A 100,150-nucleotide genomic window follows, 5' to 3' on the forward strand; every position below is an offset into this window, starting at 1 on the left:
CGAAGGAATCCTGTGCAACCTCATCACAGCGCAGGTCAGGCCATGGGGCTGGCCACGAGTCGGCACGGCGACGCAGTCGTCGTCGCCCTCAGCGGTGATCTCGATCTGGACAGCAGCGTCCCGCTCACCACCGCGCTGACCGAGGCGGGCGAAACCGCCCCGGGCCCCGTCGTCGTGGATCTCTCCCGCGTCTCCTTCGCGGACTCCACCACGGTGAACGTGCTCCTCCAGGCCCACGGCTCGCTGGGCCCGAGGCTGCGGCTCGCCCGGCCCTCCTCCGCCGTCCAGCGCCTCTTCGACGTCATCGGCCTGGAGAACGCCCTGCCGGTGTACGCCACGATCGAGGCCGCGCTCGCGCCCGAGGGCCCGGAGCGGACGCCCGCCGACGGGACCGACGCGGCCGTCTGACCCGGCGCTGCCCTCAGAGACAGCGGCGGACGGGGGCGACCGCCCCTTTCAGTGGCAACAAGGTTCACTTCGGCAGTCTTCGACGGTGATTGCGGGGGTAAACGACGGCGGAGAGAGCCGCACCCACATCCGAACGACGGGGTGAGTCCGATGCAACACCCTTCCATGAGCGACACCCGGCGCCACGACCATGTCGAATGGGCGCTGCGCCCGGAACTGGCGGCCGAGGCACGAGAGGCGACCTACGGTTTTCTGGCCGGTCTCTCCCCCGAGCCCTCCGAGCACACCTCGCAGAATCTGGTCCTGCTCGTCTCCGAGCTGGTGACGAACGCGATCCGGCACGCGGGTGAGGTGACCGCTTTGCATCTGCGTGCGGACCGTCGCAGTCTGCAGATCGTGGTGCACGACCCGAGCCCCGCCCCGCCGCAGGACCGCAGCCCCGACCTCACCGGCCGGACCGGCGGCTTCGGCTGGCCGATGATCCAGCGCCTGGCCGAGATGGTCACCGTTCTGCCGCGCCCGGACGGCGGCAAGAGCATCCGCGCCGTGCTCACGCGGTAGCGCGCGCGGGCGCTCGGGGCACACCGGGTTTTCCGGTCACCGGCGGCGCGCATCCTCCCGGGGACGAAGGAGTGGGATGCGCGAGACGAACGGCGCCGGCACGGGTGTCACGGTACGCGGTGGGTGCGCGGTCCTGGCCGCGGCGGCGCTCTCGCTGACGGCGGGGTGCGGCGGTGGTACGCCGCCTCCGGCACCCGGCCGAGGGCCCGTCACGGCGACGGTCACCGTCCCCGCGCCGGCCGCGGCGGCCCTTACGGACCGCGGCGCCTGCGCGGACGCCGACTGCGAGGTGGACCTGGAGGCGGGGGACACCGTCCGCTTCGACCGCGGCGACGGGGCGGGCCGCTTCACGGTCACCGCTGTGGACGGGGCGGACGCGAGCTGGGAGCTGCCGGGGGCGCGACGGTGTGGGGCGTCGGGCCCGGGGAACATCCGGGTGCGCGGGGACGACGGCGGCTGCGTGGGCACGGTCGGCGCGGGAACGACGCTCAGCGCGGAGGGCGTCACGGTGACGTTCGTCGGCATCGGGGCATCGACGGTACGTGTACGCCTGACGCCGAGTCCGTAGGCCCCGGCCCCGGCGTAGTGCCAGGCGCCGGCCCCCTTCGCGGAGGGCCAGGCCCCTGCTCGCGACGGAGGAGGCCCTGGCTCTCCCCACCCCTCCCGCACCTCTTGTCGCGCGGACAACTCGGCCCTACGATGCATACCCGGGACATGAAACGTTTCAATCCTGGGGGGACGCGATGGGCATGGGCTGGACACGCCGAGGTCTTCTGCACACCTCCGCGCTGGGGGCCGGGGCCGGTCTCCTCTCCGGTGTGGCCATGGGCTCCCCGGCCGTCGCCGCGCCCGCGCCGGGCGGCCGGGCCGGGCGGCTCCGCATCGTCTCCGCCACCGTCGAGTACGCCGACTGTGTCCTCGGTACGGCCGGCGTACTCGGCACCGATGCCGTCGCCCCGCTGCTGTCCTGGGTGCTCGACGGCGGCCGGGGCGCGCGGCAGAGCGCGTACCAGATCCGGGCCGCCACTGGTCGGCGCTCCCTCGCGGCGGGCCGTGAACTCCTCTGGGACACCGGCCGCGTGGCATCGGACCGTACCGTCGCCGTGCCCTACGCGGGCCCCGCGCTGCCGCCGCGTACCCGCTGCCACTGGCAGGTCCGCGTCTGGGACGCCGAAGGACGCGCCTCGGCGTGGAGCGCGCCCGGCTGGTGGGAGACCGCGCTCGGTACGGAGCAATGGCACGCCCGGTGGATAGGCGCCGACCAGCCCGCCGGGCCGCCCGGCCTCGACGGCGCGTCCTGGATCTGGACGGCGGGGGCGACCACGGGCGGCGCCCCGGTCGGACCCCGCTGGTTCCGTGGCTCCCTCGGGCTTCCCGAGGGTACGGAGATCACCCGGGCCACCCTCGTCGCCACCGCCGACGACGACTTCACCCTCCATCTGAACGGCCGCCCCGTCCTGCACACGCCCGAGCAGGTGGACGCCTGGCGCACCGGCAGGGCCGCCGATGTCACCGCCGCCGTACGCGCCGCGGCCGGTGGCACGGTCGTCCTCGCGGCGGTCGCCACCAACCGCGGCGGGGCCGCCGCCAATCCGGCCGGACTGCTCGGACGCCTGCTGGTCGAGACCGCCGACGGCGCCACGCGTCAACTGACCACAGGGGACGGTTGGCGTGCCACCGACACCGAGCAACCCGGCTGGGAACAGCCGGAGTTCGACGACACCGGATGGACCGCCGCCACCGTGCTCGCGCCCTACGGTCAGGGACCGTGGGGCGGCGGGGTCTCCGTCGCCGTACCGGAGGCGCCCGCGCCCCTGCTGCGCCGCGCGTTCACCGTACGCAAACCCGTCAGCCGCGCCCGTCTCTACATCAGCGGACTGGCCTACTACGTGGCGGAGTTGAACGGGAAGCGGGTCGGGACCCAGGTGCTCGACCCGGCCTTCACGGACTACGACGAGACCGTGATGTACGCGGTGCACGATGTGACGGCGCTCCTCGAACGCGGTGAGAACGCGCTCGGGGTCACCCTCGGCCGCGGCTTCTACGGCATGACCACCCCCAACGTGTGGAACTGGCACCGGCCCCCGTGGCACGGCGAACCGCGGCTGCTGTGCCGACTGGAGGCGGACCACCCCGACGGCTCCCGCACCACCGTCGTCTCCGACACCGACTGGCGCCTCACCGAGGGCCCCACCCTCACCAACTCCCTCTACGCGGGGGAGACCTACGACGCCCGGCTGGCGCCGGCGGGCTGGACCCTGCCCGGCTTCGACGACAGCTCCTGGCGCCATCCGGCCGAGCAGTCCGCGCCCCGGGGCACCCTGCGCGCCCAGCCGCACGACCCCATCGAGGTCATCGCGACCCACACCCCCACCGCGATCACCGAGCACGCCCCCGGGGTGTACATCGTGGACATGGGCCGTACGACGGCGGGCTGGACCCGGCTGAGCGTACGGGCCCCGGCCGGCACCGTCGTCTCCCTGGTCCACGGCGAGAAACTGAAGGAGGACGGCAGCGTCCACGCCGAGACCGGGCATGTGCCGGGCCGTTTCCAGCGCGACGAGTACATCTGCGCGGGCGGGGGCGCCACCGAGGTGTGGGAGCCGTCGTTCTCGTACAAGGGCTTCCGGTACGTGCAGGTCAGCGGGTTGCCGACGCGTCCGCGCCGGGCCGATCTGGTGGCCAGGACCGTCCATACGGAAGTGGCGGAGGTCAGCGGCTTCGACTGCTCCGAGCCCTTCTACGAACAGCTCGACCGGGCGATGCGCCGCACCCTCCTCAACAACCTGCACGGGATACCCACCGACACCCCGATGTACGAGAAGAACGGCTGGACCGGCGACGCCCAACTCGGCGCGCCCGTCATGGAGTACGCCTTCGGGATGCACCGCTTCCTCACCAAGTGGCTCGGCGACCTGGCGGACAGCCAGAACCCCGACGGGCAACTACCGGTGATCGTGCCCAGCGGCGGCTGGGGCTACGGCGACCTCGGTCCCTCGCCCGAGTGGACGACCGTATATCCGTTCCTGGTACGGGAGATGTACCGGATCTACGGCGACGACCGGGTGGCGCGGGAGCACTGGACGACCCTGACACGTTATCTGGACTGGGAGTTGACACGGCTGGTCGACGGTCTCGCGATCACCGCGCTCGGCGACTATCTGCCGCCCGGCTACGGCGGCAACCCGCCCGAGGACACCCGGCTGACGGCGACCGCGTATCTGCACCGCGCGCTCGTCCAGACGGCCGAGATGGGCGAACTGCTGGGCCACGACGGGACGGCGGCGCGCTACCGGAGCGCGGCGGACGGTCTCAAGGACGCCTTCAACACGGCCTTCCTGGACGCCTCCGGCCACTACAGAACGGCGAAGGACCCCGGCTACCGGCAGACGTCCAATGCCCTCCCGCTGGCCTTCGGACTGGTCCCGAGCGGCGCCCGCGCCTCGGTCGTCGACAGCCTCGTCGCGGACATCACCGCACGCGGCGACCACCTCAACACCGGGGCGCTCGGCACAAGCGTGCTGCTGCGCGTCCTGTGCGCCCACGGCCACCCCGAGGTGGCACACGCCATCGCCACTCAGCGTACGTATCCGAGCTGGGGCTACTGGTTCGACAACGGCGCCGACACCATGTGGGAGATGTGGCCCGCCGACTCGCGCTCGCGTGACCACTACTTCCAGGGCACGGTCGCCCAGTGGCTGTACGAGAACGTGGCCGGGCTGCGTCCCGGGGACGCGGGCTACCGCACCTTCACCGTACGGCCCGACGGCCGGACCGGTGTCACCTGGGCCCGCACCTGGATCCGTACCGTCCGGGGCGAGGCGTCGGTGGCCTGGTCGGCGATCGGCGGCACGCTGCGGCTCGCCGTCCGTGTCCCCCTCGGCGCCACGGCGGAGATCCACGTACCGGCCGCCCGCCGCGACCAGGTCACGGCGCCCGGCGGCGCCGCGTATCTGCGGACGGAGCCGGGGTTCGTGGTCTACCGGGCGGGCCACGGCGCCTGGGACTTCGTGGGGCGCGCCTGATGAGGGCACTCCCCGGATGACAGCGACGACGGCGGTGACAGCGACGACGGCGGTGACGACGCCGGCGGCCACGGCCACGACCGTGTCGACGGCTCGCGCCGCTGCCCCGGTGCGCCCGCGCCCGCGCCGGAACGATTCATCCCCGTCGCAGCAGATACGTGTCCATGATCCAGCCCTTGCGGGCCCGCGCCGCGGACCGCAGCTCCCCGATCCGCTCCGCGACCTCGGAGAGCCGGCCGGAGACCAGGATCTCGTCCTCGGTGCCCACATAGGCGCCCCAGTGGATGACGGGATCGATGTCCAGATGGCGCAGATAGGCCTGGTGCGCGTCGAGCATGACCACGACATCGTCCACCCCGTCCGGCCACCCCTCGGCGAGCCGCCGTCCCGTGGTGATCTCGACGGGACGGCCCACCCGCGTCAGCCCGATCCGGTGCCGCGCGGCCAGCGCGGAGACGCTGCTGATGCCGGGGATCACCTCGTGGTCGAACCGGACCGCGCCCCGCGCCAGGACCTCCTCCAGCACGGCGAGCGTCGAGTCGTACAGAGACGGATCGCCCCAGACCAGGAACGCCCCGGTCCGCGCGGCGTCCGGGCCGTCGTCCAGCTCGTCGGCGATCGCCCGCTCGAAGAGATCGGCCCGGCGTCCGCGCCACGCGTCGACGGCCCCGGGATAGCCCGCGCCGTCGGTGGTCCGGTCCCGCGCGGGGTCGGGGATCTCGACCAGCCGATGGCTGCGACCGTCCGTGTGACGGCGCAGGATCTCGTGCCGCAGGTCGACGGGACCGGCCCTCTCCCCTCCCTTGTCGAGCAGAAAGAACACATCCACCTGACGCAGCGCCTTGACCGCCGAGACGGTCAGATGGTCGGGGTCACCCGCCCCGATACCGATGACATAGATCTTCCTCACCCTGCGGAGTCTGCCGTACCGCGGCCGGGCCCGCAGGGGAGAGCAGCACAAGAGTGGACACATTCATAGGATGTCTGAGAACCCATCACCCCGCACGGGGGACTACCGTGCGGCGCCGGAGCCGACATATGCTCCGCCCATGCGCGCCGCCCTCTTCGTCACCTGCGTCAACGACGCCGTGTATCCGTCCACCGGGATCGCGACCGTACGCCTGCTCGAACGCCTCGGTGTCGACGTCGACTTTCCCGAGGCGCAGACGTGCTGCGGACAGCCGCAGTTCAACACGGGCTACCGGCGCGAGACGGAGCCGCTGGTACGGCGGATGACCACGGCCTTCGAGGGATACGACTATGTGATCACGCCCTCCGGTTCCTGTGCGGCGATGGTCCGCCACCACTATCCGAAGATCGGCGGCGAGGCGGCCGCGGCGCTGGCCGCGCGCACCTACGAGCTGACCGAGTTCCTGGTCGACGTGGTCGGCGTGACTGATGTCGGGGCGTACTTCCCCCACACCGTCACCTACCACCCCTCCTGTCACGGAGTGCGTCTGCTGGGCCTCGGCGAACGCCCCCGCAAACTGCTCGAAGCCGTCCGCGGACTGGAGCTGAGAGAGCTGCCGGGCGCGGCGGAGTGCTGCGGGTTCGGCGGCACCTTCGCCCTGAAGAACTCCGATGTTTCCGCCGCGATGGGCCAGGACAAAGTCCACCACGCCGTCTCCACCGGAGCCGAGGTGCTGTGCGGCGCCGACAACTCCTGTCTGATGCACATCGACGGCATCGCGAGCCGCGAGGCCGCCCCGCTGCGATCCGTGCATCTCGCGGAGATCCTGGCGTCGACCGAAGAGGAGCCGTGGTCATGAGCGGTACGTATCTGGGGATGCCGGCCTTCCCGGTGGCCGCCAGGGAAGCCGTCGCCAACGAGACCCTGCGCGGCAATCTGCGCCACGCCACCCACACCATCCGCGACAAACGCGCCGTCGCCGTGGCGGAGCTGGCCGACTGGGACCTGCTCCGGGAGGCGGGCAAACGGATCAAGGACCACACCCTGCGCCATCTCGACCGCTATCTGGTCCAGTTGGAGGAGTCCGTCACGGCGGCCGGCGGCACCGTCCACTGGGCCGCCGACGCCGACGAGGCGAACCGGATCGTCGCGGACCTGGTCAAGGCCACCGGCGAGAGCGAGGTCGTCAAGGTCAAGTCGATGGCCACCCAGGAGATCGGCCTCAACGAGGCACTGGCCGCCGAAGGCGTCTCCGCGTACGAGACCGACCTCGCCGAACTCATCGTGCAGCTCGGCGACGACCGCCCCTCCCACATCCTGGTCCCGGCGATCCACCGCAACCGCGGCGAGATCCGCGACATCTTCCGCGACCGGATGGCCGACTGGGGCAGGGCCGCCCCCGACGGACTCTCCGACACCCCCGGCGAACTCGCCGAGGCGGCGAGGCTGCACCTGCGCGAGAAGTTCCTGCGCGCCAAGGTCGGCATCTCCGGCGCCAACTTCATGGTCGCCGAGACCGGCACCCTCGTGGTCTTCGAGTCGGAGGGCAACGGACGGATGTGTCTGACCCTCCCCGAGACCCTGATCTCGGTGGTGGGCATCGAGAAGGTCGTGCCGAGCTGGCGGGACCTGGAGGTCTTCCTCCAGACGCTGCCGCGCTCCTCGACGGCCGAGCGGATGAACCCGTACACGAGCATGTGGACGGGCACCCACGACACCGACGGCCCGAGCACCTTCCACCTCGTCCTGCTCGACAACGGCCGCACGGACACCCTGGCCGACGAGGTCGGCCGGCAGGCGCTGCGCTGCATCCGCTGCTCGGCCTGCCTCAACGTCTGCCCGGTGTACGAACGGGCCGGCGGACACGCGTACGGCTCCGTCTACCCCGGCCCCATCGGCGCCATCCTCAGCCCCCAACTCCGCGGCACCCAGAGCGAGATCGACGCCTCGCTGCCGTACGCCTCCTCCCTCTGCGGGGCGTGTTACGAGGTGTGCCCCGTGGCCATCGACATCCCCGAGGTCCTGGTCCACCTCCGCGAACGGGTCGCGGACCAGGGCGGCAAGGGACACCGGCTGGAGAAGGCCGCGATGAAGGCGGCGGGCTGGGTCTTCGACCATCCCCGCGTCCTGGCGGCGGGAGAGCGGGTCGCGTCCAGGACCAGGGCGCTGCACCCCGCCAAGCTCCCGGGAGCCGGGGCCTGGACCGAGGCGCGGGACCTGCCGCGGATGCCGGCCGAGTCGTTCCGCGACTGGTGGAAGCACCACCGCGCCAACGGCACGGGCCAGGCCGGGAACGACACCGCCGGCGCGCACGACGACCGTAAGGACAACGGGACATGACCAGCACCGCCCCCGCTTCGCGCGAGCGGATCCTCGCCCGGATCCGCGGCGCCGTCGCCGACGCCCCCGACGTACCGGAGGCCCCCCGCGACTACCTTGACACGCACACCCCGGCGGACCGGATCACCGACCTGCTCGCCGAGAACCTGGCCGACTACCGCGCCCTCGTCCACCGCACCGACACCGCGGGGCTCCCCGCCCTCCTCGCCCGCCTTCTGGCCCAACGGGGCGCCCGTACCGTCCTCGTACCCCCCCTGCTCCCGGAAGCCTGGCTCTCCGCGACGCCCGGGACGGTGACCCGCGTCCAGGACGAGCCCGGCGCGAGCGCCGGGGCCCTGGACGCGGTCGACAGCGTCGTCACCGGCTGCGCCCTGGCCATCGCCGAGACCGGCACCCTCGTCCTCGACGCGGCGCCGGACCAGGGCCGCCGCAGGATCACCCTCGTGCCCGACCACCACATCTGCGTCGTACGCACCCTGGACCAGGTCGTCGCCTCCGTACCTCAGGCGATGCCGCGGCTGGACCCGACCCGCCCGCTCACCTGGATCTCGGGTCCGTCCGCGACCAGCGACATCGAACTCGACCGGGTCGAGGGCGTGCACGGCCCCCGCAGGCTCGAAGTCGTCCTGCTCACCGACTGACCGAGGCCGGGGCACCGGTGGCGACGGGTCAGGTCAGCCGGGGCGCCTCACGGGCGGCGTCCACCGGCCCGTCGTCCACGCGCCCCGCCAACTCCCTGGCCCACGCCGTCAGCCCGGCCACGTCGATGCCGTGCGGCGTACGGTCCGGATACGCGTCGATCACCCCCGCCCCGCGCAACAGCAGCCGCGCGCCGCCCGCCGCATTGCCCCGGGCGGCATGCGTCAGCCCGACCGCGAGCTGGGCCATCCCCCGCCACAACGACCGCTCCGCCTCAGGACCGGACTTCCACGCGTCCTCGAACACCTCGTGCGCGTGGAACGGCATCCCCGCGTCCAGCAGCCGCTGCGCCTCCCGCAGGGTGTCCCCGGGCGTACGCTCCACGCCCTCCGGCTGCCGCTCCACCCCGGGGGCCCCGTACGCCAACGGCCGCCCCAACCCGTCCCGCGGCCGCGCACTGCGCGCCCGCCCCTCGCTGTCCCGGTCCCGCCGCTCTTCCTTCATGTACCGATTGTCGCGCGGACGGGCCGCGTCTTTCGGCGGCGCGAAGTGGGGTAATGTTCTCCGCGTGGCCAGCCACCGGGGAGACCTTCTCCGGAGGGCAGGACGCCGGGACGTGGCGCAGCTTGGTAGCGCACTTGACTGGGGGTCAAGGGGTCGCAGGTTCAAATCCTGTCGTCCCGACTTGTGTTTTCGCAGGTCGTAGGCGGTATCGGAGAAATCCGATGCCGCCTTTCGGTGTTTCTTGGGGACCGGTTGGGGACCGGTCTCGGCGGGATCTCCTTCCTCCACGCTCGCCCGGCCCGGCCGATCTGGTCGCGCCGCGATCCGTGGGCACCGGCGAGCACACCGGGACCGGACCTCGCGCCATGGCGACCTTCCGCAAAGAGCACCCGGGCGATCCGCCGACAGCGTACTCGCTCAAGGAGCGGACACGGTCGCGATCCCGATGCCGAACCCGGCAGCGAGTTGAGCGTAGGTGTCACCGCACCGCAGATGAGCCAGCGCGAGTAGGGCCTGCCGCCCGACTGGCAGGCGCCGCCACCGCGTCCCGATCTCCAGCTGTCTGGCCGACAGTTGTCCGGCCAGGAACCGCAGGGTTCGGCTCGACAGATCGATCGAGGACGGGTAGACAAGCACGTGAAGCTCCCGAAAGCTGTTGTGGCCCAAGCTCGTGGAGCGTTACGGCGAGCGACTGGAGCATCTGTACGCCGAGATCTCGGCCCACGAGACCCAGGAGTTGCTCGACCTGCGCCGCACGGCCGGCGACCAGCCGATGCCGGCGACGGTCCAGCGGGCCGCGCGGGCGCTGCTGGTGGGCTCGATGACGGAGGTGAGTCCCGCCGCGCACTTCCGGGACCTCGGCGGCGACTCGCTGTCCGCGGTGTCACTGTCGAACCTGTTGCACGACACCTTCGGCGTCCGGGTACCGGTCGACGTCATCATCAGTCCCGCGCACGACCTGCGGCAGCTGGCCGCCTACGTCGAGTCCAAGCGCACGGCCACCGCGACGCGGCCCACCTTCGCGTCGGTGCACGGCGAGGACGCCACCGAGGCGCACGCCAAGGACCTCGTCCTGGGCCGGTTCATCGATGCGGCGACTCTCGACGGCGCCCGCCGCCTCCCGCGCCCCGCCGGGGAACCACGCCGCGTTCTGCTGACCGGCGCGAGCGGATATCTGGGGCGCTTCCTCACCCTGGAGTGGCTCCATCGGCTGGCCCCGGCCGACGGCAAGCTGATCGTCGTGGTCCGCGGCAAGGACCCGGACGCCGCCCGACAGCGACTGGCCGATGCCTTCGGCAGCGAGGACTCCGAACTGACGTGCACTTTCGAGGAGTTGGCCGCGGAGCACCTGGAAGTGCTGGCAGGAGACATCGCCGAGCCACGGCTCGGCCTGGACGAGGCGACGTGGGAACGGCTGACCGGTGAGGTGGACCTGATCGTCCACGCGGGCGCCCTGGTGAACCACGTGCTGCCTTACCGCCACCTGTTCGACGCCAACGTCCTCGGAACCGCGGAGCTCATCCGGCTGTCCCTGACCGAACGGCTCAAGCCGGTCACGTACATCTCCAGCGTGGCCGTGTCCAGATCCCGGAGGGGACAGCCCCTCGACGAGGACACCGACCTGCGCGCCGCGCTGCCGGTCCAGCCCCTCGACGACGGGTACGCCGGCGGGTACACGACGAGCAAGTGGGCAGGGGAGGTGCTGCTGCGGGAGGCGCACGACCTGTGCGACCTGCCCGAGGCGCAGCGCCAGTACTCCGTCCTTCCCCTGCTCCAAGCCTTCCAGGCACCGGGAGAGGCTGTGCCGGGTCGGATGTCCCGTCGGCCCGCTTCCGGGAGGCGGTCCAGTCGTCAGGGGGCGGGCCCCGCGCCATGCGGCCGTCCGGTGGAAGTCGCGGGGCGGCGCACCGATCGGCGCCACGGTGTCGCTGGTCACTCCGTCCGACGGGGGCGGGTGAGCGTGGCGAAGAGGGCGGCGAAGTTGTCGAGGGTCTCCACGGCCGCATCGCTGTCCCGGTGCGAGAGCCGAGGCCGGCCTCGGCGGCCAGGCAGCGGGAGCGCAGCAGACCGGCGAGGTCCGGGGCGAGCGTCTCGACCTGGGCGAGGGTGGTGACCGTGCCGTCGGGTGGGGGCTCCCACTGGCCGGTGCGGGTGCCGGAGGCGTCGGTGAGCAGCCTGTGGACGCCCAGGAAACGGCCGCCCCGCGGATCCTGCCGCACGGCGCCGTACCCGCACTCGGCCGTGGACCGATCCCGTCTTGTCGCCGCCGGCCGTGTCGACTTCGTCAGAAGACGTTTCCGCCTGCGTAGTCGCGATGAACCCGCGGGTCGTCCTCCCGCCCCGTTCCCGTGGGTCCTGCCGTTGGCCCGTACGTTCACACGCACGGTTCGCCCGGGTCGCGCGTCCCCTGCCGCGGGGATCTCCTGGTGTACATGAGCGACGATGGCGACCCCGGGCTCTCGGACCGGGAGCGCGGAGAACTGGACGAACTGCGAAACCGGTTGAGCGTCCTGGAGCAGGGCGGGCGGTCGCGGGCGGCGGGCCATCACCGGTTCCGCTCGCTCGGATCGGTCCTTTTGATCCTCCTCGCCGCGCTGCTGTCGCTGCTGTCCGTCGTGGCGGTGTGGGCGAACAGCATCGTGCGGGACACCGACCGCTACGTCGCCACCGTCGGCCCGCTGGCCAAGGATCCCGATGTGCGGAAGGCCGTCACCCACCGGGTCACCACGGTGGTCCTGGCGCAGATCAATGTGGACGCGCTGGTCAGGGAGGTGTCGAAGGCGGCATCGGAGAAGGGCGTCCCGCCCCGGGCGGCGAAGCTGCTGAACAGCCTGGACGGGCCGATCACTCAGGGTCTCAAACAACTGATCAGCGGAACGGTGGAGCGGGTGGTCACCAGCAGTGCCTTCCAGACCGTCTGGGTGAACGGCAACCGCAGGGCGCACAGCGCTCTCGACAAGGCCCTGACCGGGCAGGCGAACGGCGCGGTCTCGGTGAAGAACAACCAGGTCACCATCGACGTGGCCCCGATCATTGCCAAAGTCAAGGATCGCCTGGTCAGCGCGGGCTTCGGTCCCGCCGCGAAGATCCCGGCCGTCCACACGAGCTTCGTCGTGTTCGAGTCGCAGGATGTCGGCAAGATCAAGGCATATCTGCGCGTCCTGCAGATCCTCGGCGGCTGGCTGCCCGTCATCGCCCTGCTCATCGCCGCCGCCGGGGTGTACGTGGCGGTCAACCGCCGGCATGCGCTGATCGGGGTCGCGCTGGCGGTGTTCGTCGCCATGCTGGTTCTCGGTATCGCCCTCACCGTCGTGCGCGACGTCTACCTCAACCATCTGCCGCCCGGGGCGTCCCAGGCGGCTGCCGGATCCGTGTACGACGCGCTGGTCACGTTCCTGCGCGCCGGTGTACGGGCGCTCGGCGCCGTCGCTCTCTTCACCGCTCTCGGCGTGTTCCTCGCCGGTCCGTCCCGTATCGCCATTCTCACCCGTACGGGCTGCCGCAGGAGCATTGCCGCTCTGCGTGAGGTGGCGGTGTCGGCGGGGCTTCGCCTGGGGCCGGTCGGGCGGTTCGTGCACCGCTTCAAGCGCTGGATCGGGGCTGTCATCCTGGTGGTCGCGGCGATCGTCCTGTTCACCTGGACCTACCCGACCATGGTGGTCGTGGTGTGGACGGCGGTCCTCACGCTGGTCGGCTTCGCGATCCGCGAATTCCTGGACGTCGGCGACACCTCGCCCACCGGCTGATCGGCGGTACGGACATGACCGCCGAAGCGGACGAGCACGGGAGTTCGGCATCGGCTCGGACCGTCCTGCTGACACTCGCGGCAGGACAGTTCCTGATGGCGCTCGACAGCTCCGTCATGAACGTGTCGATCGCGACGGTGGCCGAGGACGTGAACAGCACCGTGACCGGGATCCAGGGCGCGATCACCGCGTACACGCTCGTGATGGCGATGCTCATGATCCCCGGCGGCAAGGTGGGCGCGCTGATCGGCCGCAAGCGGGCGTTCATGATCGGCTGTGTCATCTACGGGTGCGGGTCGCTGACGACGGCGCTCGCCCCGAACCTGCCGGTGCTGCTGGTCGGCTGGGCGTTCCTGGAGGGGGTCGGGGCGGCGCTGATCCTGCCCGCGATCGTGGCACTCGTCGCCGGGAACTTCGCTGTGGAACGCCGCCCCGGCGCCTACGGACTCGTCGCCGCCGCCGGGGCGGTGGCGATCGCGGTGGGGCCGCTCGTCGGGGGTGTGGCGACGACGTACTTCTCCTGGCGCTGGGTGTTCGCCGGTGAGGTGCTGCTCGTGCTCGGCATCCTGGTGCTCGCCCGGCGGGTCGCCGACGCGGTGCCCGACAAACGTCCGCGCATCGATCTCGTCGGGGTCGTGCTCTCCGCCCTGGGGCTCGGGATCTTCGTCTTCGGTGTCCTGCGCTCGGACCAGTGGGGCTGGTTCCGGCCGAAACCCGACGCGCCCTCGTGGCTGGGAGTCTCGCCGGTCGTGTGGCTGATGCTGGCGGGTCTGTTCCTGCTCTGGGCCTTCCTCCGCTGGGAGGCGCGGCTCGTCGTACAGGGCAGGGAGCCGCTCGTGGACCCGGCACTGCTGGAGAACAAGCAGCTCACCGGCGGCCTGACCATGTTCTTCTTCCAGTACCTCGTACAGATGGGCGTGTTCTTCGTCGTACCGCTCTATCTGTCGGTGGCGCTCGGTCTCTCCGCGCTCGGTACCGGCGTGCGCATTCTGCCCCTCTCGCTGACGCTGCTGGCCGCCGCGATCCTGATCCCGCGTCTTCTCCCGGACATCTCACCGCGGCGGGTGGTGCGGGCCGGGGTCCTCTCCCTGTTCGCGGGGGCGGTGGCCCTGATGGCCGCGCTGGACGCGGGCGCGGGCGCGGAGATCGTCACGATTCCGCTGCTGCTGATCGGGCTGGGCATGGGTGCGCTGGCCTCGCAGCTCGGCGCGGTCACCGTGTCCGCGGTGCCCGACGAGCAGAGCGCGGAGGTCGGCGGCATCCAGAACTCCGTCACCAATCTCGGGGCCTCGATCGGCACGGCCCTCGCCGGGTCGATCATGATCGCCACGCTGACCACGTCGTTCCTGACCAGCATCGAACAGAACCCGGCGGTCCCGTCCGACGTCAAGAACCAGGCGAACGCCCAGCTCCGGAGCGGTGTGCCGTTCCTGTCGGACGCCCAGCTCACGTCCGTCCTCAAGGACGCCGGCGCGAGCGAGGACGTGACGTCCGCCGCGCTCGACGCGAACGCGGAGGCGAGAATCGAAGGCCTGCGCGCCGCCCTCGCCGCCCTCGCGCTCAGCGCCCTCCTCGCGCTGTACTTCACCCACCGGATCCCGACGGCCCAGCCCGGTTCGACCACGCCGTAGCGGTGGTCGGCGCGTTGGCCGTCACCGACCAGCAGCGGTCATCGAAGACATCGCCGACATGGCCCTATGAGAGCCGCGCTTCCAGAAGAAGCCGCCGAGAGCGTCGGCAGCCCGCCCTCGGGGTGCGGACAACCCGGAGGGGCGAGTCGGCGCGTGTTCGACCAAGCGCGTCGCGGAGCCGTCCGACAGCTCGTTTCGGCTCTCCGCCGACGATCCGGAGTGCTGGGCGGACACCGCCCAGCGGCTTCATGTGCCGTACCACCACGGGATCATCAGCACGGCCCGTCGGCTCGCTCTGCGTGGTCCGAAGACCCCTCCGGCCATGGCGCGGGGAGTACCACGGTGAAGACCGTGCGCCCGGGCCGGCTCTCGACATCGACCGTGCCGTCGTGCGCGGTCACCACCGCGTGGACGATGGCGAGGCCCAGGCCGGTGCTGCCCGCCGTACGCGAGCGGCTGTGGTCCGCGCGGACGAAGCGGCCGAACACCTCGGGCCGAAGCTCCCCGGGGATGCCGGGACCGTTGTCGGCGACCGTGAGCCGGACGCCGGGCTCCTCGGCGGACAGCCCTACGGTGACCACCGTGCCGTCCGGTGTGTGGGTACGGGCGTTGGCGAGGAGGTTCCCGACGGCCTGGTGCAGCCGGTGTTCGTCGCCCATGACCGTCACCGCTTCTTCGGGCAGGTCGAGCAGCCACCGGTGCTCGGGGCCCGCGGCCCGCGCGTCCTCCGTCGCGTCCAGGACGAGCCGCGTCAGATCCACCGGGGCCCGGTCCAGGGCGCGCCCCGCGTCGATCCGGGCGAGCAGCAGGAGGTCGTCGACGAGGCGGCTCATCCGCCGGGACTCGGCGTGGATCCGGTCCACCGCACGCCGGACCTCGGGCGGTACGGGGCCGCGGTGCCGCAGCGCGAGCTCCGCGTGGCCGCGGATGTTGGCCACGGGGGTGCGCAGCTCGTGGCTGGCGTCCGCGGCGAAGTGACGCAGCCGTTCCTCACTGGCCTGGCGGCGTTCCAGGGCGCTGCCGACATGGCCGAGCATGCGGTTGACCGCGGTGGCCACCTGCCCGACCTCGGTCCGGGGGTCGGTGACCGGGACCGGCTCCGGCATGGCGACGTCGCCGCTGGCCAGGGGACGCTCGGCCACGCTCGCCGCCGTGGCGGTGACCCGGCGCAGGGGCCGCAGGGAGAGCCGTACCCACAGGGCTCCCACGACGCCGGTGGCGGCGAGGGCCGCCCCGAAGACCACCGCCTCCACGCCCTCCAGCCGGTGCACCGTCTCCTCGACGGGCCGCAGTGGCAGCCCGGTGATCAGGACGTCCTGGTCGTCGCCCCGTACGGCGGTGAGCCGGTAGGCGCCGAGAGCGGACAGCCGCCGGCTGTGGCCGTTCCCGTCGACGGGGAGACCGACCAGGGCCCGCCGGTCCCCGGCGGTGAGCGGCACCGGGGCGTCCGTCCGGTCCCGTACGACGGCCGCCTGGGTGGTCGTGCCGTGCAGCAGGCGGGCGCCGAAGGTGCCCTCCGACTGGCCCCGGGTGTCGGGCCGGTTGTCGGAGTCCGGGGTGGCCTCGTGCTCCAGGCTCGCCGCGAACCGCCCCCCGGACGCGGTGAGCTGCTGGTCCAGCCGTCGTACGAGGAACCCTTCGAGCGCCAGCACGGTCGTGACGCCCACGGCCAGACACGCGAGCGCCAGCAGCACGACGAGTCCGGTGGTGAGCTGGCCGCGCAGGGTCCGGGGGCGCAGGCGACGGGCCAGGGCGGCTGCCCTCGCGGGGACGCCGGCGTCCATCAGGCACCCGGCTTGAGGACGTAACCCACCCCGCGCACGGTGTGGATCATCGGGCTCCGGCCCGCGTCGACCTTCTTGCGCAGATAGCTGATGTACAGCTCGACGACATGCGCGCGGCCGCCGAAGTCGTACGACCACACCCGGTCGAGGATCTGCGCCTTGGACATCACACGGCGCGGGTTACGCATGAGGAACCTGAGCAGTTCGAACTCCGTACGGGACAGTTCCACGAGCGCGCCGCCCCGGGTCACCTCGCGCGCCTCCTCGTCCATGACCAGATCGCCGACCGCCAGCCGGTCGCCGCCGTCAGGCCGGCCGGCGCCGGGCTCGCGCGCCATGCCCGCCCTGCGCAGCAGCCCGCGCAGCCGGGCCAGCACCTCTTCCAGGCTGAAGGGCTTGGTCACATAGTCGTCGCCGCCGGCCGTGATTCCGGCGATACGGTCCTGCACGGAGTCGCGCGCGGTGAGGAAGAGCACACACACATGTCCCAGCTCCCCGCTCGCCGCCCGCAGCTCGCGCAGCACCCGCAGGCCGTCCATGTCGGGCAGCATCCAGTCCAGGACCACGGCGTGCGGCCGGAAGGCGCGGGCGACGGCGACGGCGCTCGCCCCGTCGGCGGCCGTACGGACCTGCCAGCCCTCGTCCGACAGCACGCCGGACAGGACCTCGGTGAGGTCTGGCTCGTCGTCGACGACGAGCACCCGGACGGGGCCGCCGTCGGCGCCGTACAGACGGGGCGGGGAGATGTCGCTGTTCATGGTGGCTCCAGCATCGCTCGCCAGCGACGGCGCGGGGCGGCGGCCAGGCTCTGAGTTTCTTCTGAATACGGACGGCGGCACCGGACCGGCCGCCGTTCTCAGAGGCTTCTCAGAGGTCACACTGTGACGCTGGCCCTCACTGTGAAGGAGAGGGCCTCATGAGTACGGCGATCCCCACCCGCCATCCGGCGGGCCGCACGGCCCGTCCACGCCGTCCGCGCTCGCTCGTTCCGCTGCTGACGCGGTCCGCCATCTGGGTGGGTGCCGCCGGGGTGCTCGCTCTGTGGTGGACCGACACCTCCTCCGTGGTGGGCGTGGCAGGCTGGTCGACCGACGCGGGGCGGATCACGGGACTGCTGGCCGGCTACGCCTGCGCCGTACTGGTCGCGCTGATGGCCCGCGTTCCCGTCCTGGACCACACCGTCGGCAGCGACCGGCTCGCGCGCTGGCACGCCATGGGCGGCCGGTACACGGTCTCCCTCGTGCTCGCCCACACGCTGCTGATCATCTGGGGGTACGCGCTGACCTCGGGCACCGGTGTGGTGGACCAGACGTCCACGCTCGTCCTGCACTATCCGGACATGCTCAAGGCGACCGCCGGCTTCCTGCTGCTGGTCGCCACCGGGATCGTCTCGGCGCGGGCCGCGCGCCGCAGGATGCGGTACGAGACCTGGCACTACCTCCACTTCGCGACCTACCTGGCGGTCTTCCTCGCCTTCTTCCACCAGCTCGGCAACGGCGCGGATTTCGTCGGCCACCCCGCCGCCCGAGCGGTCTGGTACGCCCTGTACCTCGGTGTGGCGGCGCTGATCGGCTGGTACCGCTTCGTGGTCCCCGTACGGCGCGCGCTCCGTCACCGGCTGCGCGTCGCCGGTCTGCGGTACGAGGCACCGGGGGTCGTCTCCGTCCATCTGACCGGCAGACATCTGGAGGAACTGAACGCGCGCCCGGGGCAGTTCTTCCGCTGGCGATTCCTGGCTCCCGGCCTGTGGTGGGCCGCCAACCCGTACTCGCTCTCCGCCCCGCCGCACCCCCGCGAACTGCGGATCACCGTCAAGGCGGCGGGCGGGCACAGTGCCGCCCTCACCACGCTCCGGCCGGGCACCCGGGTGTGGGCCGAGGGCCCGTACGGTGCCTTCACGGCGGCGCGGCGCCGGTCGCCCAAGGTGCTGCTGCTGGCGGGCGGCGTCGGGATCACCCCGCTGCGGGCGCTCTTCGAGACCCTGCCGGGCGAGGTGACGCTGGTCTACCGGGCCCGCCGCCCGGAGGATCTTGCGCTGCGCGGCGAACTCGACGCGATCGCCGCCGCCCGGGGCGCCGTCGTGCACTACGTGGCCGGCGGGGCCGCCGAGGCATCCTCACCGCTGACCGCCCGCGCCCTGGCCCGCCTGGTGCCCGACCTCGCCGCGCACGAGGTGTACCTGTGCGGCCCGCCCGGGATGACCGACGCCGCCCGGCGCGCCCTGCGCGCGGCCGGCGTGCCGCGCCGCCACATCCACCACGAGTCGTTCGCCTTCTGAGGAGCCCCACCGTGTCCGCACCCGTCCGCCGAGCCGTGCTGGCCGCCGCGTCGACCAGCGCCGTCGTCGTTCTGCTGCTCTCGCTGAAGCCGCACCACACCGCCGTTCTGGCCGGCGGCGTACCCCCGGCGCCCACCGCGCCCCCGTCGCGGAGCACGGCGTCGCCATCACCGGGCGGCTCGCCCCCGGCCGGCGGCACCTACACCGGCGATGCCGTGTCCACCCGGTACGGCACGGTGCAGGTCGCCGCGACTCTCAGGAACGGGCGGCTGACCGCGGTCAAGATCCTCCGGACGCCGTCCGGTGACGGTCGCAGTCGGCAGCTGGCCGACTACGCCGTGCCCCAACTGACACAGGAGGCACTGGGGGCGCACAGCGCGCACATCGACGCGGTCTCCGGCGCCAGTTACACCAGCCAGGGCTACATCCGGTCCCTGCAGAGCGCGCTGGACCGCGCCGGTGTCTGACACCCCGCGCGGACTGCGCCATGTCGAGCACGTGATGGGGACCGTCTTCTCCTTCGACATCCGCGACCCCCGCACCCCGGCGATCGGCGCGGCCCTGCGGGAGGCCGTGGCCTGGCTGCACCACGTCGACGCCGAGTACTCCCCGTACCGGCCCGACAGCGCCGTCAGCCGTCTGGCGCGCGGCGAGACCCGACCGGCCGACTGCTCGCGGGAGGTACGGGACGTCCTCGCCCTCTGCGAAGGCGCCGCACGGGTCAGCGGCGGCTGGTTCAGCCACCGGCCGGGCGGCGGGCTCGACCCCTCCGGTCTGGTCAAGGGCTGGTCGATCGAGCACGCCTCGCGCATCCTGGACGACGCGGGTGCCCGTAACACCTGTGTCAACGGCGGCGGCGACCTCCGGCTCAGGGGCGAGGCGGCACCCGGCAGACCGTGGAGTGTCGGCATCGCCCATCCGCTGCGGCCGGGCGCGCTGTGCGCGGTCGTCACCGGCCGCGACCTGGCCGTCGCCACCTCGGGCACGGCGGAACGAGGCGCCCACATCGTCGACCCGCACACCGGCGCACCCGCCCCGGGCCCCGCCTCCGTCACACTCACCGGCCCCGGGCTGACCCTGACCGACGCGTACGCCACCGCCGCCTTCGCCATGGGGGACTTGGCCCGCGACTGGGTGGCGTCCCTCGACGGCTACGAGGCGTTCGCCGTCCTGTCCGACGGCATCGCCTGGCGGACGCCGGGCTTCCCCGGGACCCGTGTACCGCAACGCGATCGCCGGGCCGACGGGATCGCACTCGACGTCCCCCTTCGTGAATCCTGCCGCTGAGGGCGACCCGCCTCGGCGGTCGGCGGCCGGTTGGGGCACCGCTGTGCGGGAGCGCAGCCGGGAGTGCCCGACGGGACCGCGTGCACGCGAAGGTCGTGGAGGATGCCGGGAGTGGAGCATGCCGAGACACGTCTCGGAGACGGTCAGGCGCTCCTTCGGCCCGGTACGTCCCGCCGGACGCCAGGTCCGGGCCGGCCGCCGAACGTCCGTGTGCGGGACGGTCCCTGGGCGTGCGGAACCACCCGATGTGGTGAAGTCCGGGCGGATATACGTCAGGACGAGGTTTCCGAGCCGATCATGTCCCTTGATCTTTTACAGCAGTACGGAAAGGGACATCAGTGGCCGACAGCAGGACCGAGACAGCCAGGAAAGCCGCCGGGTCGATCGGGCTCGTGACCGCGCTGGGCAGGCCGGCGGCGCCCCAGGCGCCCGCCGCCGACGAGGAGTGGCAACTGCCGGGCGGCAGCGCCAGGGTGTACTACGGGCAGGGGGAGACCGGAGTGGTCCGGCCGGTCATCCTGGCCGACGGGTTCAACCTCGGGCCGACCGACTTCGACCGGCTCTGGGACGGGCTGGAGAACGGGCGGTACCCGTTCGTCAGCGAGCTGCGGCGCCGGGCCCGTACGCTGGTCCTCGTCGGGTTCGACGAGCGCAGCGAGTCGATCCTGCGGAACTCCGAGACGGTGACCGCCGCGATCCTGCGGACCAGCGCCGAGCAACTCGGCGACAACCGGCTCCTCGTCGGCGGGTTCAGCATGGGCGGCCTTGTCACCCGGTACGCGCTGGCGAAGCTGGAAACGCAGCGCATGGACCACCGCACCGGCGTGCATCTGTCCTTCGACAGCCCGCACCGGGGGGCGTGGGTGCCGCTCGGGCTGCAGGCGTTCGCGCACTATCTCGCCCAGACCGGCGACGACACCTATCTGCGGCAGATCGGCAGCCCGGCCGCGCAGCAGACGCTCTGGCGGTACCTGGACGGCGTGAAGGGCACACCTCAGGAGAGCCCGCTGCGGACCGAGTTCAAGAAGGAGCTCCAGCGGGTCGGTTCGTGGCCCCGTATCCCGAGGCTGCTCGGGGTGTCCAGCGGACGCGGCGACGGCGTGGGCAACGGTGTGCGGGCCGGGGAGAAGGCGCTGACCTGTGCCGGTCCGCTCTTCGACGGTACGTACTTCCTCGGCCAGTCACAGGGCGACGCGGAGGCGGCCGTACTGAGCGGCGTCCTCGGAGGCCCGCACGCGATCACCACGAGCGGTATGGCCGAGCTGGACGGGGCGCCGGGCGGGACCCTTGAGGCGTTCGGCATCCTCGGCGACGCTCTCGCCGCCTCCGGTGAGAGCGTGGACACGGCCCACCGCTCCGTGTGCTTCGTGCCCTCGGTGAGCGCGGTCGCCATCCGCGACCTGGACAGGCAGGAGGACCTGTACGCCAACCTCGACGAGCTGCCCCCGGACGAGTCCGAGCTCGACGACTACGTGCTCTCCGGCAGCAATGATCCGCACGCCGGTATGACGGCCGAACTCGGGGAGTGGGTCCTCGACCGCCTGCCCGACTGAGCCAACGGCGCGGGAGCCATGGGCGGGTCGGTGGTGTCGCACCGCACCGAAGCCGCCCCGCCCATGGCGAACCTGCTGGAGCACCGGTCAGTTGGGGCAGCCGCCGGCGTTGTGGCGGCAGAGGGAGCCGATGTTGTAGGTGCCGGCGAGGTTGCCCTGGCCGCCCGAGAGCGTGCTGCCGATGCGGTCCGCGTAGTTGAAGGCCCGGTAGTAGTGGTAGCGGTAACTCGTGCGGTTGTACACGGACTTGGCGTTCGAGCCGTTGTTCATCCAGGAACATTCCTCGCGGGCCCGCGGTACGAGAGCGGAGCTCCACTGGCACTTCGAGCCCGTGCCGCCCGTCCCGGAGAAGAAGCAGATATAACCGCTCGTGCAGTCGGAGTACGCCCGGGTGCCGACATCACCGGGCGGCGTGCTGAAGCCGGTGGCCTCACCCGCGGCCAGGGACACCGCGACGGCCTGGGCCGACGCCGGGGCCGTGGGCGCTTCCTGGGCCTGCGCGGTCGGGGCGACCGCGAGTGCGGCGCCCAGGAGCGCTGTTGTCGCGAGGGTGGTGAGGGTGGATCGCAGAGCCATGGTGCTTCCCTTCGTGGGAGTGGCGGGGGACACGCACGCCGGCGCCGTACGGACACCGGCACGGAGAGCGGGAACGCTCTTCGTGGGTCCGCGGACCGGTCGTACCGAGCGGGCGGTGCGGCAGGGAGGTCTTCCCTCGCGCCGCGTTGAACCCGAGCATCCCTGACGCGAGCATGGTGGGCCAGAGTCTGTGACTCTGCCTGAAAAGCCCGGGCCACAGAGGAGAACTGAATGCTCCGCATCCACTTCACCGACACCGACCTGACGCGCACACGTATCGGCGCCGCGCCCGATCCGATGTGGGAGATCTGCATGAGCCTGCACCGTCTCCAGACCAGGCAAGGACGCTGGGCCCACGCCGACTGGTTTCGCACCACCCGAACCCGAGTGCACGCCAAGGGGTTCAGCCGTACGTTGAGCACGTTCCTCTTACCCCTGGTCCCGCGCGCCGCCTACTTCCCCGATTTCCTCACCCCCGCCGAAGCCGCCGACGGACTCGACGCGGGGCTCGAAGCCGTCCTGAACACCCCCACGCGCAGGGTGCTGCACGAGGTGGGCATCCTCGACCGCACCCGCTCCGCTCCCGCCTGGGCTCCCCGGCTGGCCGAACCGGACTTCCGCAAGGAACTGGTCCGGGCACTGCGCACCTACCACGACATCGCCATCGCCCCCTACGGCGAGCGCATGCAGGGACGCGTCGACGCCGAACGGGCCACCCGGGCCCGCGCCGTCCTCAGCACCGGAGCCGAAGGCATTCTCCAGAACCTCGGGCCCGCGCTGCGATGGCGCCGGCCGGTCCTGTGCGCGAACTATCCGGAGGAGCGCGATCTGCGCCTCGGCGGCCGGGGGCTCCTGCTGATTCCGTCCTACTTCTGCTGGGGAACCCCGGTGGCCCTCCGCAGCACAGCGCTCGACCCCGTGCTGCTCTACCCGCTCAACGGTGAACCCCACCCTTCCGCGCTCCCGGAGGATTTCGGCTCCGGCGCACCCCTGGCCGCCCTGCTCGGCCGCACCCGGGCCGGTGTCCTGCGCGCCGTCACCTCGGGAGCCACCACGGGCGAACTCGCCCGCGCGGCAGGGGTCTCCGTGTCCTCCGCGAGCCAGCACGCCGCGACCCTGCGGCGCGCCGGCCTCCTCACCTCCCACCGGCACGCCGCATCGGTGCTGCACACCCTCACACCGCTGGGCGCCGCGGTGCTGCGCGCCGGAGCGCCGGCGCCACAGCGCGGCCGGGGCGAACCCCGCGACCTGCGTGGACGGTGACCGTGCCGCTGCCCGGCATGGTGGCCATGCAGGTGCCTGGTCATGTTGTCCATCCGGCTGGCACCCGTTGCGGCCGGGCGTTTCCCGGATGGCCGGTGGTGTTCCGCTGTTTCTAGGGTCGCGGCATGACAATTCGCCGTTCGTGGTGGTCAGGGGTGGCGCTGGCCCTCGCCGTGTCCTCCCTGCCCCCGGCCGTGGCCTCGGCCGCGCCGCGCCCCTCCGGTGCCGGTTGGTCGGTGCAGCGTGACGCCGACGCGCTGCGCGCTGCCGGGGTCACCGGTGTCGCGGTCCGTGTGGAGACCCCGCGGGGGACCGTCACGGCCCGCTCCGGGGTGGCGGACCTGGCCACCGGTCGCCCGGTTCCGCAGGACGGGTATCTGCGTCTGGGCAGTGTCACCAAGACGTATGTCGCCACCGTCCTGCTGCAACTGGTGGGAGAGAAGCGGATCTCGCTGGACCGGACCGTGGAGCAGGTGCTGCCCGGGGTCGTGTCCGGCGCCGGGAACGACGGCAGGACCATCACCGTCCGGGACCTGCTGCGGCACACGAGTGGCCTCCACGACTACATCGACGACGTCTTCCCGGACCCCGGCGCCGAGACCTACTTCGCCCAGCGGTGGCGCGCCTTCCAGCCGCGGGAGCTGGTCGCGCTGGCCGTGCGCCATGCGCCGGACTTCCCGGCGGGCACCCGCTGGGCGTACTCCAACACCAACTACGTACTCGCCGGAATGATCATCGAGAAGATCACCGGTCACTCCTGGGAACAGCAGGTCCGCGCCCGTATCCTGCGCCCGCTCGGTCTGCGGCGGACCGACACCCCCGGCACCCAGCCCTTTCTGCCGTATCCGCACGCCGCCAACTACCAGCAGTTCACCGCGGACGGCCCGATGACCGACACCACGATCCCCTACCGCCCCATGGACAGCGGGGCGGACGGCTCGATGACCGGCACGGCCCGCGACGTCAACCGTTTCTTCACCGCGCTGGTCGGTGGACGGCTGCTGAAGCCCGCCGAACTCGCCGCCATGCGCACCACCGTCCCGGTGCCGCGGGACAGCGGTCACCCGGCCGGTACCCGGGACGGTCTCGGGCTGTTCCTCACCCCGCTGTCCTGCGGCGGTGGATATCTGGGGCACGGCGGAAACGGCTTCGGATATGTCGTCCGGGCCGCGATCACCACGGACGGCCGGCGCGGTGTCACCGTCTCCGCGCACAGCCGGGCCGCGGACCCGCAGGCCGCGGCCCGGCAGGAAGAGGCATTGCGCGGCCTCGTCGACCGTGCCCTGTGCCGTACCCCGTGAGCGACGAGGAGCCGTCCCGTCGCCCACGGGGTGGTCCGGCTACTCGCCCGAGGGGGCGGTCAGCGTGGCGCCGAGAGCGACCGGCGTGCCGAAGTTCGGTGTGCCGTCGGCGTTCCAGGTGAACTTCTGCGCTCGGGTGGTGCGGTTCATGTCGCAGCCGCCGCCGGCCGTGGCGTTGGCGTGGTAGACCATCCAGTCCTCGGTCCCGTCGGGCGACTTGAAGAAGCCGTTGTGGCCGGGGCCGTACACCCCGTTGGCGTTGGACCGCTGGAAGACCGGGTTCGGCGATTTGACCCAGGACGACGAGCTGAGCGGATCACCGCCGTTGTAGGTGAGCATCCCCAGTTTGTAGTCGGGCGTGGAGCAGTGACTGGCGGAGTAGACGATGAAGGTCTTGCCGCCCCGCTGGAGGACCTCGCCGCCCTCGTTGACCGCGCCGCCCACCGTCTCCCAGCCGTAGGTCAGGGTGGACAGCAGCCGCCGGGTGCCGCTCGCGGTCCACGGGTTCGACAGCGGGCGGATGAACATCGGCTGCGAGCCGTTGTAGTAGGTGCCGAGGAGGTAGAGCTTGCCGCCCAGTTGCAGGATGCTCGGGTCCAGCTCCCAGGTGTTGTCCTGCGTCGGGTCGAGCAGATCGGCCTTGAAGCTGTAGGGACCCATCGGGTCCTGGCCGGCGCTCTCCAGTACATGGATCCGCTGGGTGCCCAGGTCGTACGGTTCCCGGCCGGCCGTGTAGTAGAAGTACCACCGCTTCCCGCTGGGGCCGTCCAGCAGATGGAACTCCGGGGCCCACATCGTGCCCGCGCCGTTGGGCCGGGAGAGGCGGAAGATCACCTGATCGGTGGCGGTGGCGAGCCCCGCCAGGGTGGCGGACCTGCGCATCGTGACCGTCGAGTTCCAGGTCGTGGTGGCGAGGTAGTAGAAACCGTTGTGGTACGTGAGCCAGGGGTCGGGCCCGTGCTGGGAGAGCGGGTTGGTGAACGTGCCCTGGACCGTGCCGCCACGGGCGGATCCGGGCGGCCCGTCGGTCCCCGCGAGGGCGGAGGACGCGGGTGGCGCCACCAGGAGGGCGACCACCATGGTGAGTACGGCGACAAGCGCGGACAGGAATCTGGAACGGGTCACTGAGGCACGTCCTTCATCGGTGGGTGGGTGCGTACGCCGTTGCCGCGAGGGGTCCGGCCGAGGGCTGGACGCCGCTCCGGCGGTGGACCTTGACCTCGGTGAGACCTGTCCTCGTCCCGGAGGCGTGGGTGACCAGGATCCGTATCCGCTGGGCGCTGACCGCCGGGAACCGCACCAGGTTGTAGTTGGCCCGCGGTGCCTCCGGACTTCTGGTCTGGCCGGGTACGTTCACCCACGAACCGCCGTTGTCGTACTGGACGGTGTACGCGGACGGCGCCCGGTGGACGGCGCTCGCCGGGCGGCTGTCCTTGAAGTACAGCCGCACCTCGTCCAGGGTGCGGGCCGTGCCGAAGTCCAGCTCGTACCAGTCCTGCCCGTTGGAGGAGTTGGCGGCGCCCCAGAACGGCTCATTGGTGGGGTACCCGTCGACCGCGCCGGAGGCGTTGCTGCCCGATCCGGTGGAGGAGGCGGACACCGTCGCCCCGGAGGCCAGGTTGGGCAGGTCGGCGGTGAGGTCGACCCCGGCCTTGGCGAGCATGTCGACCATCCTGGGGCTGTTCTGCACGACCTGGTTGGGCGCGCGCAGACCGGCGACGGGCGCCCGGTACGTGACCGTTCCGCTGGTGGTGACCTCGCCGGTGGCCGGGTCCCAGGTGAAGGGCGTCAGCGAGCTGACGGTGGCGGCGCGGTTCCCGTTGATGTAGATCGAGTAGCCCTCGGGGACGCCGGGGTAACGCTGCACCCCGTCGGCCGGGTCGTCCCAGACGATGGACAGATCGGCCCCCCGGTAGCGGAGGTTGTTGACGGTGAAGTGGCTCCACCCGATGTTGATCGGGGAGAGTTCGACCTTCGCGTCGCTGCGCGGCCGCAGCCCCGCGACATCCTCGATCACGGTCCAGTTGCTGCTGCCGAGGATGTTGTGGTGGATCCAGGAACGGTAGTTGACGCTGCTGCCGTTCCAGTCGGCCCAGAACTCGTTGGCGTCCGGCCACTGGGTGTTGCCGCCGACGTACTGCGCCCAGGTGTTCCAGTAGAGGAGCTTCTTGTAGTCCGTCGCGTTCATCCACGCGTTGGGGTAGTTGCGCAGCACCGAGGAGTAGAGGCGGAACTGCACGGTGGAGTTGATCGTGGAGAAGTTGTTGGAGCCCGGGTTCCCGGCGTCGGCCGCCGCCTTCTTGTCGACCTGGTTGGCCGTGTAGAAGGGGAAGACGGGGTACTGGGCCGGGTCGTCGAACAGCCGCAGTGCCTGCTTGTAGGTCGCGGTGTCGGGGACCGCCCCGACCGAGAACGGGTAGTAGTTGTTGATCTCCTTCCAGGGCACCCATTCGTTGGTCGACTTCAGCCGGTGCTCGAAGAGCTGCCGGTTCGGGTTCCAGAGCACGTTGACGATGGCGTCCTTGATCTGCGTCGCGAGCGTACGCATCTCGGTGGCCTTGGCCGTGTTGCCGGTCGCCTCGTACGCCTGCGCCGCGGCGAGCGCGCCGCTGTACTGGTACGCGGACTCGGCGCGGTCCATGGTGCCGGGCTTCCAGTGGAAGGAGACGGCGTCGGCGTCGTTGCCGGTCAGGGCGCCCCAGTCGTACTCGATGAGCTTGTTGTTGTCGTGGTCGTAGTGGGCGAGCTGGCCCTTGACGTCGCCCTCCGCGTAGTGGGCGAGATTGGCGGCGATGCCCGGCTGACCGCCGTGGATCTGGTAGCTCTTCCACGCGGCCTCGGCGATGTACTGGGTGTAGCTGTTGGACCAGTTCTCCGGGTCGCCCGGGTTGTCGAGGAACCGCCCGCCCTTGGAGACCTGGCCGACGCTGAGCCAGTCCCCGTACGCGTAGGACGGATCGCGCAGATACTTGAGGTCGTCGATGTGCATGGGCTGGGTGAGGGCGATCGCGTTGTTGTACCCGAGGACGCCTTCGGTGGACGTCGGGAACTGGAAGGTCTGCCCGGGGATGTCGGCGTCGAGGTTGTTGAAGCGCATCAGCCACCAGCGGTAGTAGATGTTCTTCTTGATCGCCGGTTCGGGCACGTCGATGTAGGGCACGTTCCGCGCCCACCACAGGTTGTAGGCCCTGACGTGGGTGGCGAACGCGGTCGCGTTGGAGTAGCCCGCGTAGGCGTTGTACTCGGTGAGCGACGCGGGGATCTCGTCGGTGACGAAGCCCATCACGACCTTGGCGGTCGCCGTGGCCCCGGCCGCGATCGTCACGGACCGGCCCAGTGCGCCGCCGGTGGCGGTGAAGCCGTCACCGGTGAGCCGCGGGCGCAGGGTCGTGAGGTTGTTGTAGGCGTTGACCTGCCCGGTCAACTCGCTGCCGCTGCCGGTCGTGGCGTACGGCGAGGTCGCCCGTAACTGCAGTGTGGTGGCGGCGGAGCCGTTGTTCCTGATCGACAGGTTGGTCACCGCGACGTTGTTGTCGGTGATGAACTTGGTCTGGTTGACCGTGATCGAGCCGCTGGTGTGCACGCTCGTCCAGTGGCTGGGCATCTGCCGGCGCTGGGAGACCTGCTCCGTGAAGGTGCCCGGAGTGATCGCCACGGTATAGGCGTTGTTGTCGTTGACGCTCTCCCAGTAGGCGACGTGTCCGCCGAAGCCGAGCACCGCCGGGTTGTGCGTCTTCATGAAGAGCGCGCGGCCACGGCTCATCAGCCAGGGGCCGGCCGGGTCGTTTCCGGAGCGGGCCAGCAGGCGGTCCATCCAGAAGTCGGTCCCCGAACTCTCCGCGTCGTACATGGTCCGCATCATGTCGCCCGGTGTGTAGGCGGCGGGCGGGGCCGGGATCGCGGGTCCGCCGAAGGTGGGGAACCCGATGGTCTGGTCGGCGTGGGCCGGGGGTGCGGCGAGGAGGGAACAGGCGAGCAGCACCAGTGCGACGACCAGGCGCTTCATGGCAGGGCCCGCCGTTCCCGGAGGCCCGCCGCGGCCACGCCCGGCCTGGCCGGCCCGGGGTGGCGCGAAGTGGCGCAGAGCGTTGCTGACGCCCCCTCCCGGGGGCTCCGTCCGTCGTCTTCTCATCGGATGCTCCCTATCCAGTTGACAGCGAGCGTCTGCTCGCGAGGTCGCCGGCGTGCTCACCGCCGGCTATGTGGTGCTCCTGACAAAAGCCACACGTGGAAGCGCCGGAGAGCGAGGAAGAGGGTCGGACAGGGGAGGGCTTCGCCGCGTCTCCGAGACGTACTGAAACGACCTGAAAGGTTTTCGCAACGTAGGTCCGGGATCTTGAGGTGTCAAGGGCGGTGCACGGGGCCCGGCGGCGCCGACCGCCGCTTTCAGGACAGCGGCGCCGTGGACCCCCGGATCACCACCCGGCCGGGCAGGGGCTCGGTGCCCGAGCGCCGCCCCCCGGCGATCGCGCCGAACAGGGCCTGCGCGGCGGCCCGTCCGACCTGTTCGAGGTTCATGTCGACGCTGGTCAGCGGTGGGCGCGAGGCGGAGGTCAGGACCTGCCAGTTGTCGAAGCCCATGACCGCCACGTCCTCCGGCACCCGGTGGCCGCGCTCGCGCAGGACGTCCATCACGCCGCGGGCGATCTGGTCGCTGCCGCACAGGACGGCGTCCACCTCCGGGTGCTGGTCGAGCAGCATCGCGGTGGCCGCCCGCCCCCAGCCCTCCGACCACACCCCGAACCGCGGCTCGCCGACCGGGGCGAGGCCGGCGTCGGCGAGCGCGGCCAGCGCGCCGTCGGCCCGCTCCCGCGCGGCGAGATACCCGGGGTCGCCGGTGATGTGCGCGATACGGGTACGGCCGCAGGCGAGCAGATGGCCGACCGCGAGCCGGCCGCCGCCCACGCTGTCGGGGACGATGGACAGATCCGCCGGATCGTCCGAAGGGGCATACGCGTAGACGACGGGGACGGGCAGCTCGGGGCCGAGGGACGGCCGCGGATCGGTCCGGCTGCCCACCACGATCAGGCCGTCGACCCGGCGGCCGAGCAGGGCGCGCACATGGTGCTGCTCGCGGATCGCGTCCCCCCGCGCGTCACAGAGGAACACGGCGACCTCACCCGCCCCGAAGGCGTCCTCGGCACCCATGAGGATCGGAATGCTGAACCGGCCCTCCAGGTCGCTGGTGAGCAGACCGACCGTGCCGGTGCGCCCCGCCAGCAGACCGCGCGCCAACTGGTTGGGCCGGAACGACAGACGCTCGGCCGCGTCCATCACCCGCTGCCGGGTCTCGGCGCGCACCTGGCTGCGGCCGTTGAGGGCCTTCGACGCGGTGGCCACGGACACGCCCGCCAGCCGGGCGACATCGTTGAGGGTGGCGGGCTGCGAACGAGAGGGGTTGGTGGCCCGTGCCATGGAGGTTCTCCTGTCTCGCGTCGCGTGCCGGGACCGTCGAAGCGGCACGTCGCGGGTAAAACCGTACGCGAGAACTTTCGGTCAAGGTGCGCCCCCGAGAGCCGCCGGAGGTTTCGGCGGGGCGTCACATCCTTTCCCCGCAAGGGGATTGACGGGCACCGAACCGAGTTCTAGCTTTCTGAAAGCCTTTTCGTTCGGCCCGCCGCCACCCGAGGGGGATCGACATGAGAAGCACCACCGGACCACCTGGACGGATCCACCGCCTCCTCATCCGCGCTGTCGCGCTGCTGGCCGCCGCGAGCCTGGTCACGGCCTGCGGCTCCGGGGGCGACGGCACGGGCGGAGGCGGCACGCCGGACGCCAAGGGCGCCGACGACGGCACCACCCTGACGATGTGGACGCGTGCGGCGACCCGGCCGCAGAGCGAGGGCCTGGTCAAGGCGTACAACGCGAGCCACCGGAACAAGATCGAGCTGACCGTCGTCCCCACCGACGACTACCAGGCCAAGGTCGGTGCGGCCGCCGGATCCCGGGACCTCCCCGACCTGTTCGCCTCCGACGTGGTGTTCGTCCCCAACTACACCTCCAGCGGGCTCTTCGCCGACCTCACCGAACGCATCGGCGCCCTGCCCTTCGCCGAGCACCTGGCGCAGTCGCACATCAAGGCCGGCACGTACGAGGAGAAGAAGTACGTCGTGCCGCACACCCTCGACCTCTCGGTGCTCTTCTACAACAAGGAGCTCTACCGGCGGGCCGGGCTCGACCCCGACGCCCCGCCCACCACCCTGGGCGAGTGGGACCGGCAGGCGCGCGCCGTGGACGCGCTGGGCGACGGTGTCAACGGCACCTTCTTCGGCGGCAACTGCGGCGGCTGCGGAGTCTTCACCTGGTGGCCGTCGATCTGGGCCGCAGGCGAGGAGGTGCTCAACAAGGAGGGCACCGGTGCGTCCCTCGCCTCCGCCACCGCGAAGAAGGTCTACGCGACCTACCGCGGCTGGGTCGAGGACGGCATCGTGGCCCCCGGCGCACGCGAGGAGACGGGCACCACCTGGACGGGGCTCTTCCCGAAGGGACAGGTCGGCGTCATGCCCATGCCCTCGACCACCCTCGGGCTGATGCCCCAGGACCTCGACCTCGGCGTCGCACCCATCCCCGGGCCGGACGGCGGCGCGTCCACGTTCGTCGGCGGTGACGCCATCGGCATCTCCGCCACCAGCGGCTCGCCCGACCAGGCGTGGAACTTCCTCGCCTGGTCCCTGGGCGACACGGCGCAGGTCGACGTGGTCGCCGCGCACAAGGACGTCGTGGCGCGCACCGATCTCGCCTCCAACGAGCACTCCGCCGCCGACCCGCGTCTGGTGACCATCAACAAACTCGTGGCGCGGGGGCGGACCCCGTACGCACCGAAGTTCGGCCAGACCTTCAACGACCCCAACGGGCCCTGGCTGACCCTGATGCGCCAGGCCGTCTTCGGCGACGGGTCCTCCGTCGACCGGGACAACGAGGCGGTCACCGCGTCCCTCGCCGACTGAGCGGCCACCCGCCCCTCTCACCACACAACACCGCACGCAACGCACAACACACGGCACACGGCGGACGGCAGGCAGAGGAGAGCCATGCATCTGAAGGCGGCCGGGCCGGTCGCGGCCGAGGACCGGGCCAGGACGGCGGGCCGTCGGGCCGCTCCGGCCCGCGCGACCCCGCCCCGGTGGCGGTCCCGCAGAGTGAAGGGCCTTGCCTACGCGGCCCCCACGGCCCTGTTCGTCATGGTCTTCTTCCTGCTGCCGCTGCTGCTCGTCGGGCAGATGTCCCTCAGCGACTGGCCGCTGCTCGCCGGGAACCGGGGCGTCAACGCCCCCGAGAACTACACCGACGCCATCGGCACCACCCTGTTCTGGCCCGCCGTCCGCTTCACCCTCCTCTACACCGTGATCGTCACCGTCGCCCTCCTCGGACTGGCGCTCCTCCTCGCCCTGCTCGTACAGGAGTCCCGGCCCGGCGCGGGCTTCTTCCGTACGGTCTACTTCCTGCCCAGCGTCCTCGGACTGGCCTCCGCCTCGCTGCTGTTCTGGGGCCTCTACAGCCCCACCACCGGTCCGCTCGGCGACATCCTGGAAACGCTCGGTCTCGTCGACGACCCGGTCTCCTTCCTCTCCACCCCGACCTCGGCCCTGCTGTCGACCGTGTTCCTCATCGTCTGGAAGTTCGCCGGCTTCTACATGCTGATCCTCCTCGTGGGGCTCCAGCGCATCCCCCAGGAGGTGTTCGAGGCGGCGCGGATGGACGGCGCCGGAAGCGGCCAGATCTTCCGCGCCATCACACTGCCGCTGCTGCGGCCGTCCCTCGCCCTGACCCTCCTGCTGTGTGTGACCGGATCGCTGCTCGCCTTCGACCAGTTCTTCATCCTCACCAAGGGCGGACCGGACAACAGCACCGTCACCGTCGTCCAGTTGATCTACCGCGAGGCGTTCCAGCGGCTGAACCTGGGCACCGCGGCGGCCCTCTCGGTCATCGTGCTGGCCGTACTGCTCCTGCTCAACGCCGCCCAGTTCCGCGGTCTGCGCCGCGCCGACGAGTCATGAGGCCGTTCTCATGGCGTACCTCAGGGGAAGGGAGACCACCGTGCTGACCCGTACCCTCGGCCGTACGCCCTACTACGTTCTCGCCGGGGGACTGGCCGTCATCTTCCTCTTCCCGCTGTTGTGGAACGCCTGGGCGTCCGTCAGTGGCCGGCCCGGCACCGCGCAGGAATCCGGCCACGGTCTCGGCAACTACCGCACGCTGCTGGAGTACGACGCCGGCCTGTGGCGGTACCTCCTCAACAGCACCGTCGTCTCCGCGCTGACCGTCGCCCTGACCCTGGGGGTTTCCCTGCTGGGCGGCTATGCCTTCGCCCGGTTCGACTTTCCCGGCAAGAACCCGCTGTTCCTGCTCACCCTGGCCATCCTCATGGTCCCCTACGCCACCCTCCTCATCCCGCTCTACGTCCTGCTCGGCCGACTCCATCTGCAGAACTCGCTGATCGGGCTGAGCCTGGTGCTGGCCATGTTCCAACTGCCGTTCGCCACCTTCATGATGCGGATCTCCTTCGAGGCGGTGCCCCGGGAACTGGAGGAGTCCGCGCTCGTCGACGGCTGTGGCACGGCGGGCGCGCTGCGCCGCGTCCTGCTCCCGGCGGTACGGCCGGGGCTGATCACCGTCGGGCTCTTCGCGTTCCTCGCCGCCTGGAACGACTTCATCGCCCCACTGATCCTCATCTCGGACAGTGCGAAGGCACCGCTGCCGCTGGCCGTCGCGAACCTGCGCCAGCAGAGCATGGGCGCCGTCGACTACGGCGCCACCGAGGCGGGCGTGGTGGTCCTCGCCGTGCCCTGCCTGCTGCTGTTCCTGCTGCTCCAACGGCACTACATACGGGGCTTCATGTCCGGCGCCCTCAAGGGCTGAGCCCCGCGGAGCGCCGTACCCGTCCACCACGACCGAAGGGACGAACCGAAGGCATGGACTCGTGAAGGAGAACACGGCGCGGCCGGCCGTCCTGCCGGTGGCGCCGACCCGCGGCCGGCTGCGACCGCTCGGACTCGACGAGGTCAGGATCACCGGCGGGTTCTGGGCCCGGCGCCGGCACATCAACGAGACCGTCACGCTTGGGCACTGCCGCGACTGGATGGCACGTGCCGGCTGGACCGGCAACTTCCGGGCGGCCGCCGAAGGGCGGATCCAACGCGACCGGCGCGGAAGGGAGTTCGCCGACTCCGAGCTGTACAAGCTCCTCGAAGCCATGGCCTGGCAGGCCGGTACGGGCACCGGCTCCGGTACCGCGCTCGACATCGGGATCGCCGCGCTCACGGAGGCCGCCGCCCCCGCCCAGGAACCGGACGGCTACCTCAACACCGCCTTCGGCCGCCCCGGACAGCAGCCCCGCTACAGCGACCTCGCCTGGGGCCACGAGCTGTACTGCTACGGGCACTTGATCCAGGCCGGTATCGCCCAGGCCCGCAGCCGCGGCGAGGGAGAGCTGACGAAGATCGCCCTGCGGGCCGCCGACCATGTGTGCGCCACCTTCGGCGCGGGCGGCATCGAGGCCGTCTGCGGTCATCCGCAGATCGAGACGGCCCTGGTGGAACTGGCCAGGCTGACCGGGGAGGAGCGCTATCTCGACCAGGCCGCGCTCTTCGTGGACCGCCGGGGCCACGGCACGCTCCCCGACGGCGAGTTCGGCCGCGCCTACCACCAGGACGACATGCCCGTACGGGAGGCCGGAGTGCTGCGCGGCCACGCCGTCCGCGCCCTCTACCTCGCGGCGGGCGCCGTCGACGTGGCCGTGGAGACCGGGGACGAGGCCCTGCTCGCCGCGGTCGTACGGCAGTGGGAGACCACCGTCGCCCGGCGCACCTATCTGACCGGCGGTATGGGCGCGCACCACCGGGACGAGTCCTTCGGCGGCGACTTCGTCCTTCCGCCGGACCGCGCCTACGCGGAGACCTGCGCCGGGGTCGCCTCGGTCATGCTCAGCTGGCGGCTGCTGCTGGCCACCGGTGAGCCGCGCTACGCCGACCTGGCCGAGCGGACCCTGTTCAACGTGGTCGCCACCTCCCCGGCGGAGGACGGCCGGTCCTTCTTCTACGCCAACACCCTGCACCGGCGCCACCGGGGAGCCGCGCCCGCCGCGGACGCCGAGAGCCCGCGCGCCGAATCGGGGCTGCGTGCCCCTTGGTTCGCGGTGTCCTGCTGCCCGACCAATGTGGCCCGCACTCTGGCGCAGCTGCCGGCCTACCTCGCGACGGCGGACGACCGGGGCATCCAACTGCACCAGTACGCCGACGCGGAGATCGCCACCTCCCTCACCGGCGGCCACGGCGTGGCCCTGCGGATCCTCACCGACTACCCGTCGGACGGGAGTGTGGTGGTGTGCGTCGACCGGTCGCCGGACCGTCCGTGGACCCTGTCCCTGCGCGTCCCCGACTGGACGGCGGACGCCACCGCGTGGCTCACCGACCCGGCCGGAGGCCGCCGTACGGTCGCCCCGGGCACGGCCGAGATCACCCGTCTCTTCCGGCCCGGTGACCGGATCCGGCTCGAACTGCCCGTACGGCCGCGCTGGATCCGCGCCGATCCGCGCATCGACGCGGTACGCGGCTCGGTGGCCGTACAGCGCGGGCCGCTCGTCTACTGCGCCGAATCCGTGGACCTGCCGGACGGGCACGATGTCGACGCGGTACGGGTGGACCCGTCCGCCGCGCCGGAGGACGGGCCGGGCGGACCGGAGGGGGCCGGCGGCCCCGGTGGTTCCGGCGGCGGGGGTGGCACCGTTGTGGTCGCCGGGGAGATCGCCGCACCCGACGCGCGGGACGAGAGGACCTGGCCGTACCGGCCGCTCACCGCCCCGGCCGCCCCACCGGCCGCCGACCGCGCGGGGATCGTCCTCGTCCCGTACCACTCCTGGGCGAACCGCGGGCCCTCGACCATGCGGGTCTGGCTGCCGACCGTGAACCCATGACCGCCTCGCGCGACGGTGCGGCCCCGCGTCACCACCCCGCCCGCCGACCACCGGAGACCGGAGTCCGAGCATGCCCCAACCCCCCACCCGGCGCACCGCTTTGAGCATCGCCCTCGGGACAGCGGCCGCCGCCCCGCTCGCGTACACCGCGACGCCGGCGTCTGCCGCGTCCACGGCGCCCGCCGGGGCCGCCATGGCGCCCGTACCCGTACCGCCCATTGGACGGCGCACCCCTTTCCGCTCGACCGGGTGACGCTCGGCGACGGGTGTCTTCCGGCGCAAGCGCGACCTGATGCTCGAATACGCGCGCTCCTACCCGGCCGACCGGATCCTGGCCGTCTTCCGCGCCAACGCCGGTCTCGACACCCGTGGCGCCCGGCCGCCCGGTGGCTGGGAGACCGCCGACGGCGACTCCGGTGTGGCGAACCGCGCGCGCGGCGACGGCGCGACCTTCCTCGACGTCCTCTGGGAGCGGGCCCCCTTCACGTCCTCCGGCCAGTTCGTGGCGGCGGTGCGCGCGCTCGCCGAAAGCTGGCTGGCCGAAGGGGTGTTCAGCCGAGCCGAGCGCGACCGTGTCATCGAGGCGGCGGTCGGTGCGGAGATGAGGCGCTGAGCCGTGTGTGCGCGGGCCGATGGCTGGGGGCGGGGGCGCCCCGGGCCATCAGCCCGCGGACGGGTTTGGTCTACAGGCCGTCACGGACCATGGCGGCGACGATCTGGACATGGCGGTCGCCCGCCGTGTTCGAGAACTCGTTCTCGTAGTTCAGACCGTACGGCCAGAAGTGACCCCCGCCGGCGGAGAGTGTGGCGGCCGAGCCGTCGAACCGCTTGACGAGCGCCGTGGCCTGCGCGCCGCGCCAGGTTCCGCCGGTGGTGAGGGAGGACCAGCCCCCACTGGTGCCCACGCCGATGGTGTGGGCGATCTCGTGCAGGGCGGTCCTCTCGGTCATGTAACCGCGGTTGCCGAACCGGATGGTCCCGTTGATGTTGCCGTCGGCTGTGGGCACCCCGGGGTCGTAGCGGACGGTGATGCTCTTCCCCAGGTCGCTGAGGTTGTTGTACCGGGCCACCGCGGCGTTCATGGCCGTGGTGATGAGGCCGTACGCCGTCAACTGGTCCTGGGTGGGGTTGCTCGCGCGTTCGAGGGTCCAGGTGATGTCGGCCGCCGCCATCTGGCTCTGGGACCCCCGCACGGTGTGCGGGGCGGCCTGCGCGACGCCGGGACCGGCCAGTACGGCGGCGGCCAGCATGGCGGCGGCCAGGGCGGCGACGACCGTTCTGTTACGCCGGTGGCGCCCGGGTATGGCCGCTTGTTCCGTGGGCTCCGGGGTCCGTCGTGGACTCATGTGGGGGATCCTCCTGTGGGGGGTGGGCCGTCGCGTGCGGGGGTGACGGCTGAGCGGTGGCTCCGGAGGCGTAAGTAACCAGTCGGGACACGGGGCGTCAAGAGGCCCCGCTCCCCTGGGAAGGACCGACGTCGCCGATCCCGGGAGTGGTTACGGTTCCGACCCCTCGCACGGGCGGTCCCGCGCCGCTTCCGCGGACGCTGTCTCTCCCGCGCGGCCCGGGTTCAGCAGCGAGTCGACGGCCCCCTTGAGATAGGGCAGTACGTCCGCGTCGGGCGCGGAGCTGAGGGCGGGCGGCTGGACGGCCACCCGCATCAGGGTCATGCCCATCATCAGCGCCGCCAGCAGTTCGGCGCGGATCTCGGCGTCGGGGCCGTCGAGGCGCCGGGCGAAGCTCTCCGAGAAGACCTCGGTCACATGGGCGCGGATATGACCGACCGCCTCCTCCCGGCTGGGGGAGCGGAGCATCGTCAGCACCGGATGCGGTATCTCACCGTCCCCCGGGCCCTCGAAGGCGATCTGGTGCATCCACTGCGCCACCTCCTCCATCGGCAGGTGGAGCAGTGGTTCGAACAGGGCGGTTCCACTGGCCGCGACCGCCGCGAAAAGCCCCTGTTTTGAGCCGAAGTAGCGGTAGACGAGAGCCGCGTCGACATCGGCGGTCCTGGCGATGTCGCGGATGCTGGTGCCGTCGTACCCGTACCGTCCGAAGCGCCGGGCCGCCGCGCTCATCAGGGCCGCGCGGGTGCCCGCGGCATCGTATCTGCGGGGCGGCGTGCGGCCGGCGCGGCTCCGTTTCGCCTCTTCGGGTCTGTCCATCTGGTTCTCCTCCGTGGGGCCGTTGCGTACATGCTCCCGGTGCCGGCCCACGCTGTCCAAAAGCCGTCAACCAATGTCATCGATCGTTGACAAATACTTCGGTGATCGAAGTAGCTTGTCGGCGCGGGTCGTTGATCTTCGGCACCCGCCTTTCACGATGAGGTCCGACGACGGCGTCGGACCTGAGCCACCGCCGGGCCGGACCCCGTCGTCAGACCCCTTCCCCCGTCCGTGTGACGACCCGGGTGCCCGTCCCCCGGCGAGGCCGCTACCCGATCGAGCGGAATCGGTGATTCTCATGGAACTTCGACATATAACCGTTGTGGGAACCGGCTACGTCGGACTGACCACCGGCGCCTGTCTGGCCTCCCTCGGACACCGGGTGGTGTGCACGGACGCCGACGCGCGCAAGGTCGAACGACTCCGGCGGGGGGAGGTGGACATCCTGGAACCGGGTCTGGCGGAGACCGTCCGCGCGGGGCTGGACTCCGGCCGCCTCACGTTCGTGAGGGACACCCGGGCGGCCGTCGATCAGGCCGAGGTGGTCTTCCTCTGCCTGCCCACCCCGATGGGCGTCGCGGGCGCCGCCGACCTGGCCGCCGTCGAGACCGTCGCCGACGAGGTCCGTGGCCGGCTGCCGCGCGGCTGCACGGTGGTCAACAAGTCCACCGTGCCGGTCGGCACCGCCGAGCGCGTCGCGGCGCTGCTCCGCCGCCCCGATGTGAGCGTGGTGAGCAACCCGGAGTTCCTCCGTGAGGGGCACGCCGTGGACGACTTCCTCCACCCCGACCGGATCGTGGTGGGCGCCGCCGACCCGGACGCCGCCCGGCGGGTGGCGGACCTGTACGGGGGCATCGACGCGCCCCACGTGATCACCGACACCGCCGGCGCCGAACTCACCAAGTACGCGGCGAACTTCTTCCTCGCGCTGAAGCTGTCGTTCGCGAACAACCTGGCCACACTCTGCGAACGGCTCGGCGCCGACATCGACGACGTGGTCGCCGGGATCGGCCACGATCCGCGCATCGGCGGCGCCTTCCTCAGGCCGGGCCCCGGCTGGGGCGGTTCCTGCCTGCCCAAGGACACCCACGCGCTGCTGCGCGTCTGCGAGGAGTCCGGCGTCGAGTTCCCGCTGCTGCGGGCCACCATCGAGACCAACGTCGCCCATCAGCGGCTGCTCGTCGAGCGGGTGGCCGCCGGATGCGCCGGGGCGGACGGCTCGCTGCGCGGCGTACGGATCGCGCTGCTCGGGCTCACCTTCAAGGCCGGCACCTCCGACCTGCGCGACTCACCCGCCCTGGCCGTCGCCCGTCTGCTGCGGGAACAGGGCGCAGAACTGTCCGCGTACGACCCGGCCCTCAGCGAACTCCGCCCCGACCTCGGCGATCTGCTCACCCTCACCGGCACCGCGCTCGACGCGGTCGAGGGGGCCCGCGCCTGTGTCGTCCTCACCGAATGGCCTCAGTTCCGCGGCCTGGACTGGGAGGCTGTCGCCGGGCGGCTCGCCGCGCCGCTCGTCTACGACTTCCGCAACATCCTCGACCCCGCGCGGCTCGACAGAGCCGGGCTGACCTGGGAGGGCATCGGCCGTCCGTCGGCCATGGCGCGCTGACCGCCTCCCTCCCTCCGCAGTTCCCTCGACCCCCACAGAAAGGCTTGTCGTGCGAGTACTGTTCACCACGCTCGGTAGTCCCTCCCACGGCCGTGCACAGCTTCCGCTGGCCCGGGCGCTCGCGGCGGCCGGACACGACGTGCTCGTGGTCACCAATCCGACGCTCGCCTCCGTCTTCGCCCAGGACGACGTCCGGGTGGATGCCCGCACCGGCGAGTTCACGCCACGGTCCTTCATCACCCCCGAACTGATCGAGCGGGCGAACCTGCCCGGCCAGGGCGGCGACACGCCGCAGGACGCCCTGGAGCGCCTGGTGCCCCACATCATCTCCGGCCCGATGGCCAGGAAGCTCTGGGAGGAAAACCTCCCGGCGGCCCAGGAGTTCGGCCCCGATCTCATCCTGCGCGACGGCATGGACCTGAGTTCCTGCCTGGTCGCGGAACACCTCGGCGTGCCGCAACTGCCCACCCCTTCGGGCACCAGCAACCTCATCGACCCGGCCGCGGTACTGCCCGGCCTCAACGCGCTGCGGAAGGAGCTCGGGCTGGCCACCCAGGAGGACCCGCTGTCGGTCGTCCCTCACGGGCGCGTCGACTACGTACCGCCGGCCTTCTCGTTCGCCCAGCATCTGCCCCCGTCGTGGTCCTACCGGCAGACCGTGACCGTGGACCGCGGCTCCGTGCTGCCGGGGTGGATCGCGCGACTGCCCACCGACCGGCCCCTGGTGCTCGCCGCACTCGGCACCGCGCTCCCGATGATCAGGGACCTGGCCGCCGCCGACGAGGACGTCGCGTTGCCGTTGCCGATGCTGGACCCGGTGGAGACTCTGCGGTCGATGATCGAGGCGGTGTCGCGGCTGGAGGAGTGCACCGTCGTCGTCGCCACCTCCGGCCTCCCGGCGGACACCGATGGACTGCCGCCGCACGTGCACGTCACCGACCGGGTGCCGCAGCCCCTGCTGCTGGAGTCCGTCGACCTGTTCCTCACCCACGGCGGCTTCAACAGCATCCGGGAGGCGCTGCGCACGGCCACCCCCATGGCGGTGCTGCCTCAGTTCGGCGACCAGTTCGCCAACGCGCGCCGCGTCGAGCGGCTCGGCCTCGGCCGCGAGATCACGGACCGGACGCCGGAGGGTATCGCCAAGGCCGCACGCGCGGTGCTGACCGACCCCGCCGTCCTGGCCAGGGCTCGCGAGGCCCGGCTGGCGATGCTGACACTCCCGGAGATCGACAGCGCCGTGACGGACCTCCAGAAGCTCGTCTGACACACCGTCCGGCACCTCGTCCGGCATTCCGTCCGGCAACCCGTCCGGCACCTCGTCCGACAGGGTGCCGGACGGGCCCGGGTCGAGCCCCCCCGACTCGCGTCCCGCGTCCCCGCCTCCCGTCCACCGCACGCACCCGCAGCGAAAAGGTTCCCATGCCGCCCTCCCCACCTCCTGACACCACCGTCGCCCCGACGCGGCTGGAACACCGGCAGATCGTCACCGTGCTGTCCGGGCTCATGATCGGCATGTTCCTGGCGGCACTGGACCAGACCGTGGTCTCGTCCGCGCTGCGCACCATCGCCGACGACCTGCACGGCCTGACCGCGCAGGCGTGGGTGACGACCGCGTACCTCGTCACCGCCACCATCGCCACCCCGCTGTACGGGAAGCTCTCCGACATCTACGGCCGCCGGCCGGTGTACCTGTGCGCGATCGTGCTGTTCGCCGCGGGCTCCCTGCTGTGCGGGTTCGCCACGTCGATCTACGAGCTGGCGGCCTTCCGCGCGGTGCAGGGGCTCGGCGGGGGCGGGCTGATGTCGCTCGCCATGACGATCATCGCCGACCTCACCTCGCCCCGCGAACGCGGCCGCTACCAGGGCTACATCACCGCGGTCTTCGCCGGGGCGAGCATCGCGGGGCCGCTCGTCGGAGGGGTGTTCGCGGGGCAGGCCACGCTGCTCGGGCTCGACGGCTGGCGCTGGATCTTCCTGCTCAACGTGCCGCTGGCGGTGCTGGCCGTCGTGGTGATCCTGCGCGTGCTGCACGTCCCGCACCAGCCCGTACGCCACCGTCCGGACTACGGCGGGGTGCTGGCGCTGGCCCTCGGGATCGTCCCCTTGCTGGTCGTCGCCGAGCAGGGCCGGGCCTGGGGCTGGGACTCCGGCCGGGCGTTGGCAGCGTACGGACTCGGAGCGGTCGGCCTTACCCTCTTCGTCCTGCTGGAGCGCCGGATGGGAGACGCCGCCCTGCTGCCGCTCCGGCTGTTCCGGATACGGGCGTTCCGGCTGGGGGCCGTCCTGCACTTCGTCGTCGGCATCGCCATGTTCGGCACCATGACCACCCTGCCGCTCTACCTCCAACTCGCCCAGGGCATGAGCCCGGTGGCGGCCGGGATGGCCACGCTGCCCACCGTGGTGGCGAACGTGTCGGTGACGATGCTGGTCGGACGGCTGATGGCCAGAACGGGGAAGTTCAAAATCCATCTGGTCCTGGGCATCGCCTCGTTGACGCTCTCTCTGGTGGTGTTCGCGACGCTCCGCACGGACAGCCCGATGTGGTACGTCTCCATCGGCATGCTGTTCATGGGCGCCGGCCTCGGCGCCGCGATGCAGACCATCACCACGCTCGCCCAGTCTGAGGTGCCCCCCGGCGACATGGGCGCGGCTACCGCGTCGGTGAACTTCTTCCGCTCCAACGGCGGTACGGTGGGCGCCGCCGCGTTCCTCTCCATCCTCTTCTCCCTCGCGGGCGCGCGGATCACCGAACGACTCGACACGGCGTTCGCCGAGCCGGCCTTCCGCCGCCTCACCGAGGAACCGGACAACGCCCGCGCGCTGGACGGCGTCCTGCGCGCCGACGGCACGGTGAACCTCCAGGACTCGGCCTTCCTCCACGCCCTCGACCCCCGCGCCGCCCAGCCCTTCCTCGACGGCTATGTCAGCGCCATGCAGGTCGTCTTCCTCACCGGCGCCGCCGTCGGCCTCACCGCCTTCGTGATCGCCGCCTGGCGGGTGCCCGACACCAGGCTGTCGGCGGACTGAACCCCGCCCGCCGCGACAGGACTTCGGCTTCCGGCCATCCCACCGCCCGCTGCCGGTCATCCGGGCGGCGCGCCGAGCCCGTACCGTTCCGCCGTTCGACTCGATCGACACCTTGGAGGGGACATGCGAGACCGCATGAGGACGGCCTGTCGCGCGGTGACGGTGGCCGTCGCGCTGGCGGCGGCGGGGGGAGCGACCGCGGTTCCGGCGGTGGCGGCGCCGACCGGTATCACCCGCGTCGCGCTGCCACCGGCGCCGACCGGTCTGACGTACACCTATGACGCGATCGCCCAGGAGGCGACCGTCCGATGGAATCCGAAGGACCCGGCCGACACGGTGACGACCGGCTACCGCGAGGTGAGCTGCGCAGGGCCCACGACCGCCGACGGGCCGTGCTTCATCCGGGCCACGGGGCCGCTGCTGACCGGCGACTCGTTCACCTTCCGCCTGGCCGCGGGCCGGACGTTCTACTTCCGGCTCATCGCCGAGAACGTGGAGCACCAGTACACCAGTTCGGCGATCCTCACCATCACCACCACGTGACGAGGTAGACCGGCCGGCCGCGAGGCCACCCTGCCACGACGGGGCGGCTTCGCGACCGCGGCCACGTTCAGGACGCCGTGGTGTCGAAGCGTGGCTGCTCCCGCAGCAGGGCGCTCAGATCGTGGCCGGGGGTGATCTCCGACGGCCGCGCACCGCGCCGGAAGACGACACCGCCCGCGTCGATCCCGCCCAGCGTCAGCCGGTCCGCCTCCCTGCGCAGCCAGGTCCCCTCGCGCAGCCCCACCACCGGCACGTCGTTCTCCTCCAGGAACTGCTCCAGGCGCTGCGCCCGGGTCTCGCCCATGTGGGCGGTGTCCGGCCGGGCGTCCAGATAGTGCGGGTTGATCTGGAACGGCAGCAGGCCCAGCGCCTCGAACGACGCCGGCTGGACGATCGGCATGTCGTTGGTCGTACGCAGCGTGGGGCAGGCCATGTTGGTGCCCGCGCTCGACCCCATGTAGACCGCCCCGGAGGCGACCCGCTCCCGGATCGCCCGCACCAGGCCGTGCTCGTGCAACGCCTTGAGCAGCCGGAAGCTGTTGCCGCCCCCCACGAACACCGCCCGCGCTCCGCCTATCAGCGCGGCCGGGTCCGGCGCTGTGTGGGCGCCGGTCACCTCCACCCCCAGGGGCGCGAGGGCCTCGGCCACCTGCGCGGTGTAGCCGTCCCGGTCGGCCAGCGCGTATGGCACGAAGACCAGTTGGCGCGCCCCGTCGAGTACGGCGCCGATCTCCTCCCGCGCGTGGTCCAGGTAACCGCGTCCCGGGGCGGTGGAGTTCGAGAGCAGCAGCAGTCGCATGATGGCCTTTCCTGACGGTGACGTTGTGTGGCGCGGGACCGTACGGCCCCTCGGAGCCGGCCCGTTCAGCGTGTGCCCGGCTGACCGGCCCGCCGTGGCCGCAGCGGCGTCAGCAGCTTGCCCAGATCCGTCGCCGCCTGGAGCAGAGGGGCGACGAGCTCCGTCCTGCGGCCCCGGAACGCGTCGAGGGGAGCGGCCACCGAGAGGGTGCCCACCGGTCGCCTGCCCACCATGACAGGGGCGGCGAGCGCCGCGGTTTCCGGATCGTACTCGCCTTCGGAGTACGCGTAACCGTTGCGCCGCACCTCGGCGAAGCGCTCCTCCAGCAGGGCGGGATCGGTCAGCGTGCGATCGCTGAACCGGGCCATCGGGCGACCGTACAGCAGCGCGGCCCGGTCGCCCGGCGCGAGCATACCGAAGTAGGCGCGGGAGGTGGCCCCGGCGTGCGCCGGGTACAGCTCGCCCTCCAGACCGTAGATACGCAGCGGGCCGGCCGCCCCGTCCACCGCCGTGACACAGCGCATGTGCACCCCGTCCGGTACGGCGAACAGCGCACCGACCCCCACCGCGTCCGCCATGGCCCGCAGGGTGGGGCGGACCAGGCTGGCCATCCCGCCGTCCCGCTCCCACACCCGCGCCAGGTGCCAGACGGCCGGCCCGAGCCGGTACCGGCGCGAGCGGGTGTCGGAGACCAGGAAGCCCCGGTACGCGAGCGCGGCCAGCAGCCGCTGCGCCACGGATTTGTCCAGGCCGAACTCCGCCGCGACCTCGGTGACCCCCCACTCGGGGCGTTCACGGTCGAAGGAGAGCAGAAGGCTCAGGACGCGGTCGGCGGTCTGGAGCGGAGGGCGTCCCGCTGTTACCGGTGTGCTGTCAGTCATGGCTGAAGCGTAAACAATCCCGCATATCGAGAAAACATTGCGCTCTGCGGGCAGGGAGGCGGATGGTGAGCCACGTCGGCGTGAATCCACCGCGACGGACCCCGTACGGGACACCCCCGCAGGGAGCGATCCGTACGGCCCGTACGGCCCGTACGGCGAGACCGGATACGGGACCGGGCACGACCCGAGGCCGTACGGGCGAGTTCCGTTCCGTACGGCAGGCCCCGTACGGGTGCCCCCACCCGGGGCCTCGCGCACAGGACCGCCGACGGCCGCGCGGAACGTCCGGCAGGACAGCTCCTGGCTCCTCCACGCGGCCGACCGCATCCGCCGACCGTCCGGATCGGGCCGCCGCACCGCCCGACCCCCGCCGTGAGAGGCCCTCTCTTGCTGAAGCACGTCCTTGAGATCATCGAACTTCTCGACCGTCCGCAGACCGGCGGGGAACTCCTCGCCGAACACCTGAGGGCCGTCCAGACCGCCGCGGGCGCCGACGCGCGCACGGCGCCGCGGGTCGAGGTGCGCACGGTCACCGGCGACCAGGGCAGTACGGACTTCGTCTCCGTCACCGTCCCCGGCCGCAACGGCCGGCTCGTCGGCGGTGACGCCCCCACCCTCGGCATCCTGGGCCGGCTCGGCGGAGTGGGCGCGCGCCCGGAACGTATCGGCCTGGTCTCCGACGCCGACGGCGCGGTGGCGGCGCTCTCCGCCGCCGCCAAGCTTCTCGACATGCACGCACGCGGTGACGTTCTGGACGGCGATGTGATGCTTTCCACACATGTGTGCGGATGGGCCCCGACCCGTCCGCACGACCCCGTACCCTTCATGGATTCCCCGGTGGACACCCTGACGTGCAACCGGGAGGAGATCTCGTCCGAGATGGACGCGGTCGTCTCCATCGACACCACCAAGGGCAACCGGCTGCTCAACCACCGGGGGATCGCCCTGTCGCCCACCATCTGCCAGGGCTGGATCCTGCGGGTCAGCGAGGACCTGCTCTCCGTCCTGGAGAGCGTGACGGGGGAGCCCGCCCGGGTCCTGCCCGTGACCACGCAGGACATCACCCCGTACGGCAACGGGGTGCACCACATCAACTCCATCCTCCAGCCCGCCGTCGCCACCGACGCCCCGGTGGTCGGCCTCGCGATCACCGCCGCCACGGCGGTGGCCGGGTGCGCCACCGGCGCCAGTCACGAGGGCGACATCGCGGCGGCGGCCCGGTTCGCGATCGAGACGGCGAAGGAGTTCGGCCGCGGGGGCGCCCGCTTCGTCGACCCGGACGAGTTCGCGCGCCTGGTCGAGCTGTACGGGCCGATGACCCGCTTGCAGGCCGCCCCGGGCGAGGAGCCGACGGGGACCTGACCCGACGGCCGGCCCGAACTCGGCGCGGGCCCGGCCCCGCCCCGTACCCCGCACCGTCGCGGGCCCCGTGACGCAGCGTCTCCCCGCCCCGTACTCCGCACCGTCGCGGCCCCCTGCCGCAGCCGATCCCGTACCGCCGCGCCGTCCCCTTCTGGAGTCCCCTTGAACCCGAGAACCTCGACCGCCTCCACCGGCTCGGCCACCCCGTCGGACACGACAGGGGCACCGGCCAGGCACCCGCGCGCCTTCGAACCGATCACGCTGATCATCACGATCGCGATGTCGGTCCTCGGCGCCCTGATCGGCATCGTGCTGATCACCTCGCTCGGCGTCTCCCCGAACACGGCGGTCATCGGCGCGCTGATAGCGATGCTGATCGGCCGGATCCCGATCGGCATACTCACGCGGATGCGCTCCCAGCACCGGCAGAACCTGGTGCAGTCCGCGATCTCCGGGGCCACGTTCGCCGCGGCCAACTCGCTGCTCACCCCCATCGCGGTGCCGTTCGCCCTGGGCCGTACGGACCTGGTGTGGCCCATGCTGGGCGGCGCCGCCATCGGGCTGGCGGTCGACAGCTGGGTGCTGTTCCGGGTGTTCGACTCCACACTGCTGCCCGCCACCAACTCCTGGCCCGCGGGTGTCGCCGCCGCCGAGACGATCAAGGCGGGGGACAGCGGGGGGCGCAAGGCCGCGGTGCTCGGCGCCGGTGCGGTCGTCGGCCTGGTCGGCGCGCTGCTGAAGCTGCCCACCAGCGCGGCGGGCGTCGGCTTCCTGGGCAACATCTGGGCGCTGCTGATGTTCGGCATCGGGCTGACCGTCGCCCAGTACGCACCCGATGTCCTGCACGTCAACCTCTCCGCCGAGCACGTGCCGCACGGTCTGATGATCGGTGCCGGGCTCGTCGCCCTCATCCAGGCACTCCTGCTGATGCGGGGCCGTAAGGGCGGGGGCAAGAACCGCTCGGCGGGCGCGGCGGACGGCGGCGGTCCGGTGGACGAGACCCAGGTGCCCACGGTCGGGGCCCCGCAGCTCCGCCGCGGCCTGCTGGAAGGCATGGTGCTCTTCCTCGGCGGCGCCGTCGTGGTCGCGGTCCTGGGCGGCGTGGCGGGCGGGATGTCCTTGCCCGGCCTGATCGGCTGGGTGGCGCTGGCCGGCGTCGCCGCCCTCGTGCACCAGCTCATCGTGGGCCTGGCGGCGATGCACTCCGGATGGTTCCCGGCCTTCGCCGTCACCCTGATCGTTCTCATCGTCGGCCTGGTGCTGCACATCCCGACCGTGCCGCTCGCCCTCCTGGTCGGCTACACCGCCTCCACCGGCCCCGCGTTCGCCGACATCGGGTACGACTTCAAGGCGGGCTGGCTGCTGCGCAGGGACGCCACGCCGTGGAAGGTGTTCGAGCTGGACGGCCGGCGTCAGCAGTACCTGGCCCAGCTCGTCGGCTTCGCCGTGGCCCTCGTCGTGGTCGCCGTCGCCTGGAAGTCGTTCTTCTCCGACGGCCGCGTCCCGCCGGTCTCCGAGGTGTACGTCGCCACCATCAAGACCGGACTCGACCCGGGCACCATGGGCACCATGCTGCTCTGGGCCATCCCCGGAGCACTGGTGCAGCTCATCGGCGGATCGTCCCGGCAGATGGGTGTCCTGCTGGCCACCGGGCTCCTCGTGGCCACCCCGAACGCAGGTTGGATGGTGCTCGGCGCGCTGGCCATCCGGTACGGGTACACGCTGTGGCGCCGTCGCGGCCTGACCGATCCCGAGGCGCGCAAGGAGTCCGACGAGCAGGCCGAGAGCGAGCTGTCCCTGGTCGGTGCCGGACTGGTCGCCGGCAGCTCGCTCAACGACGTGGGGCAGTTGACGAAGGCCCTGTAGCGCCGCCGTCACCTCACCCCTCGTGTCACCCCTTCCTGCTTCCACCCACCCCTCACCACGGAGGAACGGTCATGGACGCCGCCGACAGCGGAAGCCTTCCCCACACCCCGGCTCTCGGCCTTGTCACCATCGGCCAGGCCCCGCGCACCGATCTGCGCCCGGACGCCGAACCGCTGCTGCCGGGCGTACGCCTGGTCGAACACGGGGCGCTCGACGACGACCGCTTCGACGGTGACGCGGAGGCCGCGACCCGTCGGCTGTTGGCCCCCGAGCCCGGCGAGGCGCCCCTGGTCTCCCGGCTGCGGGGCGGCGGCTCCGTGCTGCTCGGGCACGCCGCGCTGGTCCCGAGAATGACGGAGGCGGTGGCCCGCGCGGAGCGGGACGGCGCCGCCGCGACCCTCGTCCTGTGCACGGGCCGGTTCCCCGCCGTCGCGTCGACCCGGCCGCTGCTGTTCGCCGAGCCGCTGGTGCAGAAGGCCGTCGCCGCCCTGGTCGGGACCGACCCGGTGGGGATCGTCTGCCCGCACCCCGACCAGGCCGAGGACGTGTCCCGCCGCTGGTCGCAGATGCTGCCGGGGGCGGTACGGGCCGCCGGGGCCAACCCGTACGCGGCACCGGAACGTGCGCTCGCCGAGGTCGCCGACGCCGCGCGTGCGCTCGCCGCGGACGGCTGTTCCTGGCTCGTCCTGGACTGCATCGGCTACACGGAGGAGATGCGGCGCGCGGCGGCCCGGGCGGCGGACCGGCCCGTACTGCTGGCGCGGGCACTGGCAGTACGGATGGCCGCGGAGACCGTGGCCGCCTTCGGCTGACCGCGCCCCTGAGGCCCCGTCCGTACCGCCGTGGCCGCCGCCCGGGCCGGACTGTCCTGGTACGACCGCGGCCACCCCGCGCGAGGGGCGGCTCAGCCGCCGTACCCCGGGGCCGGACCGGTCGACTTCCGGACGACGAGGTCCACCGACAGGTCGAGCCGGACAGGCGCCGGCGACGGATCGTCGCGCACGGCGCCCAGGACCCGGATGGACTCGGCGGCCATCGCCTCGAACGGCTGGCGGACGGTGGTCAGCGCCGGGGCGGACGACCTCGCCGCGTCGACGTCGTCGAACCCGACCACCGAGATGTCCTCGGGGACCCGCAGCCCGCGCTCGGCGCACGCCTCGATCACCCCCAGGGCCTGAAGGTCGTTGCCGGTCACGAAGGAGGTCGGGGTCCGGCAGTCGTCCAGCAGGACATGAGCGGCGCGCCGGGCCGGCTCCGCCTGGAAGCGTACGGAGCGGATCAGCGCGCGGTCCGGGCGGATGTCCGCCTCGCGCAGCGCCGAGAGATATCCGCCGAACCGCGCGCGACAGCAGACCAGGTCCAGCGGTCCGGTGATGAGCGCGATCCTCCGGTGACCGAGAGCCGTGAGGTGCCGCGCCGCCAGCACCCCGCCGCGCCACTGGGTGGCCCCGACGGCGTTCATCTCCGGGGGAGCGTCGCCGATCGTGTCGAGGATGACCGTGGGCAGCCGGGCCTCGGCCAGCCGGCGGCGGACCTCCGGCTCCACCGGGGACAGGACGCACACCGCGCCGGCCGGCCGGTGGGCGAGCACTTGTTCCAGCCAATCAGGGTCGCCGTCGGCGTGGCTGACGGTGAGCGGCCGGCCGGCCGTGCGGAGCACGGCGGAGAACCCGCGCAGGAGCGGCGCGTTGAGGGCGCTGTCGGCACTGCCGAACACCACCTCCACCGACCCGTGGCGGGGCACCCGGCGCTGCCACTCGTAGCCGCTCGCCGCGACGGCGTCCATGACCCGCCGCCGCAGTTCGGCGGAGAGTCCGGGCCGGCCGTTGAGCACCTTGGAGACGGAGCTCTGTGAGACGTTGGCGAGTGCGGCCACGGTGGTCATCCGTACGGTCGTCCGTCCGTTCATCCCGGTCTCCTTCAAAGGGTCACGTGTGGACCGAGGGTTTCCCCTCGACGGCGGTGGGCGGTGCGGTGCTGTCCCGGATCACGAGCGAGGTCGCCAGCTCGATCCGCCGCCCGCGCGACGAACCGGGCAGCGCCCGTTCCTGTGCGATGAGCCGTACCCCTTCCGCCGCCATGTCCGCCAGGGGCTGGCGGACCGTGGTCAGCGGCGGGGCGAGCATCGTGCAGATCGTGGTGTCGTCGAACCCGACGACGGAGAGGTCCTCGGGGATGCGCAGCCCGCGCGCGCGGGCCATCTGGTAGACACCGGCGGCCTGGCCGTCGGAGCCCGCGAAGACGGCGGTGGGCCGGTCCGGGAGGTCCAGCAGGGCGGCGCCGTGCGCGACTCCGCCCGTGAGGAGGAAGTCGCCGTACCGGCTGAGAAGGGGGTCGGGGGCGAGGGAGAACTCGCGGTGCGCGGCGAGATAGCCCTCGTGCCGCTCGCGGGTGCACTGGATCTCGGGGGGTCCGCCGATGAACCCGATGCGCCGGTGCCCGAGTTCGAGGAGATGGCGGGTGGCGGCGGCGCCTCCCGACCAGTTCGTGGCGCCGACGGTCGGAATGGTGGGTTCACTGGTCCCCACCGGATCGAGCAGGATGAGCGGGGCCGACAGATCGGCCAGCGCGGCGATCTCGTCGTGGCGGGCGCGGGAGAGCACGAGGATCACACCGTCCGTCGGGCGCGCCCTGCGCACGGCGATCCAGTCGCGGATACGGAAACGCGGATGGCCGGTGGTGGTGAGCGCCAGGGTGTATCCGAGGCCGAACGCGGTGGTCTGCACTCCGGATATGAGTTCCCCCGCCCACGGTGTGGTGATTCCGTCGATGAGAACGTCGAGGATGCCGTCCTGCGGCTTCTGCCGCCCTTTGCGCAGCACATATCCGGTTTCCCGCGCCGCCCGTGTGACGCGTCCCCGGGTCTCCTCGGAGATATCCGGTTTGTCGGCGAGGACCCGCGACACCGTGGAGATCGAGACCCCCGCCGCCTTGGCCACCGCCGCCATCGTTGCCCGACCGGTCATGCCGGATCCCTCTCGTAGAGCGCTCTGACGGTACGGCTGTACCGCAAATTCCCGCAAGAGTTGACGGAATATTCCGCCAACTCCTCATGCAAACAAACGTGATCCGCGAGTTCGTCACCGCTTCCTTGACACCCGTTTTTACCCGGACTTAGCGTCCGCGTCATGAAACTGCCGCAACTCTTGCGGTCGGTTGCGGAGATCCACTTGCCGGGAATTGCGGGATGGCCCGCCGAACGCGGAGAAGTGATACGTGTCTGCTCCCCCTGACGAAGTGGCCGGCCCCGGTCATGACCGGGTCGCCGTCCTCGATCTGATCGCCGCCATGACACTGGAGGAGAAGCTCGCCCAACTCGTCGGCCTGTGGCAGGGAGTGGACCGCGACAGCGGCGCGGTGGCCCCTCTTCAGGACGCGATGGACACGGTGGAGCAGGGGTTCGCCGAGTTCGCCGCGCACGGGCTCGGCCGGATCACCCGCCACCACGGCACCCGGCCCCGGTACGGATTCGAGCTGGGCTACCCGGAGTTCGCCTGCGAGGACTTCGCGGTCGGGGCGGACCGGGTCGACGTCGCCGGGGAGATCCGCTGCGCGGTCACCGCACGGGACGCCGGGGACCGCGCCGGCGCGGAGGCCGTACGGGTGTACGCGTCCGCCCCGTCCGCCGCCCTCGCCCTGAGCGCCCTGGGGGAGCCGGCGTGAGCGCCCGTCCGGCCGGGCCCGGCCACCCACCCCGCCCGCTGCCGTCCGCCCACCGCACCTGGCGCCAGGCGCTGGGCCGGGACTGGCAGTTGTACTCACTGGCGGTGCTGCCGCTGCTGTTCTTCCTGGTCTTCCGCTATCTGCCGATGATCGGGAACATGATCGCCTTCCGCCGCTTCCAGCCGGGCGGTTCGATCCTGGGCGAGGACTGGGTGGGCCTGCGCTACGTGCACATGTTCCTCACCGACCCCACCTTCTGGCAGGTCTTCACCAACACACTGTGGCTCGGCACGCTCACCCTGGTGTTCTGCTTCCCGATCCCGATCGTCCTGGCGCTGCTCCTCAACGAGGTGCGTACGCGCGCCCTGAAACGGTTCGTGCAGTCGGTGTCGTACCTCCCGCACTTCCTCTCCGTCGTGATCGTCGCGGGCATCACGATGCAGATCCTCGCCACGGACGGCCCCGTCAACCACGCGCTGGGAACGTTCGGACACGCGCCGATCCCGTTCCTCCAGGAACCGGAGTGGTTCCGTACCGTCTACGTCGGCTCGGAGATCTGGCAGACCGCCGGGTGGGGCACCATCCTCTACCTCGCCGCACTCACCACCGTCGACGACGAGCTGTACGAGGCGGCACGCATCGACGGGGCCAACCGCTGGCAGCAGATCCGGCACATCACCCTGCCCGGGATCCGCCCCACCATGATCACACTGCTGATCCTCAACATCGGCACGTTCATGGCGGTGGGATTCGAGAAGATCATGCTGATCTACAACCCGCTGACCTACCCGACCGCCGACGTCATCTCCACCTATCTCTACCGGGCCGGCGTCGAGTCCAACAGCTTCAGCTACGCCGCCGCGATCGGCCTGTTCGAGGCGGTCATCGGGCTGGTGCTGATCTTCTCCGCGAACCAGCTCTCGCGTCGCACGGTGGGGACGAGCCTGTGGTGACCCCGGCGGGCGGCCCCCGGCGCCGCGCACCGCGCCCGCGTACCTCGGTGCACGAGCCCTCCCGGGGTTACCGTGCCTTCCAGGCGGTGAACGGGCTCGTGCTGACCGGGGTCGTGACCGTGACCCTCTACCCCTTCGTGAACATCATCGCCCGCTCCCTCAGCGCGGAGGACCGTATCCGGGCCGGCCAGGTGAACCTGCTGCCCGAGGGCTTCAACCTGACCACGTACCGCCTGGTCGTCTCGGACGGCATGTTCTGGCGCAACTACGGCAACACCGTGCTCTACACGGTGGTGGCCACCGTCATCGCCATGGTGCTCACCACCTGCTACGCGTACGTCCTCTCGAAACAGCACCTGAAGGGCCGCAACGCGCTCATCGGCATCGCCGTCTTCACCATGTTCTTCTCCGGCGGACTGATCCCCAACTACGTCCTCATCACCAGCCTCGGCTTGAAGAACACCCTCTGGGCGCTGGTGATCCCGAACGCGATCAGCGTCTTCAACCTGCTCGTGATGAAGGCGTTCTTCGAGAACCTGCCGTCCGAACTCGAAGAGGCCGCGCAGATCGACGGACTGAGCACCTACGGCATTCTGCTCCGTATCGTGCTGCCCCTCTCCAAAGCGGTGATCGCGACGATGGTGCTCTTCTACTCGGTCTCCTTCTGGAATTCCTGGTTCGGTGCCTTCCTCTACATGGACCGGGCCGAGCTGATGCCGGTCACGGTCTATCTCCGCAACATGATCGCCGGCGCGACCGGCGGGGGAAACCTCGGCGCCGAGACGGAGCAGCTCACCCAGGTGGGGGCGAACATCCAGGCCGTCACGATCCTGCTCACCGCACTCCCCATTCTTGCCGTCTACCCGTTCGTCCAGCGGTACTTCGTCTCCGGCGTCACGCTCGGCGCGGTCAAGGGCTGACGCGGAACACCCCGACTTCGCAACAGAGGAGTAATCGTGAAGAACTCCGGACAGCTCTCGCGGCGCGGCCTGCTCGCCGCCGCCGGTTTCGCCGGCCTCACCGTGCTCGTCGGCTGCGGCAGCGGTGCGGACGAGACGGACGCGAAGGACCTCTCCGGCAAACAGGCCGGAGCGATGAAGAAGTACGGCCCGGGCGACCAGTTCAAGGCCACGGAACCGCTGTCCTTCACCATCCTCCACAACAACATGCCGACCTATCCGCTCAAGGAGAGCTGGCTCTTCTGGAAGGAGCTGACCCGCCGTACGGGCGTCACCCTGAAGGCGACCGCCGTCCCGTACAGCGACTACGAGAAGAAGAAGGGCCTGCTCATCGGGGCGGGGGACGCGCCCTTCCTCATCCCCAAGACATACCCGGGCACGGAGACCGCGTTCGTCTCCTCGGGGGCCGTCCTCCCGGTCAGCGAGTACGTACACCTGATGCCGCACTTCCAGGACAAGGTCAGGAAGTGGGGGCTCACGGGCGATCTGGACTCCATCCGGCAGTCCGACGGCAGGTACTACCTCCTGCCGGGCCTGCACGAGAAGGTGCGGGTCGGCTACTCCCTCGCCCTGCGCACCGACGTACTGGAGAAGGCCGGGCTCGCGCTGCCGACCACCTGGGACGAGGTCCACGAGGTGCTGAAGGGCCTCAAGGAGGCCCACCCCGACGCGTATCCCCTCTCCGACCGCTGGAACCAGCCCGAGCCGGGCGGCGCGCTGCTCAACTTCCTCGCCCCGGCCTACGGCACCAAGGGCGGCTGGGGCTACCAGAACGCCACCTGGGACGCCGAGGCACAGAGGTTCGTCTTCACCGGCGCCATGGACGCCTACCGCCGGATGCTGGAGTACCTGCGCGAGCTGGTCGCAGGCGGCCTGGTGGACCCGGAGAGCTTCACCCAGTCCGACGACCAGGCCAAGCAGAAGCTGTTCGGCGGCAAGTCCTTCGTGATCAGCAGCAATCCGCAGGTCCTGGCGGACGAGTACCGCAACAACCTGGCGAAGCAGATCAAGGGCGCCACCGTGGAGATGATCCCGATGCCCATCGGGCCGGCCGGCCCCGTCGTGGCGGGCAGCCGCCTGGAGAACGGCATGATGATCTCCAGCAAGGCGCTGAAGAGCGAGAACTTCGTCGCGATGATGCAGTTCGTGGACTGGCTGTGGTACTCGGACGCCGGGCAGGAATTCGCCAAGTGGGGCGTCAGGAACGTCACCTACACGAACTCCGGCGCCGGCCGCTACGAGCCGGTCGACGGCATCAAGGTGCTGGGCCTGAACCCGGACGCGAAGAAGGACCTGCAGAAGGACTACGGTTTCTCCAACGGTGTCTTCGCCTACGGCGGCAACTGGTCCCTGGTCGCCTCCTCCTTCACGGCGGACGAGAAGACCTTCCAGGACGCGATGGCCCGGCGCAGGCGGCTCCCCGTCGAGCCCGCCCACCCGCTCCAGGCCATGGAACAGGAGCAGGCCACGCTCCGGGAGACCCCGCTGCGGGACCACGTCAAGCAGAACACTCTTCAATTCGTCCTCGGCAGGCGCCCGTTGTCAGCCTGGGACGACTATGTCGCCGAGCTGAAGGCCAAGAACATGCAGCAGTTCGTCGACGTCACCAACAAGGCGTACGAACGCTTCCGGAAGGAGAACGGCTGACGATGACGGGCACGCTCCCACGCCAGCGCACACCGGACCCTCCCGCCGCGACGCGCCCGCCCGGGGCGGCCCCCCGCCCCACCTTCGGCACGGGAACGCTCTCCCGCGCCGCCGCGCTGGTCCACACCCTGCTCACCGTCGAACTGATGGTGCTCGCGGCCACCGGGCCCGGCCTGGTCGCACTGTTCTTCCTGTCCCGCTCCGCGTCCAACCTGCCGCTCGCCGCCGTCTGTCTGCTGCCGCTCGGCCCCGCACTCTCCGCCGCGCTGTACGCGCTCCACCGCCGGAGCCGGGACCTCACGGAGCTGCGCCCGGCCCGCGCGTACGCACACGGCTGGCGGCTGAACGCCGTGCCCGCGCTCAAGCTGTGGGCGCCGCTGCTCGGCTGGCTCACGGTCATCGGCTTCTCGCTCGCCCACTTCCCCGTCTCGGGCCTGCCCCGCTGGTGGGCCTGGCTGCTGATGGCCATCGCTCTGCTGTCGGCGCTGTGGGGAACGTACGCGCTCGTACTCGCCTCGCTCTTCACGTTCCGCACCGCCGACATCGCGCGCCTGGCCGCGTACTTCCTGCTCCGGCACGGCCGGGCCACCCTCGGCACCGCCTCCCTGCTCGTCCTCGCCGCCGGGCTCGCCGTGCTCTTCACGGAGGCGCTGCCCGCCCTGCTCGCCGCCCCGCTGCTGCTCTGCCTGCTGCACACGATCCGCCCGGTGACCATCGAGACCGAGGAGGACTTCACCGTATGACCACCCCCAAGACCGACCGAATCGCCTACGGCGGCGACTACAACCCCGAGCAGTGGCCCGAACCCGTCCGGGACGAGGACCACCGGCTGTTCGGCGAGGCCCGTATCGACACCCTCACGGCCGGGGTCTTCTCCTGGGCGCTCACCCAACCCGCCGAGGACACCTACGAGTTCACCGTCCTCGACCGGATCCTGGACCGCGCGACGGCCGAAGGCAGGCAGGTGTGTCTCGCCACCGGCACCGCCGCACTCCCGCCCTGGCTGGCCCGCGCACACCCGGAGGTCAACCGCACCGACTTCGAGGGCCGCCGCCACCGCTACGGACAACGCCACAACTTCTGCCCCAGCTCACCCGTGTACCGCCGGCTCGCCGCCGCACTCGCCGGCCGTGTCGCCGAACGCTGCGCCGCCCACCCGGCCCTGCTCGCCTGGCACATCAACAACGAGTACGGCGGGGCCTGTTACTGCGACCTGTGCGCCGCCGCGTTCCGCGTCTGGCTGCGCGAGCGGCACGGCACCCTCGCCGCCCTCAACGACGCCTGGTGCACCACCTTCTGGTCACACCGCTACACCGACTGGGACGAGATCGAGCCGCCCAGCGCCCTCACCGAGCACTGGCGCGGACCCGACCACACCGCCTTCCAGGGCATCACCCTCGACTACCACCGCTTCACCACGGACGCCCTCCTCGGCTGCTTCCGCGCCGAGAAGGAGGCGATCCGCCGCCATGACCCGCACACCCCCGTCACCACCAACTTCATGGGAACCTACCGGCCGTTGGACTACCACCGCTGGGCGCCCCATCTCGACTTCGCCTCCTGGGACAGCTATCCGCCGCTCGACGCCCCGCCCACCCGGGCCGCCCTCGGGCACGACCTGATGCGCGGACTCAAGGACGGCGCGCCCTTCTGGCTCATGGAACAGACCCCCTCCACCACCGCCTGCCGTGAGGTGAACCCGCTCAGGCGCCCCGGTGAGCTGCGGCTGGCCACCTGGCAGGCCGTCGCCCACGGCGCGGACGCCGCCCTCTACTTCCAACTGCGCGCCTCGCGCGGGGCCTGCGAGAAGTACCACGGCGCGGTCATCGGCCACGCCGGACGCGAGGACACTCGCGTCTTCCGTGAAGTCGCCTCGCTGGGAAGGGAACTGGCGGAGCTGGGGCCGGTCACACTCGGCGCCCGCACCCCGGCACGTACCGCTCTCCTCTTCGACTGGGACAGCTGGTGGGCGCTTGAGCTCTCGGACGGGCCGTCCCGCCTCGTCCGCTACCAGGACGTCGTCCATACGTACTACCGGGCCGCGCGTGCGGCGGGCGCCGATGTGGACGTGGTCGCCGTGACCGCCGACCTCACCCCGTACGACGTGGTCCTCGTCCCCGTCCTGCACCTGGTGAAAGGCGATCTCGCCCCGCGCCTGGAAGCCGTCGCAGCCCGGGGCGGTACCGTCCTGACGACGTTCCTCTCCGGCCGCGCCGACGAACACGACAACGCCTTCCTCACCGACGTCCCAGGACCGCTGGCCGGCCTCATGGGGGTGCGTGTGGACGAGTGGGACTCCCGCCCCGCCGACACCGTCAACCCGGTCGTGCTCGGCACCGGCGACGACGCCCTGCGCACCGAGGCCCGCCTGGTCTTCGAGCTCGTGCTGCCGCGCGGCGCAGAACCGGTCGGCACCTACCAGGACGACTTCTACGCGGGCACCCCGGCCGTCACCCGGCACCCCGTCGGCGGGAGCGGGGGCGAGGGCTGGTACGTCGCGACCGCGCTCGACCAGCCGGGCGTCGACTGGGTGGTACACCGCGTCCTCGCCCGCCACGGACTCGTCGGCCCGTACGCCGCCCACCCCTCGGTGGAGACCGCCGCCCGCACGGCCCCGGACGGCACCCGACTGTTCTTCCTGCTCAACCACGCGGCCGGACCAGTGCCGTTGACCGCCCACGCGAGCGCCGTCGACCTGCTCACCGGCAAGCGGACCGAGCGCGGTGAGGCGTTCACACTGGATCCGTGCGGGGTTCGCGTACTGCGTCTGGAACAGGCCGTGGAGTGACCGCGCCCGCGCGGCGGCCCCGGGCGCCCTCGCCCCGGGACCGCCGCGCGGTCAGTGGATGCGGCGCCCGCGCGCGTCCGGCACGCCCGACTTCCGGAAGAAGTACGTGTTGATGTGGTCGCGCCACTCGCGGGCGCCGCGCACCTGCTCCTCGTAGCGCTCCGCCGCCCGCGCGTGGCGCGCCGGATCGACCAGACCGGCGAGTGAGGCCCACACCCGGCGGGCCTCCTCGGCCTCCGTCACACCGTCGAAGTGCGTGTCGTAGATGTGCTGGATCACCGTCTTCCCGCTGTGCAGCACATGTCCGTACGGCACATGGTGGAAGAAGAGCAGCAGCTCGTCCGGGCAGGTACCGGGCGACTCGTACACTTCCGCCCACGGCTTCGCGTACTGCCCGGCGAAGCCGGTGCCCGTCGTCCGGCCGCGGTCGACACCGACACCGTCCCGGTCGGCGAAGTGGTACGTGCCCCACGGGCTGTACTCGTAGCCGTCCACACTCGGCCCGTAGTGGTGTCCCGGCTGCACCATGAAGCCGGTACCGAGCGGCGCCGTGTACTTCTCGTACGTCCGCCAGGAACCGTCCAGGACCGCGTGCAGCCCGCCGCGCAGCCGCTCGGGATCGGCGCTCCGCCCGGGGACGAAGGTCAGCTCGATCCACTCGCGCAGCACGGTGCGCGGATCAGCGTCGGGCCGCCACGCCAGCCGGCCGACCGCGTACAGGTTGGCCTGCGCCAGTGGATGCCCGGTCCAGAACCGGTCGTCGCCCGCGTTGGACACCGCCACCAGACCGCCGCCGCGTGCGAGGTCCCCGACGCTCGAACTGTCCTCGCCCCCGGGCCGGAACCGCAGGACCTCGCTCCACATCGGACCGAGCCAGCACACGTGCCGCTGCTGACCCGTGTACTCCTGGGTGGCCTGGATCTCCACCGCGAGCCGGGTGCGGGGCATCGCGCCGATCACCGGGGAGACGGGCTCGCGCGGCTGGAAGTCCAGCGGCCCGTGCTTCACCTGGAGCACCGCGTTCGGCGCGAACTCACCGTCCAGCGGGGCGAAATGGTCGCAGGCCGCGCGCGCCCGGTCCGTCGAGCGGTCCCGCCAGTCCTGCCGGTGGTCGTAGACAAAGGCCCGCCAGTGCACCGTACCGCCGTACGGGGCGAGCGCCCCGGCCAGCAGATTGGCGCCGTCCGCGTGGCTGCGGCCGTAGGCGAACGGGCCCGGCTGCCCCTCGGAGTCGGCCTTCACCACATACCCGCCGAAGTCGGGGATCGCCGCATACACCCGGCCGGTCGTCTGTGCCCACCAGCCGGCCACCGCCTCGTGCGCCGGATCGGCGGTGGGCAGGCCGCCGAGGGTCATCGGAGCGGCGAAGGAGACGGCGAGATGCGTCCGGATCCCGTACGGGCGCAGCGCATCCGCGAGCGCGGCCACCTCGCCGATGCGGTCCGTCAGCAGGTGTGCTTCGGTGTGGTGCACGTTCACGTTGTTCACGGCGACCGCGTTGACACCGCACGCGGCCAGCAGCCTGCCGTACCACCGCACCCGCGCCAACTCGCCCGGCGCGGACCGCGCCAGGCCGTCCCGCCAGAACAGCGAACCACCGGCGTATCCCCGCTCCACCTGTCCCATCACCGGATGTACGGCGACGTTGTCCCAGTGGTCCAGCATCCGCAGCGCCAGCGCCGGACGGTGCGCCTCACGTGCCCGCTCGCCCTCGAAGGCCGCCTCGCCGAGCCGCACCAGATGGAACAGCCCGTACAGCAGCCCGGCCGGCCCGTCGGCCGTCACCCGGGTGACACCACCGGCCCGCTCCAGCGCGAACCCCTCGCTCCCGAGCGGGTCAGGGCCGTCGTCCTCACCCACCGCGAGCACCACGTCGTACGACCCGCCCGGCGACCGCGTCCCCCTGACCGCCGCACCGCCGAACCGCCCACAGGCGTACGCCACTTCCCCGTACACCGTCTCCACCAGGGTCCCCGCCCCGGAGACCAGGACGCGCCGGACCCCGAGAGGCCGGAACACCTCGGGCGGCAGCCACGCCGGATCGACACCACCGGGCAGGGCGGGCACGGGCACGGGATCAGGTATGGATACGGGGTCGGACGCGGACGCTGTCAATGAGCCTCCCGGTCAGTGGGGATCGAACCCGCCGGACCACCGGGGCGCGGGCGGGCGGCCCAAGTATGCCGTGGGAGCGGCGGGGTGGGGAGAGGGCCGCCCCGCCGTACCCGTCCGCCGCCTACTCGCAGCCCACTCCGTCCCCGTCACGGTCGAGGTGGGGTCCGTAGCCGGGGTCGCCGGCGTGCACGGGGGCGGCGCCCGCGGCCCGGGCCGCTGTGCAGTTCTTGTAGTACACGGAACCGCCCGCGCCGGACCCCGACCCCGATCCCGACCCTGACCCTGACCCCGATCCGTTCGACCCCGAGTCGCTGTCGGCCGCCGGCGCGACGGTCACCTTGACGGTCTTCGTCTCCGTGACGGTGGGAGCCGGTTCGGGGCTCGCGGTGACGGTCTCGGTGACCGCCGGTGCGGGCGACGCGGTCTCGGTGGCCGTCGCCGTGACCGTTGCCTTCGGCGCACTCTTCACTGCCGCTGCCTGCTCCGCCTGGGCGGGGTCGTCCGTGGCGCCGACGGCGACGCCCAGGAAGAAGAGAAGACCGGCGGCCGGGAACAGCACCCGCTTACGTGTCCACTTCGCCCGGCGGCCTGGCGGTTGGGGGGCCACATAGGGGTTGGGTCCGGTGGGCTGCGGTGGCGGATGGTGCGACATGGGTCCCCCTGAGGTAGTTCGTGAAGCGCCGACCGTAACGAGGGAAAGCCATGGCCTGGGACAGGTATGCGCGGGTAGTGATGAAGTTGTGACTGTTGCGTGGAGGGAAGGTGCTCTCCCTAACCTGGTGCGATGGACCCGGAACCGTCCTTCGAGGACACCTACTTCGACTACTGCCCCTGGGACTTCGCCCGGCACGCCTCCGCCGCGCAGCGTGCCGCGCAGGCCGCGCGGCAGCGACGTCTGACCGACGCGGGTGCGCGGGTCGGGCCGAGCTGTTTCGTCTCCGCCGCCGCCGGGGTCTTCCCGGACGGCCTGGACCTGGGGGAGGGGTCCTACATCGCCGGACACGCCTATGTCACCGGCGAGGTGGCGACCGGCGCCGACTGCACCGTCAATCCGTACGCCACCGTCCGGGGGCGGATCACCCTGGGCGACGGGGTGCGGATCGGTGCCCACAGTTCCCTGCTGGGCTTCAACCACGGCTTCGCCCCCGACGAGCCCGTGCATCGCCAGCCCCTGACCAGCAAGGGGATCACCGTCGGCGACGACGTGTGGATCGGCTCGAACGCCGTCGTGCTGGACGGGGTGACGATCGGAGACCACTGTGTGGTGGGCGCCGGCTCCGTCGTCACCAAGGACCTGGCGCCGTGGACGATCGCCGCGGGCAACCCGGCCCGGCCGATGCGCGACCGGCGTGCGTCCGGCGGGTCGCGGGGAGGGGCGCCGTCCGACCGTACGGGGGACTCCGTCGCCCGCTTCGCCGACCGGGTGCGCGCGCAGGCCGCCGAGGTCGTCGAGCGCTGCTGGAACCCCGACACCGGCCGGTACGGCGACCGTCCCGGTGTCCCCGCGACCGTCCGGGCACACTGCGACGCCGTCGAGGTCACCGACCTGCTGCTGGGCACACCTCCCGCGCAGCTGACCGCCGTCGGCCACGCCGAGCGGCTGCGGAGCCTCCAGGACCCCGTCAGCGGACTGGTCCCCGAGCTGGCCCCCGACGGCGGGCCCGGTGTGCTGCCCGCGCCCGCGCACGACGGCTGGGTCGAGGACGGCCACGCCGAGTACCACGTCCTGGCGGTGGGATACGCACTGGACCTGCTGGGCTCCCGTTTCGCCCACCCCGTCCACGCGGCGCTGCGTATGACGCCCGATCAGCTCCTCGCACGCCTGGAGAGACTGCCGTGGCGGACCCGGGCCTGGTCGGCCGGCGCCTGGGTGGACTGCTGGGCGACCGCCGCCCACCGCAATCACACGTGGGGCGCCGGGACCGGCGCGCCGGGCGCGCTGGAGGCACTGTTCGGCTGGCTCACCACCCGGGTCGATCCATGGACCGGGATGTGGGGCGCGGCCGCGTCGCCGACCGAGGGACGGCTCCAGGTGGTCAACGGCTACTACCGCCTCACCCGGGGCTCCTACGCGCAGTTCGGACTGGCGGTGCCGTACGCGGAGCGGGTCGTGGACACGGTACTGGACCACGCCCGCGATCCGCGCTGGTTCGCGCCGGACCGGGAGAACGCCTGCAACGTGCTGGACGTCGCGCACCCGTTGTGGCTCGCCGGGCGGCAGACCGGCCATCGGGCGGCCGAGGTGCGCACCTGGGCCGAGGAGCGGTTGACGCGCGCGCTGGCGCGCTGGCGGGACGGGGCCGGCTTCGGCTTCGGGCCCGCCGGCGAGGGAGGCGCGGGCCCCGGCCGGGAGCCGGGGCTCCAGGGTACGGAGATGTGGCTTGCCATCGTCTGGCTGCTGGCCGATCTGGTCGGCGTCGCGGACCGGCTGGGCTACCGGCCGCGCGGCATCCACCGACCGGAACCGGCGGGGCGGCCATGGGGCGGCTGAGCGGCGAGGGAGCAGAGGGAGCAGAGGGACCGGACGGGTTGCCGCCGTCCGGTGCGGCGAGGGTCAGGCGCGGCGCGCCGTCCCCCGGCGCCCGGACTCGGACGACCCGGTCAGCGGATGGCTGAAGCCCTGTTCCGAGATCAGCCGGGCCACCTCGGCCAGGTCCGCCGCGAACCGCTCGACCGCCTCGTACGGGAAGCGCTGGCTCGGGCCGCTCAGGGAGAGCGAGGCGATCACGGCGCCCGACCGCCCGGTGACCGGTACGGCCACGGCGGTCAGCCCGTCGTCCCACTCCCCGCTGCTCACCGCGTAACCCCGGCGCCGCGCCTCCCGCGCCGTCGCGCGCAGCGCGGCCACGGCGGGCTCACCGTCCGGGGAGGCGAGCGCGACCCGCCGCAGCAGTGCGTCCGGGGCGTCCCCGAGCAGGATCTTCGAGGAGGCTCCGGCCCACAGCGGCTGCTGATCGCCCACCTCGATCACATGGCGCAGCGGATGCGGGCTCTCCTCGTGCGCGACGCACACCCGGTGCAGATCGTGGGCGACGAAGAGGTTGACCGTCTCCCGGGTCCGGTCCGCGAGGCCGCGCATCAGCCCCCGGGTCTCCCGGGTGACCTCCCACTGGGTGCGCGCGAGATGCGCCCACCGCCACAGTCCGGGCCCCGCGGTGTAGCCGCCCGCGGCGGACCACAGCAGCCCGCTCTGTTCCAGTGTGTGGACCAGGCGCAGCACTGTCGTCTTGGGCAGCCCGGTGGCCTCGGTGATCTCCCGCAGCGAGACGACCGGCCGGTCCTCCGTGAGCAGGGTGAGGATGTCCAGGGCCCGCCGGACACTGCGTACCCCCGCGCCGCCGGCGTCCCGTTCGCCGTCGGACCGGCCGGCCCCCTCGTCCACCGCCACCGCCACCACGCTCCCGTCGTCCCGCGTCCCCCGCACCTTATCGCCGGACGGGCAGCACCCTTGCCGGTCCCGGTCCCGCGCCGTACGCTCCGCAGCACGGACCAGTTGATCCGCAGAGTGGACCATCGGAGGTTGTCGTGCGCAAGTCCATCGCCACCGTCTCGCTGAGCGGTTCGCTCGGCGAGAAGCTCGCCGCCGCGGCGCGCGCGGGCTTCGACGGCGTCGAGATCTTCGAGAACGATCTGCTCGCCTCCCCGCTCGCGCCGGAAGAGGTACGGGACCGCGCGGCGGACCTGGGTCTGACCATCGACCTGTACCAGCCGATGCGCGACATCGAGGCGGTCCCCGCGGAGCTGTTCGCGCGCAACCTGCGCCGCGCCGAGCGGAAGTTCGACGTCATGCGCCGGCTCGGCACGGACACGCTGCTGGTCTGCTCCAGCGTCTCCCCGTACGCCGAGGACGACGACGCGCTCGCCGCCGCCCAGCTCCACGCCCTCGCCGAACGGGCGGCACAGGCCGGGGTCCGGATCGCCTACGAGGCGCTGGCCTGGGGGCGCCATGTCTCCACGTACGACCACGCCTGGCGGATCGTGGCGGCGGCCGGGCACCCGGCGCTCGGGGTCTGTCTCGACAGCTTCCACATCCTGTCCCGGGGCACCGATCCGCGGGGCGTCGCGGAGATCCCCGGCGAGAAGATCTTCTTCCTCCAACTCGCCGACGCCCCGCTGATGGCGATGGACGTCCTCCAGTGGAGCCGGCACTACCGCTGCTTCCCGGGCCAGGGCGGGTTCGATGTCGCCGGGCTGGTCCGCCAGGCGGTCCGCGCCGGATACGCCGGACCGCTTTCGCTGGAGGTCTTCAACGATGTCTTCCGGCAGGCGGAGGCGGGCTCCACGGCCGTGGACGCGCTGCGCTCGCTGATCGCCCTGGAGGACGCCGCCGGGATCGCCGGGCTGCCCGCCCCCGTGGTGCCCTCCGGCTTCGCCTTCGCCGAGCTGGCCACCCCCGACCCCGGTCCGGTCGGGGAGCTGCTGGGCGCCCTCGGCTTCGCCCGTACCGGGAGGCACGCCACGAAGCCGGTGGAGCTGTGGACCCAGGGCGAGGCGCGGGTCCTGCTGAGCACCGCCGCGGGCGGCCGGCGCGCGTCCACCGCGCTCGCCGCGATCGGCCTGGAGACCACCGACCCGGCCGGGGCCGCCCGGCGGGCCGAGGCGCTGCTCGCCCCGGTCCTGCCGCGCCGCCGCGCGGCCGGCGACGTACCGCTGGACGCGGTCGCGGCTCCCGACGGCACCGCCCTGTTCTTCTGCGCCACCGGCCGTGCCGGACTGCCCGACTGGACCGGCGACTTCCCCGCGGTGCCCGCCCGGCGCGCGGCGCGGGGGACCGGGATCGGCCGCGTCGACCATGTGGCGCTCACCCAGCCCTGGCACCACTACGACGAGGCGGTCCTCTTCCACCGCACCGTGCTCGGCCTGAGCCCCCACGACAGCGTCGAGATCGCCGACCCGTACGGCCTGTTCCGCAGCCGCGCGCTCACCGGCGGCGCGGGGGAGGCGCGGCTCGTCCTCAACCTCGCCCCCGTACCGACCGGCGACGCGGGACGCGCGCAGCACCTCGCGTTCGCCACGGACGACATCACCGCCACGGCCGGGCTGGTACGGGAGCGGGGCGCGGCGCTGCTGGAGATCCCGGCCAATTACCACGACGATCTCGACGCCCGTTTCACATTCGCCCCCGGCGAGCTGGACACCTACCGCGACCTGGGGATCCTCTACGACCTTGACGAACTGGGCGGGGAGTTCCGCCACTTCTACACGGTGTCGGCCGGCCGGGTCTTCTTCGAGGTGGTCCAGCGCACCGGTGGCTACCAGGGGTACGGCGCGGTCAACGCCCCCGTCCGGCTGGCGGCGCAGGCCGCGGCGGACCACTGAAGAAATCACGGAACGGACCACGGAACGGACCACGGAACGGACCGCTGGGCGGACCAGTGGGCGGACCAAGACGAGACGCAGACGACGATCGGACCACCGGGCGGACCGGCGACGCCGCCGCGCCGCTACCCCTCGCCGTTCTCCTGATCGAGGATCTGCTCCGCCCAGATCGTCTTGCCCGTCGGGTTGTGCCGGCTGCCCCAGCGCTGTGTGAGCTGTGCGACCAGCAGCAGCCCCCGCCCGCCCTCGTCGAAGGCGCGGGCCCGCCGCAGATGCGGCACGGTCGTGCTGGAGTCGGAGACCTCGCAGATCAGCGACAGGTCGTGGATCAGCCGGAGCTGGATGGGCGGCGTGGCGTGCCGGATGGCGTTGGTGACCAGTTCGCTGGTGATGAGCTCGGTCGCGAAGGTCGCGTCCTCCAGCCGCCAGTCCCTGAGCTGTTCGGTGACATAGCCGCGGGTCCTGGCCACCTCGGCGGGGTCGGCGGGCACGTCCCAGGTGGCCACGTGCGCGGTGTCCAGCACCTTCGTACGGGCCAGCAGCAGCGCCACGTCGTCCGGCGCGCCGGGGCCGGGCAGCAGTGCGCCGAGCACCGCGCCGCAGACCGCGTCCAGCGAGGCGGCGGGGCGCGCCAGGGCCTCGGCGAGCAGCCGGCGCCCCTCGTCGGTGTCGTCCCTGCCGTCCATCAGACCGTCGGTGTACAGGGCGAGCACGGTGCCCTCGGGCAGTTCGAAGTCGACCGACTCGAAGGGCAGTCCGCCGATCCCGAGCGGGGGACCGACCGGCAGCTCGACGGGGTACGTCAGACCGTCCGGGGTGACCACCACCGGCGGCGGATGGCCCGCCCCCGCCAGGGTGCAGCGCCGCGAGATCGGGTCGTACACCGCGTACAGGCAGGTGGCGCCCACCTCGCCCGAGGTCTCTTCGGCACCCGCCTCGGAGGAGAGCCGGATCACGAGATCGTCGAGATGGGTGAGGAGTTCGTCCGGCGGCAGATCGACATCGGCGAGCGTGCGCACCGCCGTACGGAGCCGGCCCATCGTGGCCGAGGCCTGGATGCCGTGCCCCACCACGTCGCCCACCACCAGCGCGACCCGCGCGCCGGAGAGCGGGATCACGTCGAACCAGTCCCCGCCGACCCCGGGGTGCGGGGAGGCCGGCAGATAGCGGGAGGCGATCTCCACGGCGTTCGCCCGGGGCAGATGGTGCGGCAGCAGGCTGCGCTGGAGCGCGAGCGAGGTGTTCTGCTCCCGGGTGAAGCGGCGCGCGTTGTCGATGCACACGGCCGCCCGCGCGGTGATCTCCTCCGCCAGCAGCACATCGTCGGGAGCGAACGGTGCGGCGCCCACGAGCCGGGAGAAGACCACCACGCCGAGCGTCGTACCGCGCGCCAGGACCGGCACGGTCATCACCCAGTGGAAGCCGTGCTTCCTGGCGTACGCGGCGCGTTCGGGGCTCTGGTCGGCCCAGCGGCGCATCGCCGGGTCGGTCGTCACGTTCAGGACGGGGCGGCCCGAGGCCAGGCCGGCCGCCAGGGGCGAGAAGTCCGGATAGACCTGTACGCCGCCCACCTTCACCCAGGCGTCGGGGGCTCCCTCCTCCGTACGCGAGCGGTGCGCCACCCTGCGCAGCGGCACGGGACCGGTGACCGGGCCCGGCGGCGGCTCGGCGCCGGTTTCGAGATGCTCCAGCAGATCGACGCTGACGAAGTCCGCGAGCCGCGGAACGCACACGTCGGCCAGCTCCCACGCGGTCCGGTTCACGTCCAGGGTGGTGCCGATCCGGACGCTCGCGCTGTTGAGGAGTTGCAGCCGCTGCCGGGCCAGGACCTCCTCGGTGACGTCGTGCGCGGCCAGGCACACACCCCGCACCCGGCCCTCCTCGTCACGCAGCGGGGCGAGCCGCGCGGACCAGGAGTGCTCCTCGGCCTCGCCCCCGGTCCGCATATAGGTCCTGGCGTCGATCGCGGTGCCGGTGGTCAGCACCGTACGCATCTGCTCCTCCAGCTCACCGCTCTGCGGCTTGCCGCCGATCTCGGAGAGGCGCAGACCGCGGATCTCGTCCTCCGGGAGGCCGATGACCCCGCGCATCGCCTCGTTCACCCGGCGCAGCCGCAGCGCGGTGTCGTACACGGCGACGGCGCACGGGCACTGGTCGAACGCCCAGCGGCCCAGCTCGGCATCCCCGGCCACCGCCTCCCCGCCGCCCAGCGCGGACACCAGCAGCCAGCCGCCCGGCGCGCGGCCGCCCGGGTCCTGCCGGTGGGCCAGCACCCGGACGTCCAGCGGACGCCCGTCCCGGTGGCGCAGCGTGAGCGTTCCGTTCCAGCGCGGCTCCCCGCCGTCGGGCCGCACCCCCGGGGGCAGGCCCCCCTCGGGCACCCCGTCCGCCAGCAGCATCGCCGCCCCGCGCCCCACGGTCTGCGACTCCGTGTACCCGAGCAGCCGCTCGGCGCCCTCGCTCCACGAGGTGAGGACGCCCCGGCGGTCCACCGTGGCCCTGGCCGTGGCGGCGCTGTCGAAGGGGTCCCCCGGCCGGTCGCCGGGGCCAGGGGGAGGGCTGCCTTGGCGCGTCATCGTCGACCGTCCCACGTTCGCCGCACTGCCCCCACACGCGGCTCGGCGCCACGCCGTACGGAACCACGCTCCCCAGCGTGGTGCACACAGGGCTCCCCAACAACCGGGGCTGCTCCTTAAGAAGGCCTTAAGAAGGGCACGGGGAGGGTGGGACAAGGCAGAACGGGGAAAACTGATGGAAAGGCATGGTTCATCCTGGGTTGTAGCCTTGACCGTCCGGGCGGCCGGTGGTGGACCGGATGCCCGGGGCGAAGCCCGGCGGGGAGCGAAACACGATGGATGACACGCGCGGAGCGGCTTTCTGGCAGGCTCTGTCGTTCACCCAGTCGGTCCTGCCGATGGCGGTGTACGACGCGGACCTGCGGCTGCTGCACGCGAACGACCGGATGGGCCGGATCACCGGCCGCACGGAGGCCCGGATGCGCGGCCACCCCTCGGGCTTCCTGCTCCTCGACGGCAGGGACGGCACGGACGGCACGGACGGCGCGGACGGCGGCGACAGCGACGGCGACGACCTCGTGGACGGCGCCGATCGCGACGGTACGGCCGACACACCGCGACCGGCGCCGGACGGAAAGGTCGAGACCGCCATGCGCCGGGTGCTGCGCACCGGCGAGGCCGAGTCCCTGCAGACCGTCCGCCGGGCTCCCGGCGAGCAACACGCCCGCTCCTGGGCCCTCTCCCTCTCGCCGCTCAGGGACACGGCGGGCCGCGTGTACGCCCTCGCCGTGACCGGCTTCGAGAACAGCGCGCAGCGCAGGGCGCGCGCGAGCCTCGCCCTGCTCAACGAGGCCAGCATGCGCATCGGCACCACCCTGGATGTCACCCGCACCGCCCAGGAACTGGCGAGCACTCCGCTCCCCGCCTTCGCCGACTTCATCAGCGTCGGCCTCCTCGACTCCGTACTGCGCGGCGACGAACCGGCCCCAGGACCGGTCTCCGGCGATGTCCGGCTGCGCCGCGTCGCCCACCGGTCCGCCCGGCACCCGGACGCGCCCGAGGCCGCGGTCGCCGTCGGGGACATCGACCACTGCCCCGAGTTCTCGCCCCCGGCCCGCGCCCTTGCCACCGGCCGCGCCGTGCTCACCGGTCCCGGGGACCCGGCGTACACCGAGTGGATGGCGCGCGACCCCCTGCGCAGGGCGAAGGCCACCGACTTCGAGGCCCGGTCGATCGTCGTGGCGCCGCTGGTCGCCCGGGGCCATGTCCTGGGGGCCGCGCTCTTCACCCGGCGCCTGCGGCCGGAGCCCTTCACCGAGGAGGATCTCGCCCTCGCCGAGCAGTTGGCGTCCCGAGCGGCGATCTGCATCGACAACGCACGCCGCTACACCCGCGAACGCGCCACCGCCGTCGCCCTCCAGCGCAGCCTGCTGCCGCGCGGACTGCCCGCGCAGTCGGCCGTCGAGGTCGCCACGCGCTACCGCCCCGCCGACTCCCGGCACGGTGTCGGCGGCGACTGGTTCGACGTCATCCCGCTGGCCGGCTCCCGGGCCGCGCTGGTGGTGGGAGACGTCGTCGGGCACGGCATCCACGCCTCCGCCACCATGGGCCGGCTCCGTACGGCCGTGCACACCCTCGCCGACATCGACCTGCCGCCGGACGAACTCCTCACCCACCTCGACGACGTGGTCGTACGGCTCGCCTCGGAGAACTCCGGGGGCGACGCCGGCCCGGACGGCGCCCCCGCCGTCGACGAGTACACCGGCGCGAGCTGTCTGTACGCGGTGTACGACCCGGTCTCCCGCCGCTGCTGCGCGGCCAGGGCCGGCCACCCGCCGCCCGTGCTCGCCACCCCCGACGGCGTGGCGCGCCTGGTCGAGCTGCCCGCGGGGCCACCGCTCGGCCTGGGCGGGATGCCCTTCGAGTCCGCCGAGTTCGATGTCCCCGTGGGCAGCACGCTCGCGCTCTACACCGACGGACTGATCGAGTCCCGCGAACACGGCACCGGCACCGGCCGGGGGATGGACACGGCCCCCGGCTCCGGTGTGGACGGCCTCCGCGCGATCCTGGCCGCGCCGTCGCCGTCGCTGGAGGCCACCTGTGACACCGTCCTCGACAAGCTGCTCCCGCCGTCCCGTGCCGATGACGTCGCCCTGCTGCTCGCCCGCACCCGCGCGCTCGACGCGGACCAGGTGGTGACCTGGGAGCTGGCCGCGGAGCCCGCGCTCGTCGCCGAGGTGCGCGAGCGCGTCTCCGGCCAACTGGCCGCGTGGGGACTGGAAGAGCTCACCTTCACCACCGAACTGGTCGTCAGCGAGCTGTTCACCAACGCGATCCTGCACGGGCGCGGCCCCGTACAGCTCCGGCTGATCCGCGACCGTACGCTCCTGTGCGAGGTCGTCGACACCAGCACCTCGGCCCCGCATCTGCGCCGGGCCCGGGTCTACGACGAGGGCGGTCGCGGGCTGCTGCTGGTCGCCCGGCTCACCCAGCGCTGGGGCAGCCGTCAGATCCCCGGCGGCAAGGCGATCTGGGCGGAGCAGCCCCTCCCGGCGGTCTGACGGCTCGTACGGGACCGCGTCCGCCCGGGCGCGTGCCCCGGGCCCCCCGGCCGGACCGGCGGCCGGAGGCCCGGGGCACGGCTCACCCCTCCAGCGCCGCGGAGACCACCGCCTTCGCCTCCTCCTGGACCCGGCCGAGGTGATCGGCGCCGAGGAAGGACTCCGCGTAGATCTTGTAGACGTCCTCGGTGCCGGAGGGCCGGGCGGCGAACCAGGCGTTCTCCGTGCACACCTTGATGCCGCCGATCGGCGCGCCGTTGCCGGGCGCCTCGGTGAGCACCTCCGTGACCGCTTCCCCGGCGAGGGTGTCCGCGGTGACCTGCCGCGGTGAGAGCTTCGCGAGCACCCCCTTCTCCTCCGGGGTGGCGGGCGCGTCGATCCGGGCGTACGCGGGCTCCCCGAACCGCGCGGTGAGCGCGGCGTACTGCTCGGAGGGGGTCTTCCCGGTCACCGCGAGGATCTCGGAGGCCAGCAGCGCCAGGATGATGCCGTCCTTGTCGGTGGTCCACACCGAGCCGTCGCGGCGCAGGAACGACGCCCCGGCCGACTCCTCCCCGCCGAAGCCGAGCGATCCGCCGGCCAGCCCGTCCACGAACCACTTGAAGCCGACGGGCACCTCGACCAGCGGCCGGCCGAGGTCCGCGGCGACCCGGTCGATCATCCCCGACGACACCAGCGTCTTGCCGATCCCGGCGCCCGCGGGCCACCGCTCGCGGTGGGTGCAGAGGTAGGAGATCGCCGTCGCGAGATAGTGGTTGGGGTTCATCAGCCCCCCGTCCGGCGTGACGATGCCGTGCCGGTCCGCGTCGGCGTCGTTGCCGGTCGCGATCGCGAACCGGTCGCGCCGCTCGATCAGCGAGGCCATCGCGTACGGCGACGAGCAGTCCATCCGGATCTTCCCGTCCCAGTCCAGCGTCATGAACCGCCAGGTCGGATCGGACAGCGGGTTGACCACGGTCAGGTCGAGCCGGTGCTCCTCGGCGATCCTTCCCCAGTACGCGACCGACGCGCCGCCCAGCGGGTCGGCGCCGATCCGTACCCCCGCCGCGCGCACCGCGTCGAGGTCGAGCACGGACGGCAGGTCGGCCACGTACGTACCGAGGAAGTCGTACCGCCCGGTGCCCGGGGCGGCCAGGGCACGCCGGTACGGGAGCCTGCGGACGTCCTTGAGGCCGCCCGCGACGAGGTCGTTGGCGCGGTCCTGGATCCAGTTGGTCGCGTCGGACCCGGCCGGGCCGCCGCTCGGCGGGTTGTACTTGAAACCGCCGTCGGCGGGCGGGTTGTGGGACGGAGTGACCACCACACCGTCCGCGAGCCCCGCGGTACGGCCGCGGTTGTGGGTGAGGATCGCGTGCGAGACCGCCGGGGTGGGGGTGTAACCGTCGGCGCTGTCGACGAGCACCGTCACGGAGTTGGCCGCGAACACCTCGACGGCGGTCACCCGGGCGGGCTCGGAGAGCGCGTGGGTGTCCGCGCCGAGGAACAGCGGCCCGTCGGTGCCCTGGAGGGACCGGTACTCGCAGATCGCCTGGCTGGTCGCGGCGATGTGGTCCTCGTTGAAGGCGGTGGCGAGGGACGAACCGCGGTGCCCCGACGTCCCGAACGCCACACGCTGGCCCGGCTCCCGCGGCTCCGGGTGCAGCGCGTAGTACGCGGTCACCAGCTTGGCGACATCGATGAGGTCCTCCGGCCGGGCCGGCTGTCCCGCTCGTTCGTGCGGCATCTGCCCACTCCTCCAGATCGGTCGATCGTCTTGTCGGTTCATCTTCGCGGGTCGCCGCCGTGGCCGGTGACCGCCCCGCCGCAGGGCCCGTCAGGCCGACGGGTCCCGCCGGTCGGGGGCGGCCGTGGACGCGCGCACCATCAGCTCAGGGGTGAACCGGCGCGACCGGGCCGAGCGCCCCTCCACCATCCCCACCAGTGCGGTCGCCGCCCGCTCTCCCATCGCGCGCATCGGCGAGCGTACGGACGTGAGCGGGATGGGCAGTTGGGCCGAGAGCGGTACGTCGTTGAAGCCGGCCACCGCGACATCCCGTCCCGGCACCAGACCCGAGGCGCGCAGCGCGCCCATGACCCCGATCGCGGCGAAGTCGTTGACCGCGAAGACCGCCGTGGGGCGGGGCTCGGCGGCCAGCAGCAGGTGCGCGGCGCGCTCGCCGCCGTGCACGTCGAACGGCGCGTTGACGACCAGCGCCGGGTCCACCGGCAACCCCGCCTTCGCGTACGCGTCCGTGAAGCCCTTCGTCCGCTCGACCCCGGTGGAGGCGTACGGCTCGCCCGCCACCACCGCCACCCTGCGGTGCCCCAGCGCCAGCAGATGCTCCGCCACCAGCCGTCCGCCCACGATGTCGTCACAGGTGAACGAGGTGACCCCGCGCAGCCGCCGGGAGACCAGCGCCACCGGCACCCCGCGCGCCACCAGTTCGGAGGCGAGCGTCGTGTCGCCGCGCGCGTCCCCGAGGAGCAGCCCGTCGACCCGCAGGGCCAGCAGCCGCTCCACCTTGGCCCGCTGGACCTCCGGATCGTCCCCGGTGTTGGCGACGACCGCCTGGTACCCGGCGGCCGCCGCGCCCGCCTCGATGCCCTCGTAGACCGTGGCCAGCACGATGTCCGTGAGCCGGGGGACCAGCACACCCAGCAGCCGTGAACGGCCGGTCCGCAGGCTGGAGGCGGCGGGGTTCACCACATAGCCGAGCCGTCTCGCCGACTCCCGTACCCGGTCGGCGGTGGCGGCTCCCACCCCGGTGCCGTCGCGCAGCGCCCTGGACGCGGTGGACTGGTGCACACCCGCGTCGGCGGCCACATCGGCCAGGGTCACACCGTTCTCGCCCGGGTCGCGGCCGGCTGCGGACTGTCGTATCAAGGCCGTGGTCCTCGTTCCTGTGCTGCGGGGGGTGACGGTCCGGGCGCGGCCCGTCACGGATCCGGTCCCGGGCCGGGTGGCCGTGTTTCCGGAGCCATCATCTTCCATGAAGATCCGATCAGGGGGGTTGCCCTCCGGGGTGAGTGTGGAGCATGGTTGCGCAATCGTTCTCGCAATCGATTGTGGAGCCTCGTATGCAGCTTCGTCTCATCGGCACGGGTGGCACCATCGCCAGCCGCTCCACGCCCACCGGGAGGATCGCCTCCGTCACGGTGGCGGAGCTGCTGGGCACCGCGCGCGCCTTCCCCGTACCGGAGTGTGCCGAGGTGACCTGCGCGGAGCTGGGCCTGCGGGCCAGCTTCTCGCTCGGTCTCCCCGATCTCGCCACGCTCGCCGGAGCCGTCGGCGACAGCCTGCGCGAGGGGGCCGACGCGGTGGTCATCACCCATGGGACGGACTCCCTGGAGGAGACCGCGTTCGCGCTCGGTCTCGTGCACGCCGATGACCGCCCCATCGCGCTCACCGGCGCGCAGCGCCCCGCCGACGACCCGGCGGCCGACGGGCCGCGCAATCTCGCCACCGCCCTGACCTGGGCCGCCCACCCCGCGGCCCGCGGCCATGGCGTCAGCGCGGTCTTCGACGGCGCGGTCTGGCCCGCGATCGGGCTGCGCAAGACCGACACCCTGGCGCCCGCCGCCTTCGGCGCACCGGGCCGGGGGCCCGTCGCCCGGGTGGACGACGGCCGCGTCCGGCTGATCGGCCGGCCGCCCCGCCCCGCCCCGCTGATCCGGGCCGACGACCTCGGCCGGCTGCCCCGGGTGGACATCGTCCCGCTCTACGTCGGCTGTGACACCACACTGCTCGACGCGGCGGTCGCCGCGGGCGCGCGTGGTGTGGTGCTGTGCGCCTTCGGGGCGGGCAACGCCCCGCCGGAGATCACCGAGGTCGTCGCGCGGCTGGTGGCGGACGGCGTCGCGGTCGCCGTCGCCAGCCGGGTACCGGCCGGGGCGACCTCGGCGGCGTACGGCGCGGGCGGCGGCGCCGACCTGCTGCGGGCCGGCGCCGTCTTCGCCTCCGACCTCTCCCCGTGGCAACTGCGGCTGCTCCTGGCCGCCGCGCTGCACCGGGCCGAGGGGCGAGGGCCCGCGGGGGCCGCGGCGCTGATCCGCGACTGGCTCACCGACGCGGGACAGCACGAGCCCGGACACCATGTGTCCGAACACCATGTGCCCGGACACCACGAGAGCGGTCCACGCGGCGCCGCGCACCACGGCGGATGACCACCGGCCGGGCGCGCCTCCCGCGCGGGCGACCGGTCACCACGTACACCACCGGCAGACACCCCCACACGTACCAGCACCACCACCACACCAGCACCACCACCACACCCACCACACGTAGCTGTACACGTAAGAGGAGTACCGACATGGCGAAAGAGATTCTGGTTGCCTACGGCGTCGACGTCGACGCGGTCGGCGGTTGGCTCGGCTCGTACGGGGGAGAGGACTCCCCCTGTGACATCTCGCGCGGACTGTTCGCGGGTGAGGTGGGAGTGCCCCGGATGCTGGAGCTGTTCCGACGCCGGGAGATGACCACCACCTGGTTCTGGCCGGGCCACTCGATCGAGACGTTCCCCGAGGAGTTCGAGGCGTGTACGGCCGCCGGCCATGAGATCGGGGTGCACGGCTACAGCCACGAGAACCCGATCGCGATGAGCCGGACCCAGGAGTCCGACATCCTCGACCACTGCATCGACCTCATCTCCACCCGCACCGGACGACGGCCCACCGGCTATGTCGCCCCCTGGTGGGAGTTCTCCCCGGTCACCAACGAACTCCTGCTGGAGCGGGGCATCGCGTACGACCACTCCCTGATGCACCGCGACTTCGAGCCGTACTACGTGCGGGTCGGCGACAGTTGGTCGAAGATCGACTACGACCGTCCGGCGGCGGAGTGGATGAAGCCGCTGGAACGCGGCGAGGAGACCGACCTGGTGGAGATCCCCGCCAACTGGTACCTCGACGACCTGCCTCCGATGATGTTCGTCAAGGCCAGCCCCAACAGCCACGGCTTCGTCAGCCCGCGTGATCTCGAACAGATGTGGCGCGACCAGTTCGACTGGGTCTACCGAGAGAACGACTACGCCGTCTTCACCATGACCGTGCACCCCGACGTGTCGGGACGGCCGCAGAACCTGCTGATGCACGAGCGGCTGATCGACCACATCAGCGGCCACGAGGGCGTCCGCTGGGTCACCTTCGACGAGATCGCCACGGACTTCGTCCGCCGCCGCCCCCGAGGCTGACACCGCTCCGTCCCGCTCCCGCCCTCCCCGCTCCGCTTCCCCTCTCCCCGTGGCCGCGGCCCCGTGCCCCGGCCGCCGGCGCCGCGCCGGCCCTCTCCCCGGGCCGGCGCCGGGGACCGGACCGCTCCCGGTCCCCGCACACCGCGCCGCGACGGCGCCGTACCGCGCCCCGTCACCTCCGCGCCCGCCCGTCCCACCGCGGCGCCCCGTCCCCGCGTCCCCTTCGTACGTATCGGAGTCCGCCCGTGAACCCGTCAGCGACATCCTCGTCAGCCGCCCAAACCCCCGGCATAACCGAGCTGGGTACCCCGCCCCGCAAACTCGTGGTCCGCGCCTCGGTCATCTGCTTCCTGGCCTGGGTCTTCAGCGTCTACGACTTCACCCTCTTCGGCACGCTGCTCCCCAAGATCGCCGAGGACTTCGGCTGGTCCACCGCCACCGCCGCCAATGTCGTCACCGGCGTCACCGCGGGCACCTTCGTGGTCTCGCTCTGCGTCGGCCCGATCCTCGACCGCTTCGGCCGCCGCCCGGCCCTGATGATCACCTCGGCCGGGGCCGCCCTCACCTCGGCCGCGACCGCCCTGGCCGGCGGCGCGATCTCCATGGTCGGCATCCGCGCCTTCTCCGGGTTCGGCTACTCCGAGGAGGTCGTCAACACCGTCTACCTCAACGAGATCTACGGAAAGCACCCCCGGCGCGGACTGCTCTTCAGTTTCGTGCAGAGCGGCTGGCCGGTCGGCGCCCTGGTCGGAGCGGGGGTGACGGCGCTGACCCTGCCCACCTTCGGCTGGCGCGGCAGCTTCGTGATCGCGGCCGTCCCCGCGCTCGTCATCGCCCTGCTGATGCGCACCCTGCCCGAGTCCCCGGTCTTCCTCGGCCTGAAGAAGGCCCGTGCGCTGCGCGCCGAGGGGCGCTCCTCCGAGGCCGAGGCCGTCGAGAAGTCGGCCGGTATCGAGACCAAGGCGACCAAGGCCGGGCTGCGGGAGGTCTTCGCGCCCGCGCTGCGCCGTCACACGCTCTGTCTCTCGGCCGCCTGGCTGCTCAACTGGATGGGCATCCAGATCTTCTCGGTGCTGGGGACGACCGTGCTCGTCGAGGCCAAGGGCGTCTCGTTCAGCAGCGCGCTGCTGGTCCTCGTCCTCGCCAACCTTGCCGGTTTCTTCGGCTACGTCTTCCACGGCTGGCTCGGTGACCGGATCGGCCGCCGCACGACCATCATCATCGGCTGGAGCTGCGGCGGCGCCGCCATGACCGCCATGCTCCTCGGCCCCACCTCGACCGCGGCCGTGATCGGCCTCTACGCGCTCGGCCTGTTCTTCCTGACCGGTCCCTACTCGGCGATGTTGTTCTACATGAGCGAGTCGTTCCCCGAGCAGGTGCGGGGAATCGGCTCCAACGTCGCCCACACCATGGGCCCGGTCGGCGCCATCGTCGGCTCCGCGCTGCTCGGCGCGCTGCTCTCGGCCGGTGCCTCGATGACCGTCGCCGCCTTCCTCGCCGGAGCCGTCGGCATCTTCGGCTCCGGGCTCGTGATGCTCGGCGCGCGGGACGTCGACCGCCGCCCTACACCCGCACCGGCCCCCGCGGCCGTCTGACCCGTCCCGAACCGACCCGTCCCCGGCAAGCCCGACAGCCCGACAGCCCGACAAGGAGATTCCCCACCATGACCGGAGAACGACAGCGCGGCGCGGCCCTCATCACCGGAGGGGCCAGCGGCATCGGCAGGGCGACGGCCGTCGCCTTCGCCGAAGCGGGCATCGACACCGTGATCGGCTTCCACACCGCCGATCCGCACGACCCGGCCGGGACCGTCGAGGCGGTCCGCGCGGCCGGCGGCCGGTGTCTCGCCGTCGAGGCGGACGTCGCGAGCGAGGCGGGCCCCGAACGGCTGGCGCGGGCCGCCGTGGACACGTACGGCCGGCTCGACATCGCCGTCGCGGCGGCCGGCATCCTGCGCCGGGCACCGCTCGCCGAACTCACCGACGAGGCCTGGCAGGACATGCTCGGCGTCGACCTCACCGGGGTCATGCGCACCTTCCGCTCGGCGGTTGCGCGGATGACCGGGCCGGGCGCGCTGCTCGCCGTCTCGTCCATCGCGGGCGGGGTGTACGGCTGGGGCGAGCATGCCCACTACGCCGCCGCCAAGGCCGGGGTGCTGGGCCTGGTCCGCTCCCTCGCCGTGGAGCTGGCGCCCCGGGGCATCCGGGCCAACTCCGTGATCCCCGGGCTGATCGAGACCCCGCAGTCGCTCGACGCGCGCAACTCGCTCGGCCCCGAGGGGCTGCGAGCGGCGGGCTCGTCCATCCCGGCCGGCCGGGTAGGACGCCCGGCGGAGGTGGCCGCCGCCATCCGCTTCCTGTGCGCGCCCGAAGCCTCGTACATCACCGGGCAGCAGCTCGTCGTGGACGGCGGTCTGACGGTCCGCTTCCCCGACTGACACCCATCCCACCCGTCCCGCCCGCCCCACCCGCCCCTCCTCGGCACGACCACCTCACGGAGACCCGATGACCACCCCGACCCCTATTCCGGCCCCCGACCCCACTTCGCGCACTGTTCTGATCACCGGCGCCGCCAGCGGCATCGGCGCCGCCGTCGCCGAGGCGTTCGCCCGTGAGGGGGCCGGGCTCGCCCTCGCCGACCGCGACACCGACCGGCTCGCGGCCCTGCGCGACCGGCTGCCCGCCACGGCCGCCGTCACCCTGCACACGCTCGACGTCGCCGACGCCGGCCAGGTCAGGGAGACGGTCGAGGAGGTGGTACGCCGCCACGGCGGGGTGGACGTCCTCGTCAACTCGGCGGGCATCCTGACCGAGGTCCCGCTGACGGAGATGGACCCGTCCGTCTGGGACGAGACCATCGCCGTGGATCTGCGCGGCGTCTTCCTGAGCTGCCGCTACACCCTGCCGCACATGATCGCGCGGGGCGGCGGCCGGATCGTCAACATCGCCTCGCAGCTCGGGCAGAAGGGCGGCGAGGGGCTGACCCACTACTCGGCCGCCAAGGCCGGGGTCATCGGCTTCACCAAGGCGCTCGCCCGGGAGGCCGCCCCGCACAACGTCCTGGTCAACGCGGTCGCCCCGGGGCCGGTCGAGACCCCGCTGGTGGACGGGCTCAGCCCGGAGTGGAAGCGCGCCAAGCAGGCGGAGCTGCCGCTCGGCCGGTTCGGACGGCCCCAGGAGATCGCGCCGACCGTGCTGCTCCTCGCCTCCGACCCCGGCGGCAACCTCTACGTGGGGCAGACCCTCGGCCCCAACAGCGGCGACGTGATGGCATGACGCCCCGCCGGAACGGACACACCGAAGGCCCCGGCGCCCCGGTGGCCGCCCGTACGGAGAGGGGCTGACCGGCGTGTGCGGAGGGTGCGGCCGTCCCGCGACCCGCTGGACGGAGCGGGTGGCGCCGCTCGGTCCCGGCGGTACGGCCGCCCGGCACCGTGTCGTACGGCGGCTGCTGGCCGGGGCCCGGCTGACCGCCAGGCCCTGGCCGGGGGGCGGCTGGCAACTCGCCGACCGGGCCGGACGCTGGCGCCACTGCGCGGAACTCGACGCGCTCTGGACCGCCGTACGCGCCCTGTCGGGGCCGGTGATCACCCCCGACGCCGGGGACCCCACCCGCGTCTGGAGCCTGCCCGGTCCGTCCGCGCCCGATCCGCACGCGCTGGTCGTCTGGACGGCGGCGGCGCTGCGCGCGGGCCCGGCGTCCGGCGCGCTCACCGTACGGGCGGCGGGCTGGTCGCTGACCGGCGGGGCGGACCCGGACTCCGCTCCCGTACTCCACCGTGCGCGGGCGGATCCGGCGCCCGGCGGGGTGTGCGTCGAGGCCCCGTGGGGCGCCCGCGCGCTCGCCACGCACCTGGCGCGGGTGTGCGCGCCGCCGGACGCGGCCGGCTGAGTTCCGCGCCTGCTCAGGGAGGCTGATGCCCGCGCCTGCCCAGCGGTGTGGACGGACCGGCCCTCCGACCCGTTCGATACGATGAACGGCCAGGGCTGCCGCACGTCCTCCGGCGTCGTTCCCGCACCATCGAAGGGGTCGAGATGGCTACCATCAGGGACGTCGCCCAGCGGGCCGGGGTCGCGCCCAGCACCGTCAGCTATGTCTTCAACGGCTCCCGCTCGATCTCCGAGGAGACCCGCCGGCGCGTCCAGGAGGCCGTCGACGCGCTCGGCTACCACCCGCGCGCCAGCGCCAGGACCCTGCGCAGCAGCCGCACCCATGTGATCGCCCTCGCGCTTCCCCGCGCGGCCGGTGAACGGCACGCCGTGGACGGCCGGTTCGCCATCGAGGTCAGCGACGCCGCCAACTCCCTCGGCCACGACCTCCTTCTGACGACCTCGCAGGACAAGGCGGAAGGGCTGCGGCGCGTCGCGCTCAGCGGCCTCGCGGACGCGGCGGTCCTGATGGCGGTCGACATGGAGGACGCGCGGATCGACGTCGTACGCGAACTGGTCTTCCCCGCGGCCCTGATCGGGCGGCCCGCCGACGAGGACGCGCTGCCCTGGACCGATCTCGACTGGGAGGAGGCCGCGGCGCTCGCCGTCCGGGAACTCGCCGCCGCGGGCCACCGCGAGCTGGTCTATCTCGCGCCCGGCGAGCCGGAGGTACGGGGGCGGCGCAGCTACGCGCTGCGCGGGATCGCCGGCGCCCGCCGTGGCGCCCGTACCACCGGCGCCGCCGTCCGCGTCGTCCACTCCGTCGGCGATCCGGCCAGACTGGCGCACCGGCTCCGTACGCTCCTGGGGGAGCGGACGTCCGACGGAGCCCGGCGGCCGGGGAGCGACGCCGGGGCCGACGCGGCGCCGACCGCGCTGATCGTGCAGCACCCCTCCGCGCACCACCACATCCTGGCGTCGGTCTCGGCGGCCGGACTGCGGGTGCCCGAGGACGTCACCGTCGTCGTCATCGGTACGCTGCCGGGCGATCCGTCGAGCAGCCGGCTGCCCCGGATCGAACTGCCGGTCCCGACGCTGGCCACCGAGGTCACCCGGCTCGCCGTGAGCGCCGCAGCCGTGCTGCGGGAGGACACCGCGCGCGGCGCGGAGCACGCGGAGCCGGGCGCGCGGCTGCTCGCCGACTCCGTCGGGCATCTGCTGATCGCACCGGTCCTGCTGCCGGGCGCGCTGCCGCTCGGCGCGCCGCGCGGCTGACCCCGGCCGGATCCCACCCGTTTCGCTCCGGTAACCCACCCGTATCCCTCCGGCATCCAGCCCGGATCCCGCCGTATCCCGTCCGTCCGCACCGAAGTCTCCGCTCGGCTCTTGTCGCCGTTTCGGCGAGCGCCTACCATCGCCGCAGCGTTGAATCGAATCGATTCGACACTTGTTCGCCCGCGCGCTCCCGTCCGTCCCCGCCGACTCCCCGCACCCTCCCGCCCCGCACCGGTCCCTCCCCGTCCCTCCCCCTCCCTCTCCTGTGCATCTCCGTCTCCATACAGCGTTGTAGACCGAACGGAGCCCCTCTTCCATGCACCCGATCCGCCGCCTCCCGGCGCCGGCCGTGCTCCTCACCGCGCTCGTGGCCCTCGTCCCGCTCGCCGGGTGCGCGCGGCTGCCCGACCCCGGCACCCTCACCGTCCTCAACTCGGCCACCGACACCCACGAACACGACCAGCAGCAGAAGTTCTTCGACCGCTGCGCGAAGCCGCTCGGCGTGAAGGTCAGACAGACCAGCGTCCCCGCCGACCAGGTGGTGTCCAAGGCCCTGCGGATGGCCTCGTCCCACTCGCTGACCGACATCCTCGAACTCGACGGCTCCGAACTCCCGCAGTTCGCCGACACCGGCGGCCTCCTCCCGCTGAAGGACGCGGGCGTGGACGTGACCGGGATGTCGCCCGGCGCCGTCTCCATGGGCAGCTTCCGGGGCGACCAGTACGGCATCGCCCGGTCCGTCAACTCCCTCGCCCTGATCTACAACGCCGAGCTGCTGCGCAAGGCCGACGTCGAACCACCCACCACCTGGGACGAGTTGAAGGCAGCCGCCAAGAAGCTCACCCGGGGCCGCACCTTCGGGATGGCCTTCAGCGCCACCCCCGACGCGGACGGCGTCTACCAGTTCCTGCCGTTCTTCTGGTCGGCCGGCGGTGACGAGGCGCGTCTCGACGACGGCCGGGGCGCCCCCGCCCTGCGCCTGTGGAAGGACCTGATCGACGACAAGTCGGCCTCCAGTGCCGTCGTCAACTGGAACCAGCAGGACGTCAACGACCAGTTCATCGCCGGACGGGCCGCGATGATGATCAACGGGCCCTGGCAGGTCCCGGTGCTCGGCGAGCACCAGGACCTCGACTGGGCGGTCGCCGCGATCCCCGTCCCCGAGGCGGGCCGCCCGCCGGTGCCACCGATCGGCGGTACGGTCATGACCCTGCCCCGCACCGGCGACACCGGACGCCAGCGGACCGCGGCGCGGATCATCGACTGCCTCAACGAGCAGCGCAACCAGGTCTCCTGGGGCGAGGCCGTCTACAACGTCCCCACCCGCACGGCGGCGGCCGCCGTGTACAAGGCCCAGAACCCGAAGCTGGGCGCCTTCGCCGACGAGGTCGCCACGGCGCGCTCCCGCACCGACCGGGTCGGCGCGCGCTGGCCGGTCGTCTCCGACGCCCTCGCGGGCGCCTTCCAGTCCGTACTGACCGGCCGCTCCACACCTGAAGCCGCCCTGAAGCAGGCCCAGTCACGGGCCACGGCCGGCGAGTGACGTGAGGAGACCCGCCATGACCACCTCCACCACAGCCGGCGCCCCCGCGCCCGCCGGAAGACCCTCCGGGGACACCGACCCCGCCGCCGCGGACGCCGCCCGCGCGCCCGCCGGGCCCGGACGCCGCGCCGCGATCCTGCGCCTGCTCTTCGTCGCCCCCGCCGTCCTCTACATGCTGGCCTTCTTCGGCTACCCGCTCGTGCGCAACGTCGCCATGAGCTTCCAGCACTTCACCCCGCGCACCTACTTCACCGGCGAGTCCCCCTTCAACGGGCTCGACAACTGGCGCGGAGTCTTCGGCAATCCGCTCTTCACCGGCTCCCTCTGGCACACCCTGCTCTTCACCGCGGGCTCCCTGCTCGGCCAGTTCGTCATCGGCCTCGCGCTCGCCGTGTTCTTCTCCCGCCGCTTCCGGCTCTCCGGCTTCGTCCGCGCGGTCCTGCTGCTGCCCTGGCTCGTCCCGATGGTCGTCTCGGCCGTCGTCTGGCGCAAACTCCTCGACCAGGACACCGGCGTCCTCAACACACTCCTGATGGACCTGCATCTGACCTCGTCCGCCGTGCCCTGGCTCAGCAGCCCGAACGTGGCCCTGCTCTCCGCGATCCTCGTCAACATCTGGATCGGCATCCCGTTCAACATGGTGATTCTCTACGGCGGGCTCCAGGAGATCCCCCGCGATCTGTACGAGGCCGCCGCGCTCGACGGCGCCGGTCCCTGGCGCACCTTCCGCCGTATCACCCTGCCGCTGCTGCGCCCGGTCGTCACCGTGGTCCTCATCCTCGGCTTCATGTCCACGGTGAAGATCCTCGACCTGATCCTCGCCCTCACCGGCGGCGGCCCCGCCGACTCCACCCAGACCCTGGGCACCGTCACCTACCAACTCTCCTTCCAGCAGCTCAACTTCGGACAGGGCGCGGTGGTCGGCAACGTACTCATCCTGGTCAGCGCGGTCTTCGCCGTGCTCTATCTGCGCGCCAACCGCTCCGACTTCGGCCAGGGGAAGTGACCGCCATGTCCACCACCGACTCCGCCGCCGGCCGCCCGCGCGGCGCCGCCTCCACCGTTCTCGCACTCGTCGTCCTCGCCGTACTGCTCTTCCCGCTCTACTGGATGGTCAACATCGCCCTCCAGCCCGGCGAAAGCCTGGCCGAAACCCACTGGCTGCCCACCTCGCCCGGCTGGGACAACTTCCAGCGCGCGCTGAGCGGTCAGGGCGGCTCGCTGGTGACCAGCCTCGTCGTCGCCCTCGGCGCCGTCGTGGTCTGTCTGGCGCTGGCCGCGCCCGCCGCGTACGGCCTGGCCCAGCTCGGGGTGCGCGGCAGCCGTACGATCGTGTTCGCCACGCTGATCACCCAGATGGTCCCGGGCATCGTCATCGCCAACGCCCTCTACAGCGCCTATGTCGAACTGCGGCTGGTCAACTCCCCGTTGGGGCTGATCCTCGCCGACGCCTCGCTCGGACTGCCGTTCTCCATCGTGCTGCTGCGCGCCTTCATGGTGTCGATCCCGCGCGAGGTCGTGGAGGCCGCGCTGGTCGACGGTGCGGGCCGGTTCACCGCCTTCGTCCGGATCGTCCTGCCGATGAGCCGCAACGCCCTGATCACGGCGGGCCTGTTCACCTTCCTCTTCGCCTGGTCCGACTTCATGTTCGCGCTGACCCTCAACACCACGGACGACGTCAAACCCATCACCCTCGCCATGTACGAGTACATCGGAGCCCATGTCAGCGACTGGGGCGCGGTCATGGCGACCGCCGTCGTCTCCGCGGTCCCCGCCGCGATCCTGCTGGTCGTGGCCCAGAAGTACGTGGCCGCCGGCATCACCGGCGGATCCGTCAAATAACGGCCGCGGCCCCGTCGAACGGGGACCATCGACCCGATGGACCACCGATCCGAACCAGCCCCTTCCACAGAGCAGGAGCACTGATGAAGTTCACCGACGGGTACTGGCAGATGCGCCCCGGCGTCACCGCCCGGTACGCGGTCTCCGTCGCCGACGCCGATGTCACCGACGACCGGGTCACCCTCTACGCCCCGGTGGGACGGGTGACCCACCGCGGCGACACCCTCAACGCCCCCCTGGTGACCGTCGAGTGCTGGTCCCCCGCCGAGGGCGTCATCGGTGTCCGCCTCACCCACCACGGCGGACGCGCCCCGAGGACACCGGAGTTCGCGCTCACCACCGGCTCCGGGACCGGCGCCGGCAAGGTGGTCAGGGAGGGCTCCACGATCGAACTCACCTCCGGCGAACTCACCTTGAGGACCGACACCGACGCACCCTGGCAGCTCGACTTCACCGCGGGCGGGCAGAGCCTGACCACGATCGGCGGCCGGGGCGCCGGGTTCGCGACCGACGCGGACGGCCGGCACTTCATGCTCGCGCAGCACTCGCTCGCCGTCGGGGAGAGCGTGTACGGGCTGGGCGAACGCTTCACCCCGTTCGTCAAGAACGGCCAGACCGTGGACATCTGGCAGGCGGACGGCGGCACCAGCAGCGAACAGGCGTACAAGAACATCCCGTTCCACCTCACCAGCCGGGGCTACGGCGTCTTCGTCAACCACCCGGGCCAGGTCTCCTACGAGGTGGGCTCCGAGGCCGTCGGGCGCGTCCAGTTCAGCGTCGAGGACCAGAGCCTGGAGTTCCATGTCGTCCATGGCCCGGGGCCCCGGGAGATCCTGGCGCGGTACACCGCGCTCACCGGCCGCCCCGCGCTGCCCCCCGCCTGGTCCTTCGGCCTGTGGCTCTCGACCTCGTTCACCACCTCGTACGACGAGGCCACCGTCAACCGTTTCGTCCAGGGCATGGCCGACGCCGAAATCCCCCTGAGCGTCTTCCACTTCGACTGCTTCTGGATGCGCGAGTACCAGTGGAGCGACTTCGTCTGGGACCCCGACGTCTTCCCCGACCCGGAGGGCATGCTCGCCCGGCTGCGCGAGCGCGGGCTGCGCGTCTGCGCCTGGATCAACCCGTACATCGCGCAGAAGTCCCCCCTCTTCGCCGAGGGGATGGCCGAGGGCTATCTGCTGAGGAAGCCCGACGGCGACGTCTGGCAGTGGGACCGCTGGCAGCCCGGGATGGCGCTGGTCGACTTCACCAACCCGGACGCCCGCGCCTGGTACGCGGACAAGCTGCGCGTCCTGCTCGGCCAGGGCGTCGACTGCTTCAAGACGGACTTCGGCGAGCGCGTCCCCGTCGACGTCGCCTGGCACGACGGCTCCGACCCGGAGCGGATGCACAACTACTACACGCAGATCTACAACGAGACGGTCTTCGAACTGCTGCGCGAGGAGCGCGGCGAGGGCGAGGCCGTCGTCTTCGCCCGCTCCGCGACCGCCGGCGGCCAGCGGCTGCCCGTGCACTGGGGCGGCGACTGCGAGTCGACGTTCGAGGCCATGGCCGAGTCGCTGCGCGGCGGACTGTCGCTCGGCCTGTCGGGGTTCGGGTTCTGGAGCCACGACATCGGCGGGTTCGAGGGCACTCCGACCCCCGCGCTCTTCAAGCGCTGGGTCCAGTTCGGCCTGCTCTCCTCGCACAGCAGGCTGCACGGCTCCAAGTCCTACCGGGTGCCGTGGGACTACGGGGACGAGGCCGTCGCCGTCACCCGCGACTTCACCCGGCTCAAGCACCGGCTGATGCCGTACCTCTACCGCGCCGCCACCCAGGCCAGGGACACCGGCACCCCCGTGATGCGCGCCATGGTGCTGGAGTTCCCCGACGACCCGGCCTGCCGCCCGCTCGACCGGCAGTATCTGCTCGGCGACGACCTGCTGGTCGCCCCCGTCTTCACCGAGGACGGCTCGGTCGAGTACTACGTCCCCGACGGCGTCTGGACCAACATCCTCAACGGCGCCCAGGTCACCGGCCCCGGCTGGCGGCGCGAGACCCATGGCTTCGACACCCTGCCGCTGCTGGCCAGGCCGGGCGCGGTGCTCCCGCTCGGCGCCGTCGACGAGGGCCCCGAGTACGACTGGGCCGACGGCGTGACGCTGCGCGTGCACACCCCGGTGGACGGCGCCGAGGTCGTCACGGCCGTCCCCGCGCCCGACGGCTCAGGACCCGCCGCGGTCTTCACCACCCGGCGTGACGGCGACGAGATCGTCGTGGAGACGGGAAGCACACGCCCCTGGAAGGTCCTGCTGGTGGGCGCCGCCCCCACCGGGGACGCCACCCCCGATCCGCTCGGCGCGCTCCACAGCGCCCCTGCGGGCACCCACCGGCTGACGGCCCGTCTGGCCTGAGAGCCTGTCGGGTGGCCGCCCGGTCAGAGGTCACCCGACAGGCTCTGAGAGCCCGCCGCGTCCCCCAGAGCGTCACCGCCGCCCATCCGGTCATATGGTCGAAGATGACCGCATATGACATGGATGGCTGATGCTCGCACCCTCTGGGGGAACGCATGACCGCACGGAGCGGTACGGACGCGACAGCGGCGCCGGACCCGGCGCGGCCCGGCCGCCTCCAGCGCCTCGGAGCGTGGTGCGCCCATCACTTCATCGTGGTCGTCGTCGCCTGGCTGGTCGCCCTCGGCGCGCTGCACGCGCTGCAGAACTCCTTCGGAGGCACCTACTCCGACGACTTCGCCCTCCCCGGAACCCAGTCGGACACCGGCGCCCGGGTGCTCGGCGAACACGCGCCCGCGGCCGCCGGCGTCGGCGCCCAGGTCGTCCTGCACGACGGGCGGCAGTCCCTCACCGCCGTACGGAGCCAGGTCGACCAGACCGTCGCCTCCCTCCAGAAGCTCCCGCACGTCCTGTCCGTGGCGAACCCGCTGCCCGCCACGCCCTCCTCACCACCCACCGGAGCCCTCACCTCCGACGGCCGGACGGGCTACATCAGCGTCCGTTTCAGCGCCAGTCCCACCACCTTCCCCCGCTCCTATCTCGACGGCGTCGACCGGGCCGTACAGCCGCTGCGCGCCGCCGGCGTCGAGGTCGAGTACGGCGGACCGCTCGGCGAACTGGCCCGCCCGAAGGCCGGAGACCTGACGAGCGAGGCCATCGGGTTCGCTGTGGCGGTGATCGTCCTGCTGATCGGTTTCGGCAGCGTCATCGCCGCCGGGATCCCCCTGCTCACCGCGCTGATCGCGGTCGTCGTCGGGCTGGCCTGTCTCAGCCTGATCGCCGCCGTCTTCACCTTCGCGAGCGTCTCGCCCACCCTGGCCACGATGATCGGCCTCGGCGTCGGCATCGACTACGCGCTCTTCCTGATCACCCGCCACCGCCAGCAGTCGATGGACGGCGCGGACCCGGTGACGGCGGCGGGCCGCGCCGTCGCCACCAGCGGCCGGGCCGTCCTCGTCTCCGGCTGTACGGTCATCGTCGCCCTGGCCGGGCTGTACGTCTCCCGGATCAGCTTCATCGGCAAGCTCGGCGCCGCGGCGGCCGTCACCGTCGTCACCGCCGTCATCGGCGCGGTCACCCTCGTACCGGCCCTGCTCGGACTCGCCGGACGCCGGATCGACCGCTACCGGGTCCGCCGCCCGGTCGCGGAGGGCGTCGCCGATCCGGCCGTCGTACGCGCCGGACGGAAGGGCGGCGGCAGCACCCGGGTGCACACCGGGGCGACCGGCGGCTGGCACCGGTACGCCCGGCGTGTCGAGCACCACCCGTGGTGGTTCCTGCTCGCCGGGCTGGTGGTCGTCGGCGTCCTCGCCATCCCCCTTCTTTTCATTCGTCTCGGCCATATCGACGACGGGGCCGACCCCACCAGCTTCACGGACCGGCGCGCCTACGACCTGATCTCCGAGGGCTTCGGCTCCGGCGCCAACGGTCCGCTCACCCTCGTCGTCGACCAGAGCGAGGTCCCCCCGGCCGACCGCTCCGCGCTCGCCGCCCAATTGACCAAGGCGCTCACCGACGTCCCCGGCGCGGCGAGCGTCAGCCCGCTCACCCCGGCCGGCGACGGCGACGTCCTGACCGCCACGGCGCTCTCCCGTACCTCACCGCAGTCCGCCGGGACCGCCACGCTCTTCCGTCAGCTCAAGGACGACATCCTGCCGCGCGGCGTGGCCGGAACCGACGCCACGACCTATGTGACGGGCACGGCCGCCGCCCAGGAGGACTTCCTCGACCTCATCTCGGCTCGGCTGCCGCTCATCATCGGTGTGGTGGTCGGCCTCGCGTTCCTCATCATCCTCATCGTGTTCCGGGGGGTCCTGGTCGCGCTCAAGGCCGCCGTGCTCAACCTCCTGTCGATCGCCGCGTCGTACGGAGTCGTCGTCGCCGTCTTCCAGTGGGGCTGGGGCGGGCCCGCGCTGGGCGTCAACGGGACCGTGCCCATCGAGAGCTATGTGCCGATGATGATGTTCGCGATCGTCTTCGGACTGAGCATGGACTACGAGGTCTTCCTGCTCTCCCGGGTCCACGAGGCCTGGCGCCGTACCCACCGCAGCGGGGACAGCGTCGCCCACGGTCTGGAGATCACGGCCCGGGTGATCACCTGCGCGGCGCTCATCATGGTCAGCGTCTTCGCCGCGTTCATCCTGAGCGACAACATCGTGGTCAAGATGCTCGGCCTCGGGCTCGCCGTCAGCGTCCTGATCGACGCCACCATCGTCCGGCTGCTGCTCGTCCCCGCGGTGATGACCCTGCTGGGCCCGGCCGCCTGGTGGACACCCCGGTGGCTGGACCGCGTCCTGCCGCACGTGGACACGGAGGGCGAGGCGGTGGAGGCGAGGGCCCCAGGACCGGCGCGCTGAGCGGGACCCCACGTCCCCGCCGTGGACCGCGCCGGGGTGCGGAAACGCCGGGGAGCGGTGATGGTGGTCGGGGATACGTTCCGAGCGAGGAGCCGAACATGTCGATGCTCGACAAGCTGAAGAGCCTCATCAAGGGGCATGAGAGCACCGCCCGCCAAGGGGTGGAGAAGGCCGGCGACGCGTTCGACCGGAAGACGGGGAACAAGTACCAGAGCCAGGTCGACACCGCCCAGAAGAAGATCGACGAACAGCTCGGTACGCAGGAGCCGCCGTCGGGTGGCGACCGTCCGCCGCAGAGCTGACCCGTCCGGCCGATACGGCGTGTGCCGCGCGCGAGCGTGGCGCGCGCCGTACGCGTACGGCGGACCGTTCGGCCCAGCCGCCGGGGCGCGTCGAACCGGAAGCGCTCCGTGCCCGTGTCATCAAGTGAGGCCGCACCCGGAGGTGGCCTCGTCTCATGTCATGGGCACGACTGTCGCTATGAGAGGCATCAACCCGCAATGAGAAGTGTGGAGTTACCTCGCCGCGCCCGGCGCGTCGCCGTCGTCATGGCCTTCGCCCTGGGCGCCGCCGCCACCGTTCCCCAGGCGGCCTGGGCCGCCCCCGCCGCGCGCACCACCCAGGTGGTCACCTGGGCCGCCAGCGCCGACCGGCTGGACACCGCCGTCCCCGAACGCACCCATCGCGTCGTCGTCCGCACCAGCACGGGCGGCAGCGCCCTGCGGATCCGGCTCTCCAACGCCTTCGGCGAGCAGCCGGTGACCTTCGGCCGCGCCTACGCGGGCACCGTGGCCTCGGGCGCCTCCGTGGTGCCCGGCACCAACCGGGCGCTGAGCTTCCGGGGCGCCGCGTCCGTCACCGTACCGGCGGGCGGCTCCGTGTACAGCGATCCGCTGCCGGGCACCGTACGGCCGTACGCGGATCTCGCCGTCAGCCTGTACGTACGGGACGCGTCCGGCACCGCCACCGGCCACCGGATGGGGCACCAGACCTCGTACATCGCGCCCACCGGTGACCATGCCGCCGAGGACGACGCCACGGCCTACACCCAGCGCACGAGCTTCCGTTACTACCTCGACGCCGTGGTGGCCGACGCGCCGCGCGGCACCGGGGCCGTCGTCACGCTGGGCGACTCGATCACCGACGGCGCCGGCTCCACCGCAGACACCAACCGCCGCTGGCCCGACTTCCTCGCGCGGCGGCTCGGCGACGACCGGCGCACCCCGGTCAAGGGCGTAGCCAACGAGGGGATCTCCGCCAACAAGCTCCTCTCCGACGGCGCGGGGCAGAGCGCGCTGAAGCGCCTGGACCGGGACGTCCTGTCCCAGCGCGGGCTGCGGACGGTGGTCCTGCTCGAAGGCGTCAACGACATCAAGGCCACCCCGGCGCCCACGGCCGCGGACGTGATCGACGGCTACCGGCGGATCATCGCGCGGACGCACGCCGCCGGAGCCTGTGCCGTGGGGGCGACCGTTCTGCCGTACCAGGGCTGGGGCGAGTGGAACGCGAACGGTGAGGCGATCCGCCAGGAGGTCAACGCCTTCGTACGGGAGAGCGGAGCCTTCGACGCCGTCGTCGACTTCGACGCCGCGATCGGGGACCCTGCCGCCCCTACGCGGATGCTCCCCGTGTACGACAGCGGTGACCATCTGCACCCGAACGACGCGGGGATGAAGGCCATGGCGGACACCGTCGACCTCCGCGCGCTGCGCTGCGGCGGATAGCGCGGCGGGCTCCGACGTGCGGTATCGCCGCCCCGGGCGACGTGCCCGGGGCGGCGATACCGCACGCGGTTCAGAGGGCGGAGGTGACGGCCGCCCGGTCCTCCCCGTCCGGCTTACCGGTGTCCTCGCGTTCTGCCCGGGTCCGCGGCGAGCGGGCCAGCACCAGGGCCAGCAGGGTCAGCGCCTGGCACACGACGACAAAGGCGACGACCAGCCAGGGGCCGTCCGCCACGGCCACCAGCGCGGTCGCGATGAACGGCGTCGTCCCGCCGAGCACCATCACGTTCAGCTCACGGGAGAAGGCGATCGCGGTGAAGCGGTACCGGGTCTCGAACAGCTCCGACAGGAAGGCCGACTGCGAGCCGAGCATGGCGCTCTGCCCCACACCGTAGGCGATCGTCATGGCGACGACGATCAGCACGGGCCGCTCCGTCTGGAGCAGCAGGAAGTACGGAGGGATGTACAGCGCCATGAAGAGGGCGCCCCCGGCCATGACCGGCACACGGCCCACCCGGTCGGAGAGCCGGCCGAACAGCGGCACCGCGACGATGCTGCTGCCCACGGCGACCACCACACCGACCGTGGCCACGGTCGCGGAGACGCCCAGGGTGTTCTTGAGATAGCTGAGCGAGAAGGTGTTGACGAGATAGCCGGCCACGTTCAGCCCCGACCCGCACAGCAGTCCCACCATCAGATGGCGGGGCCGCTCCCGCAGCGCCTGTACGACGGGGATCTTGCGGGCCGGGGACTTCCCGTCCGCCGTGTCCCGCATGGCCTCCTTGGTCCGTACGAAGTCGGGGGTCTCCTCGATACGCCGCCGGATGAACAGGGCCACCGCGAAGATCACCACGCTGGCCAGGAAGGGCACGCGCCAGGCCCAGCCGAGCAGGACGTCCTCGGGGATGGTGGCCAGGATCGAGAAGAAGCCGGTGGAGAGCACGAACGCGGCGCCTACGGATGCCTGGGCGAACGAGGTGTACAGGCCGCGGCGCGCGGCGGGAGCGTACTCGGCGACGGTGGTGACGGCGCCGGCGAACTCGGCGCCCGCGCCGATGCCCTGGAGGATCCGGGTGATCAGGAGCAGGACGGGCGCCCAGGCCCCCACCGTCTCGTACGTCGGCAGGAGGCCCACGGCGACGGTGGCCGCTCCCATCAGCGTGATGGTGAAGATCAGAACAGGCTTGCGGCCGACCCGGTCACCGACGTGGGCGGCGATGAGACCGCCGATGGGCCGGACGAAGAACGCCACCGCGAAGACCGCGAACGAGGCGAGCGTTCCCGCGACCGAACTCTGGCTCGGGAAGAACAGGGGGCCGAAGACCAACGCGGACGCCACGCCGTACAGCGCGAAGTCGTACCACTCGATGACCGTGCCGATGGAACTCGCCACGACGACGCGTCTGACGGCCTTCGGGTCGAATGCGGGTGAGGACGGTGTGTGTGCCATGAGGAGGACTCTCTTCAGGATCGTCTTGCTGATTTCGCCGTTGAAGTGCAGCGCGACGCCCCTGTACGGGGTGTGCGGCTCTTGGCGCGCGCACCGGGAAGGGGTGGGCCGGTGCGGGCGGTGACGCTGTCGGCGGAACGGCTGGTGCGAGGAGGGCGTACCGGGGCCTGCGCGACAGACGGGAAAGGGTTGGTCACGGCCGTCGGGCGGCCGGGCGGACCGGCCTTCGGGCCCGTGGGCCGGTCCGGTCGGTGTGCTGGTGGGCGCGGTGCGAGGGCGTCACCGGAGGCCCTGCGGCGTGCCGGGTTCCTCCCCGGGCCGCCGCACGGCCGGGGGAGGGGGAACCGCGAGGAAGCGGGCGGGCTCCGACGCGTTGTGGGGGCCCCGCGCCGTCGCGCGGGACGGGCCCGTCGGAGGGGGTGGGTCAGCGCACCGGGCTCACCGCCTCCCGCAACAGGGGAAGTGCGGTGGGGTCGGCCAGCGCCGACCCCACGGCGACCGCCGCGCAGCCCGCCGACAGGAAGGCGGCGGCGTTGTCGGCGCCGATGCCGCCGGTGGCGACGAAGCGGACATCGGGGAACGGAGCGAGATGCGCGGCGATCCACTCCGGTCCGAGCTGCCGCGCGGGGAACGCCTTGAGCCAGGTGTGGCCGGCCGCCTGGGCGGTGGCGATGTCGGTGGCGGTGGCCACCCCGGGCAGATGGGGCAGCCCGCTGTGCGCGGATGCCTCGATGACCTCCCGGTGCACTCCGGGAGCGACGGTGAAGGCCGCGCCGATCTCCTGGACGGCCCGCAGCCGCCGCACGGTGGTGACGGTGCCGGCCCCGATCTGCCTGCCGTGGTCGCGTGCCGCTTCGACGGCGGCTCGCAAGGAGGGGAGGGCGGCGTCGGACTGTACCGGGATCTCCACCAGTTCGACGCCGAACTCCCAGGCCCGGCGGCACAGTTCGACGGTGGCGGACGGGTCCTGGCCCCGGAAGATGCCCATCAGAGGATGGCGGGACAGGTGCCGGGCGAAGAAGTCGGTGGAGATGTCAGCGGCCGTCATGTGTGTTTCCTTTCCAGCCCAGTTCGGTGCTGATCCGCTGGGCGGCCGAACGGAACTCGTCGAGGTGGGCGCGGAGTTCGGCGAGCGGAGCGACGGCGGACAGGGCGGTGATGGAGATCCCGTGGGTGACTTTGCCGCGGGCGTCGAAGACGGGGAGGGCGACGCAGTTGATGTAGCCCTCGTGTTCGCCGTCGTCCTCGGCCCAGCCGCGGGCGCGGGTCCGGCGGAGGTCCTCGACGAGGGCCTCACGGCTCGTGTGGGTGGTGTCGGTGTAGCGCTCGAAGGTGGCCTGGCCGAGGATGCGTTCCTGGGTCGCGGCATCCTGGTACGCGGTGATCACTTTGGCGACGCCCGCGGTGTGGGTCTGGGCCGGCAGACCGATGCGCGATCCCATGGCGACACTGCCGCGGCCGTCGATCTTGTCGACGTAGACGATCCGGTCGCCGACGAGCTCCCCGAGGTGAACGGTGTGACCGTGGCGCTCGCCCAACTCCTGCAGGACCGGGTGGGCGAGGGAGCGGGCCTCGACCTGGTCGAGCGCGAGCTGCCCGTAGGCGATGAGCTGGAAGCCCATGGCGTAGTGGCCGTTGACGTCCTTGCGGACGAAGCCGGCCTCCTCCAGCGTCTGCAGGATGCGCAGGGCCGTCGACTTGTGCACGCCGAGACGTTCGGCGATCTCGGTGAGGGAACGCGGCTGGCGGGAGACGAAGCCGATGATGTCGACGGCGCGGGCGACGGTTTGCGACATGGCGAGATTCCTCAGTTCCTGGCCTGGACGGTGCGGCGGGACTCGTCCTCCAGCAGGGCGATCACTTCCCGGGCGGACGGGAGCGTCGCCAGGTCGGAGGCGGAGGCGAGGACCTGCGCGGCGGCGTAGTGTCCGAGCCTCAGGCAGAGGGTTTCATGCTGTCCGTGCAGCCATCCGCTCAGCCAGCCCGCCGCGAAGGCGTCCCCCGCGCCGACGGCGTCGACGACGCGCACCCGCCGGGACGGTACGCGTACGGTGCCGCGGTCGCCGAAGGCGACCGCCTCGACGGCGGCGTCCTTCACGACGAGGTGCCGCGGTGTGTCGATGAGGGCGCGCACGCTCTCGGCGTCGGTGGTGCCCCACAGCGCGGCCGCCTCGTCACGTCCGACGAAGACGATGTCGCTGTGCCGGGCGAGGTCCAGCAAGGAATGCGCGGCCTCGTCCTCGGAGTCCGTACGGCCGGTACCGGCGCGCTGCCACAGGACGGGGCGGTGGTTCACGTCGAAGCTGACGGGGGTGTCGCCCCACGGCCGGTCGTACAGGATGTGCCGGGTGAGTTCGGCGCAACTGGCCGACAGGGCGGGCAGCACACCGGAGAGGTGGACGACGCGCGGGCTGAGTGTGCGCCAGGCCGCGAGGTCGGCCGTGGACATGCTGGTGGCGGCGGAGCCGCCGCGGTAGTAGGCGACCTCGGTGCCGTGCGGTGTGGGGTCCTTGAAGTAGACGGCGGTGGGCAGGTGCGGATCGCGGCGCACCCGGGAGGTGTCCACGCCGTGGCCGGTGAGCACGGAGGTGACGAGATCCCCCAGCCGGTCGGCGCCCAGGGCGCCGGCCCAGTGGGTGGAGTGGCCGAGTTCGGCGAGGAGGGCGGCCACATTGGACTCGGCGCCGCCGGGCCGCAGGACGAAGGTCGAGTCGGCGTCGAGCCGGCCGCCCTCCTGCGGGGTGACCATGACCATGGTCTCGCCGATGGTCAGGGCGTCGGTCGGGGCGACGGCGGGGGCGGTGGGGCGGGTCCGGCTCATCGGCGGGTCACCGCGCCCTGGCCGCCCGCGCGGACCACGTTGCGCGGGGGTCGGTCCGTGGACAGGCGGCAGAGGTTGTCGGCGACCTCCCGCGCACGGTCGCGGTAGGTGTCCTCGGCGGTGGCGGAGCAGTGCGGCGTCATGATCACGTTGGTGAGGGTGTGGAAGGGCAGCGGGGAGGCGGGCGTGGGGTCGGCGGCTGCCGGGGTGGTCCACACGTCGAGTGCGGCCGCGCCCAGCCGCCCGCTGCGCAGGGCGTCGTAGAGGGATTCCTCCTGGACCAGCCCGCCGCGGCCGACGTTGACCAGGAGGCCGTCGGGTCCCAGCAGATCGAGTTCGGGAGCGCCGATCATGTGGCGCGTGGAGTCGTCCAGGGGACAGGCCAGCACCAGGACGTCGCTCTCCTGGAGCAGGCCGGGGAGGGCGTGCGGGCCGTCGGTCCAGGCGAAGTCGGGATCGTCGGTGGTACGGGCGGTCGCGGAGCGCCGGATGCCGACGGGGCGCATGCCGACGGCCGTGCACAGGTGCGCGACCGAGCGGCCCACGTGGCCGAGCCCCACGATGCCGACCGTGGTGCCGGGCAGATTGCGGAACGTGGGCGCGTCCGGGTCGACCAGACGGGTGTGCCAGTGGCCCTGGCGCAGCCGCGCGTCACGCCACAGCAGGTGTCTGCGGCTGGCCAGTACGGTCATCAGCACGTGTTCGGCGACGGAACGGCCGTGGCCGAAGGCGTTGGCGACCGTGATCGTGGCGGGCAGTTCCGGCCAGGCGATGTGGTCGGTTCCGGCGGCGGTGATCTGGAGGAAGCGCAGCCGGTTCCCGGCGTGCCGGGCCGGCTCTGCGGGGAAGAACACACTGACACAGGCGTCGGCGGCGGCCAGCTCCCGGGCGAGGCGCCCGGTGTCGTCCAGGGGGACGAACCGCGCGTCCACGCCGTGGTCGGCGAGGGTGGTGTCGTCACGGAGCCAGGGCCAGACGTTCTCGTCGGTGACCACGGCGGTCAGTCGCACGGCCACGCTCATGCCTCCTGGGGCGGGTAGGCGCTGGTGTCCACGTACATGCGGTTGTGGACGGGGGTGAGGACGAGTTCGTTGACGCACACCTTCGCGCGCAGGCCGGCCAGCCAGCCGATCGCCTCGGCGACGTCGTCGGGGTCGAGCATGCGGGCCAGCTCCTCCTCGGGCGGGGGGACGGGCCGGGTGCGCAGGATGTCGGTGGCGACCTCGCCGGGACACAGGTGGGTGGCGCGGACGCCGGACCTGCCCTCCTGGTCGTTGAGGGTCTGCACCAGCGCTCCGAGGGCGGTCTTGCCGGCGCTGTAGGCGGCGCCCGCGGCGGACATGTACTGCCATCCGGCCCAGGAGGAGACGACGACGATCTGCCCGAAGCCCGCCCGCCGGAAGCCGGGGAGGACGGTGAGGGCGCAGCGGGTGACCGAGTGGAGGTTGGTGTCGACGACCCGGTCGAAGTCGGCGGCGGTGAGGTCGGACCACCAGCGGTTGCGGACGTTGGTCCCGGCCGAGCACACGAGGAGTTCGAGGGGCCCGTCGAGTTCCGCGGTGATCCGGGCGTACGCGGCGGTGAGGGAGGCGGTGTCGGTGACGTCGACGGGCACGGCGCGGGCTCGTCCGCCGTCCGCCGTGATGTCCCGGACGACGGCGTCGAGGAGTTCCGCGCGGCGTCCGGAGACCACGACCTCGTATCCGTCGCGGGCCAGCCGGGCGGCGGTGGCGCGGCCGATACCGCTGGAGCCTCCGACGACCCAGGCGCCCGGTGCGGGCGTGGGGGCGGATCCATGGGATGCGGTCATGGGGGATCAGTCTCCGATGCGGTTCGGGGCGATGAGGACCTTGACACTGCCCTCGCCCCGCCCTGCGGCGTGGAAGGCGTCCTCGCTCCGGGAGAGCGGGAAGGCGGTGGTGGGGAGGGCCGCGAGGCCCAGTTCGTCGGTCTCCAGCAGTGCGATCGCGGCCAGAAAGTCCTCGCGTGAGTAGACCCGGGTGCCGATCAGGCGCTGTTCGGCGAAGTTGACCGTGCGCAGGTCGACGGCCGGGGGCCGCTTGTGGACGCCCGCGACGACGATGGTGCCCTGGATCCGGGCGGCCTCCGTGACCTGCAGGGCGACGGCGGCGTGGCCGGCGGAGTCGAAGACGATGTCCGCGCCCCCGCCGCCGGTGACCTCCCGTACCCGCCGCGGGGCGTCCGCCCCGGCCGGCAGCACGGTGAAGCCGCGCTCCTCGGCGATGCGCCCGCGCCAGTCGTTGGGTTCCACCAGGACCACCTGGCGTGCGCCGCGGTGGCGGGCCACCAGAGCGGTGAGCAGGCCGATCGGTCCGGCGCCGAAGACCGCGACCGTGTCACCGGCGCTCAGACCGGAGCGGGCGACCGCGTGGACGGCGACGGCGAGCGGTTCGGCCAGGACGGCGAGGTCGTCGGGCACGTCGCCGTGCAGGGGGTGGGCGGCCCCGGCCCGGACCCGGACGTACTGCGCGAGCCCGCCCGGCTCGTCGACCCCGTAGAGGCCGAGCGTGGCGCAGACATGGGAGTTGCCGGAGGCGCAGGGTCCGCACGGCGGTGTGGTGCCCCGGTCGTGACAGGCGATGAGCGGGCGGATCGCGACCCGGGTGCCGACGGGGAGTGTTTCGTTGCCCGGCGCGTCCGCGACGACCCCGACGAACTCGTGCCCGATGATCACCCCGGGCCGGGCCCGGGCGTGCTCACCGTGCCAGATCGCGAGGTCGGAGCCGCAGATGCCGACCCGGGTGACCTCGACCAGGACCTGGCCAGGAGCCGGCTCGGGGACGGGCACGGTGTCCTGCGCCAATTCCCCGGGGCCGGCCCACCTGATGGCCTGCATGGTCTGTGCGTTCACTGCCAACCGCCTTCTCGATGGTCCACCGCGGCCGGTGCCTGACGAGTCGTCGAACCTGTCAGTGCGTTGCAATATTTGCAACACCGTCGCAGCATATGCAAAAAGTAGTGTGCTTCCGCTTACCATGTCAACGGGTCGGCGGCGCGCGTCCACCGCTCGCCACCCACCACCCGGCACCCGCACCATCCACCTAGCAATGAGGTTTGACGTGGAGATCGTCAGCGTTGAAGCACGGCATGTCGCCCGCTCGATGTGGGGGAACTTCTGGCAGCAGCAGCGGAGCGTGCGCGGACCGAGCCCGATGAACGAGTTCCCGCGCCGGGGCGAGGGCTGGTCCTGGTACACCTGGCCGCAGGGCGTGGTCGTCGTCCGTGTCACCCTGGCGGACGGCACCACCGGCCTCGGCTACTCCGAGGACGGCATCGGCGCCGCCACCCTGATGGTCAACGCCCATCTGGGCCGGATCGCGACCGGCTTGGACGCCACCGCCACCGAACAGATCTGGGAGCAGATGTACCGCTCCTCTATCGTGTACGGCCGCAAGGGCGCCGCCGTCGAGGCGATGAGCGCCATCGACATCGCCGTCTGGGACGCGGTCGGCAAGTCCGCGGGCCGGCCCGTGTACGAACTCCTCGGCGGCCCCTCGGGCAAGAGCGTGCGCGCCTACGCCAGCAAGGTGCAGCCCGACGAAGACCTGCGTGAAGTGCGCCGGATGGCACGTGACTACGCCGAGCGCGGCTACACCGGCGTCAAGGCCAACTTCCCCTACGGCCCGGCCGACGGACGCACCGGACTGCTGGCCAATCTCCGCTACATCGAGGCGATCCGCGACGAACTCGACGACGGCATCGAGCTGATGAGCGACGCCTACATGGGCTGGGACCGCCCGTTCGCCACCGCCATGCTGCGCGGACTGGCGGGCCTGGGGCTGCGCTGGGTGGAGGAGCCGCTCATCCCCGACGACATCTCCGGCCACGCGATCCTCCGCGACCTGGGGCTGGTCCCCATCGCGACCGGGGAGCACGAGTTCACCCGGCACGGCTTCCAGCACCTGCTGAACGCCGGGGCCGCCGATGTCCTGCAGCCCGACGTCCACCGTGTCGGAGGCATCACCGAACTGCGCCGCGTCTGCCAGATGGCCTCGGGATCGGGCATCGAGGTCATCCCCCACGTGTACTCGGCGGCCACCTTGCACGTCGTGCTCTCCCAGCCCAACTGCGGCTGGATCGAACACCTCACCAACCCGTCGTACTGGGGCGGCGACCAGCGCGTCGACGCACTCTTCCTCGGCGAACCGGAGATCGTCGGCGGTGTGCCCGGACTGCCCACGGCTCCCGGTGTCGGGGTGAGGGTCAACCCCGAGGCCATGCCGGAACTGGCCGACTGGCAGGAGTGACGGAGGCGGCCCGACCGGTACGTCCGCCGGCCGTGCGGTACGCGAGACCCGTACGGCCCAGCAACGGATCCCCCTCCCGCGCCGCGCGGCCGAGAGTGGAGGCGTACGCCCTGGACCGTCCGTGCCGCCGACACCCCCTGGAGCCCCGCCATGACCTGTTCCGTCCGACGCGACCTCGGCCTTCTCGCCCTGCGACTGGGCACCGGCGCGGTGCTCGCCGCACACGGTACGCAGAAACTGTTCGGCTGGTTCGGCGGCGCCGGGCTCGACGGAACAGCCCAGGGAATGGAGGCCATGGGGTTCCGCCCCGGCCGGGAGAGCGCCCTCGCCTCCGGGATCGCCGAGACGGGCGGCGGCGTCCTGCTGGCGCTCGGCCTCGCCGTCCCCGCGGCCGGCGCGGCGGTCGCGGGCGGCATGGCGGGCGCGGCGGCCGTGCACGCGCCCAGCGGGTTCTTCGCCCAGTCGGGCGGCTTCGAGTACCCGGGCTTCCTCGGCTGGACGGCCGCCTCCCTCGGGCTGGCGGGCGCGGGCCGCTACTCCCTCGACCACGCCACCTGCCATGTGCTCGACCGGCACTGGATGGTCCCCGTCGCCTTCGCCGCCAGCGCGACGGCCGCCGCCGTGGTGATCACCAGGCGGGCCAGGACGCTGGCGGCGGAGGCCGGGAACACGGCGGCGGACGACGGCTCCACGGGGCACTGACCCGCCGGCGCCCGGACGACCGGTACACGTACGAGGGGTGGGGGCCCCGCCGCGGGGGCCCCCCCCCCCCCCCGGCCCCCCCCGCCCCCCCCCCCCGGGGGGGGGGGGGGCGGACCGCGGGCTGCCGGCGGGGGGGGTCGGGCGG

80 protein-coding genes, 1 tRNA gene and 1 pseudogene are annotated in these 100,150 nt (G+C 72.3%); 54 read left to right on the top strand and 28 right to left on the bottom strand.

Annotation, left to right across the window (positions count from 1 at the left end; all coding sequences use genetic code 11):
* Nucleotides 1-12: 12 nt before the first annotated feature.
* From ACIQ7D_RS03230 to ACIQ7D_RS03245, 4 genes are all read left to right on the top strand, one after another.
* A complete protein-coding gene (locus ACIQ7D_RS03230) occupies nucleotides 13-408 on the top strand; it encodes an STAS domain-containing protein (protein ID WP_403933050.1) in 396 nt (131 codons plus the stop codon).
* A gap of 165 nt (nucleotides 409-573) precedes the next feature.
* Complete coding sequence (locus ACIQ7D_RS03235) at nucleotides 574-969, top strand: ATP-binding protein (RefSeq protein ID WP_403933051.1); 396 nt, start codon at nucleotides 574-576, stop codon at nucleotides 967-969.
* Between the two features lie 76 nt (nucleotides 970-1,045).
* Nucleotides 1,046-1,537: a hypothetical protein gene (locus ACIQ7D_RS03240; RefSeq protein ID WP_403933053.1), complete on the top strand. Its 492-nt coding sequence runs from the start codon at nucleotides 1,046-1,048 to the stop codon at nucleotides 1,535-1,537.
* A gap of 181 nt (nucleotides 1,538-1,718) precedes the next feature.
* Nucleotides 1,719-4,994, top strand: coding sequence for a family 78 glycoside hydrolase catalytic domain (locus tag ACIQ7D_RS03245; protein WP_403933055.1), 3,276 nt, complete (start codon nucleotides 1,719-1,721; stop codon nucleotides 4,992-4,994).
* Nucleotides 4,995-5,130: 136 nt separating this feature from the next.
* On the opposite strand, the gene cobF is transcribed toward ACIQ7D_RS03245, so the two are convergent.
* The gene (cobF, locus tag ACIQ7D_RS03250) at nucleotides 5,131-5,904 is read right to left on the bottom strand and encodes a precorrin-6A synthase (deacetylating) (RefSeq protein ID WP_403933057.1); all 774 of its coding nucleotides are present in this window, start codon (nucleotides 5,902-5,904) and stop codon (nucleotides 5,131-5,133) included.
* A 139-nt stretch (nucleotides 5,905-6,043) separates the two neighbouring features.
* Here cobF and ACIQ7D_RS03255 point away from each other — a divergent pair, with 139 nt between their 5' ends.
* Genes ACIQ7D_RS03255 through ACIQ7D_RS03265 form a run of 3 tightly spaced genes read left to right on the top strand, consistent with a single transcriptional unit; the run spans nucleotide 6,044 to nucleotide 8,885 of the window.
* Entirely contained in the window at nucleotides 6,044-6,763 is a 720-nt protein-coding gene (locus ACIQ7D_RS03255) for a (Fe-S)-binding protein (protein ID WP_403933059.1), read from the top strand.
* On the top strand, nucleotides 6,760-8,244 hold the full coding sequence (locus ACIQ7D_RS03260; protein WP_403933061.1) for a LutB/LldF family L-lactate oxidation iron-sulfur protein: 1,485 nt from the start codon (nucleotides 6,760-6,762) through the stop codon (nucleotides 8,242-8,244). The genes ACIQ7D_RS03255 and ACIQ7D_RS03260 overlap by 4 nt, the downstream gene beginning before the upstream one ends.
* Nucleotides 8,241-8,885: a lactate utilization protein C gene (locus ACIQ7D_RS03265; RefSeq protein ID WP_403933062.1), complete on the top strand. Its 645-nt coding sequence runs from the start codon at nucleotides 8,241-8,243 to the stop codon at nucleotides 8,883-8,885. The genes ACIQ7D_RS03260 and ACIQ7D_RS03265 overlap by 4 nt, the downstream gene beginning before the upstream one ends.
* A gap of 28 nt (nucleotides 8,886-8,913) precedes the next feature.
* Here ACIQ7D_RS03265 and ACIQ7D_RS03270 read toward each other — a convergent pair whose 3' ends face one another.
* Nucleotides 8,914-9,387, bottom strand: a complete 474-nt coding sequence (locus tag ACIQ7D_RS03270; protein ID WP_403933064.1) for a DUF309 domain-containing protein — start codon at nucleotides 9,385-9,387, stop codon at nucleotides 8,914-8,916.
* Nucleotides 9,388-9,493: 106 nt separating this feature from the next.
* Here ACIQ7D_RS03270 and ACIQ7D_RS03275 point away from each other — a divergent pair.
* Nucleotides 9,494-9,567: transfer RNA gene (locus ACIQ7D_RS03275), tRNA-Pro, on the top strand.
* Nucleotides 9,568-9,819: 252 nt separating this feature from the next.
* Here ACIQ7D_RS03275 and ACIQ7D_RS03280 read toward each other — a convergent pair.
* A pseudogene (locus ACIQ7D_RS03280) lies at nucleotides 9,820-10,023 on the bottom strand (transposase family protein); the annotation flags it as partial.
* Between the two features lie 19 nt (nucleotides 10,024-10,042).
* Here ACIQ7D_RS03280 and ACIQ7D_RS03285 point away from each other — a divergent pair.
* The 3 genes from ACIQ7D_RS03285 to ACIQ7D_RS03295 all read left to right on the top strand — a co-directional run bounded on the left by ACIQ7D_RS03285 (nucleotide 10,043) and on the right by ACIQ7D_RS03295 (nucleotide 14,764).
* A complete protein-coding gene (locus tag ACIQ7D_RS03285; protein WP_403933066.1) occupies nucleotides 10,043-11,500 on the top strand; it encodes an SDR family oxidoreductase in 1,458 nt (485 codons plus the stop codon).
* 319 nt (nucleotides 11,501-11,819) lie between these two features.
* On the top strand, nucleotides 11,820-13,133 hold the full coding sequence (locus ACIQ7D_RS03290; protein WP_403933068.1) for a hypothetical protein: 1,314 nt from the start codon (nucleotides 11,820-11,822) through the stop codon (nucleotides 13,131-13,133).
* A 14-nt stretch (nucleotides 13,134-13,147) separates the two neighbouring features.
* Nucleotides 13,148-14,764 (top strand): MFS transporter, encoded by a 1,617-nt coding sequence (locus tag ACIQ7D_RS03295; protein ID WP_403933070.1) that lies wholly within the window; start codon nucleotides 13,148-13,150, stop codon nucleotides 14,762-14,764.
* 272 nt (nucleotides 14,765-15,036) lie between these two features.
* Here the strand turns inward: ACIQ7D_RS03295 and ACIQ7D_RS03300 are convergent, their stop codons facing one another.
* Together ACIQ7D_RS03300 and ACIQ7D_RS03305 are read right to left on the bottom strand one after the other, a co-directional pair.
* Entirely contained in the window at nucleotides 15,037-16,548 is a 1,512-nt protein-coding gene (locus tag ACIQ7D_RS03300) for a sensor histidine kinase (protein WP_403933072.1), read from the bottom strand.
* Nucleotides 16,548-17,306: a response regulator transcription factor gene (locus tag ACIQ7D_RS03305; protein ID WP_403933074.1), complete on the bottom strand. Its 759-nt coding sequence runs from the start codon at nucleotides 17,304-17,306 to the stop codon at nucleotides 16,548-16,550. The genes ACIQ7D_RS03300 and ACIQ7D_RS03305 overlap by 1 nt, the downstream gene beginning before the upstream one ends.
* Nucleotides 17,307-17,464: 158 nt before the next feature.
* Between ACIQ7D_RS03305 and ACIQ7D_RS03310 the strand changes: the two genes are divergently transcribed.
* The 4 genes from ACIQ7D_RS03310 to ACIQ7D_RS03325 all read left to right on the top strand — a co-directional run bounded on the left by ACIQ7D_RS03310 (nucleotide 17,465) and on the right by ACIQ7D_RS03325 (nucleotide 21,666).
* Complete coding sequence (locus tag ACIQ7D_RS03310; protein ID WP_403933076.1) at nucleotides 17,465-18,826, top strand: ferric reductase-like transmembrane domain-containing protein; 1,362 nt, start codon at nucleotides 17,465-17,467, stop codon at nucleotides 18,824-18,826.
* Nucleotides 18,827-18,837: 11 nt separating this feature from the next.
* A complete protein-coding gene (locus ACIQ7D_RS03315; protein WP_403933078.1) occupies nucleotides 18,838-19,293 on the top strand; it encodes an FMN-binding protein in 456 nt (151 codons plus the stop codon).
* Nucleotides 19,286-20,113 carry an FAD:protein FMN transferase gene (locus ACIQ7D_RS03320; RefSeq protein WP_403933079.1) on the top strand — a complete coding sequence of 276 codons (828 nt, stop codon included), beginning with the start codon at nucleotides 19,286-19,288 and terminating at the stop codon, nucleotides 20,111-20,113. The genes ACIQ7D_RS03315 and ACIQ7D_RS03320 overlap by 8 nt, the downstream gene beginning before the upstream one ends.
* 338 nt (nucleotides 20,114-20,451) lie before the next feature.
* Nucleotides 20,452-21,666, top strand: coding sequence for an esterase/lipase family protein (locus tag ACIQ7D_RS03325; RefSeq protein ID WP_403933081.1), 1,215 nt, complete (start codon nucleotides 20,452-20,454; stop codon nucleotides 21,664-21,666).
* A gap of 87 nt (nucleotides 21,667-21,753) precedes the next feature.
* Here the strand turns inward: ACIQ7D_RS03325 and ACIQ7D_RS03330 are convergent, their stop codons facing one another.
* Complete coding sequence (locus ACIQ7D_RS03330; RefSeq protein ID WP_403933083.1) at nucleotides 21,754-22,242, bottom strand: peptidase inhibitor family I36 protein; 489 nt, start codon at nucleotides 22,240-22,242, stop codon at nucleotides 21,754-21,756.
* A 231-nt stretch (nucleotides 22,243-22,473) separates the two neighbouring features.
* On the opposite strand from ACIQ7D_RS03330, the gene ACIQ7D_RS03335 reads away from it, so the two are divergent.
* Nucleotides 22,474-23,505, top strand: coding sequence for an ArsR/SmtB family transcription factor (locus ACIQ7D_RS03335; protein ID WP_403933085.1), 1,032 nt, complete (start codon nucleotides 22,474-22,476; stop codon nucleotides 23,503-23,505).
* Between the two features lie 125 nt (nucleotides 23,506-23,630).
* Nucleotides 23,631-24,806 carry a serine hydrolase domain-containing protein gene (locus tag ACIQ7D_RS03340; RefSeq protein WP_403933087.1) on the top strand — a complete coding sequence of 392 codons (1,176 nt, stop codon included), beginning with the start codon at nucleotides 23,631-23,633 and terminating at the stop codon, nucleotides 24,804-24,806.
* A gap of 39 nt (nucleotides 24,807-24,845) precedes the next feature.
* Here the strand turns inward: ACIQ7D_RS03340 and ACIQ7D_RS03345 are convergent, their stop codons facing one another.
* The 3 genes from ACIQ7D_RS03345 to ACIQ7D_RS03355 all read right to left on the bottom strand — a co-directional run bounded on the left by ACIQ7D_RS03345 (nucleotide 24,846) and on the right by ACIQ7D_RS03355 (nucleotide 30,221).
* Nucleotides 24,846-25,931, bottom strand: a complete 1,086-nt coding sequence (locus ACIQ7D_RS03345) for a family 43 glycosylhydrolase (RefSeq protein ID WP_403933089.1) — start codon at nucleotides 25,929-25,931, stop codon at nucleotides 24,846-24,848.
* A gap of 13 nt (nucleotides 25,932-25,944) precedes the next feature.
* On the bottom strand, nucleotides 25,945-28,812 hold the full coding sequence (locus ACIQ7D_RS03350; RefSeq protein WP_403933091.1) for a discoidin domain-containing protein: 2,868 nt from the start codon (nucleotides 28,810-28,812) through the stop codon (nucleotides 25,945-25,947).
* A gap of 380 nt (nucleotides 28,813-29,192) precedes the next feature.
* Nucleotides 29,193-30,221 carry a LacI family DNA-binding transcriptional regulator gene (locus tag ACIQ7D_RS03355; RefSeq protein ID WP_403933093.1) on the bottom strand — a complete coding sequence of 343 codons (1,029 nt, stop codon included), beginning with the start codon at nucleotides 30,219-30,221 and terminating at the stop codon, nucleotides 29,193-29,195.
* Between the two features lie 224 nt (nucleotides 30,222-30,445).
* On the opposite strand from ACIQ7D_RS03355, the gene ACIQ7D_RS03360 reads away from it, so the two are divergent.
* The 5 genes from ACIQ7D_RS03360 to ACIQ7D_RS03380 all read left to right on the top strand — a co-directional run bounded on the left by ACIQ7D_RS03360 (nucleotide 30,446) and on the right by ACIQ7D_RS03380 (nucleotide 36,331).
* A complete protein-coding gene (locus tag ACIQ7D_RS03360) occupies nucleotides 30,446-31,753 on the top strand; it encodes an ABC transporter substrate-binding protein (RefSeq protein WP_403933095.1) in 1,308 nt (435 codons plus the stop codon).
* 84 nt (nucleotides 31,754-31,837) lie between these two features.
* Complete coding sequence (locus ACIQ7D_RS03365; protein WP_403933097.1) at nucleotides 31,838-32,803, top strand: carbohydrate ABC transporter permease; 966 nt, start codon at nucleotides 31,838-31,840, stop codon at nucleotides 32,801-32,803.
* A 40-nt stretch (nucleotides 32,804-32,843) separates the two neighbouring features.
* Nucleotides 32,844-33,665 carry a carbohydrate ABC transporter permease gene (locus ACIQ7D_RS03370; RefSeq protein WP_403933099.1) on the top strand — a complete coding sequence of 274 codons (822 nt, stop codon included), beginning with the start codon at nucleotides 32,844-32,846 and terminating at the stop codon, nucleotides 33,663-33,665.
* 61 nt (nucleotides 33,666-33,726) lie between these two features.
* Nucleotides 33,727-35,718: a glycoside hydrolase family 127 protein gene (locus tag ACIQ7D_RS03375; protein ID WP_403933101.1), complete on the top strand. Its 1,992-nt coding sequence runs from the start codon at nucleotides 33,727-33,729 to the stop codon at nucleotides 35,716-35,718.
* A gap of 292 nt (nucleotides 35,719-36,010) precedes the next feature.
* Nucleotides 36,011-36,331 carry a hypothetical protein gene (locus tag ACIQ7D_RS03380; protein WP_403933103.1) on the top strand — a complete coding sequence of 107 codons (321 nt, stop codon included), beginning with the start codon at nucleotides 36,011-36,013 and terminating at the stop codon, nucleotides 36,329-36,331.
* Nucleotides 36,332-36,401: 70 nt separating this feature from the next.
* Here the strand turns inward: ACIQ7D_RS03380 and ACIQ7D_RS03385 are convergent, their stop codons facing one another.
* On the bottom strand, nucleotides 36,402-37,064 hold the full coding sequence (locus ACIQ7D_RS03385; protein ID WP_403933105.1) for a hypothetical protein: 663 nt from the start codon (nucleotides 37,062-37,064) through the stop codon (nucleotides 36,402-36,404).
* A 150-nt stretch (nucleotides 37,065-37,214) separates the two neighbouring features.
* Nucleotides 37,215-37,883 (bottom strand): TetR family transcriptional regulator, encoded by a 669-nt coding sequence (locus tag ACIQ7D_RS03390; protein WP_403933107.1) that lies wholly within the window; start codon nucleotides 37,881-37,883, stop codon nucleotides 37,215-37,217.
* A 298-nt stretch (nucleotides 37,884-38,181) separates the two neighbouring features.
* Here ACIQ7D_RS03390 and ACIQ7D_RS03395 point away from each other — a divergent pair, with 298 nt between their 5' ends.
* The 4 genes from ACIQ7D_RS03395 to ACIQ7D_RS03410 all read left to right on the top strand — a co-directional run bounded on the left by ACIQ7D_RS03395 (nucleotide 38,182) and on the right by ACIQ7D_RS03410 (nucleotide 43,065).
* On the top strand, nucleotides 38,182-39,495 hold the full coding sequence (locus ACIQ7D_RS03395; RefSeq protein WP_403933109.1) for a UDP-glucose dehydrogenase family protein: 1,314 nt from the start codon (nucleotides 38,182-38,184) through the stop codon (nucleotides 39,493-39,495).
* A 49-nt stretch (nucleotides 39,496-39,544) separates the two neighbouring features.
* Entirely contained in the window at nucleotides 39,545-40,759 is a 1,215-nt protein-coding gene (locus ACIQ7D_RS03400) for a glycosyltransferase (RefSeq protein WP_403933110.1), read from the top strand.
* A gap of 155 nt (nucleotides 40,760-40,914) precedes the next feature.
* Nucleotides 40,915-42,522 (top strand): MDR family MFS transporter, encoded by a 1,608-nt coding sequence (locus tag ACIQ7D_RS03405; RefSeq protein ID WP_403933112.1) that lies wholly within the window; start codon nucleotides 40,915-40,917, stop codon nucleotides 42,520-42,522.
* Between the two features lie 123 nt (nucleotides 42,523-42,645).
* Nucleotides 42,646-43,065 carry a fibronectin type III domain-containing protein gene (locus ACIQ7D_RS03410; protein WP_403933114.1) on the top strand — a complete coding sequence of 140 codons (420 nt, stop codon included), beginning with the start codon at nucleotides 42,646-42,648 and terminating at the stop codon, nucleotides 43,063-43,065.
* 67 nt (nucleotides 43,066-43,132) lie between these two features.
* Here the strand turns inward: ACIQ7D_RS03410 and pepE are convergent, their stop codons facing one another.
* On the bottom strand, nucleotides 43,133-43,864 hold the full coding sequence (gene pepE / locus ACIQ7D_RS03415) for a dipeptidase PepE (protein WP_403933116.1): 732 nt from the start codon (nucleotides 43,862-43,864) through the stop codon (nucleotides 43,133-43,135).
* Between the two features lie 65 nt (nucleotides 43,865-43,929).
* The gene (locus ACIQ7D_RS03420; protein WP_403933118.1) at nucleotides 43,930-44,745 is read right to left on the bottom strand and encodes an IclR family transcriptional regulator; all 816 of its coding nucleotides are present in this window, start codon (nucleotides 44,743-44,745) and stop codon (nucleotides 43,930-43,932) included.
* A 387-nt stretch (nucleotides 44,746-45,132) separates the two neighbouring features.
* Between ACIQ7D_RS03420 and ACIQ7D_RS03425 the strand changes: the two genes are divergently transcribed.
* From ACIQ7D_RS03425 to ACIQ7D_RS03435, 3 genes are all read left to right on the top strand, one after another.
* Nucleotides 45,133-46,107, top strand: a complete 975-nt coding sequence (locus ACIQ7D_RS03425; RefSeq protein ID WP_403933119.1) for a DUF1177 domain-containing protein — start codon at nucleotides 45,133-45,135, stop codon at nucleotides 46,105-46,107.
* A 162-nt stretch (nucleotides 46,108-46,269) separates the two neighbouring features.
* Entirely contained in the window at nucleotides 46,270-47,973 is a 1,704-nt protein-coding gene (locus ACIQ7D_RS03430) for an OPT family oligopeptide transporter (RefSeq protein WP_403933121.1), read from the top strand.
* Between the two features lie 71 nt (nucleotides 47,974-48,044).
* Complete coding sequence (locus ACIQ7D_RS03435; RefSeq protein WP_403933123.1) at nucleotides 48,045-48,785, top strand: AroM family protein; 741 nt, start codon at nucleotides 48,045-48,047, stop codon at nucleotides 48,783-48,785.
* A gap of 92 nt (nucleotides 48,786-48,877) precedes the next feature.
* Here the strand turns inward: ACIQ7D_RS03435 and ACIQ7D_RS03440 are convergent, their stop codons facing one another.
* Nucleotides 48,878-49,882, bottom strand: coding sequence for a LacI family DNA-binding transcriptional regulator (locus ACIQ7D_RS03440; RefSeq protein ID WP_403933125.1), 1,005 nt, complete (start codon nucleotides 49,880-49,882; stop codon nucleotides 48,878-48,880).
* A 19-nt stretch (nucleotides 49,883-49,901) separates the two neighbouring features.
* Nucleotides 49,902-50,939, bottom strand: coding sequence for a LacI family DNA-binding transcriptional regulator (locus ACIQ7D_RS03445; RefSeq protein ID WP_403933127.1), 1,038 nt, complete (start codon nucleotides 50,937-50,939; stop codon nucleotides 49,902-49,904).
* A 250-nt stretch (nucleotides 50,940-51,189) separates the two neighbouring features.
* Here ACIQ7D_RS03445 and ACIQ7D_RS03450 point away from each other — a divergent pair, with 250 nt between their 5' ends.
* From ACIQ7D_RS03450 to ACIQ7D_RS03475, 6 genes are read left to right on the top strand one after another with little or no spacing between them, the layout of a single operon-like run.
* The gene (locus tag ACIQ7D_RS03450; protein ID WP_403933129.1) at nucleotides 51,190-51,636 is read left to right on the top strand and encodes a hypothetical protein; all 447 of its coding nucleotides are present in this window, start codon (nucleotides 51,190-51,192) and stop codon (nucleotides 51,634-51,636) included.
* Complete coding sequence (locus tag ACIQ7D_RS03455; protein WP_403933130.1) at nucleotides 51,633-52,589, top strand: ABC transporter permease; 957 nt, start codon at nucleotides 51,633-51,635, stop codon at nucleotides 52,587-52,589. The genes ACIQ7D_RS03450 and ACIQ7D_RS03455 overlap by 4 nt, the downstream gene beginning before the upstream one ends.
* 47 nt (nucleotides 52,590-52,636) lie before the next feature.
* Nucleotides 52,637-53,509, top strand: a complete 873-nt coding sequence (locus ACIQ7D_RS03460; protein ID WP_403933132.1) for a carbohydrate ABC transporter permease — start codon at nucleotides 52,637-52,639, stop codon at nucleotides 53,507-53,509.
* A gap of 36 nt (nucleotides 53,510-53,545) precedes the next feature.
* Complete coding sequence (locus ACIQ7D_RS03465; RefSeq protein ID WP_403933134.1) at nucleotides 53,546-55,195, top strand: extracellular solute-binding protein; 1,650 nt, start codon at nucleotides 53,546-53,548, stop codon at nucleotides 55,193-55,195.
* Between the two features lie 2 nt (nucleotides 55,196-55,197).
* Entirely contained in the window at nucleotides 55,198-55,938 is a 741-nt protein-coding gene (locus ACIQ7D_RS03470; RefSeq protein ID WP_403933136.1) for a hypothetical protein, read from the top strand.
* The gene (locus tag ACIQ7D_RS03475; RefSeq protein ID WP_403933137.1) at nucleotides 55,935-57,983 is read left to right on the top strand and encodes a beta-galactosidase; all 2,049 of its coding nucleotides are present in this window, start codon (nucleotides 55,935-55,937) and stop codon (nucleotides 57,981-57,983) included. Before ACIQ7D_RS03470 ends, ACIQ7D_RS03475 begins: the two co-directional genes overlap by 4 nt.
* A 51-nt stretch (nucleotides 57,984-58,034) precedes the next feature.
* Here the strand turns inward: ACIQ7D_RS03475 and ACIQ7D_RS03480 are convergent, their stop codons facing one another.
* Together ACIQ7D_RS03480 and ACIQ7D_RS03485 are read right to left on the bottom strand one after the other, a co-directional pair.
* Nucleotides 58,035-60,050, bottom strand: a complete 2,016-nt coding sequence (locus ACIQ7D_RS03480; protein ID WP_403933803.1) for an alpha-glucuronidase — start codon at nucleotides 60,048-60,050, stop codon at nucleotides 58,035-58,037.
* Nucleotides 60,051-60,219: 169 nt separating this feature from the next.
* Nucleotides 60,220-60,750 (bottom strand): excalibur calcium-binding domain-containing protein, encoded by a 531-nt coding sequence (locus ACIQ7D_RS03485; RefSeq protein ID WP_403933138.1) that lies wholly within the window; start codon nucleotides 60,748-60,750, stop codon nucleotides 60,220-60,222.
* A 132-nt stretch (nucleotides 60,751-60,882) separates the two neighbouring features.
* Between ACIQ7D_RS03485 and ACIQ7D_RS03490 the strand changes: the two genes are divergently transcribed.
* Complete coding sequence (locus ACIQ7D_RS03490; protein ID WP_403933140.1) at nucleotides 60,883-62,589, top strand: acyltransferase; 1,707 nt, start codon at nucleotides 60,883-60,885, stop codon at nucleotides 62,587-62,589.
* A gap of 63 nt (nucleotides 62,590-62,652) precedes the next feature.
* Here the strand turns inward: ACIQ7D_RS03490 and ACIQ7D_RS03495 are convergent, their stop codons facing one another.
* Nucleotides 62,653-63,486: an IclR family transcriptional regulator gene (locus ACIQ7D_RS03495; RefSeq protein ID WP_403933141.1), complete on the bottom strand. Its 834-nt coding sequence runs from the start codon at nucleotides 63,484-63,486 to the stop codon at nucleotides 62,653-62,655.
* Nucleotides 63,487-63,623: 137 nt separating this feature from the next.
* On the opposite strand from ACIQ7D_RS03495, the gene ACIQ7D_RS03500 reads away from it, so the two are divergent.
* Nucleotides 63,624-65,417, top strand: a complete 1,794-nt coding sequence (locus ACIQ7D_RS03500; protein ID WP_403933143.1) for a bifunctional sugar phosphate isomerase/epimerase/4-hydroxyphenylpyruvate dioxygenase family protein — start codon at nucleotides 63,624-63,626, stop codon at nucleotides 65,415-65,417.
* Between the two features lie 125 nt (nucleotides 65,418-65,542).
* Here ACIQ7D_RS03500 and ACIQ7D_RS03505 read toward each other — a convergent pair whose 3' ends face one another.
* On the bottom strand, nucleotides 65,543-67,993 hold the full coding sequence (locus ACIQ7D_RS03505; protein ID WP_403933145.1) for a SpoIIE family protein phosphatase: 2,451 nt from the start codon (nucleotides 67,991-67,993) through the stop codon (nucleotides 65,543-65,545).
* Nucleotides 67,994-68,268: 275 nt separating this feature from the next.
* Here ACIQ7D_RS03505 and ACIQ7D_RS03510 point away from each other — a divergent pair, with 275 nt between their 5' ends.
* Nucleotides 68,269-70,494: a SpoIIE family protein phosphatase gene (locus ACIQ7D_RS03510; protein ID WP_403933147.1), complete on the top strand. Its 2,226-nt coding sequence runs from the start codon at nucleotides 68,269-68,271 to the stop codon at nucleotides 70,492-70,494.
* 82 nt (nucleotides 70,495-70,576) lie between these two features.
* Here the strand turns inward: ACIQ7D_RS03510 and pgm are convergent, their stop codons facing one another.
* Both pgm and ACIQ7D_RS03520 read right to left on the bottom strand, forming a co-directional pair.
* Nucleotides 70,577-72,217, bottom strand: coding sequence for a phosphoglucomutase (alpha-D-glucose-1,6-bisphosphate-dependent) (gene pgm / locus ACIQ7D_RS03515; protein ID WP_403933149.1), 1,641 nt, complete (start codon nucleotides 72,215-72,217; stop codon nucleotides 70,577-70,579).
* 90 nt (nucleotides 72,218-72,307) lie between these two features.
* Nucleotides 72,308-73,357, bottom strand: a complete 1,050-nt coding sequence (locus ACIQ7D_RS03520; RefSeq protein WP_403933150.1) for a LacI family DNA-binding transcriptional regulator — start codon at nucleotides 73,355-73,357, stop codon at nucleotides 72,308-72,310.
* Nucleotides 73,358-73,551: 194 nt separating this feature from the next.
* Between ACIQ7D_RS03520 and ACIQ7D_RS03525 the strand changes: the two genes are divergently transcribed.
* From ACIQ7D_RS03525 to ACIQ7D_RS03590, 14 genes are all read left to right on the top strand, one after another.
* Complete coding sequence (locus tag ACIQ7D_RS03525; protein WP_403933152.1) at nucleotides 73,552-74,637, top strand: asparaginase; 1,086 nt, start codon at nucleotides 73,552-73,554, stop codon at nucleotides 74,635-74,637.
* A 146-nt stretch (nucleotides 74,638-74,783) separates the two neighbouring features.
* Nucleotides 74,784-75,662 carry a polysaccharide deacetylase gene (locus ACIQ7D_RS03530; protein ID WP_403933154.1) on the top strand — a complete coding sequence of 293 codons (879 nt, stop codon included), beginning with the start codon at nucleotides 74,784-74,786 and terminating at the stop codon, nucleotides 75,660-75,662.
* A 323-nt stretch (nucleotides 75,663-75,985) separates the two neighbouring features.
* Nucleotides 75,986-77,257 (top strand): MFS transporter, encoded by a 1,272-nt coding sequence (locus tag ACIQ7D_RS03535; RefSeq protein WP_403933156.1) that lies wholly within the window; start codon nucleotides 75,986-75,988, stop codon nucleotides 77,255-77,257.
* 68 nt (nucleotides 77,258-77,325) lie between these two features.
* The gene (locus tag ACIQ7D_RS03540; RefSeq protein ID WP_403933158.1) at nucleotides 77,326-78,099 is read left to right on the top strand and encodes an SDR family NAD(P)-dependent oxidoreductase; all 774 of its coding nucleotides are present in this window, start codon (nucleotides 77,326-77,328) and stop codon (nucleotides 78,097-78,099) included.
* A 67-nt stretch (nucleotides 78,100-78,166) separates the two neighbouring features.
* Nucleotides 78,167-78,937 (top strand): SDR family NAD(P)-dependent oxidoreductase, encoded by a 771-nt coding sequence (locus ACIQ7D_RS03545; RefSeq protein WP_403933160.1) that lies wholly within the window; start codon nucleotides 78,167-78,169, stop codon nucleotides 78,935-78,937.
* 118 nt (nucleotides 78,938-79,055) lie between these two features.
* A complete protein-coding gene (locus tag ACIQ7D_RS03550) occupies nucleotides 79,056-79,553 on the top strand; it encodes a hypothetical protein (RefSeq protein ID WP_403933162.1) in 498 nt (165 codons plus the stop codon).
* Nucleotides 79,554-79,696: 143 nt separating this feature from the next.
* Entirely contained in the window at nucleotides 79,697-80,806 is a 1,110-nt protein-coding gene (locus ACIQ7D_RS03555) for a LacI family DNA-binding transcriptional regulator (protein ID WP_403933164.1), read from the top strand.
* A gap of 316 nt (nucleotides 80,807-81,122) precedes the next feature.
* A complete protein-coding gene (locus ACIQ7D_RS03560) occupies nucleotides 81,123-82,349 on the top strand; it encodes an extracellular solute-binding protein (protein ID WP_403933166.1) in 1,227 nt (408 codons plus the stop codon).
* A gap of 16 nt (nucleotides 82,350-82,365) precedes the next feature.
* Nucleotides 82,366-83,355, top strand: a complete 990-nt coding sequence (locus tag ACIQ7D_RS03565) for a carbohydrate ABC transporter permease (protein WP_403933167.1) — start codon at nucleotides 82,366-82,368, stop codon at nucleotides 83,353-83,355.
* A gap of 5 nt (nucleotides 83,356-83,360) precedes the next feature.
* Nucleotides 83,361-84,191, top strand: a complete 831-nt coding sequence (locus ACIQ7D_RS03570; RefSeq protein ID WP_403933169.1) for a carbohydrate ABC transporter permease — start codon at nucleotides 83,361-83,363, stop codon at nucleotides 84,189-84,191.
* 83 nt (nucleotides 84,192-84,274) lie between these two features.
* Entirely contained in the window at nucleotides 84,275-86,587 is a 2,313-nt protein-coding gene (yicI, locus tag ACIQ7D_RS03575; protein WP_403933171.1) for an alpha-xylosidase, read from the top strand.
* A 155-nt stretch (nucleotides 86,588-86,742) separates the two neighbouring features.
* On the top strand, nucleotides 86,743-89,043 hold the full coding sequence (locus ACIQ7D_RS03580; protein ID WP_403933173.1) for an MMPL family transporter: 2,301 nt from the start codon (nucleotides 86,743-86,745) through the stop codon (nucleotides 89,041-89,043).
* Between the two features lie 98 nt (nucleotides 89,044-89,141).
* On the top strand, nucleotides 89,142-89,345 hold the full coding sequence (locus tag ACIQ7D_RS03585; RefSeq protein WP_403933175.1) for an antitoxin: 204 nt from the start codon (nucleotides 89,142-89,144) through the stop codon (nucleotides 89,343-89,345).
* 198 nt (nucleotides 89,346-89,543) lie between these two features.
* A complete protein-coding gene (locus ACIQ7D_RS03590) occupies nucleotides 89,544-90,767 on the top strand; it encodes an SGNH/GDSL hydrolase family protein (RefSeq protein WP_403933177.1) in 1,224 nt (407 codons plus the stop codon).
* Between the two features lie 70 nt (nucleotides 90,768-90,837).
* On the opposite strand, the gene ACIQ7D_RS03595 is transcribed toward ACIQ7D_RS03590, so the two are convergent.
* The 7 genes from ACIQ7D_RS03595 to ACIQ7D_RS03625 form a co-directional block, all read right to left on the bottom strand.
* The gene (locus ACIQ7D_RS03595; RefSeq protein ID WP_403933179.1) at nucleotides 90,838-92,214 is read right to left on the bottom strand and encodes an MFS transporter; all 1,377 of its coding nucleotides are present in this window, start codon (nucleotides 92,212-92,214) and stop codon (nucleotides 90,838-90,840) included.
* A 424-nt stretch (nucleotides 92,215-92,638) separates the two neighbouring features.
* Nucleotides 92,639-93,262, bottom strand: a complete 624-nt coding sequence (locus ACIQ7D_RS03600; protein ID WP_403933181.1) for a bifunctional 4-hydroxy-2-oxoglutarate aldolase/2-dehydro-3-deoxy-phosphogluconate aldolase — start codon at nucleotides 93,260-93,262, stop codon at nucleotides 92,639-92,641.
* Nucleotides 93,249-94,010, bottom strand: a complete 762-nt coding sequence (locus tag ACIQ7D_RS03605; protein ID WP_403933183.1) for an IclR family transcriptional regulator — start codon at nucleotides 94,008-94,010, stop codon at nucleotides 93,249-93,251. The genes ACIQ7D_RS03600 and ACIQ7D_RS03605 overlap by 14 nt, the downstream gene beginning before the upstream one ends.
* Before the next feature lie 11 nt (nucleotides 94,011-94,021).
* Nucleotides 94,022-95,035, bottom strand: coding sequence for a sugar kinase (locus ACIQ7D_RS03610; RefSeq protein ID WP_403933185.1), 1,014 nt, complete (start codon nucleotides 95,033-95,035; stop codon nucleotides 94,022-94,024).
* Nucleotides 95,032-96,057: a 2-hydroxyacid dehydrogenase gene (locus ACIQ7D_RS03615; protein WP_403933187.1), complete on the bottom strand. Its 1,026-nt coding sequence runs from the start codon at nucleotides 96,055-96,057 to the stop codon at nucleotides 95,032-95,034. Before ACIQ7D_RS03615 ends, ACIQ7D_RS03610 begins: the two co-directional genes overlap by 4 nt.
* Nucleotides 96,054-96,845: an SDR family oxidoreductase gene (locus tag ACIQ7D_RS03620; protein WP_403933189.1), complete on the bottom strand. Its 792-nt coding sequence runs from the start codon at nucleotides 96,843-96,845 to the stop codon at nucleotides 96,054-96,056. The genes ACIQ7D_RS03615 and ACIQ7D_RS03620 overlap by 4 nt, the downstream gene beginning before the upstream one ends.
* A gap of 6 nt (nucleotides 96,846-96,851) precedes the next feature.
* Complete coding sequence (locus tag ACIQ7D_RS03625) at nucleotides 96,852-97,907, bottom strand: zinc-binding dehydrogenase (protein WP_403933191.1); 1,056 nt, start codon at nucleotides 97,905-97,907, stop codon at nucleotides 96,852-96,854.
* A 208-nt stretch (nucleotides 97,908-98,115) separates the two neighbouring features.
* Here ACIQ7D_RS03625 and ACIQ7D_RS03630 point away from each other — a divergent pair, with 208 nt between their 5' ends.
* Both ACIQ7D_RS03630 and ACIQ7D_RS03635 read left to right on the top strand, forming a co-directional pair.
* Nucleotides 98,116-99,303, top strand: coding sequence for an enolase C-terminal domain-like protein (locus tag ACIQ7D_RS03630; protein ID WP_403933192.1), 1,188 nt, complete (start codon nucleotides 98,116-98,118; stop codon nucleotides 99,301-99,303).
* 150 nt (nucleotides 99,304-99,453) lie between these two features.
* Nucleotides 99,454-100,005 (top strand): DoxX family protein, encoded by a 552-nt coding sequence (locus ACIQ7D_RS03635; RefSeq protein WP_403933194.1) that lies wholly within the window; start codon nucleotides 99,454-99,456, stop codon nucleotides 100,003-100,005.
* The last annotated feature ends 145 nt before the right edge of the window (nucleotides 100,006-100,150 follow it).

The sequence above is a fragment of the Streptomyces sp. NPDC096310 genome (assembly GCF_044763125.1).
Lineage (GTDB): Bacteria > Actinomycetota > Actinomycetes > Streptomycetales > Streptomycetaceae > Streptomyces.

Coding starts and splice junctions, on each gene's coding strand:
- ACIQ7D_RS03235 (WP_403933051.1), top strand. CDS start 574: ATGAGCGACACCCGGCGCCACGACCATGTCGAATGGGCGCTGCGCCCG.
- ACIQ7D_RS03240 (WP_403933053.1), top strand. CDS start 1,046: ATGCGCGAGACGAACGGCGCCGGCACGGGTGTCACGGTACGCGGTGGG.
- ACIQ7D_RS03245 (WP_403933055.1), top strand. CDS start 1,719: ATGGGCTGGACACGCCGAGGTCTTCTGCACACCTCCGCGCTGGGGGCC.
- ACIQ7D_RS03255 (WP_403933059.1), top strand. CDS start 6,044: ATGCGCGCCGCCCTCTTCGTCACCTGCGTCAACGACGCCGTGTATCCG.
- ACIQ7D_RS03260 (WP_403933061.1), top strand. CDS start 6,760: ATGAGCGGTACGTATCTGGGGATGCCGGCCTTCCCGGTGGCCGCCAGG.
- ACIQ7D_RS03265 (WP_403933062.1), top strand. CDS start 8,241: ATGACCAGCACCGCCCCCGCTTCGCGCGAGCGGATCCTCGCCCGGATC.
- ACIQ7D_RS03270 (WP_403933064.1), bottom strand. CDS start 9,387: ATGAAGGAAGAGCGGCGGGACCGGGACAGCGAGGGGCGGGCGCGCAGT.
- ACIQ7D_RS03290 (WP_403933068.1), top strand. CDS start 11,820: ATGAGCGACGATGGCGACCCCGGGCTCTCGGACCGGGAGCGCGGAGAA.
- ACIQ7D_RS03295 (WP_403933070.1), top strand. CDS start 13,148: ATGACCGCCGAAGCGGACGAGCACGGGAGTTCGGCATCGGCTCGGACC.
- ACIQ7D_RS03300 (WP_403933072.1), bottom strand. CDS start 16,548: ATGGACGCCGGCGTCCCCGCGAGGGCAGCCGCCCTGGCCCGTCGCCTG.
- ACIQ7D_RS03305 (WP_403933074.1), bottom strand. CDS start 17,306: ATGAACAGCGACATCTCCCCGCCCCGTCTGTACGGCGCCGACGGCGGC.
- ACIQ7D_RS03310 (WP_403933076.1), top strand. CDS start 17,465: ATGAGTACGGCGATCCCCACCCGCCATCCGGCGGGCCGCACGGCCCGT.
- ACIQ7D_RS03330 (WP_403933083.1), bottom strand. CDS start 22,242: ATGGCTCTGCGATCCACCCTCACCACCCTCGCGACAACAGCGCTCCTG.
- ACIQ7D_RS03335 (WP_403933085.1), top strand. CDS start 22,474: ATGCTCCGCATCCACTTCACCGACACCGACCTGACGCGCACACGTATC.
- ACIQ7D_RS03340 (WP_403933087.1), top strand. CDS start 23,631: ATGACAATTCGCCGTTCGTGGTGGTCAGGGGTGGCGCTGGCCCTCGCC.
- ACIQ7D_RS03350 (WP_403933091.1), bottom strand. CDS start 28,812: ATGAAGCGCCTGGTCGTCGCACTGGTGCTGCTCGCCTGTTCCCTCCTC.
- ACIQ7D_RS03355 (WP_403933093.1), bottom strand. CDS start 30,221: ATGGCACGGGCCACCAACCCCTCTCGTTCGCAGCCCGCCACCCTCAAC.
- ACIQ7D_RS03360 (WP_403933095.1), top strand. CDS start 30,446: ATGAGAAGCACCACCGGACCACCTGGACGGATCCACCGCCTCCTCATC.
- ACIQ7D_RS03365 (WP_403933097.1), top strand. CDS start 31,838: ATGCATCTGAAGGCGGCCGGGCCGGTCGCGGCCGAGGACCGGGCCAGG.
- ACIQ7D_RS03380 (WP_403933103.1), top strand. CDS start 36,011: ATGCTCGAATACGCGCGCTCCTACCCGGCCGACCGGATCCTGGCCGTC.
- ACIQ7D_RS03385 (WP_403933105.1), bottom strand. CDS start 37,064: ATGAGTCCACGACGGACCCCGGAGCCCACGGAACAAGCGGCCATACCC.
- ACIQ7D_RS03390 (WP_403933107.1), bottom strand. CDS start 37,883: ATGGACAGACCCGAAGAGGCGAAACGGAGCCGCGCCGGCCGCACGCCG.
- ACIQ7D_RS03395 (WP_403933109.1), top strand. CDS start 38,182: ATGGAACTTCGACATATAACCGTTGTGGGAACCGGCTACGTCGGACTG.
- ACIQ7D_RS03405 (WP_403933112.1), top strand. CDS start 40,915: ATGCCGCCCTCCCCACCTCCTGACACCACCGTCGCCCCGACGCGGCTG.
- ACIQ7D_RS03410 (WP_403933114.1), top strand. CDS start 42,646: ATGCGAGACCGCATGAGGACGGCCTGTCGCGCGGTGACGGTGGCCGTC.
- pepE (WP_403933116.1), bottom strand. CDS start 43,864: ATGCGACTGCTGCTGCTCTCGAACTCCACCGCCCCGGGACGCGGTTAC.
- ACIQ7D_RS03420 (WP_403933118.1), bottom strand. CDS start 44,745: ATGACTGACAGCACACCGGTAACAGCGGGACGCCCTCCGCTCCAGACC.
- ACIQ7D_RS03435 (WP_403933123.1), top strand. CDS start 48,045: ATGGACGCCGCCGACAGCGGAAGCCTTCCCCACACCCCGGCTCTCGGC.
- ACIQ7D_RS03440 (WP_403933125.1), bottom strand. CDS start 49,882: ATGAACGGACGGACGACCGTACGGATGACCACCGTGGCCGCACTCGCC.
- ACIQ7D_RS03445 (WP_403933127.1), bottom strand. CDS start 50,939: ATGACCGGTCGGGCAACGATGGCGGCGGTGGCCAAGGCGGCGGGGGTC.
- ACIQ7D_RS03470 (WP_403933136.1), top strand. CDS start 55,198: ATGACGGGCACGCTCCCACGCCAGCGCACACCGGACCCTCCCGCCGCG.
- ACIQ7D_RS03475 (WP_403933137.1), top strand. CDS start 55,935: ATGACCACCCCCAAGACCGACCGAATCGCCTACGGCGGCGACTACAAC.
- ACIQ7D_RS03485 (WP_403933138.1), bottom strand. CDS start 60,750: ATGTCGCACCATCCGCCACCGCAGCCCACCGGACCCAACCCCTATGTG.
- ACIQ7D_RS03490 (WP_403933140.1), top strand. CDS start 60,883: ATGGACCCGGAACCGTCCTTCGAGGACACCTACTTCGACTACTGCCCC.
- ACIQ7D_RS03505 (WP_403933145.1), bottom strand. CDS start 67,993: ATGACGCGCCAAGGCAGCCCTCCCCCTGGCCCCGGCGACCGGCCGGGG.
- ACIQ7D_RS03510 (WP_403933147.1), top strand. CDS start 68,269: ATGGATGACACGCGCGGAGCGGCTTTCTGGCAGGCTCTGTCGTTCACC.
- pgm (WP_403933149.1), bottom strand. CDS start 72,217: ATGCCGCACGAACGAGCGGGACAGCCGGCCCGGCCGGAGGACCTCATC.
- ACIQ7D_RS03525 (WP_403933152.1), top strand. CDS start 73,552: ATGCAGCTTCGTCTCATCGGCACGGGTGGCACCATCGCCAGCCGCTCC.
- ACIQ7D_RS03530 (WP_403933154.1), top strand. CDS start 74,784: ATGGCGAAAGAGATTCTGGTTGCCTACGGCGTCGACGTCGACGCGGTC.
- ACIQ7D_RS03540 (WP_403933158.1), top strand. CDS start 77,326: ATGACCGGAGAACGACAGCGCGGCGCGGCCCTCATCACCGGAGGGGCC.
- ACIQ7D_RS03545 (WP_403933160.1), top strand. CDS start 78,167: ATGACCACCCCGACCCCTATTCCGGCCCCCGACCCCACTTCGCGCACT.
- ACIQ7D_RS03555 (WP_403933164.1), top strand. CDS start 79,697: ATGGCTACCATCAGGGACGTCGCCCAGCGGGCCGGGGTCGCGCCCAGC.
- ACIQ7D_RS03560 (WP_403933166.1), top strand. CDS start 81,123: ATGCACCCGATCCGCCGCCTCCCGGCGCCGGCCGTGCTCCTCACCGCG.
- ACIQ7D_RS03565 (WP_403933167.1), top strand. CDS start 82,366: ATGACCACCTCCACCACAGCCGGCGCCCCCGCGCCCGCCGGAAGACCC.
- ACIQ7D_RS03570 (WP_403933169.1), top strand. CDS start 83,361: ATGTCCACCACCGACTCCGCCGCCGGCCGCCCGCGCGGCGCCGCCTCC.
- yicI (WP_403933171.1), top strand. CDS start 84,275: ATGAAGTTCACCGACGGGTACTGGCAGATGCGCCCCGGCGTCACCGCC.
- ACIQ7D_RS03580 (WP_403933173.1), top strand. CDS start 86,743: ATGACCGCACGGAGCGGTACGGACGCGACAGCGGCGCCGGACCCGGCG.
- ACIQ7D_RS03585 (WP_403933175.1), top strand. CDS start 89,142: ATGTCGATGCTCGACAAGCTGAAGAGCCTCATCAAGGGGCATGAGAGC.
- ACIQ7D_RS03590 (WP_403933177.1), top strand. CDS start 89,544: ATGAGAAGTGTGGAGTTACCTCGCCGCGCCCGGCGCGTCGCCGTCGTC.
- ACIQ7D_RS03595 (WP_403933179.1), bottom strand. CDS start 92,214: ATGGCACACACACCGTCCTCACCCGCATTCGACCCGAAGGCCGTCAGA.
- ACIQ7D_RS03600 (WP_403933181.1), bottom strand. CDS start 93,262: ATGACGGCCGCTGACATCTCCACCGACTTCTTCGCCCGGCACCTGTCC.
- ACIQ7D_RS03605 (WP_403933183.1), bottom strand. CDS start 94,010: ATGTCGCAAACCGTCGCCCGCGCCGTCGACATCATCGGCTTCGTCTCC.
- ACIQ7D_RS03610 (WP_403933185.1), bottom strand. CDS start 95,035: ATGAGCCGGACCCGCCCCACCGCCCCCGCCGTCGCCCCGACCGACGCC.
- ACIQ7D_RS03615 (WP_403933187.1), bottom strand. CDS start 96,057: ATGAGCGTGGCCGTGCGACTGACCGCCGTGGTCACCGACGAGAACGTC.
- ACIQ7D_RS03620 (WP_403933189.1), bottom strand. CDS start 96,845: ATGACCGCATCCCATGGATCCGCCCCCACGCCCGCACCGGGCGCCTGG.
- ACIQ7D_RS03635 (WP_403933194.1), top strand. CDS start 99,454: ATGACCTGTTCCGTCCGACGCGACCTCGGCCTTCTCGCCCTGCGACTG.